The organism is Geothrix sp. 21YS21S-2 (genome assembly GCF_030846775.1).
Classification (GTDB): domain Bacteria; phylum Acidobacteriota; class Holophagae; order Holophagales; family Holophagaceae; genus Mesoterricola.
The window spans coordinates 2,023,695-2,139,037 of sequence record NZ_CP132910.1 but is presented as its reverse complement, the minus strand read 5'-3'; the positions used below and the strand labels follow the sequence as shown (position 1 = coordinate 2,139,037).

94 protein-coding genes and 2 tRNA genes (2 of these 96 cut by a window edge) are annotated in these 115,343 nt (G+C 68.0%); 53 read left to right on the top strand and 43 right to left on the bottom strand.

Annotated features, from left to right (window positions below; translation table 11 throughout):
• The 3 genes from purM to RAH40_RS09525 all read left to right on the top strand — a co-directional run.
• Window positions 1-654: the 3' portion of a phosphoribosylformylglycinamidine cyclo-ligase gene (gene purM, locus RAH40_RS09535; RefSeq protein ID WP_306601872.1), read on the top strand. 384 nt of this gene lie to the left of the window's left edge; 654 of the gene's 1,038 nt are visible here — the last part of the coding sequence; its start codon lies off the left edge, out of view; it ends in the stop codon at window positions 652-654.
• 19 nt (window positions 655-673) lie between these two features.
• Window positions 674-1,714, top strand: coding sequence for an acyltransferase (locus tag RAH40_RS09530; RefSeq protein ID WP_306601871.1), 1,041 nt, complete (start codon window positions 674-676; stop codon window positions 1,712-1,714).
• A 65-nt stretch (window positions 1,715-1,779) separates the two neighbouring features.
• Window positions 1,780-3,387, top strand: a complete 1,608-nt coding sequence (locus tag RAH40_RS09525) for an ABC-F family ATP-binding cassette domain-containing protein (RefSeq protein WP_306601870.1) — start codon at window positions 1,780-1,782, stop codon at window positions 3,385-3,387.
• Window positions 3,388-3,513: 126 nt separating this feature from the next.
• On the opposite strand, the gene RAH40_RS09520 is transcribed toward RAH40_RS09525, so the two are convergent.
• The 3 genes from RAH40_RS09520 to RAH40_RS09510 are packed head-to-tail and all read right to left on the bottom strand — an operon-like array spanning window position 3,514 to window position 5,622.
• The gene (locus RAH40_RS09520; protein ID WP_306601869.1) at window positions 3,514-4,386 is read right to left on the bottom strand and encodes a DUF4037 domain-containing protein; all 873 of its coding nucleotides are present in this window, start codon (window positions 4,384-4,386) and stop codon (window positions 3,514-3,516) included.
• Window positions 4,374-4,946 (bottom strand): DUF4125 family protein, encoded by a 573-nt coding sequence (locus RAH40_RS09515; protein ID WP_306601868.1) that lies wholly within the window; start codon window positions 4,944-4,946, stop codon window positions 4,374-4,376. The genes RAH40_RS09520 and RAH40_RS09515 overlap by 13 nt, the downstream gene beginning before the upstream one ends.
• Window positions 4,933-5,622: a tetratricopeptide repeat protein gene (locus tag RAH40_RS09510; protein ID WP_306601867.1), complete on the bottom strand. Its 690-nt coding sequence runs from the start codon at window positions 5,620-5,622 to the stop codon at window positions 4,933-4,935. The genes RAH40_RS09515 and RAH40_RS09510 overlap by 14 nt, the downstream gene beginning before the upstream one ends.
• 422 nt (window positions 5,623-6,044) lie before the next feature.
• Between RAH40_RS09510 and hpdB the strand changes: the two genes are divergently transcribed.
• The 7 genes from hpdB (at window position 6,045) to RAH40_RS09475 (ending at window position 16,580) form a co-directional block, all read left to right on the top strand.
• Window positions 6,045-8,759 carry a 4-hydroxyphenylacetate decarboxylase large subunit gene (gene hpdB, locus RAH40_RS09505; protein ID WP_306601866.1) on the top strand — a complete coding sequence of 905 codons (2,715 nt, stop codon included), beginning with the start codon at window positions 6,045-6,047 and terminating at the stop codon, window positions 8,757-8,759.
• A gap of 2 nt (window positions 8,760-8,761) precedes the next feature.
• On the top strand, window positions 8,762-9,034 hold the full coding sequence (hpdC, locus tag RAH40_RS09500) for a 4-hydroxyphenylacetate decarboxylase small subunit (protein ID WP_306601865.1): 273 nt from the start codon (window positions 8,762-8,764) through the stop codon (window positions 9,032-9,034).
• Between the two features lie 115 nt (window positions 9,035-9,149).
• Window positions 9,150-10,610 (top strand): nitrate/nitrite transporter, encoded by a 1,461-nt coding sequence (locus RAH40_RS09495; protein WP_306601864.1) that lies wholly within the window; start codon window positions 9,150-9,152, stop codon window positions 10,608-10,610.
• Between the two features lie 22 nt (window positions 10,611-10,632).
• Entirely contained in the window at window positions 10,633-11,583 is a 951-nt protein-coding gene (locus RAH40_RS09490; RefSeq protein WP_306601863.1) for a glycyl-radical enzyme activating protein, read from the top strand.
• A 32-nt stretch (window positions 11,584-11,615) separates the two neighbouring features.
• On the top strand, window positions 11,616-12,947 hold the full coding sequence (locus tag RAH40_RS09485; RefSeq protein ID WP_306601862.1) for an alginate export family protein: 1,332 nt from the start codon (window positions 11,616-11,618) through the stop codon (window positions 12,945-12,947).
• 107 nt (window positions 12,948-13,054) lie between these two features.
• Entirely contained in the window at window positions 13,055-14,971 is a 1,917-nt protein-coding gene (locus RAH40_RS09480) for a sigma-54-dependent Fis family transcriptional regulator (RefSeq protein ID WP_306601861.1), read from the top strand.
• A 22-nt stretch (window positions 14,972-14,993) separates the two neighbouring features.
• The gene (locus RAH40_RS09475) at window positions 14,994-16,580 is read left to right on the top strand and encodes a methyl-accepting chemotaxis protein (protein WP_306601860.1); all 1,587 of its coding nucleotides are present in this window, start codon (window positions 14,994-14,996) and stop codon (window positions 16,578-16,580) included.
• Between the two features lie 10 nt (window positions 16,581-16,590).
• Here RAH40_RS09475 and RAH40_RS09470 read toward each other — a convergent pair whose 3' ends face one another.
• Window positions 16,591-17,919: a hypothetical protein gene (locus tag RAH40_RS09470; RefSeq protein ID WP_306601859.1), complete on the bottom strand. Its 1,329-nt coding sequence runs from the start codon at window positions 17,917-17,919 to the stop codon at window positions 16,591-16,593.
• Between the two features lie 154 nt (window positions 17,920-18,073).
• On the opposite strand from RAH40_RS09470, the gene RAH40_RS09465 reads away from it, so the two are divergent.
• Together RAH40_RS09465 and RAH40_RS09460 are read left to right on the top strand one after the other, a co-directional pair.
• The gene (locus RAH40_RS09465) at window positions 18,074-18,646 is read left to right on the top strand and encodes a sigma-70 family RNA polymerase sigma factor (RefSeq protein WP_306601858.1); all 573 of its coding nucleotides are present in this window, start codon (window positions 18,074-18,076) and stop codon (window positions 18,644-18,646) included.
• Window positions 18,647-18,699: 53 nt separating this feature from the next.
• Entirely contained in the window at window positions 18,700-21,468 is a 2,769-nt protein-coding gene (locus RAH40_RS09460; RefSeq protein ID WP_306601857.1) for a serine/threonine-protein kinase, read from the top strand.
• Here the strand turns inward: RAH40_RS09460 and RAH40_RS09455 are convergent, their stop codons facing one another.
• Genes RAH40_RS09455 through hrcA form a run of 5 tightly spaced genes read right to left on the bottom strand, consistent with a single transcriptional unit; the run spans window position 21,469 to window position 27,165 of the window.
• On the bottom strand, window positions 21,469-22,260 hold the full coding sequence (locus tag RAH40_RS09455; RefSeq protein ID WP_306601856.1) for a S9 family peptidase: 792 nt from the start codon (window positions 22,258-22,260) through the stop codon (window positions 21,469-21,471).
• 22 nt (window positions 22,261-22,282) lie between these two features.
• Window positions 22,283-23,452, bottom strand: a complete 1,170-nt coding sequence (gene dnaJ / locus RAH40_RS09450) for a molecular chaperone DnaJ (RefSeq protein WP_306601855.1) — start codon at window positions 23,450-23,452, stop codon at window positions 22,283-22,285.
• A 12-nt stretch (window positions 23,453-23,464) separates the two neighbouring features.
• Complete coding sequence (gene dnaK, locus RAH40_RS09445; RefSeq protein WP_306601854.1) at window positions 23,465-25,330, bottom strand: molecular chaperone DnaK; 1,866 nt, start codon at window positions 25,328-25,330, stop codon at window positions 23,465-23,467.
• 39 nt (window positions 25,331-25,369) lie between these two features.
• Window positions 25,370-26,071 (bottom strand): nucleotide exchange factor GrpE, encoded by a 702-nt coding sequence (locus RAH40_RS09440; protein WP_306601853.1) that lies wholly within the window; start codon window positions 26,069-26,071, stop codon window positions 25,370-25,372.
• 35 nt (window positions 26,072-26,106) lie between these two features.
• Entirely contained in the window at window positions 26,107-27,165 is a 1,059-nt protein-coding gene (hrcA, locus tag RAH40_RS09435) for a heat-inducible transcriptional repressor HrcA (RefSeq protein ID WP_306601852.1), read from the bottom strand.
• Window positions 27,166-27,249: 84 nt separating this feature from the next.
• Here hrcA and RAH40_RS09430 point away from each other — a divergent pair, with 84 nt between their 5' ends.
• From RAH40_RS09430 to ltrA, 4 genes are all read left to right on the top strand, one after another.
• Complete coding sequence (locus tag RAH40_RS09430) at window positions 27,250-28,104, top strand: hypothetical protein (protein WP_306601851.1); 855 nt, start codon at window positions 27,250-27,252, stop codon at window positions 28,102-28,104.
• A gap of 9 nt (window positions 28,105-28,113) precedes the next feature.
• Complete coding sequence (locus RAH40_RS09425; protein ID WP_306601850.1) at window positions 28,114-28,758, top strand: class II aldolase/adducin family protein; 645 nt, start codon at window positions 28,114-28,116, stop codon at window positions 28,756-28,758.
• Window positions 28,755-29,768: an S-methyl-5-thioribose-1-phosphate isomerase gene (mtnA, locus tag RAH40_RS09420; protein ID WP_306601849.1), complete on the top strand. Its 1,014-nt coding sequence runs from the start codon at window positions 28,755-28,757 to the stop codon at window positions 29,766-29,768. Before RAH40_RS09425 ends, mtnA begins: the two co-directional genes overlap by 4 nt.
• A gap of 727 nt (window positions 29,769-30,495) precedes the next feature.
• The gene (gene ltrA / locus RAH40_RS09415) at window positions 30,496-31,815 is read left to right on the top strand and encodes a group II intron reverse transcriptase/maturase (protein WP_306597942.1); all 1,320 of its coding nucleotides are present in this window, start codon (window positions 30,496-30,498) and stop codon (window positions 31,813-31,815) included.
• A gap of 108 nt (window positions 31,816-31,923) precedes the next feature.
• Here the strand turns inward: ltrA and RAH40_RS09410 are convergent, their stop codons facing one another.
• Genes RAH40_RS09410 through RAH40_RS09400 form a run of 3 tightly spaced genes read right to left on the bottom strand, consistent with a single transcriptional unit; the run spans window position 31,924 to window position 34,502 of the window.
• Complete coding sequence (locus RAH40_RS09410; RefSeq protein WP_306601848.1) at window positions 31,924-32,679, bottom strand: cupin domain-containing protein; 756 nt, start codon at window positions 32,677-32,679, stop codon at window positions 31,924-31,926.
• Window positions 32,676-33,281, bottom strand: a complete 606-nt coding sequence (locus RAH40_RS09405) for an RNA polymerase sigma factor (RefSeq protein WP_306601847.1) — start codon at window positions 33,279-33,281, stop codon at window positions 32,676-32,678. Before RAH40_RS09405 ends, RAH40_RS09410 begins: the two co-directional genes overlap by 4 nt.
• Window positions 33,282-33,290: 9 nt before the next feature.
• A complete protein-coding gene (locus RAH40_RS09400; RefSeq protein ID WP_306601846.1) occupies window positions 33,291-34,502 on the bottom strand; it encodes a cell wall metabolism sensor histidine kinase WalK in 1,212 nt (403 codons plus the stop codon).
• Between the two features lie 97 nt (window positions 34,503-34,599).
• On the opposite strand from RAH40_RS09400, the gene RAH40_RS09395 reads away from it, so the two are divergent.
• From RAH40_RS09395 to RAH40_RS09370, 6 genes are all read left to right on the top strand, one after another.
• Window positions 34,600-36,033 carry a HAMP domain-containing sensor histidine kinase gene (locus RAH40_RS09395; RefSeq protein ID WP_306601845.1) on the top strand — a complete coding sequence of 478 codons (1,434 nt, stop codon included), beginning with the start codon at window positions 34,600-34,602 and terminating at the stop codon, window positions 36,031-36,033.
• 71 nt (window positions 36,034-36,104) lie between these two features.
• Entirely contained in the window at window positions 36,105-38,123 is a 2,019-nt protein-coding gene (locus tag RAH40_RS09390) for a S46 family peptidase (protein ID WP_306601844.1), read from the top strand.
• Window positions 38,124-38,136: 13 nt separating this feature from the next.
• Window positions 38,137-40,203, top strand: a complete 2,067-nt coding sequence (locus tag RAH40_RS09385; RefSeq protein ID WP_306601843.1) for a S46 family peptidase — start codon at window positions 38,137-38,139, stop codon at window positions 40,201-40,203.
• Window positions 40,204-40,319: 116 nt separating this feature from the next.
• Window positions 40,320-40,396, top strand: a tRNA-Lys gene (locus RAH40_RS09380).
• A gap of 51 nt (window positions 40,397-40,447) precedes the next feature.
• Window positions 40,448-40,522 (top strand) — tRNA-Glu (locus RAH40_RS09375).
• Window positions 40,523-40,706: 184 nt separating this feature from the next.
• Window positions 40,707-41,177: a hypothetical protein gene (locus RAH40_RS09370; RefSeq protein ID WP_306601842.1), complete on the top strand. Its 471-nt coding sequence runs from the start codon at window positions 40,707-40,709 to the stop codon at window positions 41,175-41,177.
• 566 nt (window positions 41,178-41,743) lie between these two features.
• Here RAH40_RS09370 and RAH40_RS09365 read toward each other — a convergent pair.
• The 4 genes from RAH40_RS09365 to RAH40_RS09350 all read right to left on the bottom strand — a co-directional run bounded on the left by RAH40_RS09365 (window position 41,744) and on the right by RAH40_RS09350 (window position 45,530).
• A complete protein-coding gene (locus tag RAH40_RS09365; protein ID WP_306601841.1) occupies window positions 41,744-42,160 on the bottom strand; it encodes a DUF1398 domain-containing protein in 417 nt (138 codons plus the stop codon).
• Between the two features lie 243 nt (window positions 42,161-42,403).
• The gene (locus tag RAH40_RS09360) at window positions 42,404-42,907 is read right to left on the bottom strand and encodes a hypothetical protein (protein WP_306601840.1); all 504 of its coding nucleotides are present in this window, start codon (window positions 42,905-42,907) and stop codon (window positions 42,404-42,406) included.
• A 360-nt stretch (window positions 42,908-43,267) separates the two neighbouring features.
• A complete protein-coding gene (locus tag RAH40_RS09355; RefSeq protein ID WP_306601839.1) occupies window positions 43,268-44,308 on the bottom strand; it encodes a type IV toxin-antitoxin system AbiEi family antitoxin in 1,041 nt (346 codons plus the stop codon).
• 556 nt (window positions 44,309-44,864) lie between these two features.
• Complete coding sequence (locus RAH40_RS09350; RefSeq protein WP_306601837.1) at window positions 44,865-45,530, bottom strand: isochorismatase family cysteine hydrolase; 666 nt, start codon at window positions 45,528-45,530, stop codon at window positions 44,865-44,867.
• A 335-nt stretch (window positions 45,531-45,865) separates the two neighbouring features.
• On the opposite strand from RAH40_RS09350, the gene RAH40_RS09345 reads away from it, so the two are divergent.
• Complete coding sequence (locus tag RAH40_RS09345; RefSeq protein ID WP_306601836.1) at window positions 45,866-46,279, top strand: response regulator; 414 nt, start codon at window positions 45,866-45,868, stop codon at window positions 46,277-46,279.
• A gap of 277 nt (window positions 46,280-46,556) precedes the next feature.
• Window positions 46,557-47,003: a carboxymuconolactone decarboxylase family protein gene (locus RAH40_RS09340; protein ID WP_306601835.1), complete on the top strand. Its 447-nt coding sequence runs from the start codon at window positions 46,557-46,559 to the stop codon at window positions 47,001-47,003.
• A gap of 45 nt (window positions 47,004-47,048) precedes the next feature.
• Here RAH40_RS09340 and trxA read toward each other — a convergent pair whose 3' ends face one another.
• Genes trxA through RAH40_RS09315 form a run of 5 tightly spaced genes read right to left on the bottom strand, consistent with a single transcriptional unit; the run spans window position 47,049 to window position 53,101 of the window.
• Window positions 47,049-47,363, bottom strand: a complete 315-nt coding sequence (gene trxA, locus RAH40_RS09335; RefSeq protein WP_306601834.1) for a thioredoxin — start codon at window positions 47,361-47,363, stop codon at window positions 47,049-47,051.
• On the bottom strand, window positions 47,356-48,351 hold the full coding sequence (gene trxB / locus RAH40_RS09330) for a thioredoxin-disulfide reductase (protein WP_373432573.1): 996 nt from the start codon (window positions 48,349-48,351) through the stop codon (window positions 47,356-47,358). Before trxB ends, trxA begins: the two co-directional genes overlap by 8 nt.
• A 4-nt stretch (window positions 48,352-48,355) precedes the next feature.
• Complete coding sequence (locus RAH40_RS09325; protein WP_306601832.1) at window positions 48,356-50,098, bottom strand: cytochrome c biogenesis protein CcdA; 1,743 nt, start codon at window positions 50,096-50,098, stop codon at window positions 48,356-48,358.
• 13 nt (window positions 50,099-50,111) lie between these two features.
• Window positions 50,112-51,587: a pitrilysin family protein gene (locus RAH40_RS09320; RefSeq protein WP_306601831.1), complete on the bottom strand. Its 1,476-nt coding sequence runs from the start codon at window positions 51,585-51,587 to the stop codon at window positions 50,112-50,114.
• A complete protein-coding gene (locus tag RAH40_RS09315) occupies window positions 51,587-53,101 on the bottom strand; it encodes a pitrilysin family protein (RefSeq protein WP_306601830.1) in 1,515 nt (504 codons plus the stop codon). Before RAH40_RS09315 ends, RAH40_RS09320 begins: the two co-directional genes overlap by 1 nt.
• A gap of 382 nt (window positions 53,102-53,483) precedes the next feature.
• On the opposite strand from RAH40_RS09315, the gene RAH40_RS09310 reads away from it, so the two are divergent.
• The 4 genes from RAH40_RS09310 (at window position 53,484) to RAH40_RS09295 (ending at window position 60,230) form a co-directional block, all read left to right on the top strand.
• Complete coding sequence (locus RAH40_RS09310; protein WP_306601829.1) at window positions 53,484-54,194, top strand: response regulator transcription factor; 711 nt, start codon at window positions 53,484-53,486, stop codon at window positions 54,192-54,194.
• Between the two features lie 213 nt (window positions 54,195-54,407).
• A complete protein-coding gene (locus RAH40_RS09305; RefSeq protein ID WP_306601828.1) occupies window positions 54,408-57,392 on the top strand; it encodes a TonB-dependent receptor in 2,985 nt (994 codons plus the stop codon).
• Between the two features lie 65 nt (window positions 57,393-57,457).
• Entirely contained in the window at window positions 57,458-58,594 is a 1,137-nt protein-coding gene (locus RAH40_RS09300; protein ID WP_306601827.1) for a TlpA disulfide reductase family protein, read from the top strand.
• Window positions 58,595-58,604: 10 nt separating this feature from the next.
• Entirely contained in the window at window positions 58,605-60,230 is a 1,626-nt protein-coding gene (locus RAH40_RS09295; protein WP_306601826.1) for a sensor histidine kinase KdpD, read from the top strand.
• 61 nt (window positions 60,231-60,291) lie between these two features.
• Here RAH40_RS09295 and RAH40_RS09290 read toward each other — a convergent pair whose 3' ends face one another.
• A complete protein-coding gene (locus RAH40_RS09290) occupies window positions 60,292-61,188 on the bottom strand; it encodes a hypothetical protein (RefSeq protein WP_306601825.1) in 897 nt (298 codons plus the stop codon).
• A gap of 147 nt (window positions 61,189-61,335) precedes the next feature.
• Window positions 61,336-62,376: a redox-regulated ATPase YchF gene (locus RAH40_RS09285; RefSeq protein ID WP_306601824.1), complete on the bottom strand. Its 1,041-nt coding sequence runs from the start codon at window positions 62,374-62,376 to the stop codon at window positions 61,336-61,338.
• A 161-nt stretch (window positions 62,377-62,537) separates the two neighbouring features.
• Here RAH40_RS09285 and RAH40_RS09280 point away from each other — a divergent pair, with 161 nt between their 5' ends.
• Together RAH40_RS09280 and RAH40_RS09275 are read left to right on the top strand one after the other, a co-directional pair.
• Window positions 62,538-62,699, top strand: coding sequence for a hypothetical protein (locus tag RAH40_RS09280; protein WP_306601823.1), 162 nt, complete (start codon window positions 62,538-62,540; stop codon window positions 62,697-62,699).
• A gap of 240 nt (window positions 62,700-62,939) precedes the next feature.
• Entirely contained in the window at window positions 62,940-63,872 is a 933-nt protein-coding gene (locus tag RAH40_RS09275; RefSeq protein ID WP_306601822.1) for a cyclase family protein, read from the top strand.
• Window positions 63,873-63,929: 57 nt separating this feature from the next.
• Here the strand turns inward: RAH40_RS09275 and RAH40_RS09270 are convergent, their stop codons facing one another.
• On the bottom strand, window positions 63,930-64,829 hold the full coding sequence (locus RAH40_RS09270) for a LysR family transcriptional regulator (protein ID WP_306601821.1): 900 nt from the start codon (window positions 64,827-64,829) through the stop codon (window positions 63,930-63,932).
• 109 nt (window positions 64,830-64,938) lie between these two features.
• Here RAH40_RS09270 and RAH40_RS09265 point away from each other — a divergent pair, with 109 nt between their 5' ends.
• Together RAH40_RS09265 and RAH40_RS09260 are read left to right on the top strand one after the other, a co-directional pair.
• Entirely contained in the window at window positions 64,939-65,286 is a 348-nt protein-coding gene (locus RAH40_RS09265; RefSeq protein WP_306601820.1) for an HPF/RaiA family ribosome-associated protein, read from the top strand.
• Window positions 65,287-65,349: 63 nt separating this feature from the next.
• Window positions 65,350-65,529: a hypothetical protein gene (locus RAH40_RS09260; RefSeq protein ID WP_306601819.1), complete on the top strand. Its 180-nt coding sequence runs from the start codon at window positions 65,350-65,352 to the stop codon at window positions 65,527-65,529.
• 118 nt (window positions 65,530-65,647) lie between these two features.
• On the opposite strand, the gene RAH40_RS09255 is transcribed toward RAH40_RS09260, so the two are convergent.
• The 5 genes from RAH40_RS09255 to RAH40_RS09235 all read right to left on the bottom strand — a co-directional run bounded on the left by RAH40_RS09255 (window position 65,648) and on the right by RAH40_RS09235 (window position 71,942).
• Entirely contained in the window at window positions 65,648-66,496 is an 849-nt protein-coding gene (locus RAH40_RS09255) for a hypothetical protein (protein ID WP_306601818.1), read from the bottom strand.
• Between the two features lie 164 nt (window positions 66,497-66,660).
• Entirely contained in the window at window positions 66,661-68,208 is a 1,548-nt protein-coding gene (locus RAH40_RS09250) for a hypothetical protein (RefSeq protein WP_306601817.1), read from the bottom strand.
• A complete protein-coding gene (locus RAH40_RS09245) occupies window positions 68,205-69,797 on the bottom strand; it encodes a hypothetical protein (RefSeq protein ID WP_306601816.1) in 1,593 nt (530 codons plus the stop codon). The genes RAH40_RS09250 and RAH40_RS09245 overlap by 4 nt, the downstream gene beginning before the upstream one ends.
• Window positions 69,798-69,805: 8 nt before the next feature.
• Window positions 69,806-70,648 carry a glycoside hydrolase family 16 protein gene (locus RAH40_RS09240; RefSeq protein ID WP_306601815.1) on the bottom strand — a complete coding sequence of 281 codons (843 nt, stop codon included), beginning with the start codon at window positions 70,646-70,648 and terminating at the stop codon, window positions 69,806-69,808.
• Between the two features lie 115 nt (window positions 70,649-70,763).
• Window positions 70,764-71,942, bottom strand: a complete 1,179-nt coding sequence (locus tag RAH40_RS09235; RefSeq protein ID WP_306601814.1) for a DNA-binding transcriptional regulator — start codon at window positions 71,940-71,942, stop codon at window positions 70,764-70,766.
• A 273-nt stretch (window positions 71,943-72,215) separates the two neighbouring features.
• Here RAH40_RS09235 and RAH40_RS09230 point away from each other — a divergent pair, with 273 nt between their 5' ends.
• The 7 genes from RAH40_RS09230 to RAH40_RS09200 are packed head-to-tail and all read left to right on the top strand — an operon-like array spanning window position 72,216 to window position 86,371.
• Window positions 72,216-75,671 (top strand): Ig-like domain-containing protein, encoded by a 3,456-nt coding sequence (locus RAH40_RS09230; RefSeq protein ID WP_306601813.1) that lies wholly within the window; start codon window positions 72,216-72,218, stop codon window positions 75,669-75,671.
• Window positions 75,672-75,717: 46 nt separating this feature from the next.
• A complete protein-coding gene (locus RAH40_RS09225; protein ID WP_306601812.1) occupies window positions 75,718-76,485 on the top strand; it encodes a hypothetical protein in 768 nt (255 codons plus the stop codon).
• Between the two features lie 27 nt (window positions 76,486-76,512).
• Complete coding sequence (locus tag RAH40_RS09220; protein ID WP_306601811.1) at window positions 76,513-79,938, top strand: carboxypeptidase-like regulatory domain-containing protein; 3,426 nt, start codon at window positions 76,513-76,515, stop codon at window positions 79,936-79,938.
• Between the two features lie 12 nt (window positions 79,939-79,950).
• The gene (locus RAH40_RS09215; protein WP_306601810.1) at window positions 79,951-80,538 is read left to right on the top strand and encodes a hypothetical protein; all 588 of its coding nucleotides are present in this window, start codon (window positions 79,951-79,953) and stop codon (window positions 80,536-80,538) included.
• Window positions 80,539-80,551: 13 nt separating this feature from the next.
• Window positions 80,552-82,009, top strand: a complete 1,458-nt coding sequence (locus RAH40_RS09210) for an MFS transporter (RefSeq protein ID WP_306601809.1) — start codon at window positions 80,552-80,554, stop codon at window positions 82,007-82,009.
• A 7-nt stretch (window positions 82,010-82,016) separates the two neighbouring features.
• Window positions 82,017-82,982 (top strand): glycosyl hydrolase family 17 protein, encoded by a 966-nt coding sequence (locus RAH40_RS09205; protein WP_306601808.1) that lies wholly within the window; start codon window positions 82,017-82,019, stop codon window positions 82,980-82,982.
• Window positions 82,979-86,371, top strand: coding sequence for a hypothetical protein (locus RAH40_RS09200; protein WP_306601807.1), 3,393 nt, complete (start codon window positions 82,979-82,981; stop codon window positions 86,369-86,371). The genes RAH40_RS09205 and RAH40_RS09200 overlap by 4 nt, the downstream gene beginning before the upstream one ends.
• Window positions 86,372-86,404: 33 nt before the next feature.
• Here RAH40_RS09200 and RAH40_RS09195 read toward each other — a convergent pair whose 3' ends face one another.
• From RAH40_RS09195 to RAH40_RS09180, 4 genes are all read right to left on the bottom strand, one after another.
• The gene (locus tag RAH40_RS09195) at window positions 86,405-87,118 is read right to left on the bottom strand and encodes a LytTR family DNA-binding domain-containing protein (RefSeq protein ID WP_306601806.1); all 714 of its coding nucleotides are present in this window, start codon (window positions 87,116-87,118) and stop codon (window positions 86,405-86,407) included.
• The gene (locus RAH40_RS09190; protein ID WP_306601805.1) at window positions 87,111-88,208 is read right to left on the bottom strand and encodes a sensor histidine kinase; all 1,098 of its coding nucleotides are present in this window, start codon (window positions 88,206-88,208) and stop codon (window positions 87,111-87,113) included. The genes RAH40_RS09195 and RAH40_RS09190 overlap by 8 nt, the downstream gene beginning before the upstream one ends.
• Window positions 88,209-88,224: 16 nt before the next feature.
• Window positions 88,225-88,695, bottom strand: a complete 471-nt coding sequence (locus RAH40_RS09185; protein ID WP_306601804.1) for a Spy/CpxP family protein refolding chaperone — start codon at window positions 88,693-88,695, stop codon at window positions 88,225-88,227.
• 197 nt (window positions 88,696-88,892) lie between these two features.
• The gene (locus RAH40_RS09180; protein WP_306601803.1) at window positions 88,893-89,093 is read right to left on the bottom strand and encodes a hypothetical protein; all 201 of its coding nucleotides are present in this window, start codon (window positions 89,091-89,093) and stop codon (window positions 88,893-88,895) included.
• Window positions 89,094-89,140: 47 nt separating this feature from the next.
• Here RAH40_RS09180 and RAH40_RS09175 point away from each other — a divergent pair, with 47 nt between their 5' ends.
• The 6 genes from RAH40_RS09175 (at window position 89,141) to RAH40_RS09150 (ending at window position 93,534) form a co-directional block, all read left to right on the top strand.
• On the top strand, window positions 89,141-89,785 hold the full coding sequence (locus RAH40_RS09175) for a class I SAM-dependent methyltransferase (RefSeq protein ID WP_306601802.1): 645 nt from the start codon (window positions 89,141-89,143) through the stop codon (window positions 89,783-89,785).
• A gap of 22 nt (window positions 89,786-89,807) precedes the next feature.
• Entirely contained in the window at window positions 89,808-90,707 is a 900-nt protein-coding gene (locus tag RAH40_RS09170; RefSeq protein WP_306601801.1) for a sensor histidine kinase, read from the top strand.
• Entirely contained in the window at window positions 90,704-91,456 is a 753-nt protein-coding gene (locus RAH40_RS09165) for a LytTR family DNA-binding domain-containing protein (RefSeq protein ID WP_306601800.1), read from the top strand. The genes RAH40_RS09170 and RAH40_RS09165 overlap by 4 nt, the downstream gene beginning before the upstream one ends.
• 29 nt (window positions 91,457-91,485) lie before the next feature.
• Window positions 91,486-91,887: a type II toxin-antitoxin system VapC family toxin gene (locus RAH40_RS09160; protein WP_306601799.1), complete on the top strand. Its 402-nt coding sequence runs from the start codon at window positions 91,486-91,488 to the stop codon at window positions 91,885-91,887.
• 124 nt (window positions 91,888-92,011) lie between these two features.
• On the top strand, window positions 92,012-93,319 hold the full coding sequence (gene yidC, locus RAH40_RS09155) for a membrane protein insertase YidC (RefSeq protein WP_306601798.1): 1,308 nt from the start codon (window positions 92,012-92,014) through the stop codon (window positions 93,317-93,319).
• Between the two features lie 29 nt (window positions 93,320-93,348).
• Complete coding sequence (locus tag RAH40_RS09150; RefSeq protein ID WP_306601797.1) at window positions 93,349-93,534, top strand: hypothetical protein; 186 nt, start codon at window positions 93,349-93,351, stop codon at window positions 93,532-93,534.
• Between the two features lie 267 nt (window positions 93,535-93,801).
• Here the strand turns inward: RAH40_RS09150 and RAH40_RS09145 are convergent, their stop codons facing one another.
• Window positions 93,802-94,290, bottom strand: a complete 489-nt coding sequence (locus RAH40_RS09145) for a cysteine hydrolase family protein (RefSeq protein ID WP_306601796.1) — start codon at window positions 94,288-94,290, stop codon at window positions 93,802-93,804.
• Window positions 94,291-94,392: 102 nt separating this feature from the next.
• On the opposite strand from RAH40_RS09145, the gene RAH40_RS09140 reads away from it, so the two are divergent.
• Together RAH40_RS09140 and RAH40_RS09135 are read left to right on the top strand one after the other, a co-directional pair.
• On the top strand, window positions 94,393-95,316 hold the full coding sequence (locus RAH40_RS09140) for a GlxA family transcriptional regulator (protein WP_306601795.1): 924 nt from the start codon (window positions 94,393-94,395) through the stop codon (window positions 95,314-95,316).
• Window positions 95,317-95,484: 168 nt separating this feature from the next.
• Window positions 95,485-97,242 (top strand): multicopper oxidase family protein, encoded by a 1,758-nt coding sequence (locus RAH40_RS09135; protein ID WP_306601794.1) that lies wholly within the window; start codon window positions 95,485-95,487, stop codon window positions 97,240-97,242.
• Between the two features lie 47 nt (window positions 97,243-97,289).
• Here the strand turns inward: RAH40_RS09135 and RAH40_RS09130 are convergent, their stop codons facing one another.
• Entirely contained in the window at window positions 97,290-100,061 is a 2,772-nt protein-coding gene (locus RAH40_RS09130) for an MASE3 domain-containing protein (protein ID WP_306601793.1), read from the bottom strand.
• A gap of 156 nt (window positions 100,062-100,217) precedes the next feature.
• The gene (locus RAH40_RS09125) at window positions 100,218-100,661 is read right to left on the bottom strand and encodes a hypothetical protein (RefSeq protein WP_306601792.1); all 444 of its coding nucleotides are present in this window, start codon (window positions 100,659-100,661) and stop codon (window positions 100,218-100,220) included.
• A 302-nt stretch (window positions 100,662-100,963) separates the two neighbouring features.
• On the opposite strand from RAH40_RS09125, the gene RAH40_RS09120 reads away from it, so the two are divergent.
• Genes RAH40_RS09120 through RAH40_RS09100 form a run of 5 tightly spaced genes read left to right on the top strand, consistent with a single transcriptional unit; the run spans window position 100,964 to window position 104,979 of the window.
• Complete coding sequence (locus RAH40_RS09120; RefSeq protein ID WP_306601791.1) at window positions 100,964-101,800, top strand: ArsA-related P-loop ATPase; 837 nt, start codon at window positions 100,964-100,966, stop codon at window positions 101,798-101,800.
• Window positions 101,797-102,852: an ArsA-related P-loop ATPase gene (locus tag RAH40_RS09115; RefSeq protein WP_306601789.1), complete on the top strand. Its 1,056-nt coding sequence runs from the start codon at window positions 101,797-101,799 to the stop codon at window positions 102,850-102,852. The genes RAH40_RS09120 and RAH40_RS09115 overlap by 4 nt, the downstream gene beginning before the upstream one ends.
• A complete protein-coding gene (locus tag RAH40_RS09110) occupies window positions 102,852-103,301 on the top strand; it encodes a polyhydroxyalkanoate synthesis regulator DNA-binding domain-containing protein (protein ID WP_306601788.1) in 450 nt (149 codons plus the stop codon). Before RAH40_RS09115 ends, RAH40_RS09110 begins: the two co-directional genes overlap by 1 nt.
• Before the next feature lie 42 nt (window positions 103,302-103,343).
• Window positions 103,344-103,775, top strand: a complete 432-nt coding sequence (locus tag RAH40_RS09105; protein ID WP_306601787.1) for a phasin family protein — start codon at window positions 103,344-103,346, stop codon at window positions 103,773-103,775.
• 7 nt (window positions 103,776-103,782) lie between these two features.
• The gene (locus RAH40_RS09100; protein ID WP_306601786.1) at window positions 103,783-104,979 is read left to right on the top strand and encodes a patatin-like phospholipase family protein; all 1,197 of its coding nucleotides are present in this window, start codon (window positions 103,783-103,785) and stop codon (window positions 104,977-104,979) included.
• Here RAH40_RS09100 and RAH40_RS09095 read toward each other — a convergent pair.
• The 3 genes from RAH40_RS09095 to RAH40_RS09085 all read right to left on the bottom strand — a co-directional run bounded on the left by RAH40_RS09095 (window position 104,966) and on the right by RAH40_RS09085 (window position 108,437).
• Entirely contained in the window at window positions 104,966-106,228 is a 1,263-nt protein-coding gene (locus RAH40_RS09095; RefSeq protein WP_306601785.1) for a WS/DGAT domain-containing protein, read from the bottom strand. The genes RAH40_RS09100 and RAH40_RS09095 overlap by 14 nt on opposite strands.
• Window positions 106,229-106,230: 2 nt before the next feature.
• A complete protein-coding gene (locus RAH40_RS09090; RefSeq protein ID WP_306601784.1) occupies window positions 106,231-107,928 on the bottom strand; it encodes an AarF/ABC1/UbiB kinase family protein in 1,698 nt (565 codons plus the stop codon).
• Between the two features lie 164 nt (window positions 107,929-108,092).
• On the bottom strand, window positions 108,093-108,437 hold the full coding sequence (locus RAH40_RS09085) for a hypothetical protein (RefSeq protein WP_306601783.1): 345 nt from the start codon (window positions 108,435-108,437) through the stop codon (window positions 108,093-108,095).
• Between the two features lie 337 nt (window positions 108,438-108,774).
• On the opposite strand from RAH40_RS09085, the gene RAH40_RS09080 reads away from it, so the two are divergent.
• A complete protein-coding gene (locus RAH40_RS09080; protein WP_306601782.1) occupies window positions 108,775-111,921 on the top strand; it encodes a TonB-dependent receptor domain-containing protein in 3,147 nt (1,048 codons plus the stop codon).
• A gap of 239 nt (window positions 111,922-112,160) precedes the next feature.
• Here RAH40_RS09080 and RAH40_RS09075 read toward each other — a convergent pair whose 3' ends face one another.
• From RAH40_RS09075 to RAH40_RS09060, 4 genes are all read right to left on the bottom strand, one after another.
• Complete coding sequence (locus RAH40_RS09075; RefSeq protein ID WP_306601781.1) at window positions 112,161-112,394, bottom strand: hypothetical protein; 234 nt, start codon at window positions 112,392-112,394, stop codon at window positions 112,161-112,163.
• A gap of 99 nt (window positions 112,395-112,493) precedes the next feature.
• Window positions 112,494-113,858, bottom strand: coding sequence for an aminotransferase class I/II-fold pyridoxal phosphate-dependent enzyme (locus tag RAH40_RS09070; protein ID WP_306601780.1), 1,365 nt, complete (start codon window positions 113,856-113,858; stop codon window positions 112,494-112,496).
• 10 nt (window positions 113,859-113,868) lie between these two features.
• A complete protein-coding gene (alr, locus tag RAH40_RS09065; RefSeq protein ID WP_306601779.1) occupies window positions 113,869-115,005 on the bottom strand; it encodes an alanine racemase in 1,137 nt (378 codons plus the stop codon).
• Window positions 115,006-115,023: 18 nt separating this feature from the next.
• Window positions 115,024-115,343: the 3' portion of an alanine/ornithine racemase family PLP-dependent enzyme gene (locus RAH40_RS09060; protein WP_306601778.1), read on the bottom strand. 760 nt of this gene lie beyond the right edge of the window; 320 of the gene's 1,080 nt are visible here — the last part of the coding sequence; the start codon falls outside the window, past its right edge; it ends in the stop codon at window positions 115,024-115,026.

Genomic DNA, 115,343 nt, shown 5'->3' with positions numbered 1-115,343 from the left:
TGCTCCGAGGGGGGCCTGGCCCTCATCGGCGGCGAGATGGCGGAGATGCCCGGGGTCTACGCGGAGGGCGAGGTGGACGTGGCCGGGACCATCGTCGGCGTGGTGGACGAGCCCCTGCTCCTGCCGCGCCTTTCCGCCATGGCCCCCGGGGACGTCCTCATCGGCCTGCGCTCCTCGGGCCTGCACACCAACGGGTACTCCCTGGCCCGGAAGGTCTGCTTCGAACTGGCCGGGCTCAAGGTGGACGACCTTCTCCCCGGCACGGACCAGACCGTGGCCCAGGCCCTCCTGGCCGTGCACCGCAGCTACCTGCGGCCCGTGCTCCCCCTGGTGCGCGCGAAACGGCTCGTCGGCATGGCCCACATCACCGGCGGGGGCCTCACGGACAACCTCCCCCGCGTCCTCCCGTCCCACCTGGACGCCGCCATCGACACGTCCAGCTGGGAGGTCCCGGCCCTCTTCCGGTTCCTCATGGAACGCGCGGGCCTGCCCCTGGACGACGCCCGGCGCTCGTTCAACCTGGGCGTGGGCATGGTGCTCATCGCCCCCGCGGCCGGCGCCGGGGAGGTGCTGAAGGACCTGCGCGAGGCCGGCGAGGCCCCGTGGGTCCTGGGCGAACTGGCGCAGGGGACCGGGAAGGTGACCTATCGCTGAGCCCACGTCCAAGGCCCGGGTGGACTCCCTGGACATCTTCCGGGGGCTGATGGCCTTCGCGGTGGCCATCTACCACTTCGCCAACTGGTATCCGGTGTTCCCCGCGGGCCAGTTCGCCGCCTACACCACCAAGAAGGTGGGCGCCTACGGCGTGGAGGGCTTCTTCATCATCAGCGGCTTCTGCTTCTTCTACCTGTACGGGGCGGAGGTCCTCACCGGGCGCGGGCTGCGGGACTTCCACCTGAAGCGGTTCTTCCGCATCGCGCCGCTCTACTACCTGGCCGTGGCCGCCAACCTCGTCTTCGGCCTCGAGGCGGGGCCCGGCCACACCCTGCGCATGGTCGCGGAGAACGGCACCTTCACCTTCGGGCTCATCCACCCCAACCACTCCCTGGTGACCGGGGGCTGGTCCATCGGCATGGAGTACGTCTTCTACCTGGCCTTCCCCCTCCTGGCCTGGGCCGCGGCGCGGTGGAAGCCCTTCCTCGCGGTGGGCACCCTGGCCCTCCTGGCCCTGTCGGCGCCCTGGTCCTTCACCTACGTCCCCCAGGCCTCCTTCGACGGCGACATGAAGTTCCACGCCTACGTCCAGGTCGCCAACCACGCCTTCCTCTTCCTCATGGGCGGGCTCGTCGCCCAGGCCCGGCTGGCCTGGAAGGGCCGCCTCACCACGCTCCAGTTCCTGGGCCTCTGCCTCGCCCTGGTGCTGGCCTTCACCCTGCGGCACCGGAACTTCTACGACGACTTCGAGATCATGGTGGGCTGGCCCCGCTACTACTTCTGCCTCGTCTGCTTCGCCGCGGTGGCCGTGTTCGCGTTCTACGACTTCCCCGACTCCCTGGTGAAGACCGCCGGCAAGTTCCTGGGCGAGGTGAGCTACTCGGTGTACCTGCTCCACCCCCTGGTGCAGGAGGGACTCCTGCACGCCGTGCCCGGGGGCCTGGGGCCCTGGACGGGGTTCTTCCTGGGGCTGGCGCTGACCATCGGGCTCTCCGCGCTGACCTTCCGCTTCATCGAGAAGCCGATGATGGGACTTGGCCGGAGGCTGTCCCGTACCTAGGCCGCAGGAATAACCCTCGATTTTTTACATGTTTCCGCTATAATCATAGGTTTGCGGGGACCTGGATGCTTGCAGTACAGAATGTGACGATGCGCTTCGGCGCCAGGATCCTGTTCGAGAACGTCACCACCACCTTCCAGAAGGGGCGGCGCTACGGCCTCACCGGTCCCAACGGCAGCGGCAAGTCCACCCTGATGAAGGTCTTCACGGGCGAGATCGAGGCGTCGGCCGGCACCATCCAGCGGCCCGGGAACATGGGCGTGCTGGCCCAGGACCAGTTCGCCTTCGACCGGTACCGGGTGGTGGATACCGTCATCATGGGCAACAAGGTCCTGTGGGACGCGCTCCACGAGCGGGACCTGATCTATTCCAAGGCCGGGATCACCGACGCCGACGGCATGCGCCTTGGCGTCCTGGAAGGCATCGTCGCCGACGAGGACGGCTACACCGCCGAGGGCGACGCGGCCATCCTGCTGGAGGGGCTGGGCGTGCCGGAGCAGCTCCACGAGCGCGCCATGGGCGAGGTCCAGGGCGGCCAGAAGGTCCGGGTCCTGCTGGCCCAGGCGCTGTTCGGCAATCCCGGGGCCCTGCTCCTGGACGAACCCACCAACCACCTGGACCTGGAGTCCATCCACTGGCTGGAGGGGTTCCTGGCCCGGTTCAAGGGCACGGTCATCGTCATCTCCCACGACCGCCATTTCCTGAACGCCGTCTGCAACCGCATCGCCGACATCGACTACCAGACCATCACCCAGTACACAGGCGGCTACGACGACATGGTCACCCAGAAGCTGGAAGTGCGCACCCGGAAGGAATCCGAGAACGAGCAGCGGGAGAAGAAGATCGGCCAGCTGGAGGGTTTCATCCAGCGCTTCGGGGCCGGCACCCGCTCCAGCCAGGTGAACTCCCGGCGCAAGGAAGTGGAGCGCCTGGCCCTGGACGACCTGGCCTCCACCAACATCCAGCGGCCCCACCTCCGGTTCGGCGCGGAGGTGCCCGGCGGCAGGCATCCCCTGGCCCTGGAGGGCGTCTGCAAGGGCTACGACGGCGAGGACGGCCGCATCGAGGTGGTGCGCTCGTTCACCGCCGCCGTCGCCCGGGGCGAGAAGATCGCCCTGGCGGGCCGGAACGGCTCGGGCAAGTCGACCCTGCTCAAGGCCCTGCTGGAAGGCGCCCCCGGCGTCACGGAGGCGGATCGTGGCCTCGATTCCGGGGATGTGAAGTGGGGCCACGGCGTGGACGTCGGCTACTTCGCCCAGGACTTCCGCGAATCCATCCCCGCCGGCCACACGCTGGTGGACTGGCTGCGGCAGTTCGATCCCGAGGCCTCGCTGGAGACCATCCGGAAGGTGCTGGGGCAGATGCTGTTCACGGGGGACGAGGGCCTGAAGGACACCGGGGTCCTCTCCGGCGGCGAGGCCTGCCGGCTGATGTTCTGCAAGCTCATGCTCCAGAAGCCCAATTTCCTGGTGCTGGACGAACCCACCAACCACCTGGACCTGGAGGCCGTCATCGCCCTCAACTCGGCGCTGAAGGACTACCCCGGCACCCTGCTGCTGGTCACCCACGACGAAGGGCTGCTCCACGATGTGGCGACGCGGGTGTGGTCGGTCACGGAAGCGGGGATCGAGGACTTCCAGGGGTCCTATGCCGAGTTCCTGGCGAGCCGGTAGCCCCGGGGTTTCCCGGACTCGGGAAGAAGGGGGTTGTTAAGGGCAGGAAGATCCCCGTCCATCCCATGAATCCGATTGAGGGGAAAGGGCAGGATAAGGCCTGGCCGGGCCTTTCTCTTGGTTTGCCTAGCCATCCACATTCGGGTTCATCGACATCAGCTCGCCAGGCAGGCCCTGGCGGAGTTCCCGGGCGTGGGCCAGGAGGAACGTATCCCGGCTCCCGGTGAGGCCGCCCAGAGCCTGGACGAGGATCGCCGACGCCGCTTCCGCGCGGTCGACGCGCTCCCCTGGCGTCCCCGCCCGCGCCAGCCCCTCCAGTTCCGCGGCCAGGGCGGGATCCGGGAGGGCCCGGAACATCCACTTGGAGAAGGGCCGGTAGCGGCGCGCCAGGAGGTAGGCCGCGCCCATGGCGTGGCGCAGGAAGGCGGCCTGGGCCAGGGCGGCGGCCACCACGTCGCCGCGGCGCAGGGCCCGGGGCAGGTTGTACTGCCCGGCCTGGGCCGCCGCCTCCAGGCACGCGGCCAGCTTGTGGAGGCGCACCGGTTCCGGGTAGTGGTCCAGGAGGCGCTGCCGGTGGGCCGTGAAGGCCCCGCAGCGGTCCGCGAAGACCTCGCCGTTGGTGCAGGCCGCCAGGGCGTGCTCGGGGATGGCCAGCCACTCCGCGGCGGTCTCCGGGGGGCGTTCCAGGCCCGTGAAGCGGCGGTAGAAGGCGCCCGCCTCCAGGACGCCGGTGCGCCCCGGGGTGGCGCGCACCGGGTACCCCTCGAAGACCGGCGGCAGGTCCGCGAGGACCGCCTCCAGGGGGGCCGCGGGATCGCCGCGGCGGAACCAGAGGCACACCGCGGGGCCCCAGTCGTGGTCCCGGGACACCTCGTCGTCGAAGCCGAAGCAGTCCGAACCCTCCCCCACCAGGCCCGCGGCCGCGGGGAGGCCCCCCAGCCGGGGCGCCACCTCGCGTTCGAAGAGGCGCCGGGAGAGCCCGAGGCCTACTGGCAGCACTTGAACTTCTGCATGCGGGTCTGCGCCTCGCTGGCCTCGATGTCCCTCCAGCCCATGCGCTGGAAGAGGTTCGTGTACCGCTCCTCCACGAGGTTGCGCCCCTCGGCCTGGGCCGAACGCATGAAGGCGTGGTACTGGAGCAGGGTCGCGTCCGAATAGGTCTCCAGGTCCGCGGCCATGTAGGTGCTGAACTGGTCGCCGCGCCCCGTGAAGGTCAGGGGGTAGCGCCGGTTCACGGCCAGCATCCAGTCCGCCTCCACGGCCACGATCTCGCCGATGAGGGGCGTGTCCCTGAGGGGCGGGATCTGGCCGGCCATGCGGGCGTACTTCTCGGTCATCAGGTTCCGGCCCTGGGCGGTGGCCTCCACCAGCTGGGCTTCCATGGGGTCCAGGACCTCGGGGGGGAGCACGGAGTGGCTCATCCAGCGCATGAGGCGGAAGGTGCCCTCCTCCTCCTGGCAGGCGGCGGGTTCGCTCGCCTTCACGCTGTGGAACATGGGCCACTCCAGGTCGATGATGCGCTGGATCTGGGGTTCGGTGACGAGGTCAGACGGCTTCATGGGGCGTCCTTTCGGGGGTCATGATCTGGGCCAGGCGGTCGGCGTAGCTGGGGGCCAGCGTCCGGAGCAGAGTCTCCTGCCGGCGGGTTTCCCCGGGGTCGCCGGCTGCCCAGGCCAGGACTCCGAGGTGGAAGTGGGGGGGAGGGAAGGCGGGGTCCAGCGCGATGGCCCGGCGCAGCACAGCCATGCCTTCGGCGTGGCGGTCCCGCATGCCCAGGGCCAGGCCCAGGCCCCACAGGGCCGGCACATGGTCGGGGTTCCTCGCCAGGGCGGCGTCGTAGGCCTCCAGGGCCTCCTCCAGCCGGTCCAGGGAGCGCAGGGTGGTGCCCAGGAAGGCGCGAACCTCGGCGGACCCGGGAAGCCGGCGCGCGGCTTCCTCCAGGGTCGCCAGGCAGGCCTGCATGTTCCCGGTCTGGCCCTGGGCCATGGCCAGCTTGATGAGGGCGTCCTCCCCGGGGAAGAGGTCCGCGGACCGCCGCAGGGGCGCCTGGGCCTCGGCGAACCGCGCCAGCCTGAACAGGATGAGCCCGTGGAGGTAGTGGGCCTGGGCGTCGCCGGGAAGGGAAAGGGCGAGGTCCGCGAAGAAGGCGAGGGCCCCCTCCCGGTCGCCATGCTTGTAGCGGAGCAGGCCTTCGGCGTAACGCGGGGGCGGGGCGGAATTTTCGGTCTGGGACATGGGTCTGCCTTGCCGGAACAGATACTATATTGGTCATGGAATGCAGGCATTGCACTAAAATCGAGTGTAATAATTGCTGACATGTGCGTCAGCTTTTGAAACGTTCATCTCATGGCGGATCTCAAAATTTAGGATAAGCCTTTTGTTACATGCATTTTGACGAGAAAATTCCGATTTTGGCCGAAGGCTGATTTTGTCCCAAATAAAATCCTTGGGCTCAAAATTCGTTACACATTCCCAAACCGCCACCGCGGATTCCGTCCGGAGACCGTTTCCTGAATACCTAACTATCATATATTTCATCAAATAGAAAACATCGGGTTCGGGTTGGCACCAGGTTTGCATACCTGGGTTGTCCGACTCCCATGCTTTTCCGGCCGAATCGCCGGCCAATCACACATCCACCACTATGGAGGCATCTGATGCCCAAAAAACTCAAAGAGGTGCTGGTCGAAGCCGGCATTCCCATGGATTTCGAGTCGGGCGGCCATTCCCCGGCGAACCTCACGGACCGGGAAGTCGTCAAGGAGCCCCACGCCCGCGTGAAGGCCCTCAAGGACATCTTCATGCAGACCCTGTCCTCGGCCAACAACGAGTTCCCCTACTGGTATTCCCGGGAGTACTTCTCCCTGGATTCGGAGATCCCGGTCATCCGCCGCGCCCAGGCCCTGAAGACCGCCTTCAGCCACCTGACCCCGGTCATCTACCCCGGCGAGCTGCTGGTCATGCACAAGGCCCCCTTCTTCCGCGGGTCCTTCCCTATGCCCTGGCTGTCCGAGGGCTACTACATGGCCAAGGAGGACGAGCTCTACCAGGACGCCCTCAAGCGCGGTTCGGCCTCGGCCGACGAGCACTCCAAGTTCGGCACGGGCGGCGGCAACGTCACCAAGAGCTTCGGCAAGGTCGTGTCCCTGGCCGGCAAGTTCGGCATGCGCCAGGAAGAGGTCCCCGGCCTCCTGAACCTGGCCAAGAAGTGGGTCGGCAAGTCCGTCGACGACCTGGGCCACAAGTACGAGCAGATGGTCCCCGACTACGAAGTGAAGGAAGCCCTCATGCGGAACATCTTCTGCATGTTCGATTCCGGCTACACCCTGCCCCAGGGCCGGGAAGTCATCAACTACTACTACCCCCTCGAGTACGGCATCGACGGCCTCCTCGCCATCGCCCGTGAACTCAAGGACAAGGTGGCCGGCCGCGCCGACGGCGACGGCATCAAGGGCACCAACCGCCTCTTCAACTACGAAGCCATCATCCTCGTCCTGGAAGGCATCAGCACCTGGATCAGCAACTACGCCAAGGAAGCCCGCCGCCTGGAAGGGCTGGAGAAGAACGCCGTCCAGAAGCGCGAGTACAACCAGATCGCCGAGCGCCTCGAGTACCTGGCCCACGGCAAGCCCCGCGACTTCCGCGACGCCATCCAGATGATCCTCACCTTCCACCTGGCCGTGCTGAACGAAGACGCCATCTCCGGCATGTCCCCCGGACGCATCGGGCAGGTGCTCTATCCCTACTTCGAGCAGGACATCGCCGTCGGCCGCATCTCCGAGGACGAGGTCATGGAGCTCCTGGAGCTCTACCGCCTGAGCATCTCCTCCATCGACTGCTTCGCCTCCGCGGGCGTCGTGGGTGGCGTGCTCTCCGGCAACACCTTCAACACCGTCAGCATCGGCGGCCTCACCAAGGAAGGCAAGCACGCCTGCAACCGCCTGGAATACCTGCTGCTGGAAGCCGGCCTCACCAACGCCATGCCTCAGCCCACCCTGGCGCTGCTCTACGACGAGAAGCTCCCCGAGGACTTCCTCCTGCTGGCCATGGAGACCATCAAGACGGGCGTCGGCTATCCCGCGTTCATGAACAACCAGAGCGCCATGACCTTCATGATGAACCAGTACGGCGCCGAGGGCATGACCCCCGAAGAAGCCCGCGCCTGGGCCATCGGCGGCTGCCTCGAGTCCTCCGCCTGCTGCTGGAAGCCCCTGCACCTGAACGGGAAGGAATACTTCATTCCCGGCGGCGCCGGCCAGCCCACCTCCGTCGGCGTGCACTTCCTGGCCATGCCCAAGATCCTGGAAGCCGTCCTCTGGAACGGCGTGGATCAGCGCACCGGCCAGAAGGTCTTCGAGCCGCACAACCGCACGTTCACCACGTACGACGAGCTCTGGGACCAGTTCAAGCTCTACTGGCAGAAGGCCGTGGACGTCCTGGCCCTGACCAACAACGTCCAGCACGACATCTGGCGCAAGAACAACATGGCGGTCATCAACTCGCTCATGAAGCCCGATTGCATTGACACCGGCCACCTCATCGACGAGAAGGGCTACCGCTACAACGCCACCTACAACGTCGAGAGCGCCGGCACCATCACCGCCGTCAACTCCCTGGCCGCCATCAAGAAGCTGGTCTACGTCGACAAGTCCGTCACCCTCGAGGACCTGAAGAAGGCCGTCAAGGACAACTTCGGCTTCAAGACCGCCAAGGAAGTGAACTCCTTCTCCCTGTCCGACCAGGAGAAGCGCGAGGACGGACCCAGCGCCTGGGACAAGCTGCACTTCATGTGCCTGCAGGCTCCCAAGTACGGCAACGACGAAGCCTTCGCCGACGAGATCCTGCTCGAATGGGAGAACTTCTTCTGCCCCGACTGCTCCAACTACGAGTCGCTGTTCGCCCACAAGATGTATCCTTGCCAGATCTCCGTGTCCACGCACGGGGCCATGGGGTCGGCCACCATCGCCTCCATGGACGGGCGCCTCGCCGGCACGACCTTCGCCGACGCCTCCCTCTCCGCCTTCCCCGGCACCGACCGCAACGGCGTCTATGCCCTGCTGAACTCCGCGGCGATCTGGGACCACACCATGAGCCAGAACTCCCAGCTCAACATCAAGATCCACCCCAGCGCGATCCAGGGCCCCAGCGGCTCCCGCAAGCTCCTGGACCTCTGCCAGGCCTACATGCGCAAGGGCGGTTTCCACATCCAGTTCAACGTCGTGGACACCAAGGTGCTCAAGGACGCCCAGGCCAACCCCCAGAACTACCGCGACCTGATGGTGCGCGTCGCCGGATTCACCCAGTACTGGGTCGAGATCGGCAAGCCCGTCCAGGATGAACTCATCGCCCGCACCGAATACGAAGGGATCTGAACATGACGACCAAACTCAACCACCGCGACTGCCAGAACTTCGCCGCCATCGACGTGTCGAAGGGCATCTGCCACCTGACGAAGAACATCGTCCTGGCCGACACCGAACAGTGCGAGAACTGCGCCCCGCTGAGGAAGTGCTCCGGCTGCAAGCAGTTCTCCGCCACCAAGGACGTCATCGAGATGGGCGTGTGCGGGGCCTCCAAGATGGACCCGAAGTTCTTCGCCTATCCCGACATGGTCGCCACGACCTGTGAGATGTACCAGTCCCACTGAACCCAGGCGCCCCTCCAGAACCTTCCTGGCCTCCGCGGAACCTCGCGGGCGCCGGGAAGGTTTGCGGAAGGGGGAAGATCAGACACCAAATGCGTCACAAATGGGAGCAATCCTCATGGAAGAGAGAAACGCAAAATTCTACGGCTGGTCCGTGGTGTTCGCCTCCTGGCTGGCCGTGTTCTGCCTGTTCGGGTACCGGGCCACCTTCGCCATCCTCAAGGGCCCCATGGCCGTCACCCTGGGGTGGACCAGCGCCGAAGTGACGCTGGGCTATTCGCTCATGATGGTCGTCTACGCCGTGGCCGCCTACTTCAGCGGCATGATCCTGGACAAGTGGGGCACCAAGCCCGTCTATGCCGTGGCCGCCGTCTTCGGCGCCCTGGGCTTCGTCCTGACGGCCCGCATCGATTCCCACCTGGCCTACCTCTTCACCTTCGGCCTCCTGGGCGGCATCGCCACCGGCATGCTGTGGGTCACCTCCACCGTCTCCGTTCGTAAGTGGTACATCGGCAAGTCCTATGCCACCATGTGGGGCTTCGCCTTCGCCGGCGGCCCCATGGCCCAGTTCGTCCTGGCCCAGGTGGTCAAGCCGACCCTCTCCGCCAGCCAGGCCAAGCTCGACGGCGCCATCCGGCCCCTGATCGAGGGCGGCGCGGCCATGGCCCCCAAGCAGCTGGCCCTGGCCATCGCGACCAAGCTCAAGGACCCCGCGGTCCTGGCCATGGCCGACGTGAAGAGCGCCCTGCAGGGCCTCGAGCACGCCTGGCGCTACCAGATGACCATCCTGGGCGTCATCGTCCTCATCGCCCTGGTGGTGGCCGTCCTCGTGGCCAAGCAGTCCCCCGAGCGCTACGGCCTCAAGCCCTTCGGCGCCATCCCCGCCGCGCCCGGCACCGCCGCCGTGGCCGAGATCGACTGGACCATCGGCGAAGCCTTCTCCAAGTACGCCATCTGGGGCGGCATCCTCACCTTCCTCACCAGCATGATGGGCGAGTTCCTCATCTGGACCCAGGTCGTCAGCTACTGGACCCAGGACGTGGGCTACAACCTCAAGAAGGCCACCAACATCTACGCCCTCATCGGCCTTGTCGGCATCTTCTCCATGCCCATCATGGGCAAGGTGGCCGACCTGGTCGTCCAGAAGGTGGGCGTCGAGGCCAAGGGCCGCAAGATCATGCTCCTCGTCGGCCCCGCGACGGGCGTCATCGCCTGCCTCCTGCTGCTGGCGAGCCCCTCGGGCGACATCTTCGCCTACATCGCCTGCGTCATCTTCGCCATCTACTGGGCCATCGTGCCCGGCGGCGTGGTGGGCTACACCGGCGCCATCTACGGCCGCAAGACCCTGGGCAAGATCTGGGGCCTGGCCACGATGATCGTCATGGGCATCGGACCCTTCCTCGGCTCCTACATCGGCGGCTGGCTGAAGGACTTCTCCGGCAAGTACACGTACTCCATCTGGTTCGCCCTGTGCGCGTTCGGCGTCTCCATCCTGCTGGCGTCCACGCTGCCCCTCAAGGCCGAGTACAAGAAGACGGCGGCCTCCAAGCTGCCCATGGAACCCGAATTCAACAAGTAGCAGCGGAATGCCAGGAGACAAGGTGACCATCCCGACCGAACCGTCCACGCCCACCGGGCTCATTTTCGACATCCAGGCCCACTCGGTGCATGACGGCCCGGGAACGCGGACCACCGTGTTCATGAACGGATGCCCTTTCAACTGCGAATGGTGCTGCAATCCCGAAGGACTTTCCAGGAAGCCCGTGGTCATGCACCGCGACGGGCGGTGCCAGCACTGCGGGAAGTGCATCGAAGCCTGCCCCAAGGGAGCCATCTCCCTTGGGGCCGACGGCGTCGAGACCTTCGACCGGAGCCTGTGCACGGACTGCACCACGTACGAATGCGTGGAGTTCTGCTACCACGAGGGCAACGTCCTCAGCGGCAAGCGGTACACCATCGACCAGATCATCGCCATCTGCCAGCGGGACCGGGCCTACTGGGGCAGCGGCGGCGGCGTGACGTTCTCCGGGGGCGAACCGCTCCTCCAGCGGAACTTCATGCTCCCCCTCCTCAAGCGCTGCCGGGAGATCCGCATCAACACCTGCATCGAGACCACCGCGAGCCTGCCCTCGGACTACTTCATGGAAGCCGCGGCCCTGCTCAACTGGATCTTCGTGGACATCAAGAACATGGATCCGGTCGCCCACAAGGCGAAGACCGGCGCCGACAACGCGCTCACCCTGAAGAACCTCAGGCTGCTGGGAGCCTCGGACCTGGACTGTTTCGTCGTGATCCGCATCCCGGTGATCCCGGGCTGGAACGACTCCGAGGCCAACATCCGCGCCACTGCGCGGTTCGTCAAGGAGTGCGGCCTGGAGGTCATCAACCTCCTCCCCTTCCACCGGCTCAGCGAGTCCAAGTGGCGCCAGGTGGGCGAGGACTATGCCTTCAAGGACATCCCGGGAATGACCCTCGAGGACCTGAAGCCCCACGCGCAGTGGGTCAGGGAAGAGGGCATCACCTGCTACACCGGCTGGGAAACCCCCTTCTGAGCCGCCCCCCCCTCGAATCGAATGGAGTGACCATGCGAATGAATTGCAGGACCCTTGTGACCGCGCTGTCGGCCACGCTCGCGCTTTCCGCCCAGGCGCCGACCACCTTCGACGTGGGCTTCGAGGAGCGCGTGCGTTCCGAGGAGTGGAACAACATCACCGACCACAGTGACAAGATCAACGACGGCCACCTCCACTACCGCATGCGCACCCGTCTCTGGGGCCAGCTGAACATCGGCAAGGACCTGGAGCTGGCCGCGGGGCTGGCCCAGGAGAACCGCAAGGTGGTCCGCCCCGACGTGCCCTACAACGGCCGGCAGATATTCTTCGAGACGCTGTCGCTGAACTGGCGCTTCGCGCCGGGCTGGGCCGTGAAGGCCGGCCGGCAGGACATCATGCGGGGCGAGGGCTTCGTGTTCATGGACGGCAGCGCCCTGGACGGTTCCCGCTGCGCCTACATGAACGCCATCGACCTCACCCGGAACCTGGGCACCGCCTCGAGGCTCGAGTTCATCGCCATCTCCAATCCCCGGCAGGACAAGTACCTCCCACGCCTGAACGACCCCAGCGACCTCAACCTGGTGCAGCGGCTCACCGAGTGGGACGAGCAGGCCCTGGCCCTCTACTACACGGGCAAGGAGATCAAGGACACCACGATCGACGCCTATGCCGTCTACAAGACCGAGACCAACGACTACCGGGCGAGGAACAACGCCATGTACCAGCCCGACCGGAAATTCACCACCCTGGGCGGGCGCGTGGACCGCAGCTTCGGCGGCGGCTGGTCGGCCAACGCCGAGCTGGCCTTCCAGTTCGGGACCCAGGCCGCCAATGCCGCCCAGAACGTGGGCTCCAAGGACATCGGCGCCTACGGCGGCTACACCCATGTGAAGAAGTCCTTCGAGGCCTCCTGGAAGCCCCGGGTGTCCCTGGGCTACATCCTCCTCTCGGGAACCGACCCCCACTCCGACAAGATCGGCGGCTGGGATCCCGTCTTCAGCCGCTGGCCCAAGTGGAGCGAGCTCTACATCTACTCCCAGCCTGCGGAGAAGGGCGTGGGCTACTGGACCAACACCGGCATGTTCGAGGCGGAAGTGCGCGTGACCCCTGCGAAGAACTTCGACCTGCGGGCCACCTACTACAAGATGTCCGCCGTGGAGGCCCCCGCGGCCGTGGCCGGCCAGTTCGGCTCGGGCAAGGACAGGGGCGGCCTCGCGCAGGTGCGGGCCGACTACAAGGTCAACGACAGCTTCAAGGGCCACGTGCTCTACGAGCGCCTCACCCCGGGCAGCTACTACGGCGCCCAGGACCCGGGCTACTTCTTCCGCATGGAAGTGACCTACACGTTCAAGGCGCGGATCTGAACATGGTTCCCGCCACCGGCAGGTGTTCCTTGATGGGGGGGGTGAGGCCTGGGATAATGGCTCCCATGCCTATCAACTCCCCCCATGGAAAAGCGGCGTGCTTTCCCATGGTCTCAAGTGATTGCGCCGTCGACGAGGTTGTCGAACTCCTGCTGGTGAATGGCGGCTCCTCGGTGGAGGTGACCGGGGCCGGAGGGCAGCCCTGCGGCACCTTCGACCTGATGGGCCATCTCCTCCGGGTGCGCCAGGGCGGGTCCTGGGGGCCGGACGAGACCGTGGGCGCACACCTGGCGTCCCCCGGCGGGGAGGCGCCGCCCGCGCCGGAAGGCTTCTGGCGGGAGGTGCTCCACTCCATGCTGGCCGGGGCGGAAAAGCCCATGGTGGCCCTCACCGACGGCGCGGAGCGGGTCCTGTTCGCCAACGCGTCCCTGCGCGGGGCCTTCCCGGGCATCTTCCCGGCCGTCAACGTGCGCGTGGAGGATCTCCTGCCGGGCCATCCCGTGGGCCGGGAGGAGGACCGGGGTCCCGTCTCCTTCTGGTTCGTTCAGAACCAGCAGCGCGCGTTCATGGTCCTGCGCGTGCGCCCCGGGGCGGACGGCATCGGGGCCCTGGTGCTGTTCGAGCTCACCGCCCAGCTCAGCCAGGGCTACCGGGAGGCGCTGGACGAGGTGGACGTCCTCAAGCGCGTGCTGGACACCGTGGAGGGCCTCCAGGTGGTGGACACCCGGGGGATCATCACCCTGGTGAACGAGAGCTTCCTGAAGATCCACCACCTCACCCGCGAGCAGTCCGAGGGCCATCCCGTCACCGAGGTCATCGACAACACGCGCATGCACATCGTGGCCAGGACCGGCGTGGCCGAGGTGGACGAGATCCAGACGATCAACGGCCACGAGTACGTGGTGAGCCGGATTCCCATCTTCAAGGACGGGAAGTGCCTGGGGGTCGTGGGCAAGATCGTCTTCCAGGACTTCCAGGAGATCCAGCGCCTGGCCCTCAAGGCCAAGCGGCTCCAGATGGAGCTGGAGGCCCTGCGCAAGAGCAAGGGCAAGCCCCACTCGGACACCCGCTTCTCCTTCGAGGACATCATCGCCACCTGCGAGACCAGCCTCCAGGCCAAGGAGCGCGCCATGATGGGCGCGCCCACCGCCTCCACCATCCTCCTCCTGGGGGAGAGCGGGGTGGGCAAGGAGGTGTACGCCCACGCCATCCACAACCTCAGCCCGCGGTACAGCCGCCCCTTCGTGCGCGTCAACTGCTCGGCCATCACCGAGACGCTCATCGAGAGCGAACTCTTCGGGTACGAGGACGGCGCCTTCACCGGCGCCAGGAAGGGCGGCCGGGCCGGAAAGTTCGAGCTGGCCGACACCGGCACCATCTTCCTGGACGAGATCGGCGACATGCCCCTGGCGGCCCAGGCCAAGCTCCTGCGGGTGCTCCAGGAGCGCGAGATCGACCGGGTGGGGGGCGAAGGCACCATGCCCGTGGACATCCGGGTCATCGCCGCCACCAACCAGGACCTCTGGGCCATGGTGGAGCAGAAGAAGTTCCGCCGGGACCTCTTCTTCCGGCTCAACGTCATCCCCATCGTCATCCCGCCCCTGCGGGACCGCCCAGGGGACGTGAAGGCCCTGGCCAAGCTCTTCTGGGCCGACCTCCAGAAGACCCACGGCATCACCACCAAGTTCCTCACCGAGGGGGCCAAGCACCTGCTCCAGGACTATCCCTGGCCCGGCAACATCCGCGAGCTGCACAACGTCCTCGAGCGCACCTTCACCATCGTGCGGGACAACCTCATCAGCGAGGACCAGGTGCGCATGATCCTCCAGGGCGTGGGCTCCAGCGCGGGGCATGTGTGCGAGAACGAGGACTGCCCCCTGGACGAGGTGGTGGAGAAGGCCGAGCGCCGCGCCATCGGCTTCGCCCTGGCCCGCACCAACAACAACAAGGCCCAGGCCGCCAAGCTCCTCGGCATCTCCCGGCCCCTGCTCTACCGGAAGATGCACCAGTACGACATTTCCTAAGCCTTCGACACGGGAGAAATTCATGTCCGCATTCCTGGACGGCCTTCGGCTTCGTTCCAAATTCATCCTCATCCTGGCCACCCAGGCCATCCTCCTGGTCTCGGTGGCCGCCCTGGCCTGGCGCAGCCTCGCCCAGCTCCACGGAAGCCAGGTGGTGCTCTCGGACAGCCTCGAGAAGGCCTCCCGCATCACGTCCGCCATCGGGGACGCCAACCGGCTCCGCGTCCTTCACGTGGCCATGCTCGGGGCCGCGAGGTTCCCGGAGCACACCCAGAAGCTGGCGGGCATGGCGGAAAAGGTGGACGCGCGCTTCGTGAAGGAGCTGGATGAACTCCAGGCCCAGGCCTGGGATCCCTCCGACCGGGCCAAGGTGCGCAGCCTGGTGGCCCTCCTGGGGACCTACCGGAGCGGCTTCGCGGGGGCCTTCGCCGAGGCCCGCCGCGACCTTTCCCGCCTCCCGGCCCTCATGGACATCGGCTCCGCGGAGCTGGCGGAGGCCCGGTCCCAGCTGGAGGCCCTCCAGGAGGACCAGCGCCGCAGGGCCCAGGACATCGTGGCCCGCGACACCGCCTACGCCGCCACCCAGAAGGCCATCGTCGCCGGGGCCGTGGTCCTCGCCCTGGCGCTGGGGATCCTCATCACGCTGACCCTGAGCCGCAGGGTGGAACGGGCCGCCAAGGAGATCGGCGAGGCCATGGACGCCCTCCGGAGGGGTGATCTCACCCGGGCCCCGAAGGTCCTGGGCGGCGACGAGCTGGGCTTCATCGCCCGGAGCCTCGGCGAGGCCCTCCAGCAGCTGCGGGAGGACCTGAAGGCCATCGCGACCATCGCGGAGCGCTCCGCCTCGGGCGCCCTGGAGCTCTCCACCACCGCCACCCAGCTGGCCTCGGCCACGTCCGAGATCAGCCAGGGGGCGGAGCGCCAGCGGGAGGAGGTGGGCCAGTCCACCTCCGCCGTCCGGGCCCTGGCGGCCTCCCTCCAGGAGGTCCAGGCCGTGGCCCTGTCCGCCAGCACCCTGGCCGCCAGTTCCCTGCAGGCCAGCGCCCGCGGCCTCGGCGAGGTGGACGCCTCCGTGGAGGCCATGAAGGGGATCCTGGACAGCTCCCAGAAGGTGGGCCGCATCAACGGGGTCATCTCCGACATCGCCCGGCAGACGAACCTGCTCTCCCTCAACGCGGCCATCGAGGCCGCCAAGGCCGGCCAGCAGGGCAAGGGGTTCGCCGTGGTGGCCGAGGAGATCCGCAAGCTGGCCGAACGCAGCGGCAGTGCCGCCAAGGAGATCCAGGGCCTCATCGCGGAAAGCGGCGAGCGGGTGGACGTCGGTTCCCGGGCCGTGCGCATGGTCAGCGACAGCCTGGGGACCATCGAAGGCAACCTGAAGGAGCAGGCGGATTCCGCCATGGGGGCCGTGGGGGTGCTGGAGGCCCGGTCCGCCGAGAGCCAGGCCATCCTCGCCGGCATGGCCTCGACCCTCGGCATCACCGAGCGCACCGCCACCGCGACGGTGCAGCTGGTGTCCAGCCTGGAGGAGACCGGGCGCACCGTCGAGGACCTCTCGGCCGTGGCCCAGGACCTGCGCCAGCGGCTCACCCGGTTCCAGTACGCCTGACCGGAGGCCTTCAGTAGTCGATGCCCTTCCAGAAATTCGGCGTCTGGACGACCTGGTAGCGCTCGGGATTGGCGCGCACCAGGGCGTCGGCGGTGGCGTTCCACGCGGTGCCGTGGGCGTTCTGGCGGGTGTCCAGGATCACGGTCTGGTCGAGCAGGTAGTTGTGGAAGCCGGCGTTGGTGCGGTCCCGGCTGTCCTGGTTCGCGCGCCAGGCCTGGTGCTGGCGCTCGTTGGCGGCATTGGAGGCGTCCGAGGCGGCCTTGGCGGCGGCGCCGATGGCCTTGATGCGGGCGATGCCGGGGGCGGCGATGGCGGTGGCCTGCTGATTCACGACGGCCGGGTTCATCTCGAAGCTGGCGAAGAGGGACTCCAGGGTGGCCCGCTCCCGGTCGGCCAGGGCGACGGGACAGAGGGTGATGAAGATGATCACCAGGTAGGTTCCCGAGACGTAGTTGCCGGTGCTCAGGACCACGTTCATCTCCCGCATGCCCTTGCCGTCGGGGTTCACCTGCCCCGTGGCGTGGACGCAGGATTGGCCCCTGGGACTGGGCACCTGCTCCACCTTGTCGAAGCGGCAGTTGCCTGAGTTCAGGGTCAGGCCGTTGAGCTTGTAGAACTGATGGAACCGGTCGGGGAAGGCCTTGACCGGGTCCACGTTGAATGGGCAGACGATCGAGCCGGCCGTATGGGGGCGGATCCCGCTCTGGGCGAGCCGGCGGGTTCCGGGATCGGTGAGGTCATGGGCCATCCGGGTCTGGTTGAAGTAGACGATCTGCCCCTGGGGGCCGGTGACCTTCGCGCTGCCGCCGCCGCTCTGGGGATCGAGCTGCCAGCCATCCGGAACGGCGAGGGTGGCCGACCGGTCCCGCAGCGTGAGGGTGTGCATGGGGGCGATGCGGCCCCGGGCCGGGGCCGGTGCCGCTTCCCCGGCCGGGCTCCAGACCCCGAAGAGCTGAGTCAGCATGGGGTTGACCGTTTTCCCGAAGCGTTCAGCGTCATCCGTCACCAGGGCCGCCTCCAGGTGGCCCGGGGCGCCGTCGGCGGCGATCACCATGCCCGCCACGGCCTTGTTGCCCCGGGTGCGGCGGGTGACCGTGAAGAAGACCGCCACGGAGCGGGTGCCGCGCACCTGGAAGGGCTTGCCGACCTTGGGCCGCTCGCCGCACTGGGTGTGCACGGAGCGGAGCACCGAGCCCATGGCTGCCGCCTGGCTCCTGGCGCCCTCCACCTGCCCGTAGACGATGATCCCGCCCTGGGGGCTTTCGAGGGTCTTGAGGCCCGCCCGGGCCGGCGGCGCGGTCAGGACCAGGACGGGCACGATCAGGCACGGCTTGAACATGGTTCACTCCTCGAGCGGGAAGGGGGGCTTCTTCACTCCAGACAGCGCAAAGCCGGGCGGAAATGCCTCGCGACTTTTCCCCGGCGGCACCCGGGGAATGCTAGACTCTTGGAAATTATTCATACATTTTCTCGCGGACCCCGGAACGTTGCCAATGGAAACGCAACCTGGCGAGATCACCCTCCTCCTGGCGAAATGGCGGGACGGGGAGGCCGATGCCTTCGAGCAGCTCGTCCCCCTGGTCTACCCCCACCTGCGGGAGGTGGCTGCCGCCTATGTGCGGCGGGAGCGGGATCCGGGTCTCATGCAGGCGACCTCCCTGGTGCACGAGCTGTACCTGCGGCTGCACAACCAGCGCAAGGCCGCATGGGAGGACCGGGTCCACTTCTACACCTTCTGCGCCAAGGTCATGCGCATGATCCTCATCGACCATGCCCGGGGCACCCAGGCCCAGCGGCGCGGGGGGGCCGTCCAGCATGTTCCGCTCAGCGACGACCTGGCCTGGGTGGGCCTCGGGAGTCCGGAGCTCATCGAACTGGACGCCGCGCTGGACGCCCTGGGGCTCCTGGACCCCACGAAGGTCCAGCTCATCGAACTGCGCTATTTCCTGGGCTACACCGCCGAGGAGACCGCTTCCTTGATGAACCTCTCAAAGGCCACGGTGGACCGGCACCTGAGTTTCGCCAAGGCCTGGCTCTTCCGCCGCATGAACCCGCCCAAGGGCTGAGCCAGCCCGGCCCCGCTTCGCGCAGTCTTGATCAGAATCCCTGGAGTGCCGCCGTGTCCTCCGCCTCCTCCTCAGCTGGGAACGATCGCCCAGAACCCCTGCGGCGGGCGGAATCGCTCTTCCACGAGGTGCTCGAGGCGCCGGGGCCGCAGAGGGACCGGGCCCTGGAATCGGGCTGCGCGGGGGACGCGGCACTCCGGGCGGAAGTGATGTCCCTGCTGGAGGCCCACTACGCGGAGGAGGCCCTGGCGTCGCGGTGGTCCGGCGGAGGGCTGCGGGCCGCGGCGGCTCCCGACCTGCGGCGGGTCGGGCCCTACCGGTTGGGCCGGGTGCTGGGGCGGGGCGGCATGGGGGCGGTGTACCTGGCGGACCGGGTCGACGGCCAGTTCGACCAGCAGGTGGCCGTGAAGCTCATCGACCTGCCCCTGGCCACGGAACTGTTCCGGGAGCGGTTCCGGCAGGAACGGCAGATCCTGGCGGGGCTCGTCCACCCCTACATCGCCCGGCTCCTGGATGGCGGCGTGAGCGAGGAGGGCGAACCGTACCTCGTGATGGAGTATGTGGACGGCATCAGCCTGGAGCGCTTCTGCCGGGAGAACCGCCTCACGGTGCGGGACCGCCTCCTCCTCTTCCAGAAGGTGTGCTCCGCGGTGCACTTCGCGCACCAGAACCTCATCGTCCACCGCGACCTGAAGTCGGACAACATCCTGGTGCTGCCCGACGGCACGCCCAAGCTCCTGGATTTCGGCACCGCCAAGCTCCTGGCGCCCCAGCCCCTGCCCGGGGACTTCACCCGCCTCGGGCTCCAGGCCTTCACGCCCAGCTATGCCAGCCCCGAGCAGGTGCTGGGCGAGGCCATCACCACCGCCTCGGATACCTATTCCCTGGGGGTGCTCCTTTTCCTGCTCCTGGCGGAGAGGCCGCCCTACGAATTGAAAGAAGGCACCACGGCCGAACTGCTGCGGGTGGTCTGCACCGAGCAGCCGCCGAAGCCGTCCGCGGTTTGGCGCTCGGCCGAGCCCCCCGACGCCGACCTGGACGCCATCGTCCTGAAGGCCATGCGCAAGGAGCCCCAGGAGCGCTACCACTCGGTGGACGGGTTCGCCCGGGACATCCAGGCCTTCCTGGACGGGCGGCCGGTCCTGGCCCGGAGGGGCAGCCATGCCTACCGGGCCGCCAAGTTCATCCGCCGCAACTGGCTGGTCCTGGGGGCCGCCGCCCTGCTGTGCCTCAGCCTGGTGGCGGGCCTGGCGGGCGTACTTTGGCAGGTGCGGGTGGCCCGGCTGGAACGCAAGCGGGCGGAAGCCCGCTCGGAGGACATGAGGCAGCTCAGCAACAGCCTCCTTTCGGAAATCGACGAGGCGGTCAAACAGCTTCCCGGCTCGACGCCCGTGCGCCGCCTCCTGGTGGAGCGGGTCCTGGAGCACCTCGATCACATGGCCCGGGACGTGGCCGGGGACCGGCGCACCCGCCTGGATCTGGTGAACGCCTATACCCGCCTGGGCAACCTGCAGGGCAACCCCTACGACCAGAACATCGGCGACCGCGAGGGGGCGCTGGTGAGCCTGGGCAAGGCCCTCGTGCTGGCCAGGGCGCTTTGCGCCGGGGCGCCGGGGGATCCCGACCTCCTCGGGGTCCTCGCCCTGGCGGAGCAGTCCCGGAGCGAGGTCCTCTTCGGCATCGGACGGACCAGCGAATCCGTCGTCTCCATGCGGGCGGCCGTGGACGCCTTCGTGGCGAGAGCGGCGGGGCCGGGCGCCACGGCCACCCAGATCGCGGACGCCGGGTCGGCCTGGGGCGGCCTCGGCGACCAGTTGGGCCAGACGGGCGTGCCCAGCCTGGGGGATCCCGAGGGCGCCATCCAGGCCTACCGCATGGGCCTGGCCTGCGCCCAGCGGGCCCTGGCCGTGGACCCCGGCCACCTCCGGTCCAGGCGGGCCTTGGCCATCAGCCATTTCAAGATCGCCAACGTCCTCGCCGAAGGCGACCCCGTCAAGGCCGTGGAGGCGTACCACCTCTCCCTGGCCGCCTGGGAGGCCATCCCCGCCGCCGACCGGGCCGGCGCGGCCTTCCGCCGGGGCATCGCCCACACCTGCCGGAAGCTGGGGTTGGCCCTGAAGGAGATCCACGAGTACAAGGCCGCCCTTGCCGCGTTCCGGGAGGCCCGCGCGACCTACGAATACTTCGCCGGGGCCGATCCCCGGGACACCCGCGCCCAGTACGACCTCACGGTGGAACTCTCCAACGAGGCCGAGACCCTCTGGACGATGGCGGACCGGGACCTGAACCCCCACCCGGAGGACCCGGCCGGCGCCACCCGGTCCGCGGTGGAGCTGCTGGTCCGCAGCATGGCGGTGCTCCGGCGCCTGGTGGTCCTGGACCCCGGCAACCAGGGATGGGTCACGAACCTCGCCTACGACGAGGTGATGGCGGGCACCCTCGCCCAGGACCTGCCGTTGCGGGCCCAGGGCGCCCAGTGGTCCGCCTCGGGCATCGCCGTCCTGAAGGCCAGGGCCCAGGAGAAGGACGCCGCGATCCCGACGCTGGACCATGCCACGTCGGCCCTGCTGAGCGTGCGCCCCGAGCACCTGCGCAACCCCGGCCTGGCCGTCCAGTTCGCGCAACGCCTGGTGGCCATCAGCCGCCGCCGCAAGCCCGATTTCATGCTCAGCCTGGCCGAGGCCTATCACGCCCAGGGCAGGCTGGACCTGGCCCGCTCCACCGCAAAAGAGGGACTCGCCCTCCTGCCCCCGGTCCAGCCCGGGGCCGTGCGCTCCCGGTTGCGCAAGCTGCTGGAACGGGAGCTCCGGGCGAAAGGCTAGCTATTTCACATCTTCGGCCGGCACCTTGAGGGGCGCTGCCTTCGAAGGCATGGCCACGGGGTGCCTGCCCAGGATCTCGCCGAACCAGCCGCCCAGGGTGCCCGTGAGCTCCGGCAGGTAGGCGAACCCGTGCTCCTTGCCGGGCCGGATGCGGGTGTAGACGCCGAAGACGCCCTTCAGGGCCTGGGCGTTGGCGAGGGCGGCCGGGTCCTCCTCGGCGGCGGCCACGAACACGGAGGCCTTGGCCTGCTCCACGGCGCGGACCATGCGCAGCTCGGGCTTGTCGCCCCAGCCGCCGGCGGGGCTGAGGGCCAGGACGGCCACGGCGCGGACGCCGGGGGCGGCCACCAGGGCGGAGTACGCCCCGACGCTGGCTCCCGCGAGACCCAGGCGGCGGCCGTCGATGCGGGGCTGCCGGCGCACCCACTGGGCGGCCTGGACCAGGTCGCCGGGGATCAGGTCGAAGCGCACGGAGGCCGAGGACGCCGCGAAGTCGGTGGTGACGGCGACGTTCGCGTCGCCCTTTTTCGTGCTCTGGCCGTGGCCGCGCAGGTCCAGGGCGAGGGTGGCGATGCCCCGGGCGTTCAGGTCGTCCACGAGGAACTTCCACCCGGTGCGGTCGGACCCGAACTGGTGCGCCAGGATCACCACGGGGCGGGGGCCCGCCTGGGCGGGGATGGTGAGGGTGCCCTTGAGGGCGAACCCGTCCCTGCTCACGAGGCTCATGTCCAGGGCCGCGGGCTGGGCGGCGGAGAGCAGGGCGGGGAGGGACAGGAGGAGGCCGATTCGCATTGGAGCTCCTTTCTGCGAGGGTCTAGCGTTTCTTCTTGTTCTTCTTTCCCTTGTCGGAACCGAAGACCTTGGCGAGGAAGCCCTCTTCCTGGGCCCCTTCGCCGTCCACGGCGCCGGGTTCGAGGAGCTGGCGCACCAGCGCCTCCTCCTGGGAGGTGAGCTTGGTGGGCACGGCCACGCGGAGGTGCAGGAACAGGTCGCCGCGGCCCGAGGCCCGCAGGCGCGGGACGCCGGCGTTGGGGACCTTCATGATCTTGTCGGCGGGCGTGCCCTTGGCGATCCGGACGGTCTCGGTGCCGTAGGGGGTCTCCACCGGATGGTTGCCGCCGAGCACCATGAGGGGCCAGGGCACCTCCAGCTTGCGGTGGAGGTCGAAGCCGTCCCGTTCGTAGGTGGGATCGTTCTCGATCTCGAAGAGGATGAAGAGGTCGCCGTGGCCGCCGCCGGCGGTGCCGGCCTCCCCCTCGCCCTGGAGGCGCAGGCGCTGGCCCTGGTCCACGCCGGCGGGGATCTTGAAGTGGACCTTGGTGCGCCGGTTGACGCGGCCCGCGCCCCGGCAGGAGGGGCAGGGGCTGGGGATGATCTGGCCCCGGCCCTCGCAGCGGGGGCAGGTCACGGCCATCTGCAGGAAGCCCTGGCGCACCGCCACCTGCCCGTTGCCGCGGCAGTTGGGGCATACCTGGGCGCTGGTTCCCGCGGCGCAGCCGGACCCCTTGCAGGTGTCGCAGGCGTCCTGCCTCGGGATCTCGATCTCCTTGTTCTCGACCCCGAAGATGGAGTCCTTGAACGAGATGCGGAGGTTGTACTGGAGGTCGGAACCCCGTTCGCCGCCTCCGGAGGAGCGCCTGCGGCCCCCGCCCCCGAAGAGGTCGGCGAAGATCCCGCCGCCGCCCCCCCCGAAGAAGGACCCCAGGAGGTCCTCGAAGCCGGCGAACTGGTTGGGGTCGAACTGGAAGTTCTGCCCCTGGCCGCCGGAGGAGGCGAAGCCGTACTGGTCGAAATGCTGGCGTTTGGCGGGATCGGAGAGGACCGAGTAGGCCTCGGCGGCCTCCTTGAACTTTTCTTCCGCTTCCTTGTTCCCGGGATTCTGGTCCGGGTGGAACTGCATGGCCAGCCTGCGGTAGGCCTTCTTGATCTCGTCGAGGGTGGCTTCCTTGCCTACGCCCAGTACTTCATAGTAGTCGCGCTTCATCCCACCAGAATATCACCTGGGGCGGTTTTCCGCTCCATCCTCCCCGTCCAGGGAGTTCATCATGGACTCGCTGGCCACGAGGACGGCGTTGGTGAGCAGCTTCTGCACTTCGAGGAGCTGCTCCTCCGAGGACTTGACGGCGGCCATGTCCTTGTTGGCCACGGCCATGCGCACGGCGTTGAGCGTGTCGCGCACCAGGGTCTGCTCCTCCAGGGCCAGGAACTTCCCGCACTCGGTGAAGCTGCGGTCGCAGGAGAAGAGGAGGCCCTCGGCGGAGGCGATGTACTTGAGCTCGTCGCGGCGCCTCGCGTCGGCCTCCTGGTTGTTCTGGGCCTCCCGGAGCATCGCCTGGATCTCCAGCTCGGACAGGCCCGAGGAGGGCCGCATGCTCATGCTCTGCTCGAGGCCCGTGAGGAGGTCCTTGGCGGAGACCTTCACGATGCCGTTGGAGTCGATCTCGAAGGCCACCTCGATCTGGGGCACGCCCTTGGGCAGGGGCGGCAGGTTGATGAGGTCGAACCGGCCCAGGCTCTTGTTGTGCTCGGCCAGCTCGCGCTCGCCCTGGAGGACGTGCACCTCGACCCGGCTCTGGTTGTCGGTGACGGTGGTGAAGGTCCGGCTGTCCCGGGTGGGGACGGTGGTGTTGCGCTGGATGATCTTCACGTAGCCGCCGCCCTGGGTCTCGATGCCCAGGGAGAGGGGCGTCACGTCCAGCAGCACCAGGTCCGTCACCTCGCCGGTGAGGACGGCGCCCTGGATCGAGGCGCCCGCGGCCACCACCTCGTCGGGGTTGATGTCGCGGTTGGGCTCGCGGCCGAAGAAGTCCTTCACGACCTGCTGCACCAGGGGCATGCGGGTCTGGCCGCCCACGAGGATCACCTCGTCCACGTCCAGGGCCGTCTTGCGGGCCTGCTTCAGGGCGTCCTGCACGGGGCCCATGGTGCGGGCCACGAGGTCGGCCACCATGTTCTCCAGGTCCTCCCGGGTGAGGGTGGACTCCAGGTGCTGCGGGCCGGTGGGGCCCTGGGCGATGAAGGGCAGGCGCACCTCCACCCGGTCCAGGGTGGAGAGCTCGCACTTGGCCTTCTCGGAGGCCTCCTTGAGCCGCTGGAGGGCCATGCGGTCCTTGGTGAGGTCGATGCCGGTCGAGTTGCGGAAGTGCTCCACCAGCCACATGAGGATGGCCTGGTCGAAGTCCTCGCCCCCCAGGAACGTGTCGCCGCTGGTGGCCAGCACCTCGAACACGCCGTCGTTCATCTCCATGATCGTGAAATCGAAGGTGCCGCCGCCGAAGTCGTAGATGGCCAGGGTCTGCTTGAGGCCCTTCTTGTCCAGGCCGTAGGCCAGGGCCGCGGCGGTGGGCTCGTTGATGATGCGCTGGACGTTGAGGCCGGCGATGCGCCCGGCGTCCTTCGTGGCCTGGCGCTGGGCGTCGTCGAAGTAGGCCGGGACCGTGATGACGGCGTCGGAGACCTCCTCGTGGAGGAAGGCCTCGGCCGACGCCTTCAGGGCCTTGAGGATGATGGCCGAGATCTCGGGGGGGGCGTAGCCGCGGTCGCCCACGCCGAGCCAGGCGTCGCCGTTGGGGGCCTTGACCACCGGGAAGGGCAGCTTGCCCATGGCCTCCTGCACCTGGTCGGAGCCGAACTTCTGCCCGATGAGGCGCTTGACCGCGAACAGGGTGCGCTGGGGGTTGGTGACGGCCTGGCGCTTGGCGATGTGCCCCACCAGGACGTCGCCCTTGTCGGTGAATGCCACCACCGACGGCGTGGTGCGGCTCCCCTCCCGGTTGGGGATGACGCGGCGCTCGCCGCCTTCCATGACGCACGCGCAGCTGTTGGTGGTTCCCAGGTCGATTCCGATGAGCTTGCCGGCCATTGCGTTACTCCCGAGTGGGCGATGTGGGCGTTACGGTGTTCAGGAGGGATCCTGCGTGGGATCCCCTTCGGGATGGTTGTTGACGATGACCCGGGCGGGCCTGAGCAGCTGGTCGCGCAGGTAGTAGCCGCGCTCGTAGATGGCGGCCACGGACCCGTCGGGGAGACTGGCCTGGCTCGTGGTGGTGAGGGCCTCGGCATGCTGGGCGTCGAAGGGGTCGCCGACGTTCAGGGTCAGGGGCTCCACGCCGGCCTTGCGCAGGGCCTCCTGCATCTGGCGGTGGATGAGGACCACGCCGGCGTGGAAGTCCTCGAGGCTGGTGTAGGTGGCGTTGATGCAGCGCTCGAAGCTGTCCAGCACGGGCAGGAGCTCCAGGAGCACCTTGCGCTCGGCCAGCGTCACGGCCAGCTGCGTCTCGCGGCCCACGCGGTTCCGGTGGTTGGTGAAGTCGGCCATGAGGCGGTGGTGCTTGTCCTTGTGGTCGGACTCGGCCTTCTCCAGGGCCTCGAGGCGGGCCCGGGCCTTGGCCAGCTCGGCCTCCAGGTCCTCCCGGCTCATGCCCGCCGTCTCCGCGGGCGCTTCGGGCGCGGGCGGCTCGTAGTCGCCGATCTCGTCGGCGAGGGCCTGCAGATCCGCCCCTTCGCCAAACTCCTCCTGGGTCAGATCGACGGTGAGGTCATTTTCCGGGAGGAGGGGATCGGCGGGGAAGTCCGTGGTTTGGGGTTGGATTTTTTCGGTCATTGAGTACTCGATAATGAAATGTTAAGGGGACTGCGTCAAACAGATGTGGGCTTCCGTCTCTGGATTTCATCCGACCACCACGCCAGGCTCCCCGCCACCTTCCGGTAGTCCAGGCGCAGGGGGCCCACCAGGGCGAAGGTGACCTGGGCGCTCCTGTTGATGGTGACCGTGCGCAGGGCGGTGGCCAGGGGCATCTCCTGGAAGAAGGGGTTCTCCGAACCCAGGAGGAGCTGGACCTCGGACGTGGCCGCCACGGCGAAGGCGTTGAGGAGGTGGGCGAGGCGCTCGTGCTGCTCGAAGGCCTCCACCAGGTTCCGGAAGCGGGAGGGGTCCAGGAACTCCGGGCACCGGCCCATCTCGCCCAGGCCGGCGACCACCAGGGGGGAATCCATGGGCTGGGTCATGCGGGAGGCCAGTTCCGACAGCCGCCGGCTGAGTTCCCGGGCGTCGGAGGCCTGGCCCTCCAGGTCGGTGATGAGCCGGTCCCGCATCTCGGGAAGGGAGCACCCCCCGAAGTGGGCTGTTGCGAAGTTCCCCAGTTCCACCAGTTTGGTCGCGGGGAAGCCCCAGCGGTTCTCCATGATCTGGTGTTCGACCTCGCCGCCGGTGCCCACCCACACCGTGACGATGCGGGCCGGGGGCTTCCCGGGGCCCAGGGGGACGAATTCGAGCCGCACCAGGCGGCTCCGGGTGAGGTGCATGGGCAGGGCGACGCAGATGCCCTTCATGGCCTCGCTCAGCACCCGGCTGGCGTTGCGCAGCCACTGGGCGTCCCCGGCCTGCCCCTCCACGCCTCCGATGGCCTCGGTGAGCCGGGCCCCCAGGATGGGGTCGGGGCGGATGGGCTGGACGAAGTGGTCCACGTAGTAGCGGTAGGCCTTTTCCGTGGGCACGCGGCCCGCGGAGGTGTGGGGCTGGTCCAGGAGGGCCTCGTCCTCCAGGTCCGCCAGGACGTTGCGGATGGTGGCCGAGGAGAAGGAACCCGGGATGCGCTTGGACAAGAGGCGCGATCCCACCGGCTCCCCCTCGACCAGATAGGTCTCGATGAGCGCCTTCAGGACGGATTCGCTGCGAGGAGAAAGGTTGAGCGCCAAGGTGGGAATTTCCGGGTCGCAGACGGTGCCCGTCGTGCGTGTCCCAACTATACTTCATTTTTCGGTCTTTCCTGGAGGTCCCCCATGACGTTTAGATCATCCCTCTTGCTTACCGGGATCCTTGGTTCCTTCATCATCTGCGGGCAGCTTTCGTGCGACCGCAAGCCCACCGAGGCCGAGATCCAGGCCCAGGCCGCCGCCAAGGCCGCCGATGAACGGGTGGCCCAGCTCGAAAAGGAGATGGCCGACATCAAGGCGGGCAAGCACGCTTCGGCCGGCGACGCCGACACGGTCCAGCACATGTCCAAGGCCCAGATCAAGGCCCTGGACCGCCGCCTGGCCGATGCCAAGAAGAACGCCACGCTGGCCCACCAGGACGTCCAGACCCTGGCGGCCGCCCCCAAGGCCGAAGCCGTCAAGGCCGTCATCGTGGACGTGCCCGCCGGGACCCAGGTGGCCGTGGCCCTCGGCCGGGAGCTGAGCACCGAGAAGGACCAGGCGGGGGACGCCTGGGAAGGCACCCTGGTCGAGGACGTGACGGTGGGGGGCCGGGTGGCCTGGCCCAAGGGGACCCCCGTCAAGGGGGTCGTGGCGCAGAGCACACCGGCCGGCCGGCTGCAGAGCGGGCAGGGCGGGCTGGGCATCCAGCTCTCCACCGTGGGCCGCAATGACGTTGAGGCCGGCACCTACCTGGTGGTGGGCGACAAGCGCGGCGAGCGCAACGCCAAGTTCATCGGCGGCACCGCCGCCCTGGGCGCCCTGGTGGGCATCCTCTCCAGCGGCAAGCACCAGGGCGACCACGCCCTGGGCGGCGCGGCCATCGGAGCCGCCGCCGGCACCGCCGTGGCCGCGGGCACGGCCGACACGATCATCCGGATCCCCGCCTCGAAAGCGGTGACCTTCACCCTGAGCCAGCCGGAACGGGTCATCCTGAAATAGACTGGAGGCATGTACAAGCTTCTGGCCTCCATCTGCGACGTCTGCCGCCGCCTCCACGCGCGCAACCTCCTGGCCGCCGCCGACGGCAACGTCAGCGTGCTCCTGGACGACGGGCGGATCGCCATCACCCCCTCGGGCGTGGCCAAGGCCCGCATGGCGCCCGGGGACCTGGCCTACCTGGCCAGGGACGGCCGGATCGTCTCGGGCCGGCCCAGCACGGAGCGCCTCATGCACCTGGCGGTGTACAAGGCCTGCCCCGAGGCCCGGGCCGTGGTGCACGCCCATCCCCCCACCGCCATCGCCTTCAGCCTGGCGCATCCGGAGTGGTCCAGCCTGCCTTCGGACGCCCTGCCCGAGGTGATCCTGGCCGCCGGGACCATCCCCTTCGTGCCCTACGCCCGTCCGGGAACGGCCGCCATGGGGGAGGTCCTGGCCCCCTTCCTGCCGGACCACCGCCTCCTGGTGCTGGCCCGCCACGGCGCCCTGGCCTGGGGAGAGACGCTGGAAGAGGCGTACAACGGCATCGAGCGCCTGGAGCACGCCTGCCAGATCCTCAAGACCGCCATCGATCTGGGCGGCGCGCAACCCCTGCCGGAGGCCGAGGTGGAAGCCCTCCGCCAGGCCCGCCGGAAATCCGGAAGGAAACTCCTGTGAAGCAAGCCGACTCCCTCGCCCTCCGCCACGACGGCCGCAGGCTGTGGATCCTCGACCAGACCCTCCTCCCCCACCGGGAGGAATGGCTGGAGGTGGGCGATCCGGACGCCATGGTCCTGCACATCCGGCGCCTGGCGGTGCGCGGCGCGCCGCTCATCGGCGTGGCCGCGGCGCTCTCCCTGGCGACCTTCGCCCAGGACGGCGCCGGTCCCGACCGGCTGCGCCTGGCCGCGGCGCACCTGCGCCGGGCGCGCCCGACGGCCGTGAACCTCATGTGGGCCATGGACCGCCTGGGAGCCGTCCTGGAGGGGGGCCGCTGCAAGGACGACGTGGTGGTGGCCGAGCTGATCGCCGAGGCCGAGGCCATCTTCGTGGAGGACGTGGCGCTGTGCGAGGCCATGGCGCGCCAGGGCCTGCCGCTGTTCGGCGCGGGGGAGGCCGTGCTCACCCACTGCAACTCCGGGGGCCTTGCCACCGCCGGCATCGGCACCGCCCTGGGGGTGATCCGCCGGGCCTGGGAGGCCGGGAAGGTCAGCCACGTGTTCGTGGACGAGACCCGGCCCCTCCTTCAGGGGGCCCGCCTCACGGCCTGGGAACTGGCCCGCCTGGGCATCCCCCACACCCTCCTCACCGACAGCATGGCGGCCATCCTCCTGCGGGACGGCCGCGTGCAGCGGGTGCTCCTGGGCGCCGACCGCGTGGCGGCCAACGGCGACTTCGCGAACAAGGTGGGCACCTACGGCCTGGCCGTGCAGTGCCGCCACCACGGCGTCCCCTTCCACCCCGTGGCCCCCTGGTCCACCGTGGATCTGGCCTGCCCCGACGGCGCGGCCATCCCCATCGAGCAGCGCGACGCCGCCGAGGTGCGCGGCGCCTGGGCCGCGTCCACGACCCCGGCCTTCAATCCCTCCTTCGACGTGACCCCGGCCGACCTTGTAACCAGCCTGGTGACCGACCGGGCCGTACTCCCAGCCGCCGAACTCGCAGCTGGCCGGTTAGCAACCCTTTGATTCCTTAGCTTTTATCCCCGTCCCCGGCCATCCCCGGCGAAAGATCCTCCGGGGCTCGGCGCCAACCCTCCCAAGGACAGGCACCCGGTTTCATTAAGCCTTTAATAGCCGGGGATGGACGGGGAGTGCGCCAGGCCAAGCCTGGGCGAGGAGGATGGATGACCTAAGACAGACTGAAACCTCGCAATGGAGCCCAGCGGGGAGGCAGCAAGCCCCGCCCGGCAAAGCTGGCCAGCAGCCGGAACCGAGTCTTGCGTGGGGAAGGGCGACCGACCTCGTGAAGCGTAGACAGGGAGTGCATGGGCCGTGTGATGGAGCCCCGAAAGCATCCAACCGTGGGAGTCGACGCCGTTCTCCGATCGGAAGACAGCACCCGAAGGTCGCAAGGGCCTGACCGTAGGGTCCCACCGGGGTCATAGAGCAGGGCACGTGCACAGGGGTTCCCCAGGAACCTGGGAGATCCAGCCATCTCCGCCAACAACCCAGTGGTGAGGGAAGCCACGTAAAACGAACCCAGGCTCGCCGGGGGGTGCCGCCCCCGGCGGGAGCGAACAGCCGGCACAGGGCGGTACCGCAAACTGAAGGAAACGAAGGAGCGCGGGAGGGGTGGCCGGAAGTCGGAGCAGCTCATAGTAGCGATGATCGCGGGGAACCGGGCCGCCGGGACCCGCTGGAGCCAAGGAGCTGCCGGATCACGGAACCGTTGAAGGGAAAGATAATGGGTGCAATGACATCCAACAGCGTCTCCACGAAACAACAACGGATCGCAGAACTGGCCAGGATCCACCCGGAGGTGGCTTTCACCTCCTTGGCCTACCACATGGACCTGGACTGGATGAAGGAAGCCTTCGGGCGCACCCGCAAGGATGGGGCGACCGGGGTGGACGGCGTGACGGGCAAGGAATACGGGGAAAACCTGGAGTCCAACCTCCAGAGCCTCCTGAACCGGGCTAAGAACGGCGACACCTACAAGGCCCCTCCAGTCCGGAGAACCTACATCCCGAAAGGGGATGGCAGCCAACGCCCCCTGGGCATTCCCGCCTTCGAAGACAAGGTCCTGCAAAGGGCCGTGGTGATGGTGATGGAACCGCTCTATGAGCAGGACTTCCTGGACTGCTCCTACGGGTTCAGGCCCGGGCGCTCCGCGCACATGGCGCTGGAGGCGATTTGGCAGGGGTTGATGGACATGGGGGGAGGCTGGGTGCTTGACGTGGATATCCGTAAGTATTTCGATACTTTGGACCACGGGAAGCTGCGGGAAATCCTTGACCTGCGGATGAAGGACGGCGTTCTGAGGCGCCTGATCGGCAAATGGCTCAACGCGGGCGTGCTGGAGAAAGGATGCATCACGCACCCGGAAACCGGCTCGCCCCAGGGCGGGGTGGTCAGTCCGATGCTCGCCAACATCTACCTCCACGAGGTGCTGGACGTGTGGTTTGAAAGGGAGGTCAAGCCCCGACTCCGGGGTCGGGCCTTCCTGGTGCGCTACGCGGACGACTTCGTGATGGGCTTTGCCCAGGAGGAGGATGCCAAGCGGGTTATGGAAGTCCTGCCCAAGCGGTTCGAGCGGTATGGCCTGACGATCCACCCGGATAAGACCCGGCTGGTGGAGTTCTGGAAGCCGAGGGAGCCCAGGGACCCCAATGGGGGACCAGGCCACTTCGACTTCCTGGGATTCACCCACTACTGGGCCACGGCCAAGAACGGCCGGTGGGTGGTGAAGCGGAAGACCGCGAAGAGCCGGATGAGTCGGGCGCTCACGAAGATCGGGGAGTGGATGGCCAAACACCGCCACCTCCCGGTGCGCGAGCAATGGCGGACGATCAACCAGAAACTGGTCGGTCACTTCAGGTATTACGGGATCACGGGGAACTCCAGGGCCCTGGCGCACTTCCGCTATGAAGTTGGGCGAAGGTGGCGTGGATGGCTCAACCGGAGGTCCCAGCGGGCCCGCATGACCTGGGATCGCATGAACAAGCTTCTGGCTCGGTTCCCACTGGCCCCAGCCATCAGTTACGCATCGAAACTACGTCCTCAGCGACCGTGACGAGGAGCCGGATGCGGTAGTCCCGCACGTCCGGATCTGAGGGGGGCCGGGAGCGCAAGCTCCCCGGCCTACCCGACTAAAAGATGATAAAAAAGGATTTATCTCTGCCTATTTGACTGCCCGGTTCATCTTCAGCCAGTCCAGGGGACCCGTGGCCTCGATGCCGCCCTCTTCCCGGATCAGGCACCAGCAGTCCTCGTCCCGGATCTCGGGCGCGTGCACCGATCCCCGGGCGTGATGCACCCAGTCGCCCGCGGTGAGGGCCAGGCCCTTGTCGTTCATCCTGCCGGCGAGGACGAGGATGCTCTCCGAGCCCAGGTGGCGGTGGGCCTTGGCCCGGACGCCGGTGGGGGAGAAGGCCAGGATCAGCCGGAGCCCGCGCTGGGGGTCCTTCAGGAGCTCCACGCGCCGCCGGCCCTGGGCGCCGTCCACCCAGTGCCACTGGTCCTCGGGGGGCAGGCGGTCCAGGATGCCCTGGGGCAGGTGGTAGGGACCGGGCTGGGGCCCCCGGGCGCTGGCCACGGTCTGGTGGGCCTGGGCGAGGATGGCCAGCGGCAGGTCGGGCCCGGCCTCCAGCAGGTCCCGGGCCTCGGCCGGCACGGGCGTGGCGGGCCAGGCCCGGGGCCCGGTGCGGCCCAGGGCGGCCAGGGCGCCGTCGAGGGCGGCCTCGGCGGCCTCGGGCGCCGCGGGTTCCAGGTCGTCCATGAGGACGGGCAGGGCGCGCATGGTGGCCAGGATGGCCCGGCAGGAGGGACAGAAGAGAAGGTGGAGCCGGACCAGGAAGGCCTGCCACAGGGAGAGCGACCCGTCCTCGAAGTCCGAGAGCAGGGTGCTGGTAGCTTCGCACGTCAGGAACAAGCTCATCCCCGCCTCCCCGTCATGAACGCATCCAGGAATCCCCTCAGGCCCAGGCGGGCCCGGTGCAGGCGCTGTCGAACCAAGCCCCTGCTGATGCCGAGCTTGGCGGCCACTTCGTCCGTGTTCATACCTTCCAGATCCCTCAGAATGAAGACAGCGCGCTGGTCGTCGGAAAGCTGGTTGAGTCCTTCGCGGATCTTGGCCCGCAGCTGGTCCCGCTCCACGGACACCAGGGCGATCGCGTCCTGGCTCCAGTCCCGCATCCTGTCCGTATTCATGAGATGCCCGTCGGGCGAGAAACGTGGCAAAAAATCTTCGATGGCGTCTTCGCGGCGGCGGATCCGTGATCTGCGTAACATTAAGGCTTCATTTATGCAGATGCGGTAGGCCCAGGTGGAGAACTTGCTCTTCCCCTGGAACCGTCCCAGCTCCGTGTGGATGCTGATCAGGGCTTCCTGCAGCGCGTCCTGGGTGTCCAGGGTGTCCTGGAGGATCCGGTGGATGCCGGCGTAGAACAGGCCGAGGTAGGGGCGCACCAGGACGCTGAAGGCTTCCCCGTCGCCCTCCTGGGCATCGGTGATGAGCTGGCTTTCAAGCGGAGGATTCATCCAGATAACCTAGCGCGGGGAGAGGGGAATGCGAACGGTGAAGGTGGCGCCCAGGCCCGGACCGGGACTGGACGCCTTGATCTGGCCCTGGTGGAGGGTGACGATCTCCCAGCAGAGAAAGAGCCCCAGGCCGGTTCCGGGCACCTGGCGGGTCATCTCGTCGCCCACCCGGTAGAACCGCTGGAAGACCCGCGGGAGTTCCCGGGGGCTGATCCCGTTCCCGCTGTCTGTGACGGTGATGATGGCGTATTCGCCGTCGGAGTCCAGGGTGATGAGGGTGGACCGGGGCTCCGGGGCGTATTTGAAGGCATTGGACAGGAGGTTGTCGATGACCTGCCCCATGGCCTTGCGGTCCATGTCCGCATGGATTCCGATGCCCAGCTGGAGGTCCAGGCCGAGCGATCCCGCCCCCAGCCGGTGGTCCATGGACTCGGCCACCTCGCGCAGCCAGGGGGCCAGCTCGGTGGACTCGAACTTCAGGTCGAGGCTGCCCGCGTCCGCCCGGGCCACCTCCAGCAGGTTGCCGACCAGTTCCGTGAGGCGCACCAGGTCGCCGTCCATGAGCTTCTGGATCCGCGCCCGCCGCTCGGGTCCCAGCTCCCGTGTGTAGAGGGTCTCGATCCACACCCTCAGGCTGGCGATGGGCGTCTTGAGCTCGTGGGTGACCGAGGCGATGAAGTTGCGCTGGCGGAGCATGAGCTCCATCTCGGAATTGAGCTTGCGGTAGATGTAGCTGAGGCCCAGGAGCACGGCCAGGACCATGATGGCCGCCTCCCCGCCGGCCCTCCACAGGGCCAGGGTCCGCTCCCGCTCCATGGCCGTCAGGATCTCGACCCGCAGGGTGAGGTAGGCGGACTGGTCCAGGAGCATGGGATCGTCCGGCTCCACCGGGCCCGGGACCACCGCCACGTAGGGGAAGCGGCCCTCGATGGCGGCTTTGCGAACGGGCAGGGGAGGGAACTGGGGGAGCTTGGCCTCCACCGACCCCGGCTTGGCCGTGCCCGGGTCCCCCTGGAACACGATGCGCAGGATCTCGGCGCTGTCCATCTGCCAGGCCTCGGCCCGGCCCGCCCTCATGGTGGCGATCCGGGCGTTCTGCAGGTTCCTGGATTCCCGGATCTGGAGGCTGATCCACCAGGCCATCTGACTGAGCAGAATGAAGGCCACGCTCCAGAAGATGAGGCGTTCGGTGGCGGGGGGTTTGAGGTGGGCCGCTTTCATCCAAGGCTTATCATGTTGAAAAAACAGTCTGAGGCTACCTCCGGGAAATCCACAAGAGATCTTGCAAAGCGCCCCTGGACGGGCATGCTTAAAACGAATGACGTCCATCCCTCCCAACCCGTTCAAGCCGGGATCCTCCCCCAACCGCCCGGCCCCCGCCGGGCCGGTCCCCGCCGGCCTGAACCCGGGCCAGAACAACGAACTGCTGGTGGAGCTGCTCCACGGCCAGCGTCTCGTGTCCTCCCTCACCCAGGAGGTCGCCGAGCTCAAGACCCGGCTCGCGCGCAGGTCGCACCAGATGGGCGTGCTCCAGCACGTGGCCGAGATCCTCGCCGCCACGCCCAAGGCCGCCCAGGTGGCCAGCGTCGTGCAGGACGTCTTCGTCCAGGAGTTCGGGGCCCGCACCTGCATCGTGTGGATCATGGAGGACACCGGGGCCTGCTACGAGCCCCGCAGCGCCTACGGCCTGCCCCGCGCCGTGGGGGCGCGCCTGCGGCTTCCCGCCCCCAATCCCTTCCCCGGCGCGCCCATGGTGCTGTTCCAGGACCAGTGGCTGGACCCGTCCGTGCACAAGGGCTACCTCGACCCCCTCAAGCCCTCCGAGGACACGGCCCTCTACTACGTCCCCTTCGAGAACCAGCTTCTCCTCATGGGCTTCGCCATCATCGGGCTGGACGCGGGCCGGATCCTGGAGGAGGACCAGAACTCCCTCACCATCCTCCAGCGGCAGGTGGCCGCCAGCATCTACAACGCGTGGCTCTTCCGGGACCTGGGGGACCAGCGCGACACCCTGAGGCGCCAGGCCGGTGAGCTGGAGAAGGCCAACGCCGCCCTGCGGGAGGCGGACCGCTTCCGCAGCGAGTTCCTGGCCCTCACGAGCCACGAGCTGCGCACGCCGCTGACGGGCATCATGGGCTTCACCCGCCTGGTCATGGACGGCCTCTACGACGACGAGGAGGAGATGAACCGGATGCTGGCCGACAGCTACAACTCCGGCAAGCACCTCCTGGACCTCCTGAACGACATCCTGGACCTGGCCAAGATCGAGAGCGGCCGGATGCAGATCCGCATCGAGTCCTGCGCCCTCGCGGGGCTGCTGGACGAGGTCAGGACCATCGTCCAGGCCTACCCGCGCAAGCCGGAGGTGGACCTGGTCTGGCCCGAGGACGTGGACCGGATGCCCGAGATCATGGCGGACTCGGGGCGCCTGAAGCAGGTGCTCATCAACCTCCTTTCCAACGCCCTGAAGTTCACCAAGGAGGGCGCCGTGACCGTGTCGGTGGAGCGGGGCTTCGGCGAAATCGCCGTGCTCGTGACCGACACCGGCATCGGGGTGTCCAAGGAGGCCCAGACCCGCCTGTTCCAGAAATTCGTCCAGGCCGACGGCGGCCACTCCAGGGAGTACGGCGGCACGGGCCTGGGGCTGGTCATCTGCAAGCACCTCATGGAAATGATGAACGGCACCATCGCCCTGGCGAGCGAGGGAGAGGGCAAGGGGACGGCCATGACGCTCACCCTGCCCATCGCCTGAACCGGCCTCTGGAATCCCTCCTTGTATGGAGATTCGAGGCCTCGTAAACTGATGCATCTTCGGAGCCCGGCATGAACCGCAGCGCCCTTGGCATCGCCCTTACCCTAGCCGCCCTCACCGGCCTCCGCGCGGACGAGGGGATGTGGACCTTTGACAACCTGCCCCTGGCCCAGATGAAGGCGAAGTACGGTTTCACCCCGGACGCGGCCTGGCTCGACCACGTGCGCCTGGCCACGGTGCGCTTCCCCGGCGGCACCGGCAGCTTCATCAGCCGGGACGGCCTGGTGCTCACCAACCACCACGTGGGCCACGGCTGGATCGAGCGCGTCTCCGACGCCGCCCACGACTACGTCAAGAACGGCTTCGTGGCCGCGGACCGCAAGGACGAGATCAAGGTCCCCGGCCTGGAGCTGGCCACGCTCATGGCCATGGAGAACGTCTCCGCCGCCGTCGCCCAGGCCGCCGGAAGCCCCCGGGAGGCCCTGGCCCGCCTCGCGAAGGAGGCCGAGGCCCGCACCGGCCTGCGCTGCGAGCCCGTGTCCCTCTACCAGGGCGGCGAGTCCTGGATCTATTCCTACAAGGTGCACAAGGACGTGCGCCTGGTCATGGCCCCCGAGTACGGCATCGCCGCCTTCGGCATGGACTGGGACAACTTCTCCTTCCCCCGCCACGACCTGGACTTCAGCCTCTTCCGCGTCTACGAGGACGGAAAGCCCTACGTGCCGCCCCACCACCTGGCCTTCGCGGCCTCGGGACCGAAGTACGGCGACCTGACCCTGGTGGTGGGCCACCCCGGCCGCACCTCCCGCCTGGAGACCCTGGCCCAGATGGAGGCCTACCGGGACGCCCTGAACCCCGCCCGCATCCGCGCCCTGGACCGCACCCGCAAGGCGCTCCACGCCTTCGCGGCCAAGGGCCCCGAGAACGCGCGCATCGTCTCTGGCACCCTCATGGGCCTGGAGAACTCCTACAAGGTCTTCGTCAACGAGACCGTGGGCCTGAAGGACAAGGACGCCATGGCCGCCGTGGCCAGGGCCGAGAAGGAGCTTCGGGAGGCCGTGGCGAAGGATCCGGCCCTGCAGGCCTCCACGGGCCCGGCCTGGGACCTGGTGGCCCAGGCCATGGCCCGGCGCAGCGCCATGGCCCGGGAGGAGGTCGTGGCCGGCGGCAGGTTGCCGGGCTACGTCCACAGCCTGCTCCGCCTGGAGGAGGAGGCGGCCCTGCCCGCATCCCGGAGGGGCGCGGGGTACCGCACCGACAAGGAGCTCGCGGACCGCAGGGCCTCCCTGCGCAGGCACAGGATCGAGAACCCGGACCTGGAGCGGGAGTACTTCCTCGTGGGCGCCAAGGGCGCCCTGGAGGAGCTGGGTCCCGACCATCCCTTCGTGAAGGCGCTCCTGGACGGCCGCACTCCCGAGGCCGCGGCCCAGGCCCTTTCCGCCTCCGCCCTGCTGCGTGACCCCGCCGCCCGCGCCAAGGCCGCCGAGGCCGGCGTGAAGGACTCCACCGACCCCCTGGTGGTCCTGGGACGCCGGCTCCATCCCTTCCTCCAGTCCCTCCGCCAGATGCAGGAGGAGACGGGGGCCGTCATCGCCGAACAGGGCGCCCGGATCGCCCGGGCCCGCTTCCAGGTGCGCGGCCGGTCCGTCTATCCCGACGCCACCTTCACCCTGCGCCTCTCCTATGGCGCGGTGGAGACCTATCCCGCCAACGGCACCCTCGTTCAGCCCTTCACCACCTTCGGCGGCCTCTACGACCGCGCCGACGCCTGGGGTCCCGAGGCCGAGAACCATTCCTGGGAGCTGCCGGCGCGCTGGAAGGAGGCCCGGGGCCGGCTGGACATGTCCACCCACTTCGATTTCATCAGCACCAACGACATCATCGGCGGCAACTCCGGCTCTCCCGTGGTGGACCGCCTGGGCGAGGTGATCGGCCTGGCCTTCGACGGCAACATCGAATCCAACGCCGGCCGGTATTTCTTCGACCCGAAGGTGAACCGCTGCATCTCCGTGGATGCCTCGGCGATCCTCGCTGCCCTCGACAAGGTCTACGGCGCGCGCCATCTGGTCACCGAAATCAAGTCCAAGTAACCCTGGAGTCCCCATGAAGACGCGCTTCCTCCTCCTGCCCCTGGCGGCCATCCTGGCCTCCGCCCCCAGCCTCCGCGCCGACGAGGGGATGTGGACCTTCGACAACCTGCCGGTGCAGAAACTCAAGGCCGACTACAACTTCACCCCCGACCAGGCCTGGCTGGACCACGTGCGCCTGTCCTCCCTGCGCTTCCCCGGCGGCAGCGGCTCCTTCATCAGCCCCGACGGCCTCGTCCTCACCAACCACCACGTGGGCCGCGGCTCCGTGCAGCAGCTCTCCAGCAAGGAGCACGACTACATCCGCGACGGCTTCATCGCCGCCACCCGCGCCGACGAGCTGAAGGTCCCCGGCCTGGAGCTCTACACCCTCATGGCCATGGAAAACGTCACCGACCGCGTCAACAAGGCCGTGAAGCCCGGCACCGGCGACAAGGAGGCCCTCAAGGCCCGCAAGGACGAGCTCGGCAGGATCACCAAGGAGATCCAGGACCGCACCGGCCTCACCGCCGAGGCCGTGACCCTCTACGCCGGCGGCGAGTACTGGATGTACCAGTACAAGAAGCACACCGACATCCGCCTGGTGATGGCCCCCGAGCAGCAGATCGCCTTCTTCGGCGGCGACTCCGACAACTTCACCTACCCCCGCCACAACCTGGACTTCACCCTCTTCCGCGTCTACGAGGACGGCAAGCCCTACCACCCCGCCCACCACCTGAACTGGACGAAGACCGGCGTGAAGAACGGCGACCTCACCTTCGTCATCGGCCACCCCGGCAGCACCGAGCGCCTGGGCACCTCCGCCCAGATGGCCTTCGCCGGCGAGTTCTCCCTGCCCAACCGCATCAAGACCTACGAACGGCAGCGCCAGGCCCTCCTGGACTACGCCAGGCTTTCCCCCGAGAACCGGCGCCAGGTGTCCTCCACCATCTTCGGCATCGAGAACGGCCTCAAGGCCATGACCGGCTACCTCTCCGGCCTGAAGAACCAGGAGGCCATGGCCCGCATCGCCAAGGCCGAGGAGGTCCTCAAGGCCAAGGTGGCCGCCGACCCCGCCTCCGACGCCGCCGGGAGCTGGGCCGCCATCGAGAAGGCCCTGCAGGTCCAGAAGGCCCTGTTCCAGGAGAGCCAGGCCCTCAATTCCCGCTCCGGCGCCGCCTACGAGAGCAGCCTCCTGGGCCACGCCCTCACCCTGGTGCGCCTGGCCGACGAGTCCGCCAAGCCTTCCGACCAGCGCCTCGAGGAATACCGCGACACCCGCCTGGAGGGCGTCAGGAAGCGCCTGCAGGTGAACCGCCCCTACTACCCCGCCCTCGAGACCGCCATGTTCACCTTCGGCCTCACGGAATCCGCCGGCACCCCGCTGGTGGCGTCCATCCTCGCCGGGCGCACCCCCGCCGAGTTCGCCAAGGCCGCCGTCGAAGGCTCGAAGCTGGGCGACCCCGCCGTGCGCAAGACCCTCATGGAAGGCGGGAAGAAGGCCATCGACGCCAGCCAGGACCCCATGATCGTCCTGGCCCGGAAGATCGACGGCCCCAACCGCGAGTTCCGCAAGAAGATGGAGGACCAGGTCACCTCCGTCCTGGCCGAGCACGGCGGCCGCATCGCCAAGGCCCGCTTCAAGGCCTACGGCAAGAGCGTCTACCCCGACGCCACGTTCACCCTGCGCATGACCTACGGCCCCGTGGCCTCCTACCCCGCCAACGGCACCCACATCCAGCCCTTCACCACCCTGGGCGGCCTCTACGACCGCGCCGCGGCCTGGGGCCCCGAAGCCGAGAACGGCGCCTGGTCCCTGCCCAGGCGCTGGATCGAGAACCGCTCCAAGGTGAACCCCGACACCCCCTTCGTCTTCTCCCACGCCGTGGACATCATCGGCGGCAACTCCGGCAGCCCCGTCATCGACCGCAAGGGCGACCTCATCGGCCTGATCTTCGACGGCAACATCGAGAGCCTCCCCGGCCACTTCTTCTACGACGGCAAGGTCAACCGCGGCATCGCCGTGGACGCCCGCGCCATCATCGAGGCCCTGGACAAGGTCTACGCCGACAAGCCCATCGTCAGCGAGATCCTCGGCAAGTAGCAGCCCGGTCCGGCGCGGGCCCCCGGAACAAGGTTCCCGGGGTCCTCGCCCCCGGGAACCATCCCTTGACCTTCCGCCGTTTCAAAGGCAAACTAGTCTTTCGCCGGCAGCGGCATGGGCCCATAGCTCAGCTGGTTAGAGCACCTCCCTTTTAAGGAGATTGTCGCCGGTTCGAGTCCGGCTGGGCTCACCACTCTCCTGGAAGTTCTTGAAAACCAGTAGATACACAGCAAGTCCAACCCAGGGGGCCATCGTCTAGGGGTTAGGACGTCGCCCTTTCACGGCGATAACACGGGTTCGAATCCCGTTGGCCCTACCAGCAAACACCCTTGAGAAATCAAGGGTGTTCTTGTATTAAAAAGGCATTCACTTCTTTCTATGGCGTGCCCAAGGTAAAACGGCGGTAAAAACATGCTCCGAGATGACAGCGGATCTCCGGGGACGGGCCGGGATTTTTGGCTTGGTCCTAGGTATGCTTTGCCAATCCATTAAGAGGTGAAGCGATGGGATTGCCGGATTTCCTAGAAAAGCTTGTTATCGAACATGGATCGGCAGCTGTATCCAAGGAAAGGATCGAGCTGCTCAAAGAACGAATGACCGCCCAGGACAAGAGGGTGGAGGACCTCCAGGTTGAACTTGAGCGGTTCCGGTTGATCGCCCGAGATTTCGAACTTGAAAACTATCGGTTGAAAGATCAGATCGAAGAACTCGAAGGCAAACTCCAAAGGAGTAAGCCTGAGCGGCTTGAAAGTGAACTAGAGGACCTTCTACTGTTGGTGGCCGAAGGCACTATCACCTGGGAGGATGGGTACCTTGGGCAGGTGCCTGGGAACCACCAAGTGGCTAGATATCGCTTGGACGAATTGACCGACCTTCACCTCGTATCGAGAACCTGTTTCACGGATGGTCGGGTCGATTGGGATTTGAATCATGAAGGACGTAAATATCTTATTGTGAATAAGTTGATCTGTTGATTTATTCTGGTCACACCTAATCATTACTGAAAGGGCCCGCCTAGGGTTCCGGAGATTTCGAACCCTGGGATTGGAGGCGAAGGGGAGCGGCCCAAATGAAGACTTTCGTCCGGTGGTGCCTAAGGAGTAGGCGCGCGAAACGATGAAGGGGTCGAAATGAACTCGAGTCTTGCATGGCTTCAAGCAGGCGGGGAGCGGCGAATCGGGGGCGGAGGTGGGATGCGTTCATGTCGGCAGATTGTAATGCCATTGTTCGGCAGATTGTAACTAAACCGGTCGGCCAATCGATGATTTTGCCCTCGGCCAATTGTAAATTTGAACATAGAACCCCGCCTTCACCCACGCTTTCACGGCGATTACACAGGTTCGAATCCCGTTGGCCCTGCCAGTAAGCACCCTTGAGAAATCAAGGGTGTTCTTGCCTTTAAGCGGCGCTACTCGTTCTCTGGATGAGACTTGCTCCACAAAATGCTCCAAAATGGGTAAGGCTTCGCTCCGACAGGATCTGGTGTGGGAGGAATATTGCGAGGCCCCATCGACTGATCTCGCATTGAGCCGTCAGGCGCTCACTCCACATCTACAGCAGGGTAGGCTTCGAGGTATTCCTCACCATTGCAGCCGTAGTAGGCGACCGTACGCGCTGCAAAGTCAACATCGTAGCGGACAACCCCCGCCCGCCAGGAGGCCTCCAGGAATTCGGGGAAGGTGCTCAGCCCCTCCTGATCGGTGCGCAACGTGGTGATGAGGGCCTCCTGGTCGAAGGGGAGGATGTCTGCGGGACCTTGCAGCAGGGGTGTTCCCTGAATCACCACCGGACCATCCTTGGTGAGGAAGGTGCTTTGGCAGGCGGGCAGAAACCACAGATTCCGGACAACGCCGGCCCGGCGAAGGGTCTCAGCCAAGTAGGGGAAGCCTCCGACCCTGGGCCTGCCGGCGGCCGCCCGCTGCAGGGCCGCCTGCAGGTTTTCGATTGCCTTGCTCATGGCATTCCTCCGTTCAAAGGTCTTGTGGGGGCAGGGCGGTTGTTCCACGGGCACGCCGCGAAGCTGATGGAAATCCGTCAGCTTTTTCAGAAGGCTGCTTAGGGTGGCCCTTTCGTCCGGATCCAGACACCCTCTCAGTGTGATCCGATGCCGTGTTTGCGACGAGGTGCGGGGAAACTCCCTCCAGTTGTTTCCCAATCCCTATCGTCGGGATGAACCCCTGGCGATTTTTCCGGTCGATTTTCATTCCTGACCCAACCTTCTCAAAGGGGGGGGGGTGGGTCCTTGAAGGCCGTTCAGAAATGATTCCAAGATGTTCGTGATGGATTCATTCCGCTCCGTGGTAGGCATTCCCCCGCTCCCTTCAAGTAGCTGCGTTACGAGGTTTTCAGCCATGCCTTTGACCAAAATGGATGCAACTTCCTGGGCCATGACGGCTCCCACCGCCATTCTTGCTTCGGCACCCAGGACCTGCGCGGCCGCGAGTTGAAGGTCCCCGCCTTTGGCTTCCACAATCCCCAGGTGGTCGTCGTAAAGAACTTCCAGTCCGAAAATATCCTCAGCGCGGAGGAGCAGCTCAACCAAATCGAGCGCATCCCGGCCCCGGGTGGCCATTCCTCTGTCCTTCCAGGCCAAGGTCTTCATGACCGTCATGCACGCAGGGTTCGGCAGGAGAATTTCCAGGCCCGGTTTGATTTCAATCTGGATGCCATGGATGAGAGCCACTCCGAAGCCCCGCACGTCCATGACGAATTCTCCGTCAGGGGGCCAAGAGAGGGACCCCTTTGGGGCCTCGACGCCCCGAATGGGACCAGGTCCACGGGCATCCGAATGCCCATTCGTTCGGCGACGGAGTAGATCCGGTGCGGGATTTTCAGGTCGGGCTGAAAATCATTCGCCGCAAACAAGGTTGTCTTCAGGGTTTCGAACGTCGCCCAGTTCGCCACCTGCATGCCGAAATCCACATCGCGAGTCGCCCGTCCCGGAGCGAGCCCATAGGCATGGACCAGGAGAATCTCCCGGGCCATGGCTCCTGTCAGGAGATAGGGAATTCCGACGATTCGGCATGCCTGATCCAAACCTTCCAGGATTCGGGTCAGGGGCTGGTCAAGAGCCCGTTCCTGGGGGATTGAGATATGTTTCATGGATGATCCTGGCAATGTCGAGGTTCCGCGGCTCTCCGCTGGCAATGAGATCGGTATAGACCAGCAGTGGAGGGGCCACCCCTGGCGGGATAGCTTTGGGATTCGGGAAATCCCAGAAGCGTTCCAGGAGTTCGATCGTTCCCCTTGGGTCCGGGCGCAGGCGAAGGGCAGCGGCGATCTTTCCGAACGGTTGCCGGGTGTAGATCCGGGCTCCCATCGGCTGGAGATTGGCGGTCAGAAGATCCCCTCCCGCTTCACCGCTCACGAAAGCGTCGATGCTTGCGAAGTCCACCGATCTCCAATCCTGGGGGATGGCCATCCGGAATTTCATGGGCCCAAGGCGAGGCCGGAGTTTCTGGGGATAATTCGCCACCCAGGCCTCCAGCAAGCGCTGGAAGTGGATGATCACCCTCCCCCCTGGCAAATCGGCCAGCAATCCGGCTTCCAGCAGATCATTCAGGACCATGCCGACCGTGCCCCGGGCCACACCCGACGCTTTGGCCAGATCCCGGTAAGTCGCGTTGGTCAACGCGGGGGCACTCAGCAAGGTGAACAGCACCTGGAGGCCTTTGCTGTTGTAGGGCCGGAAGGAACGCGGAACGCATGCCGTCAGAAGGTCCGGTTTCGGGTGCTCGCCGACCTGCAGGATGCGCAGCCCAGGCGCGGTCAGGTATGCGTTCCCAGCTCCATCCAGGAATGGGATGCCCAGTTCAACGCATTTCCTCGCAAGGTTCTCGGTAAGGTAGGGCGTGAGCAGGAGGAAGTCTTCGGCGGGGGGGCGGCTGGCTTTGATCCGCCCTAAATCCTCCGCACGATGAATGCGCCGGACCACCAGTTGGTAGATTTTTTCCCGATCCTCCCACCTGATGGCCAACCGATCCCCGGATTCGCCAAGACCGACCGTTCCGGGGACGACCTCCCAGCCCAGCCCCAGCCCTTTGGGGAGCGCTGATTCGGCTGCCTGGAGGAGCGGTTCAGGAGGAATCGATATGAGATTGGGCATGGGAGGCCTGCAAGGGTGACGGGTTTGTCCATGATTCATGGACACGATTGATTTTTGGACAAGCCCGGTTCGCGAAACAGGATATGTCCAAAAATTGGGTTTGTCCATGATTCATGGACAAGCCTTGGGAAGATACAGTCTCGAATTGAACATTCAATTACTAAATGTCATTATCATTTAACTTGTGCGATGCCGTTGGTAGACAAGCCCTTTCACGGCGATAACACGGGTTCGAATCCCGTTGGCCATGCCCGTAAATACCTTTGATAAATCAAGTGTACTTTTGTATATAAACGCCGTGGCATATAGCCGGCAGGACCTGTTCCGGCATAGATCCGGCATGGATTCTGGACCCGCAACCCGTTCTAAAGCCCCTCGAGGATTCTCGGGCCGAAGAACCTTGGCGATGTGGATGGGTGCTTGTGGAACTCACTCAAGGAGGAGGAGCTCCAGTTCAAGGCGATCGAGCGACCTTGAAACCTCACACCCCTGCCAGGTTGTCAACCCAAGCGGTCCTGCCCGCTTGCCGGAAAGACACTCTTCAACAAGGCTCTTTCTAAAATGACCCCGGAGCCCATTTGATGACGGCCCCCGCCTCCCGCCAGCCTCGGGCAAGCGCCTCCATGGGAACTCGGCCATGGATTGCAATACCCCCGGTGAACATTGTCACGGCATAGCCCCGCCCCAAGGCCCCTCTGGCCGTGGCGTCCACGCACATCGCGCCGTCCAGGCCGGTGATGAGGACCTGATTCACCTGGTTGGCCCGGAGGAAGGCGTCGAATTCAGGATTGGAAAATGCATCCGAATTCCGTTTCGTGAAGGTTTTGGCTCCCGGGACTTGGAGGAGGCGCCGGTCCATCTCCGTTCCCGGCTCGCCAGGCGCATTGATGCCCCCCACGAGGAGCTTGAGAATGGGATTGGCGATTTCATTTTTGATGTGGACGACCAGGATCCCCTTGGCTTGGGCCGATGCCAGGAGCCCATTGGCGAAGGATACGATCCTGTCCGCGTCACGGTAGGGTTGCTTGGCCTGGGGTCCGGTGTAGTCCTCCTGAAGGTCCACCACCAACAAGGCCGTCCGCGGGGTTGCGTATTCAGGGATTTTCGGACCTTTGGAAGGACCGGTCGCCGGGGCCACACTCAAGATGAGAGCCACCCCTGCGGCAAGGGCTCCGAAGATGCTGCCGGTGGTCCATAAGACAGCCTTTTTCCAGCGTTGCATTGGGTGCTCCTTGTGGGGACAGGGCATGGCATTGGTTCGTATGCTTGAGCCAGAAATGGGTTGGGATAACTGCAAGGTGTGCCGGCCCGTAGGGTTGGTTTCATCCTTTTGCTTTCCATCCCCAAAATCTCCCCCATTGCTGATGCTGAACCGGGGGGGCACACCCGTGCGGGGGCGCCCTATTCGTTGCTGCCAAGGGCCGGAGGACAGGCCTCCTATCCTTAATTCATACTTGAAAAGTCGACATTGAAAAATATGCAGGGAAGCCTATCCTGTGTAGGTTGGGACTGTGAAACCGCCCATTGCCTATCACCCTCTCGATAAGGGGGGGGGCTATGGATAATTACCCGACGTCTGCCAATTCCCAAGGCCGTAAGGTCCTCGTCCTGGTCGTCGATGATGAGGAAATGATGCGGAGAATGGCGCTGATGGCCCTTACAGCCGTTGGGTTCGAGGTTGTGTTGGCGGAAGACGGCATTGATGCTTTGGAGGCGTTTTCTGCCCGCCATGCCGATATTGCCGTGGTGCTGATGGACGTCACCATGCCTCGCCTGGGTGGCATAGAAGCCGCAGAGAAAATGCGCGAGGTTGATCCTTCGGTCAAGATCATCCTTAGCAGCGGGTACACGGACAAGTGCCCGGAGGCCGCAAAACCCAATGCCTTTCTGCCAAAGCCCTACACGGTCGATTCGCTTTTTGAAACGATCCGGAATGTGATCGGGAGTGGGTCCGAAATGGTTACCCCTTAGGGGCGGTGGGTGGCAGGCGGACGAACCAAACCGGGCCTCCGGGGATGGGGGCTTTGCCTCGATCTTCTGCCTGCTGGAGGCGCTCAGCATCCTGGGGGCTCCCCTTGACCCTGTCTTGATCGGCAGGTGCGCGGAACCGCGTCGGGCGATTGACCTGGAGCAGGGCCCTTGGACCATCCGGCCCTCGGCCTTTGCCGACGGAGGTGTTGACAGGGCGGAATGGAGACATAAACTAAGACATGTGAAGTAGCAGTTAATGAATTTCTCTGGAGTCAGCATGCATCAGCGTTTCGATATCACCCAGGCCGCCCCGGCGGGGTATGCCGCCATGCTCGGCGTGCACAGCTACGTGCAGAAGAGCGGCCTGGACCTGGGCCTCCTGGAACTGGTCAAGGTCCGGGCCTCCCAGATCAACGGCTGCGCGTTCTGCCTGGGAATGCACGTTCCCCTGGCCCGCAAGCACGGCGTCAGCGACGACCAGTTGAACCTGCTGGTGGCCTGGCGCGAAGCCCCGGTCTTCAGTGCCCGGGAGCGGGCCGCCCTGGCCTGGACTGAAAGCCTCACGCTCCTGACGGGCGGCGACGTGCCCGACGCGGTCTACGCGGAGGCCTGCGCCCATTTCTCGACCCGGGAGATCGCGGACCTCGCGTTCGCCGTTGCCGAGATCAACGCCTGGAACCGGCTGATGATCTGTTCCCGGACGCCGCCCCAGCTGGGCGCCTGAGGTCCCGGCAATTCGCGGCGCCTTCGGCGGTCCGCCGGAGCGGGCTCAGAGCGCCGATTCGATCAGCGCCCTGATCTGGGCCGCGGACTGGGATCCGCGCTGGTCGATGCGCTTGCCGTCCTTGAAGAGCACCAGCGCCGGGATGCTCATGATGCCCAGGGAGGCGGCGGTATCGGGGTTGGCGTCGATGTCCATCTTCACGATCCTCGCCCGGCCTTCCAGGTCGGCGGCGACCTTCTCCAGCACGGGGGAGAGGGCCTTGCAGGGGCCGCACCAGGGGGCCCAGAAGTCCACCAGGGTGACGCCCTGGGCGATGGCGGCCTGGAAGCCGGCGTCCGTGAGGGAGGCGAGGTCAGACATGGGTGGTCTCCTTGGGGATTGAGGTGGAGGTCTCCGCGAGCCAGCGCTCCGCGTCGATGGCCGCCATGCAGCCCGAGCCCGCGGCGGTGATCGCCTGCCGGTAGACGCTGTCCTGCACGTCCCCGCAGGCGAACACGCCCGGAATGACGGTGCGGCTCGAGCCCTTTTCCACCAGGAGGTAGCCGTTGGCGTCCACGGGGAGCTGGCCCTGGAGGAAGGCGGTGTTGGGGCGGTGGCCGATGGCCACGAAAAGGCCGTCCACGGCCAGGGAGGACTCGCGCCCGTCGCGGATGTCACGGAGCAGGAGGCTCCCGAGCTTCTCCACCTCGTTGCCGGGGGAGGCTTCAAACCGGCGCGTGCGCAGGTCGGCGACCACCTGGTTCCAGTGGACGGTGATCTTCGGGTGGGCCAGGGCGCGGTCCTGCATGGCCTTGGAGGCCCTGAAGCCTTCCCGGCGGTGGACCAGGTGCACACGGCTGGCGAAGTTGGTGAGGTAGAGCGCCTCCTCCAGGGCGGTGTCGCCCCCGCCCACCACGGCCACGTCCTTGCCGCGGTAGAAGAAGCCGTCGCAGGTGGCGCAGGCGGAAACCCCTCCGCCCTTGCGGCCCAGGTCCTCGTCCTTGCCGATGCCCAGCCACTTGGCGGAGGCGCCCGTGGCGATGACCAGGGCGTCGCAGGTGTAGGCGCCGGATTCCGTCACCAGCCTGAAAGGGCGCTGGCCGAGCTCGACGGACAGGACGGTCTCCGAGGCGATCTCGGTGCCCAGGCGCTGGGCCTGGGCCCGCAGCTCCTCCATGAGCTCGGGGCCCTGGATGCCGTTGCGGAAGCCGGGGAAGTTCTCCACTTCGGTGGTGATGGTGAGCTGGCCTCCGGGCTGGACGCCCTCCAGCACCAGGGGCTGCAGGTTGGCGCGGGAGGCGTAGATGGCAGCGGTGTAGCCCGCGGGCCCGGTGCCGATGATGATGATCCTGCGGTGGGTCATGGGAATCCCTCTACTGTTTGAGCCAGGCGAGCATTTCGGCGGGTTTCTGGTAGCCCAGGCTGCGGCGGACTTCGCGGCCTTCGCCGTTCAGCAGGACGACGGTGGGGAAGCTCCGGATCTCGAGAGTTCTTGCCAGATCGGGGCGGTCCTTGTCGGCATCGATCTTCACGGGCACGGCATGGTCCTTGATCCAGGCGGCGATCTGCGGATCGGGCCAGGTCTTCTCGTCCAGTTCCTTGCACTGGGCGCACCACACGGCGTAGGTGTCCAGGAGCACCAGCTTCTTTTCGGCCTTGGCCCGGGCCACGGCCTTCTCATAGTCGGAGCCCCACGGGTCCGGGGCCTTCTCCGTGGAAACCGCGCCGCCGGCGGGCAGGAGCTTGACCTCCAGGCCCGTCTCCACGGCGCGCAGCCCGAGGAGGACGGCCAGCGCCACCATCGCCACGGCGAAGCCCTTGCGAAGCTGGCCCGTGAGGCCCTCGGCGGCCTCGAAGGCGCCGAAGACGGCCGCGCCGGCCAGGGCGGTGACGAACCACATGCCGTAGTTGGCCCACTCGGGCACCACCAGCCTCACGTTCCAGGCCGCGAAGCCCAGCACCACGAGGCCCATGACGTACTTGAAGCGCGTGAGCCAGTCGCCGCTGCGGGGCAGCCCGGCCGAGAACGTGCCCACCACCAGGAACAGCACGCCCATGCCCAGGGCGAAGGTGAACAGCTGGATGCCGCCGCGCACGGCGTCGCCCTGCTGGGCGATGCCCACCAGCACGGTGCCGATGATGGGCCCCACGCACGGGGCCGCCAGGGGTCCCAGCACCAGACCCATGAGGAAGGCGCCCAGGTAGCCCTTGCGGGGCCCGTTGCCCTGGAGCCGGCTCTGCAGGCCCTGGGGCAGCGCGATCTCGAAGGCCCCGAAAAGGGACAGGGAGAAGACGGCGAAGAGCACCGACACGGGGATCAGGAAGGCCGGCTTCTGGGCGAAGGCCCCGAAGGTGGCGCCGCTGCGGGCGGCCACGACGCCCAGCACCGTGTAGGTCACGGCCATGCCCAGCACGAGGACCAGGGAGAGGGAGAAGCCCTTGAGCTTGCCGCCGCCCTTGGCGCCGATGATGGCCATGGTGATGGGGATCATGGGGTAGACGCAGGGGGTGAGGCTGGCGCCCATGCCCGCCAGGAAGACCACCACCAGGGCCAGCAGGAAGCCCCGCCGGGGGGCGGGTGCCTGGGGCGCCGGCGCGGCCTCGGGAAGAGGAGCCGCGGCGGCGGCGGGCGGATCCTGGGGAGCCGCGGGGGCCGTGGCGGTGGCCGCGGCCTTCTCGGGGCCGGCGGTCTTGGCGGGCTCCGCCGCCTTTCCCGCCGGGATCTCCGAGGCCTGGACCTTGATCGTCCGGGTCGTGGGCGGGAAGCAGTTGCCGCCCGCGCCTTCCGTGCAGGCCTGGTACTGCACGTCCAGGGCCACCTCGCCCTTGAGGCCGTTGCCGGTGACGGGGATGAGGATGGTGCCGTGGTAGACGTCCTCGTTGAGTTCGTCCCGGGCGTCGGCCTTGGGCAGGGGGCCCGCCTTGATGGCGCCGGGCTTCGAGGCCAGCATGACCTCGGTGAAGGACTTCTTGATGTGGGCGCCCTTGGGGGTGGTGATGACCACCGCTCCCTTCTGGAAGGACACCTGGACTTCCGGGTCGCTGTCAAAAGCGGATGCCGAAAGGGCCAGTGCCGCGGCCAGGGCAAGGAACTTCAGGATGCGGGGAAAGGGCATGGGGGCCTCTGAGTCAGGAAAGGGGCTTGAGCGTGAGGGGGTCGCGCAGGGGCAGGCGCGTCAGGGGCAAGGGCGCGACGTCCTTCAGGGCGCCGGGGTGGTCCTTCCCGTCGCCGGCTTCGGCCTCGCCGGCCTTGCCCACCACGAGGATCACCAGCTGGGCGGGGTCCAGGTACTTCCTCGCGGCGCGCTGCACGTCCTCGGCGGTGACGGCCTGGATCTTCTCCCGGTAGCCGGCCCACCCGTTTTCGGGCCAGCCCGTGAGCTGCTCCTGCGCGAACAGGTTCACGACGTTGGCCTTCTTGCCCCACTGGGAGGGGAAGGCCTGCACGATGCTGTCCTTGATGACGGCCAGTTCCTCGGGCGGGACGGGCTGGGCCTTGATCCGCTCCAGCTCCGCCAGGGCCAGGCGCAGGACGTAGGCTACCGACCGGTTCTTGGTCTGCACCGAGCCGGACCAGTTCCCCTTCCAGTGGGCGCCGTCGCTGAAGCCCGTGCCGATGCCGTAGGTGAGGCCCTCGTCGCTGCGGATCTTCTTCATGAGCCGGGAGGTGAAGCCGCTTCCGCCCAGGATCTGGTTCATCACCTGGGCCGCGTGCCAGTCGGGATCCGTGCGGCGGAGCCCCGGCAGGGCGAAGCGCACTAGGCTCTGGGGCACGTCCTTGTCCACCACGTAGATGCCCGGCCTTCGCCGGAAGGACGGGGCGGGAACCCTTGGGCTGACCTGTGCGGCGGCGCCGGGCTTCAGGGCGCCCAGGGTGCGGTTCAGGAGGTCCAGCATGGCCTCCTTCTTGAACCTGCCCGACACCGAGACCACCAGGTTCTCCGGGTGCAGGAGCCGCGCGTGGAAGGCCGCCAGGTCCTCGCGGGTGATCGCCTTGAGGCTGGCCCCGGTCATCTGGGCGGAACTGAAGTGGTCCTCGCCGTTGAGCAGGCGCGGCAGTTCGACCTTGGCGATCCCGTCGGTCTTGTCGTTGCGGGCCTGGAGGCCCTGCAGGAGGTTCTCCTTGGCCTGGTCCAGGCGGTCCTGGGCGAAGGCGGGGCGGGTCAGCACCTGCATGAACAGGTCCAGGCCCTCCTTCAGGTCCTTCTCCATGAACTCCATGGCCACGGCGCCGGAGGTATCCCCGATGTTGGAATCGATGTCCCCGGCCAGGAACTCCAGCCGCTCGTCCAGGGCCGCCGCGGGGGTCATCGCGGTGCCGCCGGCGCGCATCTGCATGCCGGTGAGGGAGGCGAGGCCCTCCTTGCCCCTGGGTTCCAGGAAGGAGCCGCCCCGGATGAACACCCGAAGCCGCACGAAGGGCACGCCGGCGGGGTCCGCGGCCACATAGACGGGGATCCCGTTCTTGAGCTTCGCCTTGAAATCCGCCGCGCGGGGAACCTCGAAGGCCAGGGGCTTGAACGTGAGCTGCTCCGGCCTCGGGGGCGGGGCCTGGGCCAGAAGGGCACCTGACACCAGCAGGGCCAGGATCGTTGCGCGGGCCATCACTTTGCCTCCTTGCGGCGGATCACCATCGTGTTGCGGGACTCGGGGCCGAAGTAGGCCTTTGCCACGCGCTGGACGTCCTCGCGGGTCACCGCGTTCAGGCGCGCGGGCTCTTCCAGGAAGTCCCTGTAGCTGCCGGCCCCTTCGGCCTCGGCCAGCTGGTCCCGGAGGTCCGCGTTGTTCTCCATGCGGGCGTAGGTGGAAGCCTGCACCTGGTTCTTCACCTTCTGCAGCTCCTGGCCGGTGACGCCCTCCTTCTGGATGCGCTCCACCTCCTGAAGGAGGAGGCCTTCCACCTCCTCGGGCGTGTGCCCGGGGGCGGGAACGCCCCCGAGATAGAAGATGCCGCCGAACTTCATGCCGCGGTTGCCGGCGCCGGCGTTGACGGCCACCCGCTTGCGGACCACGAGCTCCAGGTTGAGGCGCCCCGACTGGCCGTTGAGGATGGAGCTGAGCACATCCAGGGCCGCCGCGTCCTTGTGGACGGAAGGGACGGTCTTGTGGGTGACCTGGACCATGGGCATGGCGTTGGCCGTGGCCACCAGGCGCTGCTCGGCGCCCTGGGGCGGCTCGAGGGTCGTGACCCTGGGGGCCAGGGTGGTCCGGGAGGGGATGCCGCCGAAGTACGTCTGGAGGGTGGCGAAGGCCTCCTCGGTCTTGAAGTCGCCCACGATGATCGCGGTGATGTTGTTGGGAGCGTAGTAGGTGGAGAAGAAGTTGTCCGCCTGGTCCCGGGTGACGGTGGTGATGTCGCTGGGCCAGCCGATGACGGGCCAGCTGTAGGGGTGGGCCTGCCAGATCAGGGCGTTGAAGGTCTCCTGCACCTTCCCCGTGGGCGTGGCCTCCACCCGGAGGCGCCGCTCCTCGAGCACCACGTCCCGCTCGCTGTAGAACTCGCGGAAGACCGCGTTCTTCAGGCGGTCCGCCTCCAGCCAGGCCCAGAGCTCCAGCTTGTTGGCGGGCACGTCGATGTGGTAGAAGGTGCGGTCCGAGGTCGTGTTGGCGTTGAGCCCGGTGGCCCCGGCCTGCTTGTAGACCTTGTCCAGCTCGTCCTTGACGATGAGGCCGCGCTGCTCCTGCACCAGCTTGTCAAGCTCGGCCAGGAGCTGCTGATGGCGGGGGCTGCGCGCCCCGGGATCGTTGATGTCGGCGATCTCCCCACGTCGCGCCTTCTCCCGGAGGGTGTCGAGCTCCTTGCGGATCTCGCCCACGGTCCGGTCCTGCAGGGCGTTCAGCTCGGCGTCGCGCTTCGCGTCCCGGGTGCCGATGACCTTGGTGCCCTTGAACATCATGTGCTCGAAAAGGTGCGCGATGCCCGTGATGCCGGGGCGCTCGTCGGCGCTGCCCACCCGGGCCACCCAGCCGCAGGAGATGGTGGGCTCGTCGTGGCGCTCGACCATGAGGACCCGCATTCCGTTGGGGAGGGTGCGCTCGGTTACGGGGATGTCCTGGGCCGAAAGGGGCGCCAGGGTGCATAAAGCGGCCGCGGCAACCCGGCCTGGGGTGCGGAACATGAATCCTCCTGGGAATGGCTACGGGAGCGGTGACGTGGTGGGAGACCTCAGCGGATCGAGGAAAGGAGGGAGCGTAATTTTGGGGATTTCCCCATGCTTCATCTTTTTCGGTGCCTCGCAAGATGACAATGTATCGTTCAGTGAAAAATTCGACGCGATTTAAGACTGGAGGTAGGGAGCCATTAGTTCCTTTAGCTAGAGACTTTGCGCGACGCTTCGCATCAGGTTCCTGACAGGGAAGCGGTACCGGTTTTCCAGTATCGGGGATCAGCCCGGCCTGGTGACGGTCCAGTTTCGAAATTTGCAGGTAGTCCGGACGGTCCTGCGGGGAATTTCGGTCCTTGACATCGCGCGGGGCCAATCTTGTGGTTGAATCGGTTCCATGCGCCCCAATCCCCAGCGACCGCGCCGCGTCCTCATCATCGAGGACGAGGAGGCCCTTGGGACGCTGCTGAAGACCAACCTGGAGTCCGAGGGCTTCAATACGGCGCTGGAGGCCGACGGCGAGGGCGGTCTCGCCGCCCACATCCGGGAGGCGGCGGACCTCATCGTCCTGGACCTGTCCCTGCCGGGCATGGACGGCTTCGAGGTGCTGCGCACCCTGCGCCGGCGCCAGGACAAGGTGCCCGTGCTCATCCTCACCGCCCGCTCCGGAAGCGAGGACCGGATCCAGGGGCTTTCCTACGGCGCCGACGACTACCTGGCCAAGCCCTTCGCCATGCTGGAACTCACGGCCCGCATCCGGGCCATCCTGCGCCGGGCCGCGCCGGAGGACGAGGGGCGGCGCATCGCCCGCAGCGGGCCCTACAAGATCGACTACCTGCACCTGTGCGTGCACCGGGGCCGCACGGACACGCTGCTGAGCCTGCGGGAATTCCGGCTGCTGGAGGTGCTGCTGGCCCACCCCGGGCGGGTCCACGGGCGCCAGGACCTGGTGAACCTGGCCTGGGAGGCCGACGCCCATCCCACGTTGCGCACGGTGGACAAGCACATCAACGCCCTGCGGAAGAAGCTGGGGGACTCGGACGAGAACCCGGCAATCCAGACGCTGGAACGGGAGGGCTACCGCTGGACACTGCCGGTGAAATGGTGAAGTCCGTTCGTCACGAGGAAACGACTTCTTTGTGACGAGAGGCCTGGTTTAATAGCGCAAGGCTAATAATTAGATATCTTAGCGCGCATTTGGATAACCTTGTTATGGAGCATTCTTTTCTCTTGATTTCTTCTTGCTGGAGGTATATCGAGCCCTGACCATGGTAACCAACCAAGGGAAAACCAACCCAACTCGATCCCCAGGAGGAATCCCATGATCAGACCCGGACATTCGTCGGGGCCAGGAAGGCTCTGCGCCCTCATCGTCGCCTCGTCCACCCTGCTGTTCAGCCAGAGCGCCGCCGTGGGCAACCTCACGGGCCAGGTCACCGGTCCGGGCGGAAAACCCATGGCGGGCGCCCTGGTGCAGGTGGACACCGGGCGCGGCGTGCGGGAGTTCCGCACCGCCGCCGACGGCCGCTTCATGGCGCCCCAGCTGATGCCCGGAACGGTGAAGATCCATGTCACCGCCAAGGGCATGACCTCTTTCCGCACCCAGGTCAACATCGTCTCCAACCAGAACGTGACCGTCAACGTGCCCCTGGCGCTGGTGGCGGAGGCCTTCGTGGAGGTGGTCGCCATCCAGGCGCCGGAGGTCGGGGTGGACCCCAACGTGGCCGTGACCGGCCGGAACTTCGATTCGGCAGCCATCGCCAACCTGCCCAACATCGGCTCCAACCCATACAACGCTGCACTCAAGACCCTCCCCGGAACGCCATCCGGGGGATACAATTTCCACGGAGCCGAGGACGGCGGCAACAACTACACCATCAACGGCGTCGAGTCGCGGTCCGCCAGCGGCGGCATCCAGCTGCTTCCCCTGAACCCCGATCTCATCGAGCAGTTCAACGTCCTCTCCGCAGGCGTATCCGCGAAGTACGGCCGCTTCGTGGGCGGGGTGGTGAATACCGTCACCAAGAGTGGCAGCAACACCTTTGAAGGGTCCGTGCGCCACGATTTCACGAGCGATTCCTGGAATGCGCTGCCACGCCAGTCGGCCTACACCACCAGCAAGAGAGTGCCCAGGCATGTCACGGATGTGCAGTCCTACACCTTCCTGGGTCCCATCATCAAGGACACCCTGTTCTTCGCGGTGGGCTACAAGACCACCACGCCGAGCGTCACCACCGTGCAGACCGGTTCCGTGGGCAGCGGCCTGTTCGCGCCCTACACCTTCACCACCACCAGTGGCGACGAACTCAAGGACATCCGCCTGGACTGGCAGGTGAACGCCGATAACCGGGTGTCGGGATCCTGGAGCCGCTACCTCTCCACCCGTTCAGGCTCCTCCAGCGGCCGGGGCATCTCCACCATTGCGGCCGGCAACGGCCCCCTGCGCTCGGAGAAATCCTACAAATCGCTGAGCTGGACCAGCACCCTGGCCAGCAACCTCCTGCTGGACGTCATCGTCAGCGAGACGCTCAAGAAGGACGGTGGCCCCGGAACCGGCTCCCAGGGCGGCGCCGGCGTCGTGACCTGGATGGACACCAAGGGCGCGGGCAACAACGACCTCTACGACAACGGCGTCAACGCCGGAAACCTGAACCAGGAGAAGATCCGCACCCTGGGCGTCAACCTTGCCTGGAGCAATGCCGGCCACTCCGTGGAAGGCGGCCTGCAGTACTACCACAGCCGCATCGATTCCATGGGGAGCTATGCCGGCTCCGATGGTGGCTACGCCGCCATGTCCCCTTCCCACGCCATCATCCGGTTCTACGGCTGGGAGGTGGCCGCGCCGCCCTCCATGGACCGGGTCTACCGCAACCTCGAGGTCAACGACTCCAACCGAACCAAACTGGTGATGTTCGATCCCCTCCAGGGTGGGGCCGACACGCGGATCATCGGCCTGTTCGCCAACGACGTGTGGACCCTGGACAACCACTGGACCATCAATGTCGGTGTGCGCTACGACCGGAACCAGGTTGACCTCGATCCCGAAGGGGACCGTTTCACCGCCACGTCCGTGACGCCCCGGCTTTCGGCCTCCTATGACCTCCAGGGCAATACGCGCCACGTCTTCACCCTGAGCCTGGCGGAATACGCGGGCCAGTACAACGTCAGCACCTTCTCGGCCACCAGCGTCTCCAATACGGTCCCCGTCCGCCAGTACAAGTACTACGGCGCCGGCAACGGCGGCGACGCCCTGAACGCCAACGGCTCCGTGAACTGGTCCGTATGGGGCAAGTCCGCCACGGAGCTCGGGGAAGGCAACCCCTACCAGGCCACCGCCAACCCCCTCGCCAGCCGCAAGGTGACAGCCGACCCCAACATCAAGCCGCCCCGGTCCCGGGAGGCGACCCTGTCCTACCGCTACACCGATCCCCGCCAGTCCCTGTCGGCCACCTTCATTCATAAGATCCAGGACAACTACGTGGGCCTGAAGTACCTGGGCGCACCCGGCACCGCCGCCGCCGCGGCTCCGCAACAGTACTTCACGGACTCGGGCATGGAAGCCCGCTACGAGGGCCTGGAAGTCCAGTACAAGCGCCAGATCACGCCTGAGTTCAATGTCGGCGGCAACTTCAGCTGGTCCTACACCCGGGCCAACGCGGGCCAGGGTGTGGGGAACAGTTCCCGCAACCAGTTCGGCAACTTCATCCCCAACGATCTGGTGGACCCCTTCGGTCCCCAGCCCGGCCAGTGGTCCTCCTCCTCCACCCCGCTCACGATGCACCTGGACGCCACCTACACCCACTCCTTCGGCAAGGCCGGCAAGCTGGAAGTGTCCATGCTGGGCAACTACTGGGGAAGGAGTTTCCGGGGCTACCGGACCTTTAACGGCCCCACCTCCGCCGCCGTACAGAGCTACGGATACCCCTCCAGCGTCACCCGGTACTACGCGGACTCCCCCACCTGGTGGCCGGAACAGTTCGGGTTTGACCTGCACGTGGGCTACGAAATCGAGCTCTACAAGAAGATCACCTTCTTCACCGCCCTGGACGTGCTGAACGTCTTCAACCACATGCAGCCCATGTTCGTGAACTACAGCACGGCGCTCACGGACGGCACCCAGGTCTTCAAGCCCTACGATCCGACCATTGCCACCGTCTACCCGGATTGGTACACCAATCCGAACCTCAGACCCGTGCCCTACAACGCGCCGAACCCCACCAACAACCCCTCCATCCTTGCGGATGGCCAAACCGGCGACTACACCGCCCCCCGCAAGATCCAGGTGCGCGTCGGGTTCCGCTTCTAGCCATCCATTCGTCCCACGGCCTGCCCGGAAATCCCGGGCGGGCCAACCTGAAAGTGAGTTCCTTCATGCTCCTCCGTCTCTCCGCAGCAGCCCTCCTGCCCGCCATGCTCATCGCCCAGGCCCCCGGCGAAGACACCCGGGCCCTGGTCGCCAAGTACGCCGCCATCGTCAAGAACTACCCCAGCCAGCTCAAGGAAGCCAAGGCCGGCAAGATCCACCTGTCCCTGGAGGGAACGCCCGAGGGCATCTCCGTGATGATCGCCCACGAGACCCGCCCCGGCGTCCGCCAGCTCCTGCTCCAGGCCCGCTACTTCATGCTCCGGTCCCTGGCGGCCGAGGCCGGAAAGCTGCCCGAGGCCCTGGCCAACTTCAGTTCCACCGTGAGCCAGAGTTCCATGCTGGAACTGGCCGGGCAGATCACGCCCGATTCCCCCGCCCTGGACCTGGTGGCGGAGGTGGATCCCCAGTTCCTGGGCTGGATCGCCTGGCACGCCAGCGGCGGGGGCTTCGCCAAGCAGACCGAGGCCGCCGCCGCGGCCAAGGCCTTCGCCTTCTATGACCAGGTCTTCGAGAAGCACCCCACCCGCGCGGTCAGGCTCATGGCCCTGGAGGGCGCCATCGAACTGCACTCCCGGCCCCGGATGATCCCGGAGGTGCGCAGCGGCCTGGCCCGCCTCCAGGCCTTCGAGCCCGGCTCGCCCGCCATCGCCAAATGGAACGCGTGGATCGCCAAGGCGGAGGTGGAGGACAAGGTCGCGCCCAAGGCCGGCAATCCCATGCCCGCCTTCAAGGTCGCCGAGCTGGGCAAGCCCGGGACCGTGCTGACTCCCGCCAGCTTCAAGGGCAAGTACTGGATCCTGGATTTCTGGGCCACCTGGTGCGGCCCCTGCAAGGGCGAACTGCCCTTCGTGCACAAGGCCTACGCCAAGTACCATCCCGCCGGCCTCGAGATCCTCAGCGTCTCCAGCGACAAGAAGGCCGGTGACATCGCGGCGTTCCGCAAGAACGCCGCGACCCCCATGCCCTGGCACCACGCCTTCCCCGAAGGCAAGGAGCGGGAGGCCCTCATGAACCTCTTCCAGGTGCGGGGCATCCCCCACGTGATCCTGGTGGGCCCCGACGGGAAGATCATCACCGTCAACGAGGGCCTGCGGGGCGAAGAGCTGGACAAGACCCTAGGCAAGCTTCTCAAGACGAAGTAGGGTTCCTTCCATGCCCCTCGTCCCGATCGCCAGGCCACGACCTGGCACCCGGCGCCTTCGCGCGGCCCTGCGGATCCTCCCGGGGCCGCGCGCGGCCGTGTGGCCCCTGGTGGTGGCCTGGGCCGCCATCTGCGCCATGCTGGCCTTCCTCCCGGGATGGTGGCTCACCGACTGGAAGGACCTGACCCTCAACCAGTGGTTCGCCGCCACGCACACCCAGGCCGCCAGGCTCACCCAGGAATGGGAGCACTGGACCCTGCGGTTTCCCGATTTCACCACCGGGACCGAACCCGCGCTCAGGACCTGGCTGGCCCGGGAGGCCCTGGTCACGGCCGTGGTGGATTCGGATTCAGGACGGGTCTGGCTCCGGGACGGCGACCGCCTGCGCGCGCCGGTGAACCCCGAGGAATCCCGGGAGCCGGCGGACTGGGCCCGCAGGGCCCTGGAACTGGCCCCCATCGAGCCCTACTCCAGCCCCGCCGCCAGCCGCAGGGCCCGCTCCGTCGACCTCGGCGCGTGGTGGCTGGTGGGGACCCTGGACCCCCAGAGCAGGAAACGCTGCTCCATCGTCGCCTTCTATGGCAAATGGTGCCTCATCAAGATCTGGGTTCCCGGCAGCCCCGAGGTGGAGCGGTGGCTCCAGGGCACCCTCAAGCCCGGCGCGCCCTACCGGTTCGGGGTGGTGTCGGGGTTCCAGAACGCCGCCGACCTGGAGAGGCCCCGCAGCATTTCCAGCTTCCGGCGGCACTGCCCGGGCGATTCCCCGGAACGGCTGCAGTATGCGTGCCCGGACACGGCCCCCTTCCGGGTGGACAAGGAACTGAGCCATTCCTTCGGAGGGATGTGGCACGTGGTGCTCCAGATGTCCCCGGAGGCCTACCGAACCTTCTGGAAGGCCTACACCCTTCGCCGGCTCATGGCCTGGACCTCGTACGCCCTCGTCGTCGCCGCCAGCGGCCTCGCGGTGGCCCTCGTGCTCTTCGCCCGCAGCCGGGAGCGCCTCCTCGCCGACCGCCTCGCGTCCCTGACCCACAGCCTCAAGACCCCCCTGGCCGTGCTCAAGCTCCGCTGCGACACCGCCCTCAACCTCGACCTGCCCCGGGAGACCCAGGAGGCCCGCCTCCTGGAGATCCGCGGCGAGGTGGACCACCTGGTGCGCACCATCGAGGGCGGGCTGGAGGAGATGCGCTCCCGCTACTCGGGGCGGGTCCAGGACCGGGTGGACGCGGCCTTCTTCGAACAGCTGGACGAGGACCTGACCCCCGCCTTCGAAGAGCGGAGCCGCCCGCTGGAGGTCTACGGAGGCGAGGTCACCCTGCGGTGCAGCGCCAGCGTCCTTCGGGCCGCGCTGGACACCCTGGTGGAGAACGCCCTGGTGCATGGCCGCGGCCGCGTGGTGGTGAAGGCCTCCCGGCTGGAGGGCAGGGTCCGGGTGGAGGTTTCGGACGAAGGCGACGGGATGGATCCGGCCATCCTGGAGGGCCTGCGCAGACGGGCTCCGGCCGGTCCGGCTCCCCGGACGGGAGAGGGCATGGGCCTGCTGGTCCTGGCCCAGGTGGCGAGGCAGGAGGGGTGGGGACTGGCCTTCGGCAGGGAGGAAGCGGGTTTCACGGCCCGGCTGGAGCTTCCCGACTGACGCCCGGGCCCGGGCGTATGGATGGAAAGCCGTTCGCCTGGGGAGATCCGCGTGGCCCGCGTCACCGCAGGATCGGTTGCAGGGGCGCCGGCGCGGGCGCAGAGGCCAGATGCGCCCAGACGACCTCGCTCATCCACAGGTCGGCGCGAAAGCGCTCCAACAGGGCCATCTTGGCCCTCCGGCGCAACATCAGCAGGTCCGGGTGTTCCAGGTTCGGGGCCCTGCGCTCGAGTTCCACCAGTTGCATGGCGCGGGCGTTCTGGTGGTCCACGAGGGGTTGCCAGGCAACCTGAAGGTCTGGCGCGGCCGCGTTCGCGGCGCGAAGGGTCTCCTGGCTGGCTCGGGTTGCCCTGACCTGGGCGGCGAAAACCCTGGCCTGATCTGGGGTAAGCGCCTGTTCGCTCAGGCTCGGGCCCGGATCGAACGCCTCGTCCGTCCTGGCGGCGCTCAGTTTCGTGGCAGTCGTGAAGTAGCGCCGGTTCTGGCCCACGACCTCCTTCACCTTCCGGACGGTTTCGGGGTCAGGCTGGGTCGCGGCGGTACCTGGCGCTGTCCGTTCGGGTTCGGCCAGGCCACTGGCCACCAGCCCCTCGCGCATGCCGTTCCAGATTCCCAGGCAGGTCCGCCGCAGGGACGCATAGGAGCCGTCGGCGATGATGCCCAGCAGGGTCCGGGCATCCTCTCCCCGCCCGAGCGGAACCGACAGGGTCGAAGGAAGGGGAGTCCTGGGCCCGTTGGCCCGGTACAGATCCAGCAGATCCCGCTCCAACTCCTTGATTGCATTCACGTTCTGTCTGCTGATCGCGCGCTGGCGAGACCGGGCGTCCGCGACCGTTGCCGGCATGCCCTGGAGGACGATCATCCGGCCCTCCATCGAGACCTCTGTCGCCAGGCCGGGGTGGGGGGGCGCAGGCGTCTGGCCCAGCAGCGCCAGAACCAGAAGCGAAGACGGCACCATGGTCACTCCTCACGCATCAGTTCAGGCCGTACCTGGAGGACCTCCGCCGCGGGTGGGGGTAGTTGCAGGAGCATGCCGGAACTCCGATGGCCCATGGTGGCACCCGGTCAACGCATCGTTGACCAAGCCTTTGACCTGGCCAATCGCTCAGACGTTGAAGCGGAAATTGATCACGTCGCCGTCGTGCACCACGTACTCCTTGCCCTCGCTGCGGAGCTTGCCGGCCTCGCGGCACTTGGCTTCGCTCTTCAGGCGGACCAGGTCGTCCCAGCGGGTCACTTCCGCGCGGATGAAGCCGCGCTCGATGTCGGAGTGGATCTTGCCGGCGGCCTTGGGGGCCGTGAGGCCGCGGTGGATGGGCCAGGCGCGGCACTCGTCCTCGCCGGCGGTGAGGAAGCTGATGAGGTCCAGGAGGGCGTAGGCCCCGCGGATGAACCGCGCGATGGCCGGTTCGGCCAGGCCCAGGGACGCCACGAACTCCTTCTGGTCCTCGGGCGACATCTGGGCGATGTCCATCTCGATCAGGCCGGCCAGGACCACCAGGCCCAGGCCCGCCTCGCGGGTGTGGCGCTCCAGGTCCCCGGGGGCGGGAGCGGCGGCCTCCTCCTCGGAGACGTTCAGGACGAGGAGCAGGGGCTTCTGGGTCAGGAAGCGGTACCCCGCCAGCGTCGCCCAGGCTTCGGCGGTGATGCCTTCCACCTTGCGCAGGGGAACGCCGGCCTCCAGGGCGGCCTTGAGGGTGCCCAGGAGATCGCCCTCGCCGGTCTTCGCCTTCTCCTTGGCGAGCCGCTCCAGGCGCTTCTCGATGAGGATGAGGTCGGCCAGGTTCATCTCGTCCTCGAGGCCCTTGGCCTCCGCGAGGGGATCGGGAGCCTCGCCCGCGGCGCCCGTGAAGCCGCGGACCACCTGGCACAGGGCGTCCACCTCGCGCATGGCCCGCAGCGTCGCCTCGTCCAGGCTCTGGCCGTGGCCGCCCGCGGAGGCCGCGGCCACATCGCAGAAGGTGATCTCGGCCAGGGTGGTCTTCTTGGGGTGGTAGAGGCCCGCCAGGGCCGCGACCCGGTCGTCGGGGACCTTCACGGTCCCCAGGTTGGTCTTGCCGCGGGCCGCGCTGAAGCCGGTCTCGGCGGAGAGTCCCGTGAGGGCGTTGAACACGGTGGTCTTGCCGCTGCCTGGGAATCCGACCAATCCAACCTTCATGGCATGCCTCGAAAAGGACTGAACGAGCGCTGCGGCGATGACGGACTTCCTGCCATCCCGATTCCTGGAACCTGATCCGATCAGCCGATTGTAACCCCTGATCGCCGGGATGGGGCCCCCGCCGTGCGCCCGAATGGAATGCCAAGCCGGTGGGCGGCTCCGCGGGCAGCTTCAGCTTCGCCCCCTGCGGCCTGACCGTGAGGATCGGCGCCCGGACGTTCGAAGATGTCCGCGGCACGGAAGCAGGGGAATCCGTGCGCGTCTTCCACCTGGTCCAGGTGCTGGCGGAGGCCCGGTGTGGAACACCTTGACATATGACCTTTGCAACTGTGCAGTTTGGCCTCGGGGCCGCGGGTGTGGCGCCCGGCAGCTTAATTTGTAATTATTGAAATAATTAAAGATTACATTAAATCGCAATGTGGCACGAATGATGAATAAGACAGTCCGAACTAGCTCTCCGGCCTCACCCCGGACAGGTCCATTGCCAGGTCCAAGCGGCCCAGGGCCTGGATTCCAATTTCCATTCCAACCCATCCAAGCGGAGGTCCCCCATGGGGAAGAACGTCATTGTCGACCTGAGCCACCCGTTCTACGGCGATATGCCCTTGTGGCCCTACTTCTCCAAGCCCGAGATCGCCCCGATGCACAGCCTGGCCAAGGGCGGCGTGCTCACCCAGACCCTGAAGATCACCATGCACACGGGCACCCACTGCGATGCCCCCCGCCACGTCATGGAGCGCATGTTCGACGGGCGCCGCGCGCTGTACACCCACGAGCTGCCGGTGGACGCCTACATGGGTGATGCGGTTTGCCTCGACGTGCGCACGGACTACTGGCAGCTGATCACCGCCAAGGACCTGGACGAGGCCGTGGCCCGGGCCGGCATGAAGCCGGACGAGCTCAAGGGCATGGTCGTCTGTCTGCGCACCGGGATGCACCTGAAATGGGACGACAGCAAGGAGTACTACCACTACGCCCTGGGCTGCGGCATCGAGGCGGGCGAGTGGTTCGTGCAGCACCAGGTCAAGTGCGTGGCCATGGACCAGCAGGCGCTGGACCACCCCCTGCACACGTCCATGGGCAACAACGGCACCCGCATGAAGCTGGAAGGCTACACCGGCAAGCCGATCACGGAGGAGTTCATCGAGCGCTACGGCATCGAGGCCTACGCCGAGTTCGACAAGGACGTCTACATCCACGTCCACGGCATCGAGAAGTACAACAGGAAGTTCGGCAAGCTGGAAGCCGTCGGCTGCTACGGCACCTGGGAGCCCTGCCACAAGCTGATGCTCGGCAACGGCATCGTCGGCGTGGAGAACCTCGGCGGCGACCTGGAGAAGGTCGTGGGCAAGCGCTTCCGCTTCATCGCCCTGCCCATCCGCTGGCACATGGGCGACGGGTCGATGGTCCGCGCCGTCGCGGAGATCGACGAGGACGACATCATCCCCCAGCCCCAGCGCATGTATCCCTACGGGGCCATGTAGCCTTCCACCCGCAACGGGATCACGGCCCCGCCGGAAACGTCCGGGGCCGCGCCCGCTTCACGGGAAGATCTCCTCCTTGGCGGCCCTGAGGATGGCGAGCACGGCCGGATGGACCAGCTTGCGCTCCGCCGAGACGGCGTAGGTGCGTTCCCTGACCCCGTCCAGACTGCCCAGGGACCGAACGCCGTAGGTCCGCGCCACCTCCCCGCTGATGGCCGCGGGCGCGGCGAAGAAACCCAGGCCTTCGGCGCCGAAGGTCTCCAGCAGGGCGGTGTCGTCGAACTCGCCCACGATCACCGGCACGACGCCGTTCCGCTCGAACCAGGCGTCCAGGGACCGGCGCAGCGCGTTGCCCGGCGAGGGGAGGAGGAGGGGCGCACCGTTCAGACCGCCCGGGAACGGGCCCGGGTGGCGTTCCGCCAGGGCCGGGGTGCCGAAGAGCTCCACGCCGGATTCGCCCAGGAGGTGGTTGTAGGCCTTCGCTCCGCTGCGGGGCGTGCAGGGCGCGTCGGAGAGGACGATGTCGATCTCGTGGGTCTGGAGGGCGTCCAGGAGCCTGGGCAGGGGCGCCTCGCGGCAGGCGAGCCGCAGGGGCTCCCCGAGCTCCAGGGCGGGGCGCAGGAGGCGGTGCACCATCAGCTTGGGGAGCACGTCCGAGATGCCGGCCACCAGCTGGAGGGCCCGGCCCGTGGGGTGCCCCTTGAGCTGGTGCTGGAATTCCCGTCCCAGGGAAAAGATCTCCTCCGCGTACCGGAATGCCGTCTGCCCGGCGGACGTGAGCCTCAGGCCCCGGCCGGATTTCTCGAAGAGCTTTTCCCCCAGGCTCGCTTCCAGCTGGCGGATCTGGGTGCTGAGCGCCGGCTGGGAGAGGTTCAGGGTCCTGGATGCGGAAGTGATGGACCCTTCCTTGGCGGCTGTCCAGAAATAGAGCAGATGATGGTAGTTGAGCCATTCCATGCCAGAAGGATACATCCATTAAATGGATGGGATGGATAATAACAATATATAAAACATATCTTCATTTGCTCCCATCCTGTAGGTGCACGCGTCGTGCGGGGAGTGATCCATGAAGATCCTGATGAAGGCCCTCGGTTTCAACGCTGGCGATGCCTTGCACCAGCACGCGGTCACGCGCCTGGGCACGGCCCTCGAGCACTGGGAGGACCGCCTTGAAGGCGCGGTGGTGCGCATCGCGGATGCCAACGGACCCCGGGGCGGGGTGGACAAGGTCTGTTCCATCCAGATCGCCCTTCCGCACCGGGCCTTTGTCGTGGTGACCGCCGCCGCCTCGGACTACTACGCCGCGGTGGACCTGGCGATCCACCGCGCCTGCCGGGCCACGGCCCGCGCCTTCGGGCGCCTGTCCCAGGCCAAGGGGAGGGGCGTTTCCTGGCCCCTGGCCGCCTACGAATGATGCCGGGGCGCAATGGCGCCGCCTCGCTAGAATGGCATATCCACCCCATTGCCAGGAGGCGCCATGCCCACCGAAACCCCGACCCTCTTCACCGCCGGCGCCATGGCCAAGGAACTGGGCGTCTCCGACGCCAAGGTCAAGAAGGCCATTCTTGAACTGGGCCTGGTTCCGGCGGCCAAGAAGGGCTGCTGCTCCTACTTCACCGCAGAAGACCGGAAGAAGCTCACGGCCGTCTTGAAATAGCTGCATCCGGCAATCAACTTGACCGGGATCTCCATCTGGCCGGAGTTGGTGCATGCGTCCATGAGCAGTCCCTGGCATGCCTCTCCAAACCGGGCAGATGCCCTGCTCTACCCGTCAATCAAGTGCTTGATAGACGCCTGGCCAGATCGGCGATCAGGCGGTCCTTCATGACGAGGGCCTGATCCTTCTCCAACAGGGCCTGACGCAGGTCTGAAGACTCCCTCGCCTGCTCCTGAAAGGCTGTGAGCATGTCATCCTCCACGTCCATCCTGTCACGGACGTCCTGTTCGGCGCCGGCCCGCATGAGCCGGCGCAACACTTCCCGGTGGTGCTCCGGGAAATTCTCTTCCAGGATGTCCAGCACGTGGGGATCCGAACGGGAGGCCAGGCCCTGGTCGAACACCTCCAGCAGCCGCTCCAGTTCCGTGCGCCGGCGGTTCTTGAGGCGATTGATCTGAACGACGATCGCATCGTGGGTGAGTGCCTCCACGAACGGGTCCGTGATGCGCACTTCGTCGCCCGTGGCCACGTCCAGATAGTGCCTGTTGATCTTGAGCACCGGCACGTCCACGCATTCCAGGCCCTCACCCAGGAAGTAGATTGTAACGATCGGCAGCGCCTGCTTCTTCCCGCCCGGGTCGATGTAGACGTTCTCCGGACTGGCATAGTTGGAGCCAAGGTAGCGCCGGAAGCGCTGCACGTCCCAGGCGCTGCGGGCCTTCTGGATCTCGATCAGGACCAGCTTGCGGCCGCCGTCCTCCAGGCGCACGGCGGCCGCGAAATCCAGGCGCAGGACCAGGAGCTGGGTGCCATCCGGCTTGGCCGCCTCATGGTGCACTTCGGTTGGGCGGAACTGCAACTCAAGCACCTCTTTGCCCAAGAGGGCAGAAAGCACGAGCCGGGCGACCTTCTCGTCATCGAGCAGGTAATTGAATACCACATCATAGATGGGGTTGGCGATGCGCACCGGCCGAAGACCTCCTGGGCGAAGTGTAGCGACCTCGCGCACCGAGGTGCCACAGAACGGCTCATGGCATGTCGAACGACAGGAGGGCCCAGTTGCCTGAAATGGGATCCAGGATTGAACACGCCTTCTTCTGCCGTTCCCGGCGCCTTCCTTCCTACCTTCAATTAGATTGGGATCCGAATGGACTGGAGGCTGTTGGCCGGGATGGCGACCGCCGCGCGGGATCCGCCCACCTGGAGGGTGTAGGTGATCGGACGATCGGACGGATTGAAGGCGATGACGGCCAGGTGCCGGCCGTCGCGGCTCCGGGCGGCGGTGGCCAGGAGGGCGCCGGGGTTCCGGGCCGTCACCCGCACGATGCGGTCCCCGGGGCGCAGGTAGCGGCTGAAGTGGGCCAGCACGGCGTGCAGGGGGGTGAGGTAGGCGTCGCCGGTGGCGGTGTCCACCATCACGGGGGCGGCGCAGAAGTTGCCCACGTGGTTGGGGCCGCCCTGGCGGTCCAGGACGATGTTCCAGTCGATCCACCCTGCCAGGCCGTGGTTGAGGCCCTCCAGCAGCTCCCGGGCGTAGCGGTGGACGGGGGCGTAGAGCGGGTGGTCGCCGCGCTCGGCTTCGGGGGCCCAGCGCCAGCCCCAGTCGGCGGCGCCGGGGCGCCACCACCAGGCGTCGTTGCGCCAGCCCAGGAAGGTTCCGCCGGGGGCGTTCTCCTTCAGGCTGATGGCGTCCACACAGCCTTCGGTGTGCAGGAGGGGCAGGGCGGGCCAGCGCGAACGCAGGGTCTCCAGGACCGCGCTGCCGCCGGGGCCGGTGCGCTCGTACCAGTGGACCCCGGTGCCCCACACGAAGGGCGCAGCGGCGGGGTCGGCCATGATCGCTTCGGAAAAGGCCAGGGCGTTGGCGTCGCGGTTGTGGTCGAACTGGATGATCTTCACGGCGCCCAGGCCGGCCTCCCGGAGCCGCGGGCCCAGGTGGCCGCCCACATATTGCGCCATGGCCGCGGGCGTGAATTCCATGCTCTCCCACTGGCCCCCGTTGCCCATGGGCTCGTTCTCGGGGGTCACGGCCCAGATGGACACGCCCGCGTCCCGGTAGGCCTGGAGGTAGCGCACCATGTAGCGCGCGAAGGTGTCGTGGTGGCGGGGCAGGAGGGTGCCGCCGCGGCCGGCGCCGTACCAGTCCTGGTTGTCCTTCATCCAGGCAGGTGCGGTCCAGGGGCTGGCGACGAGCTTCAGGGCGGGCTCCCGGGCCAGGGCGTCCTTCACCAGGGGCAGCAGGGCGTAGGCGGGGTCGAGGGCGCCCTTGAAACCCCGGGTGTCGGGGGCGATGGAGAAGTGGGCGAGGGCGACGTCTCCGGCCACGTCGTCGTAGGAGAACCGCCCCTCCACGGAGAAGTCGCAGGCGCCCACGGGGATCCGGGCCAGCGTGAAGGCCGCGCCGCCCGGGCCGAAGAAGAGGTCGAGGACCTCGTCCCGCCTGGCCTTCGGGAGCCGGGCCAGGACGCAGGCGGAGCTCTCGGTGAGGGCGCCACCGATGCCTTCGAGGGTCTGCCGCGCATCGCCGGGATGCACGGTCAGAAGGGGGCCCCGCGCGGGCGCGCCCTTGCGGAACCTGGGCGCCGGCAGCTCCCGGAGGCGGTCCCCGGCGGCGCTGGACTGGACGAAGGGGGCGGGCGGGGCCGCCAGGGCCAGCAGGAGGAGGGCCTCCGGGATCATTCCCGGACCCGCAGGGGATCGGCCCAGGTCCCGGGGTACAGGAACCGGCGGGCAGTGACGGTCTTCACGAACTTGCCGAAGCGCAGGTCCACGCCGCCGTAGACCGCCAGCACGGGGCAGCCCGCGAACGGCCGGAACGCGTCGTCCACGGGCGTTCCGGGAAGGATGCGGCGGGTGCGGGTCTCGGCGGGCTCCCAGCCCTTGTGGGCGGAGAAGGCGTAGCGCAGGTCGCCGTCCACCTTGAAGGGACCCGTGGCCCCCAGGCGGAACGTCACGGGCACGGCCGCTTCGCCCTCCAGTCCCGCCGCGCCGGCAGTGAGTTCCAGCCGCGGCCACTCGATGGGGTCCTTGCCGGTGAGCACCACGAAGGTCTCCCACTTCACCACGCAGCCCGCGGCGTCCAGGGCCTCCACCACCAGCTCGCGGTCGGTGAGGCCCTCGCCGGGGAAGTCCAGCTCCCCGGTGGCGAGGCCCCGGGCGTCGGGCACCGCCTCCAGGAGAACCCGGTCCCGGAAGACCACCCGCAGGCGCCTCACGCCGGGCTGACAGTGGGCCTCCAGGGGCACGCGGTTCCGGTAGAAGGCGTGGTTCTTCGGGGAGGCCACCAGGGCCTGGTTGTACTGGGCCAGGGCGTGCCAGGCGGGGCGGGGGTGGCCCGTGGTGTCCTTGAGGGAGGCGAAGCCGAGAAAGCCGAACCACTCCTCGGCCTCGTCGTCGTGCACCGCGGGGTTGCCGGCCTTCCACCAGCCGTCGGCGTAGTAGAAGGGGCACAGGCCCGTGCCGCCGGCGTCGAGGAAGTCGCGGTAGTACTGGGTCATGGCGTCGGCCTGCTGGCGAAGGGTATTGCCGCCGTAGAGGCCCTCGCCCTTGCGGGACACGGACCGGCCGAATTCCGTGAGCAGCGCGGGCTTGCCGTCGGTGCCCGAAAGCATGCGCTGGGCCTCGGCGAAGCCGTGCGTGTAGTTGGCGCTGTCCTTGTAGTCGTAGGCGTTGCGGCCGCGCACGTCGAACAGCGCCATGTCCACCCACTCCGTGATGGCCGAATTGCCCGAAATGGTCACGGGGATGCCGGGGTGGAGCTCGTGGATGAGGCCCACGGCGCGGGTCCACAGGTCCCGCGTGGCCTTCGCGCCCACCTTGCGGATGTGCTCGGGCATGGGCTCGTTCATTATCAGGTACGTGATCACGCAGTCGTAGTTCCGCGTGTAGGCCAGGGTCGCGCGGATGAGCTCCAGGTCCCGGGCGACCACGGCGGGGTCGGCGAAATCCTCGTCGGGCTTGAGCCAGATGCCGTAGACGAGCTTGAGGCCCGAGGCCTGCACCACCTTGAGCTCGGCCTCGCTCATCTGGGACCAGGTGCGGATGCCGTTGAAGCCCGCGGCCTTGATGACCGCCAGGTCCCGGCGCACCTGCTCCAGGTCCCGGCCGCGGGCTTCGTAGGGGGCCTCGCCGGGGCGGGCCCCGGTCTCGTAGCCGATGGCGTTCACCAGGAACCGGTGGCCGTCCAGGTGGTACCAGCCGTCCTTGAGTTCCAGGCCGCCGGCGGCGCAGGGATAGGCCAGGGCAAGGCCGAGCAGCAGCCGTCGCATGGTGCCTCCTAGGAGCGGCGGTAGACCCGCACGTAGTCCACGTACATCTTCTGGGGCCAGGGGGTGGAGCCGGTGGGGCTCCCGGGCCAGTTGCCGCCCACGGCGACGTTCAGGATGATGAAGAACGGGTGGTCGAAGACCCACAGGCCGCCGGTGGGGAGGTTGGCGGCGGAGCGGGTGGAGAAGAGCACGCCGTCCAGGTAGAAGCGGATCTCGGTGCCTTCCCATTCCAGGGCATAGATGTGGTAGTCGTCCGACAGTTTGCCGGAAGCTAGGGACTTGCTGGCGGAAAGGCCGTTGGCGCCGGAATAGCCGGGGCCGTGCAGGGTGCTCCAGGCCGTCGAAGGCTGGCTGCCCACGGCCTCCATGATGTCGATCTCGCCGCAGTTGGGCCAGCCGCTGGAGGACACGTCGGTGCCCAGCATCCAGAAGGCGGGCCAGATGCCCTGGCCCGTGGGGGCCTTGATGCGCGCCTCGAAGCGGCCGCCGGTCTGGGAGAACAGGCCCTGGGTCTTGAGCCGGGCGGAGGTGTAGTTCCGGGTGATGCCGTCGGTGCCGGTGTAGCTCTCGGGCTGGGCGGTGATCACCAGGTCGCCGCCCTGGATCTGCGCGTTCACGGCGCGGCTGGTGTAGGTCTCCAGCTCGTTGTTGCCCCAGCCGCCGCCGCCCAGGTCGAAGCCCCACTTGGCGGCGTCGGGGGCGCTTCCGTCGGCCCCGCCGAACTCGTCGCTCCAGCTGAGCACCCAGGAGCCGGAGGGGTTGGGGTTTGGGTGGTCGTTGGAGGACGAGCCTCCGCCGCAGCCCAGCAGGAGGGTCGCGAGGGCGAAGGGCAGGGCGGCGGGGATCTTCATGGGGGGAGCTCCATGCGAGGGACAGGACTGGCGGGGAATCGGAACCAGAGTGCCAAGCGAAAGAGGGTTATCCTATAGTCTTATTTCGTAACGGGTGTTCATTTTCCGTGGCGGGTCAGCGCGGGGCGTGGGCGGCCCGGTACTGGGTGGGGGTGGTCCCGCTCTCCCGCTTGAAGAACCGGCAGAAGTAGGTGGCCGACTGGAAGCCGCAGGCCTCGGCGATCTCCTCCAGGGTGGAGGGGGTGTTCTCCAGGAGGCGCATGGCATTGCCCAGGCGCACCCGCACCATTTCGCCCGCGATGGAGCGGCCCAGGTTCCTCCGGAACAGGCTGTCGAGGGTGGACCGGGAGCACCCGGCCAGTTCGCACACCTGCTCCACCGAGATGCCCCGGCAGGCGCGGTCCCGGATCACGCGGGAGGCGGCGAGCACCAGGGGGTTCTCGGCGGTGGTCACATCCGTGGAGCCGCGTTCCACGACCCGGAGGGGCGGCTGCTTGTACAGCCGGGCCTCCACCTTGTCGCCGTCCAGGATGCTGGAGAGGAGCCGGCCCGCCAGCTGGCCGATGCCCTCCGTGTCCGGGGCGATGCTGGTGAGGGTGGGCCGGCAGAGGCGGCAGAGGATCTCGTCGTTGTCCACGCCCATGACGGATACGTCCCCGGGCATGGAGATGCCCAGGTCCCTGCAGGCGGTGATGAGCTGCTGGCCCCGGGTGTCGTTGCAGGCCAGGATGGCCACGGGCTTGGGCAGGCGAACCAGCCAGGCCGCCAGGTTCGGCTCGTATTCGAGGCCGCGCATCTCGCGGAACTGCTGGCGGATGGCATTGGAGACCTTGGGTGGCGGCTCGTACACGTGGGGGTTCAGCCCCCGGTCCCGCACCAGGGCCGTGAAGGCCTCGGAGCGGCGGTCGGAGAAGAACACGCCGGGGTAGCCGCAGTAGGCGAAGTTGTTGAAGCCGGCCTTGGCGAAGAAGTCGTCGGCCAGGCTGGCCACGACGCCGGGATCCGTGTCGATCCAGGGGTAGTCGGGGCAGTTGCCCTCCCCCTGCACGTCCACGATGGGCACCCCGAGGGATTTCATCTGCCGGCCCAGGTCGGGGGTGGAGATGAAGCCGATGATGCCGTCGATGTGGCCCTTCTTGAGCCAGTGGGGGAGTTTCATGAACTCCGCCCGCTCGTACGGGAAGATCAGCCAGTCCTCCTGCTCCAGGGCGTAGGTGGCCACGCCCCGGCAGATGCCCCGGCTGTAGCCGCCGGAGGCGGGAACGAGGAGGGCAATGTGGCGGATCCTGGCCATCGGATGTCCTTTCTTGCCTCGGCGGGTGTGGGGAAAGGGCCGGCAAAGCCCAGAATCCAACGGCAAACGGGGGCTGTGCAGGTTTCCGAAAGCTTATCTCGAAAAATAAAAAAAGACCATTTACTTATGATTTTTTATAACGCAACCTTCTCGAGTCCTCTTTGAGTTGGTCTGCACTTCCGGTTCCCGTGCTCGGGTCCTGCACCCGCCACGGGGGGACCTCCCTCCATGTCTGTCTTGACGCACTTAATTCTTCTAAAAAAAGGAGATATCATGTTCACCCCACGACTCCGGGCTAGCTTCGCGCTGCTGGCGTTGATGCCCCTGATCTGGCTGCTGGCCTGCTCCAGCTCCAACAAGGGGGGCCGTGACCTCACCTACCTCTCCGTGGCCCCGACGCACGTGGCCCTGTTCCCCGGGGAGACCGCCCAGCTTGGGGTGACCGCCCACTACAGCGACGGCTCCACGGCGACGGTGACCTCAGGGGCCGCCTTCGTGGCCGCCGCCCCCACCGTGGCCTCCATAAGCGCCTCCGGCCGGATCACGGCGGTGGGCGCGGGCACCAGCGTCGTCTCGGCGGTCATCGGCGACAAGAGCGCCGACGCCGTGATCGACGTGGCGCCGGCCTTCTACCCGGTGTTCACGGACGCCTACCCCAAGAACGTGACCTTCGTTCCCTTCGGCGGGTCCGCCAATTCCCTGGCGGCCGATGCCGCCGAGAAGCACGCCGGCGCGGCCTCCCTGCGCATCGACGTGCCCGCCTCGGGCTACACGGGCGGCGCCCTCAAGGCCGGCGCGGCCCAGAACCTCTCCCTGTACAACGCCGTCACCTTCTGGGTCAAGGCCAGCAAGGCCGCGACCCTGAACGTCGCGGGCCTGGGCAACGACGGCGGCAACTCCGACTGGGCCGCCGAAGTGGCCAACATCCCCCTCACCACGGACTGGGTCAAGCAGATCATTCCGCTGCCCAACAAGGCCAAGCTCACCGCCACCACCGGGCTCTTCCACTTCGCCGAAGGGGCCGACGAGGGCGCCTACAGCATCTGGATCGACGACATCCGCTACGAGAACCTGCCCGCGGCCGAGCTGGCCGCCCCCACCGGCGCCACCATCGCCTGGGCCCCCACCAGCGTCGAGATCTCCAAGTCCAGGTCCCTGGGCCTGACCGGCGCCATCACCTACGCCACCCCCGCCGTGACCGTGAGCAACGCGAGCCTGCGCTGGTTCGACCTGGCCTCGGCCACCACCGCCGTGGCCACCGTGGACGGCACCGGCCTGGTCTCGGGCCTGACCCTGGGCACGTCGGAGATCACCGCCACCCTGGGCGGCCTGGCCGTGCCCGGTTCCGGCACCGTCACCGTCATCACCCCGATCGTGCCCACCGTGGCCCCGCCCCGTCCCACCGTGGACCCCTCCAAGGTCATCTCCCTGCTGTCCAAGGCCTACACCAACATCGCCGTGGACACCTGGGGCACCAGCTGGTCCAACGGCAACGCCGGACCGAACCTCACCAGCCTCACCGTCGGCGGTGACGACGTGAAGAAGTACACCAGCCTCGCCTACGTGGGGGTGGAGTTCTACGCCGCCGGCAACACCGTCGACGCCACCGGCATGACCTACCTCCACGTGGACGTGTGGACCCCCGACATCACCGACTTCCACGTCAAGCTGGTGGACTTCGGCGCCAACACCATCTATGCCGGCGGCGACGACTCGGAGTCCGAAGTGGCCGTGAACGCCACCACCACCCCGGCCCTCAGCGCCACCAAGCAGTGGGTGGGCCTGGACATCCCCCTCGCCAACTTCGGCAACCTGGCCAGCCGCAAGCACCTGGCCCAGCTCCTGTTCATCGGCGCCACCCCCTCGGGCACGGGCACCGTCTACGTGGACAACGTCTACTTCCACAACTCCCCCTTCATCGACACCGTGGCGCCGACCCTCGCCATCACCGACGACGCCGCGGCGCCCGTGGCCTACGGCCCCGTCACCTTCACCTTCACCTTCAGCGAGGATGTGGGCACCAGCTTCCTGGCGTCGTCCATCACCACCACCGGAGGCACCGCCGGCACCCTCACCAAGGTCAACGGCACCACCTACACCCTCACCGTGACCCCGCCCGCCACCACCGCCGGCACCATCACGGTGAACGTCCCGGCCGGAACCTATGCCGACGCCGCGGGCAACGCGGGCGCCGTGGCCGCCACCCGGAGCCAGGATTTCGACACCCGGATCATCATGCGCCAGATGGACCTGCCCCTGGTCACCTTCGACGCTGGCAACGTGGCCTACGGCTTCACGGACTTCGGAGGCGTGACCTCGGCCATGGCGGCCGATCCCGTCACCGCGGCCAACAAGGTCGCCAAGGTCGTCAAGCCCACCTCCGCCCAGTTCTGGGGCGGGACCACCCTTTCGGCCAACGGCACCCTGGGCTTCCTGCACGGGATCCCCTTCGACGCCGCCCACACCCGCATCACGGTCCGGGTCTATTCCCCCGACGCCGGCACCCCGGTTCGCCTCAAGGTCGAGGATCACGCCAACGGCACCATCAGCTGCGAGGCCGAGGTGAACACAACGGTCGCCAACGCCTGGGAGACCCTCACCTTCGACTTCGCCACCCCCGCCAGCGGCACCGCCGCCCTGGACTTCACCAAGACCTACGACAAGGCGTCGATCTTCTTCAACTTCATGTATGGCGCCGGCGGCACCGCCCTGACCGCCGAGAAGACCTACTACTTCGATGACGTGGCCTTCGACCACTTCACCACGATCACCTTCGACGACCCCGCCATCGCATACACCCTGGCCGGCTTCGGCGGCTCCGAGGACGCCTCGGTGGCCACCGACCCCGCCGTCAGCTCCAACAAGGCCGTCAAGGTCGTCAAGGCCGCCGGCGCGCAGACCTGGGCAGGGGCCACCTTCGCCCTGGGCGCCTCCAACCTGGCCGTCTCCCGCATCCCCCTGGGCCACGGGTCCACCCGCCTCCTGGTGCGCACCTACTCCCCCGACGCGGGCGTCAAGGTCAAGCTGAAGGTCGAGAACGCAAGTGACGGCACCCTCTCCTGCGAGACCGACGCCACCACCACCGTGGCCAACGCCTGGGAGACCCTGGTGTTCGACTACGCCAATCCGTCCAGCGGCACCGCCGCGCTGAACGCCGGCACCGTCTACAACAAGATCTCGATCTTCTTCGATTTCGGCAACGCCGGCACCGGCAAGACCTACTACTTCGACGACGTCACCTTCGACGCCTTCGAGGGGCCGGTCAGCTTCGACAACTTCCTGGTCACCTACGTCCTCGCCGGCTTCGGCGGCGACGAAGGCGCCTCCGTCGCCCCGGATCCCGCGGGCGGCGCCAACCAGGCCGTGAAGGTCACCAAGATCGCCGGCGCCCAGACCTGGGCCGGCGTGACCGTCTCCACCGGAGCCAACTTCTCCATCGGCCGGATCCCCTTCTCCGCCGCCGGACTCAACACGTTCACCCTGCGGGTGTACTCCCCGGCCGCGGGCACCCCGGTGCTCCTCAAGGTCGAGGACCAGGGCAACGGCACGATCTCCTGCGAGAAGCAGGCGACCACCACCCTGGCCAACGCCTGGGAGACCCTCACCTTCAATTTCACGGGGCTCTTCGACGTGACGAAGACCTACGACAAGGTCTCGATCTTCCCCGGCTTCGGTTCCGCCGGCACCGGCGCCGTCACCTACCTCGACGACCTGGCCTTCCTGCCCTGACCCTTTGCCAAGACATTCAAGGACATTTCCCCATTCGGAGGACGTCATGACTGGAGCAAATAACCTGGTTCGCGGGGGTTTGGCCCTGTGCCTCTGCGGCGCGCTGGCCCCCTTGCGCGCCGAGGATACCGGCTTCTCCAAGAGCTTCAAGTTCCGGCTCGCCGTGGCCGGCAGCCAGAAGGATCACCTGCGCGCGCCCTACAGCGGCCTGGGCTTCAACGTGGGCTACGGCGTGGGCCGCGGCATCGTCGGCCTGGAGCTCGGCTACATCTACAAGACCGGCGACGACTACTTCACCACGCCGGACGACTCACGGCTGGACCCGGCCCTGCTGCCCATGAACCCCGCCAAGGCGGTGGAGTCCAAGCGCAACGAGTTCGCGGGGCTCACCGTCCGGGCCTCGTACAGCCAGCCGCTGAACGCCGCCTGGCGCTGGCAGGCGGGGCTGCAGTTCGGCGGCAGCTTCAAGCACCAGTACGTGGGCGACGCCCAGAGCGCCCCCTGGGACGTGGCCTCGGGCGCCAAGGCCTGGCGGGACTTCTACCTGGCCTCGGAACGGAAGGCCAAGTACGTGCCCTCCCCCTACGCCGGCGTGACCTGGAGGGCCGACAAGGACTCCAGCGTGGAGTTCAATGTCGTGCTCCTGAGCTACACGGCCATGGAATACCACCACTACGTGGGCACGGCTTCGGCCTACGACACGGGCGCGCCGGGGCGCCGCTCGGCCTCCGGCGCCTCCTGGCCCATGGACGCGCTGGCCACCCGCAACCGGATTGTGCCCCACGCCGAAGTCGCCTATGTGTTCCATTTCTAGGCCCCCCAGAGAATCGCGGAGACTCAGATGACCATGCGCAATTTGCTGTTTCGCTCCAGCGTCGCGGTGATGCTCACCGGGGGCGCGGGCCTGATGGCCCAGACCACCACCGGCGCCCTGAGCGGCATCCTCACCGATGCCGCGGGCAAGCCCCTCCGGGGCGCCCGGGTCGCCCTGGAAAGCCCGGCCCTGTTCCAGACCAAGGTGTTCACGACGGACGCCAAGGGCGAGTACCACGCCCTCCTCCTGCCCGTTGGCAACTACACCGTCAAGGTGAGCGCCACCGGCATGATCGGCCGCACCGCCACCAACGTCCGGGTGGGCCTGGGCTCCAACCAGACCCTCAACTTCTCCCTGAAGGCGGTCCAGGCGGCCTCGGCCGTCGTGGAGGTGGTGGCCACCTCCTCGGCCGCGGAGGCCAAGACCAGCGACAAGATCGCGGTCAACTATTCCGCCGACCAGCTGCTCAAGATGCCCGTCTCCATGCAGGGCTTCGACTCCATCACCAACATCGCCCCGGGCGTGACCGGCTACGGCAAGGATGCCCGGGTGCGCGGCTCGGACATGAACCAGATCCTCTACAGCATCGACGGCATCAACGTGAAGGACGACACGGGCACCTACTCGTCCCTCTACGCGCCCCTGCCCGACAGCATCGAGGACGTGCAGGTGGTGACCTCGGGCCTGAACGCAAGGAACGGCCTCGTCAGCGGCGGCCAGGTGAACATCGTCACGAAGACCGGCTCCAACACCTTCGAGGGCACGCTGCGGGCCAACATGAGCCGGGCCTCCATGGCCGCGGACTTCCCGCTCACCAACGCCAACAACAACTCCAACCTCCTGCGCGAGGACCTGACCCACACCACCGACTTCACCTTCAGCGGGCCCCTCATCAAGGACCGCCTCTGGTTCACCCTCGGCACCCGGGTCACCCCCAGCCAGGCCACCTCGGGCCTGCTGGGCTACACCGTGGTGGGCGTCAAGGCCGGCCAGCCCAACATCCCCTGGAGCCAGGTGCAGAGCCTGCTGCGCCCCATGTCCACCTTCGGCCTCAATGCGAACGTGGACAACGTCGTCAACACCGGTCCCGGCGGCAACTACGGCAACACCGCCGAGGACGCCGGAACCAAGCTGAGCTCCTCGATCAGGTTCCAGAAGTTCGAAGGCAAGCTGACGGGCCTCCTCACCACCAACCACTCCCTCAGCGCCACCTTCCTCACGGAGAAGACCACGCAGGGCGGCGTCCAGGGCCAGCGGAACACCGATCCATGGGAAGGCAACATCATGCGCGGCATCGGCGACATGGTCACCGAGACCAAGGCCTGGACCCTCGGCTGGAACGGCATGCTGGCCCCCAACTGGTCCATCGAGGCCCGCACCACCTACGCGGCCAACACCTTCAACGACGTCAAGAACCCCAACCCCGGCGTGTCGGTCTCCGGGTACTTCGCCAGCCCTGATCCCGCCATGGTCCTGCGGGGCGAGAGCGGCCCGCACTCCTGGCTGGGAAGCCCCGACAGCTACGACTACGGCCCGCTGCTCACCAACATGTCCACCTACGACATCAGCCCCCTCAAGAAGGGCAACAGCACGTGGTCGATCAACGTCAAGACGCTTCAGGCCTACCTGGGCAGCCACGACATCGACATGGGCGCCGAGAGCGTGGCCACGCTCTACAATTTCGGCCGGTCCAAGTACGGCAACCGGGGCGTGTTCACGGGCGGCTGGTACCGCGATTCCGCCACGGGCAAGTACCTCTATCCCACCTTCCATCGCGGCGAAGCGGGCTCGGACCCCACCGAGATCCTCCAGGTCGGCCCCGGCGAGAACCCGGTGGCCAACGGCTGGAACGCCTGGGCGAACATGCCCAACGGCCTCGGGACCCAGGCCCCCTTCCTCCACTGGGAGGCCATCCGCGGCCCCAGCGCCCACATGGAGAAGTTCTACGACAACCCGGGCGACTCCAAGAACCGGACCACCTCGGTCTACGTGAACGACAACTGGACCGTCAACAGCTTCCTGAACGTCATGGCCGGCGCGCGGTACAACAAGCTCACAATGCAGGACCAGGGCGGCAACCGCCTGGACGACATGAGCGTGTTCGAGCCGCGCCTGCTCCTGAAGTTCAACCCCGACGGCAACAACCGGGAGATCTGGTCGCTGTCGGCCGCCAAGCTGGCCTCGGCCTATTCGGACGCGGTGGCCAACAACTTCCGCGGCAACGCCTGGGAAGTGCGAACCGTCCACCTGTGGAACGGCGCGAACCTGGACGGGGGCCAGCCCGGCTTCGACACCAACGGCGCCCTGGGCGACGCCCCCACCGGCACGCACAACGGCTACACGTACACCGGCCAGAACATGAACGGCGTGCGCTTCGTGGACTACGACACGCTCATCGACCCCAGGAACTACGGCCCCGCCTACGACATGCTGGACGCGCGGCAGACCTACCTCGCCAAGGGGCTGCGCGCCCCCTACGCCTACGAGTTCAGCGTGGGCTACCAGCGCAACTACGAGTCCGGCTACTTCAAGGCCAACGTCATCCGGCGCGTGTACAAGGACAACATCGTCAGTTCCATCCATGACTACGGCATGGATTCCATGGTCCACATGACCAGCCCGGACCCCAACGATCCCCTGCGCATGTGGAAGCAGAAGACCTCCTGGCTCAACTCCAGGTTCGACCGGGTCTACACCGGCCTGGAGATCGCCTTCCAGAAGCAGCTCAGCTCCCGCTGGAGCCTGATCGGGTCCTACACCTACGACCAGTCCACGGGCACCAACGACCTGGACTACTACAACTACAAGAACCTGCGGGAGAAGCTGCTGACCCCCGAGCAGCAGGAGCGCGCCGTGGGCAAGGGCCTGCTCAGCCGCAACCAGATCGCCCACGTGTTCCTGACCTACGCCCACCCCGTGGGCAAGGGCAACGTGTCCTTCTCCGTGAAGGCCGACGCCTGGACCGGCGGGGTCATCCAGGCCCAGGGCTGGACCGACTACCGGACCCTGTCGGGCTTCTCCGCCCTGCAGCTGCCCGGGTCCATCAACGGCGAGCGCGTGATCGACGTGGACCAGCGCACCGCGAACTGGCAGACCTTCTTCCCGACCTACTACGGGGACATGGGCGCCTTCAAGACCGGCGTGGACTACTACCAGGTCGGCGCGAAGGTCCAGTGGGACATCCCCCTGGGCCTGGGCAAGGTCCGCCTGATAGGCTTCGTGTCGATCGACAACATCTTCAACCACTTCGTCATGACCAACGTCTACGGCTACTTCACGGGGGATTCCCCCAGCGCCACCAACAACGTGGCCGCGGGCAGCCCCATGGCCCTGTTCAACGGGAACCGCTTCTACGGCCAGACCCCCGGGGACCTGGGCGCCAAGTACGGCGACTACAACCAGGGCTACGGCGGGCGGAAGGTCGGCGATTTCAGCATCGGGCTCAAGTTCTAATTGGAGAATGCCATGAACCACCTCCGCACCATCCTGATGGGCCTCCTGGCGCTTCCCCTGGCCGCCGGCCACCCCGGCTTCTCCGCCGGCGGCGGCCTGATCCTGGGGCTCGACAGCTACAAGAAGGCCGTGAACAGCACCACCGGCTTCATGATCAACGCGGGCTGGGAGACCACCCTGGCCAGGACCGACATTCCGGCCCGGGTCTCCCTGAACCTGGGGACGATGCCCGGCAAGGCGAAGAACGGCCTCACGACGTCCCTGACCCTGGCCCAGCTCTCCGGGGACATCCTCTTCGACACCGGCACCCCGAAGCTGCGGGGGATCTTCGGGCTGTCGCTGAACAGCTACACCGCGAAGTTCAAGGGCGACGAGAGCCAGTCCATCTTCGACGCCGAGCACCATTTCCCGTTCCACGACTGCAAGGGGCTCAAGGGCGGCCTGCGCGTGGGGGCGGAATACGCCCTTACGCCCCGGGTCACCCTGGAGGCCCTCCTCCAGGCCACGGAACTCGCCGGACGCCAGCGCAACGACGTCCTGATCCGCCAGGGGGCCATCAACCCCGCCTGGCTGCAGCTCGGCGCCCGCTACCAGTTCTGATTCCGGAGTCCTCGTGACCACGACCCCCCAGACCGAAGAAGCCGGCCGCCTCGGATTCGCCGAGAAGGCCGGCTACGCCCTCGGCGACGCAGGCTCCAACTTCTACTGGAAGACCTTCGAGTTCTTCATCATCTTCTTCTACACCGACGTCTTCGGCATCCCGGCCGGGACGGTGGGCACCATGATGCTGGTGACCCGGGTGCTGGACGCCATCGCCGATCCCATCATGGGCACCATCGCGGACCGGACCCGCACCCGGTGGGGGCACTTCCGCCCCTACCTGGTCTGGTTCGGCCTGCCCCTGGCGGCCGCGGGGGTGCTGACGTTCACCACGCCCGCCATGGGGCACGGCGCCAAGGTGGTGTACGCCTACGTCACCTACTGCCTCCTGATGCTTCTCTACACGGCCGTGAACATCCCCTACAGCGCGCTCATGGGGGTGATGACGCCCAACAGCAAGGAGCGCACCTCCCTGGCCTCGTTCCGGTTCGTGGGCGCCTTCTCGGTGGCGGTGCTGGTGCAGTACTGCACCCCCAGCCTCGCCCAGTGGTTCGGAATGGCGCCCGCCCTTCGGGCCCAGCACAGCCTGCTGGCCCACCCCGGCGAATGGATCCGCTGGTTCCTCTCCAAGGAATTCCTGGCCCTGCCGGCCGATCTGGCCAAGGGATGGCAGCTGACCATGGCCCTCTACGGGGTCATCGCGGTGGCGCTGTTCGCGCTGTGCTTCCTGGCCACCCGCGAGCGGGTGGCGCCCCCGGCCGACCAGGCCGCGGACCTCAAGGGGGACTTCAAGGCCCTCATGGGCAGCCGCGCCTTCGTGGTGATGATCGTGGTGGCCGTGGCCATGATCAGCGCGTTCGTCCTCAAAGGCTCGGTCTCGGCCTACTACTTCAAGTACTACGTGCACCGCAACGATTTGCTGGGGCCCTTCCTGGTGAGCAACGCCCTGGCCTTCCTGGCCGCGGTGATGCTGGCCCCGCCCGTGGCCCGGAGGTTCGACAAGAAGGTCATCTTCATGGCGGCCATCGGCCTGGGCGGCGCGATCGTCCTGGGGTTCTGGTTCGCCGGGCCCGGGGACGTCGCCCTGATGTTCGCCCTCCAGATTCTTTCCAGCTTCGTGATCGGGTTCAACTCCCCCCTGCTGTGGGCCATGTTCGCCGACACCGCCGACGACGCGGAATGGCGCTCGGGCCGGCGCAACACCGGACTCGTCTTCGCCTCGGCCATCTTCGGCACGAAGATCGGCCTGGCCGTGGGCGCGTGGATCACGGGCATCCTCCTCACCTGGTTCGGATACGTGGCCAACGTGGACCAGACGGCCCGCTCCCTGGTGGGCATCCGGCTCTCCATGAGCCTCTTCCCCGGGGCGCTGCTGATCGTTTCCGCCCTGCTCATGAAGCTCTACCCCCTCGACGACCGGATGATGGTCCGGATCGAGAAGGACCTCAAGGACCGCAAGCCCCAAGCCTGAGATGCGAATGCGTTATTTCCTCTGTCTGTGCCTCGCCCTATCCGCGCGCCTGTGCGCCGCCGAACCCGACCTGGCCCGCCAGGCCTGGTGGGGGAACGCGGTGTGCTATTCCGGATACCGGGAAGGCCAGGATCCCGACAAGGGTCTCTATCCCTCCCCCGCCCAGGTCCTGGAGGACCTGCGCATCCTCGACCGCAGGTGGAAGGTCATCCGCCTCTACGGCTCCGACCGCCACGCCGCCGACGTGCTGGAGGCCATCCGGGCCCACAAGCTGGGCCTGCGGGTCATGCTGGGCATGTGGCTCAGCGGCAAGCCCGGCAAGGCCCCCGAGAACGAGCGCCAGGTCGCCGAGGGCATCCGGCTGGCCAACGCCTACAAGGACGTCGTCGTGGCCGTGAGCGTGGGCAACGAGGCCCTGGTGGACTGGTCGGACCACAAGCTCACCGAACCGGTGGTGATCGCCTTCGTGAAGCGCGTGAAGGCCGGGGTGGCCTGCCGGGTCACCGTGGCGGACGACTTCCTGTACTGGGCCAAGGCCGGCAACCGCCTGGCGGAGCACCTGGACTTCATCACCCTGCACAGCTACCCCCTGTGGGGGAACCAGGACATCGACGAGGCCTTCGCCACGACCCTGGAGAAGTTCGCGGAAGTGCGGCGCGTCCATCCCGGGAAGACCATCGTCTTCGGGGAGGTGGGCTGGGCCACCTTCACCCAGGGCCCGCAGCACGCGCCCAGGGCCGGCAGCGAGGCCAAGCAGAAGCGCTACTTCGAGGAGATGAGCGCCTGGGCGAAGTCCATGGGCGTGACCACCTTCATCTTCGAGGCCTTCGACGAGCCCTGGAAGGGCGCGGGGACGGAAGGCCACTGGGGCCTGTTCTCGGTGGACCGCAAGGCCAAGCCGGCGGTCCTGGGCTGGTTCCCCGAGCTGCGCCCCGCGGGGCCCACCTCGCCGAGCTACGGGGAGCGGCCATGACCGGCGCCTGCGTCCCCCTTCAGCCCGCGGCCCCGGAAGTGGGCGGCGGCATCGTGGACCTTGACGGCGGGCGCTGGTTCCGCGTCTCCGGCCTGGACGGGATGCCCCCGTTCTTCATGAGCGTGGTGAGCGATTCCGACCACTGGCTGTTCGTGTCCAGCAACGGCGCGCTCACCGCCGGCCGGCGCGATCCGGACCACGCCCTGTTCCCCTACCACGCCGACGACCGCATCCACGACAGCCTGGAGCACACCGGAAGCAAGACCGTCGTGCGGGTGGCGCGGGACGGGCGCACCTGCCTGTGGGAGCCGTTCTCCGACCGCCACCAGGGCCTCTACCGCATCCGCCGCGACCTGCTCAAGAGCGTCCACGGCGACCGCATCGTCTTCGAGGAGACCAACGAGGACCTGGGCCTGGCCTTCCGGGTGTGCTGGATGACCAGCCACCGCTTCGGCTTCGTGCGCCGGTCCGAACTGGTGAACCTCGGCTCCGCGCGGGTTGAGGCCGACATCCTGGACGGAATCCAGAACGTCCTGCCCGCGCAGATCGGCTGGCGCTTCCAGTTGGAGTTCAGCACTTTGGTGGACGGCTACAAGCGCACCGAGCTCCTGCCCGGAACGGGCCTGGCCCTCTTCCGCCTGAGCTCCATCCCCGCCGACCGCCCCGAACCCAGCGAGGCCCTGCGGGTGAACACCGCCTGGAGCCTGGGGCTGGAAGCCCCGGTGCGGCTCCTCTCCACCGTCCAGCTCGCCGCCTTCCGCAGGGGGGAAGCCCTCGTGGAGGAGACGGACGTGTGCGGGCGCCGCGGCGCCTACCTGGTGAACGCCGCCCTGGCCCTCGAGCCCGGGACCTGCCGCGAGTGGTTCGTGGTGGCCGACCTGGCCCTGGACGCACCGGCGGTGGTGGCCCTGGAGGCACTCCTGGCCGGGGGCGGGGACCTGCGCGCGCAGCTCCTGGAGGACGTGGAGCGCGGCACCGAGGGCCTCCTGCGCCGGGTGGCCGGCGCCGACGGGCTCCAGGCCGGCGAGGACGAGCGCAGCGCCAGCCGCCACTTCTCCAACACCCTGTTCAACATCATGCGGGGCGGGATGCCCGGGCTGGGCACCCGCATCCCCCGGGACGACTTCCGGCGCTTCCTGGCCGCGTCCAACCGCGAGGTGGCCGCGCGCAATCAGGACGTCCTGGCAGCCCTGGAGGAGGCTCCCGGGCGCCGGGACTTCCTCGCGGCCCTGGAGGCCTGCGGGGACCCCGACCTGGAACGCCTGGGCCGGGAGTACCTGCCGCTGACCTTCAGCCGCCGCCACGGGGACCCCAGCCGCCCCTGGAACATCTTCTCCATCCAGGTGCGCGAGCCCGGCGGCTCCCAGCTCTACAACTACCAGGGCAACTGGCGGGACATCTTCCAGAACTGGGAGGCGCTGGCCTTCAGCTACCCCACCTTCCTGGAGGCCATGATCGCCAAGTTCCTGGCCGGCTCCACCGCCGACGGGCACAATCCCTACCGCGTCCTGCGGGAGGGCTTCGAGTGGGAGACCCACGACCCCCACGATCCCTGGTCCTTCATCGGCTACTGGGGGGACCACCAGGTGGTCTACCTCCTGCGGCTCCTGGAGGCCTCCGAGCGCACCTTCCCCGGCGCCCTGTCCCCGCTGCTGCACAAGCGGGTCTTCGGGTACCTCGACGTGCCCTACCGCATCAAGCCCTACGAGGACCTGCTGGCCGACCCCCACCGGACCATCGACTTCGACGCGGCGGCCCACCGCCGCATCCTGGCCCGGGCCGGGGCCCTGGGCGCCGACGGGCAGCTCCTGGCGGGGCCGGACGGCCCGGTGCGGGCGGGCCTGGCCGAAAAGCTGCTGGTGGTGGCCCTGGCCAAGCTTTCCAACCTCATCCCCGGCGCCGGCATCTGGATGAACACCCAGCGGCCCGAGTGGAACGACGCCAACAACGCCCTGGTGGGCTACGGCGTCTCCATGGTCACCCTGTGCCACCTGCGCCGGTTCCTGGCCTTCTGCGGCGGACTCCTGGCCGGCGACGCCCCGGTGGCCCTGGAGGTGGCGGGGTGGTTCGACGGCGTCGCCACGGCCCTGGAAGGGACCACCCCGGAGGCGGCCGACACCGTCCCCGGCCGCAGGCGCATGCTGGACGCCCTGGGCCGCGCCGCCTCGGACTACCGGGAAGGCCTCTACGCCCGCGGACGCTCCGGCCTCCTCGCCCCGGTTTCAGCCGCGCGCCTGCGGTCCTTCTTCGCGGCGGCCCTGGGCCACCTCGACCACGCCATCCGCGCCAACCGCAGGGACGACGGCCTCTACCACGCCTACAACCTCATGCGGCTGGAGGTGGACGGCATCGCCATCCGGCGCCTGCAGCCGATGCTCGAAGGGCAGGTGGCCGCCCTGGGCGCCGGGGTGCTGTCGCCGGACGAGGCCGCCGGCCTCCTGGACGCCCTGCGCCGCAGTCCCCTGCGCCGGGAGGACGTGGACAGCTACCTGCTCTATCCCGACCGCGAGCTGCCGCGCTTCCTGGAGAAGAACATCCTCCCCCCGGACGCTCCCGCCCGGATCCCCCTGCTGGGGGCCCTGCTTGAGGCCGGCGACACCGCCATCGTGGCCCGGGACGTGAAGGGCAGGGTGCACTTCAACGCCGGCTTCCGCAGCCGGCGCGAACTGGAGGCGGCCCTGGGCGCCCTGGCCTGGGACGGTCCCGGCCGCGAGGAGGTGCTGGCCCTCTACGAGACGGTCTTCGACCACCAGTCCTTCACCGGCAGGTCCGGAACCTTCTACAAGTACGAGGGCCTGGGCTGCGTCTACTGGCACATGGTGGCCAAGCTCCTCCTGGCCGCCGACGAGGCCCGGCGCGCCACGTCCCCGGACGATCCCGCCTTCCCCCGCCTCCAGCGCCACTGCCGGGAGATCCGGGAAGGCCTGGGCGTGCACCGGAGCCCCGCCCAGGTGGGCGCGATCCCCATCGACCCCTACTCCCACACTCCGGCCCAGGGCGGGGCGCAGCAGCCCGGCATGACCGGCCAGGTGAAGGAGGACTTCCTGTCCCGCTTCGGCGACCTGGGGGTGCAGGTGGAGGCGGGGCGCATCGTCTTCCACCCCGCGTGGATGCCGGAGGGGGAATTCCTGACTCGCCCCGCGGTCTTCCGGTATTTCGATCTGGAGGGCCGGTCCCGCACCTTGGGTCTGCCCGCAGGCTGCCTGGCCTATACGCTCTGCCAGGTCCCCGTGGTGGCCCAACGCGCCGGAACGCCGTCCTTGCGGATCCTCCTGGCCGATGGTTCCTTCCGGAGCTTCCCCGGGCTGTCCCTCGACCTTTCCACGAGCCGGGCCCTCTTCGACCGGACCGGGGAAGTGGAACGCATCGAGGTCGTGCTGGGAGTGTGATTCTCATGGCCGTGCTCGACCCCGGTTCCGGGCCTAGGGCAGGCCCAGCCGTTTCTTCAGCGCCGGCGCCGCCCCCCGGCTGATCTCCACGTCCAGTCCCCCCGCGAGCTTGACCTGCATGCGCCCCGAATCCAGGTTCCTCGCCCCCAGGATCGCCTCGGGGCGCAGGAGGAGGTGGCGGTGCCCGCGGATCAGGCCGCGGCCCTCCAGGGCCTGTTCGGCCTCGGCCAGGGTCTTCCAGAGGGTGCGCCACTCGCCCCCGGCGTGGGCCCACACGGCCCCGTCCTTGAACTCGAAATGGGAGGTCCGGGCCAGCTCCAGGAGGACCAGGCCTTCGCCGGCCTTCACGGGGTAGCGGAAGGGGCCCGCGGAGGGGGGCTTCGGGGGGCGGGCGGTCCTCAGGCGCTCGAGGGTCAGGGCCAGCCGTTCCTCCGTGACGGGCTTCAGGAGGTAGTCCAGGGCGGCGTGCTCGAAGGCCTTCACGGCGTGCTCGGCGAAGGCGGTGACCAGCACCACGGGCAGGCCTGCCTGGATTTCGGCCATGACCTCCAGGCCGGTGAGGCCGGGCATCTGCACGTCCAGGAACAGGGCATCCGCCGTGCCGCCGGCTTCCAGCCATTCCATGACGGCGAGGCCGTCCTCCAGTTCCGCCACGACCTGGCAGCCCTGGTCCTTCAGCAGCCGGACCAGGCGCTTGAGGTTGTAGGGCTCGTCCTCGGCCACGACGATGCGGAGCGGTTCAGGCACGGTCCCCTCCCGGCAGCTGGATGACAGCCCGGGTCCACTCGCCTTCCCGCCAGAGCCGGAAGGAGGTGGCGGGATCGGCTCCCAGCAGGGCTAGACGCTCCCTGAGGTTGCGCAGGCCGATGCTGTCCGGCGCGCCTTCGCCCGGGGGCCGGCCGGTGTTGGCCACTTCCAGCTCCAGTCCGCGGCCCCAGGGGCGCAGGCTGATGTGGAGCTCGCCTCCGGCGCGCTCGGGGCCGATGCCGTGCCTGACGGCGTTCTCCACCAGGGGCTGGAGGAGGAGGGGCGGCACTTCGCGGGCGTCCAGACCCGGATCCCAGGACCACCGGACCTGGAGGCGCCTGCCCAGGCGGAGCTGCTCCAGGGCCAGGTACTGCTCCACCACCTTCCGTTCCTGGGCCAGGGCCAGGGAGGCGCGGTCGCCCAGGTCCAGAAGGTGGCGCAGCAGGCCGGCCAGGTCCACCAGCACCTTCTCGGCGCCGGCGGGGTCCTCCCGGACCATCTCGGCCACGCCGCTGATGGCGTTGAAGAGCACGTGGGGATTCATCTGGTTCTGCAGGGCCTTCAGGCGGGCCTGGGCGGCGGCCTTCACGGCCCGGTCCTCGCTGCGTTCGGCCCGTTCCATCTGGGCCAGGACGCCCCCGAGGAGGACGGCGAAGCAGAGGTAGGCCGCCGCCAGGATCAGGAGCCTGGGCGGCAGGGCCCCCCCCATGGACCCGTGCATGCCCATGCCGCCCCGGCCCATCATGCCCCGGCCCATTCCGCGCGGGCCCATGGGCGGGGCGCCGGCGCCGAGCAGCACCAGAAGGAGGAAGGCGCAGGCCGCGTTGAAGGGGATGGCCTGGAGGAGACCCCGGAACGGCCCGGCCACGGCGTCCGCGGTGCCGGTCCACTGCCAGGGCAGGGGGGAGAGCACCAGGAAGAAGAAGCCCCAGGCGAAGGGCGCCAGGGCCTCCCCGTCCAGCGGGAGGCTCCCGGGCCCCAGGGCCCACCGGGTGAGGTTCCAGAGAAGGCCGAACACAAGGATGGCGCCCCAGGTGAGGGGGCGCCGGATCCTGTGGACGGTGGTCCTGAAAAGGTGCTCAGCCTGCATGATGAATCAGTCTAGTTCAGCGCATGCCCTGGGGACAGGCACCATTGCCGCGGCCCATGCCCCTGCCGTGACCCATGCCCCTGCCCATGCCGGGGCCTTCGCTCCAGCGCTTTTCCCACTGGGCCTTCTGCTCGGGGGTGAGGAGCTTCTCCATTTCCATGCGGTTGGCCTGGCGCGCTTCCAGGAGGGCGAAGCGGGCCTGGCTCTCCTTGTCGAAGAGGGCCTTGAGGTCGGCGCCGGGCTTGGCCATGGCCTGCCGGAGGGCGTCGTGGGCCTCCCGGACGGCCTTCCTCTTGGCTTCCATGTCGGGCCGGTGCTTGGCCTCCAGGGCGGCGAAGGCCGTCTTCTGGGCTTCCGTGACGCCCGGGAGGTTCGCGCAGACGCCGCCGCGCCGGCAGGACCCCGGTCCGCCCTGGGCCAGGGCGGGCAGGGCCATCAGGGCGAAGGCGCCGGCGCAGAGGATGAGGGTTCGGATGGATGTCTTCATGGTTGCCTCCAGGGTCCGGGGAACCTTGCCCCGTCCACAGCATTGGAGGCGCCTTTGGCCGGGAGGGCTGTCCGGGACGGTCGGGATGCACCGGGGAGGGATCGAACGACACGAAGCGGGGGTCGAATGACATGCGGATTGTTTTCCGGAATTCCTTCGGCACGGGACGGAGGTGGTCCTGCCCTGCAGGCCTTGACTCAGTTGTAGGCGCGCTTGATCTCGACGGCTTCCGCCATGAGTGGCGCCGCCAGCTGGAAGCCCCCCCGTTCCTTCCAGAAGGGCAGCTGCTCATGGCGACCCACGTATTTCTGGGGGATCGGGCGCGAGCCGATCTCCACCGGCAGGCCATAGGCAGTCTCGACCAAACACCAGGTGAGGCTCGGACGGTTGGTTTTCATAGCCGGGCTCCGGACCGGGACCACGAAGTGCGGATAGGGTGGAGGGGATGTTCACCCGCTTTTTGGCCCACCAGCTTGCCCACCCTTCCGGCCTGTTCGGCCGCCTCGTCATGGCCCGCTGGCTCCGGAGCCACACCCGGTCCGTGAACGCCTGGGCCCTGGACCTGCTCGGGATGGGCCCGGGCGACCGGTTGCTGGAGATCGGCTTCGGGAGCGGGGACCTGCTGTTCGAGGTGCTGGACCGGGACCGCCAGGCCCGGGTTGCGGGCCTCGACCTGTCGGAGGCGATGGTCCGCGTGGCCTCGAAGCGGCTTCGCTCCTTTCTCCGGGAGGGGCGCTGCGAGCTCGCCCAGGGGTCCGTCGAGGCCATCCCCTTCGGCGATTCGGGCTTCTCCCGGCTGGTGAGCGTGAACGCCCTCTACTTCTGGCCCTCGCCCGCCTTGGCCCTGGCCGAATGCCGGCGGGTCCTGGCGGAGGGCGGGGTCCTCCTCCTGTGCTTCGACGCCAAGGCCAACCTGGAGCAGTGGGCGGGGCACCGCTTCGGGTTCCGGCTCTACGAGCCGCCCGAGGTCGAGGCCCTCCTGCGGGACGCGGGGTTCCAGGTCCTGGACCTGCAAAGCCGCTCCTTTCCGGGCTACGGGGAGGCGCACTGCGTCCGGGCCCGGGCCGGATTCCGGGGGGGACAAACCTGACCGGTTGCCTGACAATGCTGGAATGCCCGAGACTCCAAGCGAACGCGCGCTGCCGACGTACCAGGACCTCCCCGTCTTCAACTGGTCCTGGCTCCTGGCGCGGTCCATGCTTTACAGCTCCTTCGGGCTGGGCATCAGCCTGGTGGTGGGGGTCAGCTTCCTGCTGGGGTCGGGGCGGTGGGCGCTGGGCGGGCTGCTGCTGCTGAACTACCTCCTCATCGGCGGGGGGTTCGCCCTGCGGTCGAGCATCAACCGGCGGCGCCACCTGGCGCGGGGCCGGCAGCGGCGGGAGATGGACGAGGCCCGCCGGGCCCGGCAGCGGGCCGAGCTGCGCCTCACGGTGCTGCAGGCCCAGGTGGAGCCGCATTTCCTCTTCAACACCCTGGCTTCGGTGCGGTCCCTGGTGCGCCAGGATCCGAAGCGGGCGGAGGCCACCATCGACGCCCTGGTGGGCTACCTGCGGGCGGCCATCCCGAGGCTCCGCCCGGACGACGGGGGCGCGGTGAGCACCCTCGAGGGGCAGTTCGCCATCTGCGAGAGCTACCTGAAGGTCATGAAGGTGCGGATGGGCGACCGCCTGTCCTACGGGGTGGACCTGCCGCCGGAGCTGGCCCAGACCACGTTCCCCGCCCTCATGCTCATCTCCCTGGTGGAGAACGCCATCAAGCACGGCCTGGAGTCCCGGCCGGGGCCGGGGCGGGTGGAACTGCGGGCGGACCGGCCGGAACCGGGCCGGGTGCGGGTGGTGGTGGCGGACGACGGCCTGGGCCTGGCGCCGGGGCTGGGCTCTGGCGTGGGGCTGGCCAACATCCGGGAACACCTGGCGACGCTCTACGGCGCCGAGGCCTCCCTGGAGCTCCAGGGCGGGGCCTCGGGGGGCGTGACGGCCACCATCCGGCTCCCGGAAAGGCGGGCGGCATGATCCGGGGCCTCATCGCGGAGGACGAGGAACCCCAGCGCCTGGAACTGGCGGGGCTGCTGCGGGAGGCGTGGCCGGAACTGGAGCTGGTCGCCGTGTGCGGGGACGGCCTCGCGGCCCTGGAGGCGCTGGAGGAGCACCGGCCCCAGGTGCTCTTCCTGGACATCCGCATGCCCGGGCTGAACGGCCTGGCCGTGGCCCGGGAGGTGGGGGCGCGGGCCCACGTGGTCTTCCTCACGGCCTACGACGAATATGCCGTCGCGGCCTTCGACGCCGGGGCCGTGGACTATGTCCTGAAGCCCGTCCTGCGCGAGCGCCTGGCCCAGGCGGTGGAGCGGGTCCGCGGGCGCCTGGAGCGGGACGCGCCGCCTCCGTCCATGGACGAGCTGCTGGAGCGGCTCATCACCCGCCAGCGGGAGGGCGGAAGGCGCCTGCAGTGGATCACCGCGGGCGCCGGCGACACGGTCAAGCTCTTCCCCATCGGGGACGTCATCTACTTCCAGGCCGACGAGAAGTACACCCGGGTGGCAACCCGGGAGGAGACAGCCCTCATCAGGGTCCCTCTGAAGGACCTGCTGGAGGGCCTGGATCCCGACCAGTTCTGGCAGGTGCACCGCTCGGTCATCGTGCGGGCCCCGGCCATCGAATATGCCAGGCGGGACGAACTGGGCCGGCTGCGCCTGAAGCTCAGGGGCCGGGACGAGCTGCTGCCGGTGAGCGCTGCCTTCCAGCACCGTTTCCGGGCCATGTGAGCCCGGGCGGGGACGAACCTTCCGCAGGGATGGACATTCCAGCCGGGAGGCCTGAACGCCATCCTCTTGCGGATTTCGCAGCGATATTGATTATGCAATTACAGAAATCCGACCACCCAACGAAGGACATGGAAAAGGCTGAAGCGTTTCTGAGGCCCATCACCATCATCCCGTTGGGACGGGAGGAAGCGATGGACTGGGGTTTGATCGAAGCACGACTCCGAAAAGAGGGAACCCCGATCGAAGCCGAAGACGGCATGATTGGCGCCACCGCGCATAAGCATGGCCTGACCCTTGTCACCGGAAATAGTAAACATTTTGGTAGGATCAAGGGTTACGCATCGTTGATTGGGAACAACACCCACCCGAAGTCTGAACCCCTCTTGCGCTCCGGGACCGGATCCTCGCTTCGTGGCGGTGGCGGGCCGTGACGGGGGCAGGTCCGTCGCGCCAGGGAGGGGTTCCATCCCGTGGGGAGGGGTGTTCGTCGCAATCCCCCGCGGGGCGGGCGGGGCATGACTAGGCTTGGGCCATCACCTTTCCCCGGGACGCCCCTTGAGAATCCTCCTCTCCCTCCTCCTCGCCCTGCCGCTCCTGGCGGGGGACACCCTGACCCTCGAGAACGCGGAACTCCGGATCACCTGGCGGAACCGCGACGCGGCCATCGAACAGGTGGAATGGAGGGCGGACCACGCCCGGTTCTTCCAGGGGCCGGGCCCGGGCGCCGCCGCCGGGACCTTCGCGGGCGAGCCCGCGGTCGCGGACACGCCCCGGGGCCGGGAGGTCACGTTCACCGGGGCCGGCGGCGCGCGGGTGGTCTACCTCCTGCCCGCCCAGGGCCACGTGCTGGAACTGGTGGCTTCCACCGTCCCGCTGGACCTCCTGCCCGCCCAGGCCGCGGGCCGGGTCTTCACCCTGGAGGACCGGCGCATCCACGCCGTGGCCTGGGCCGACATTGTTAAGGAGCCGTTCTTCGGGTTCCTGGGGGCCCGGCGCAAGGAACTGCCGCCGGCCGCGCCGCGCCTGGGCATGGACGCCGGGCCCTTCGCGGCCATCTGGCACCTGGCCTCGCCGCCCCAGCGCGGGCCCGGCGGGTACCTCCTGCCCCCGGGGGGCGCCGGGCGCCTCTACCTGGGGCCCAGGCAGGAATCCGCCCTGGGGGCGTTCGGGAAGCCCTTCACCCAGGTGCTGGACTACGGCTTCTTCGGGCCCCTGGGGAGGGCGCTGTACCTGGGCCTGACCCTGATCCACGCCGCGCTCCCGAACTGGGGGTGGACCCTCGTGGCGTTCTCGGCGCTGCTGCGCCTGCTGCTCTGGCCCCTGAACACGAAGTCCGTCGTGCAGGCGCTGCGGACCCGGGACCTGGAGCCCCACGTGAAGGCCCTCCAGGCCCGCCGGAAGGACGCCGGCGGCTCCAGGGCGGAGCAGCAGCAGGAGGTCATGGCCTTCTACAAGCAGAACGGCCACAACCCCATGGGCGGCTGCCTCGCCGCCCTAATCCAGATGCCCGTCTTCCTGGCGCTCTACAGCATGCTGGGCAACGTCTTCGAGCTGCGGAACGCGCCGTGGATGTTCTGGATCCGGGACCTGTCGGCGAAGGATCCCACCTATGTCCTGCCCATCCTGCTCTGCGTGGGCATGTTCGCCCAGCAGGCCGCGGCCCCGCCCGCCGGCGACCCGGCCCAGCGCCGCATGATGCTGGTGGTCCTGCCCGTGATGATGCTCTTCATGTTCGCGAGCCTGCCCGCGGGGCTGAACCTCTACTACCTGGTCTTCAATGGGGTGGGCCTGATCCAGACCTGGTGGGTGACCCGAACCTACCGGTCCGGGCCGGTTGTTGCGATTGACATGCAATCACGTTGACCGATACTTCCGTATCCTGCAGGGAGGACATGGTCATGGTGGATTTCCGCGACAAGACGCCCCCGACGCGCTGCGCATGGTGCGGCTTCATCCGCATGGGCCAGGTCTGGCGCTCCGACCGGAGGGGGCTGAAGCTGGGCGGCTACCGCCACGCCATCTGCGAGAAGTGCCTGGGCGCCCATTTCCCCGGGGTCCAGCCCGCCCCCCGGGACTAGCCGAAGGTTTCCCGGGTACCTGGGAGAAGCAGCCTGGAAAGCGTATCTTTCTTTTTATCTGCTTTTATACCCGTCCATCCCCGGCTGGATACCGCCGGGGTGGGTCGGGAATGCCTGGGCTTGGTTCCGGTCTTCGCCTCGGGATCATCCAGACACGGGTTTTGCCGAGGATGGAAAGGGATAAAAGCTGAAATACCAAAACCTAACTTACCTGGCGCAGCCGGTGGTTGGGGCGTTGGGAGCAAGGCTGGTTCTGGATTTGCGCGACTAGGAAACCTTGACCCGGATCGAAAGCGCCTTCAGGGCCACGAGGTGCAGCAGCTGGCTCGCCGTCGCGCAGCAGTCCCCCAGGACGGTCACCTGGTAGGGCTCCGCGGCCCGGGAGATGGCGGTGTGGGTGACGCAGTTCTGGGTCATCATGCCCGCCACCACCAGCTCGGTGACGCCGAGGTCCCGCAGCGTGCGCTCCAGCGTGGTCTGGTGGAACGCGTCGGCGTGGTGCTTCACCACCACCGGCGCCTGCGGCGCGGCGGCGAGGATCCTGGGATGGATCCGGACCCCGGGCGTGCCTTCGTTGAAGAAGGGGGCCGGGCCCTCGGCGATGTGCTGGATGAGGATGACGGGGATGCCTTCCGACGTGGCCTTGGCGATGGCTTCCACCACGTTGTCCAGGGCGGCCTCCGCGTTCCAGAGGGGATAGGCCCCTCCGGGGAAGTAGTCGTTCTGGACGTCGATGACCAGCAGGGCCTTGTTCATGGGTGTCTCCTTGGGCGGGCGCGCCGTAGGTCCAAGGTAGGACGCGGGGGTTGAACGATGGAGTGGCGGAAATGACAATCTTCGGGCTATAACTGACAGATCATGGCGACCCGCATCGGCATTCTGGACTATCCCGGCGCCCAGGCCTCGGCGGTGCTGGGCCTGAGGGATCTGCTGGAGGAGGCCTCCCGGCTCCACAAGCTGCGGGGCGGCGCGGGGCTGGACGTGGCCGTCCTGGCGGGTCTGCCGGCGCTGGACGCGCCCCTTACGGCCCTGGTCCTGCCCCCGGCCCTGGGGGGCGAGCCGGCTTCCGATCCCAAACGTCCGGCATGGCTGACGGCCCGCCACCGGGAGGGGACCCTCCTGTGCTCGGTGTGCATGGGCGCCATGCTGCTGGCCGAGACGGGGCTCCTGGCCGGCCGCCCCGCCACGACCCACTGGGGCCTGAGGGCCCGTTTCGCCGAGCGGTTCCCGGCCGTCCTCCTGGACACCGACCGCCTCGTCATCGACGACGGCGACCTCATGACGGCCGGAGGCCTGATGGCCTGGGTGGACCTGGGCCTGCGGCTGGTGACCCGCTTCCTGGGCCCCGAGGCCATGCTCGCCACCGCGCGCCAGCTCCTGGTGGACCCCGGGGGCCGGGAGCAGCGCTTCTACAGCACCTTCGCCCCGGTCCTCACCCACGGGGACCCGGCCATTCTGAGGGCCCAGGCCTGGCTGCAGGCGCACGGCGGCGGCAAGGTGGACGTGCCGGCCATGGCGGGGGCGGCCCGCCTGGGGGAGCGCACCTTCCAGCGCCGCTTCAAGCGGGCCACCGGGTTGAGACCGACGGAATACCTGCAGCACCTCCGGGTGGGCAGGGCCCGCGAGCTGCTGGAGCGGCCGGGCCTCGGCGTGGACGAGATCGCCTGGCGGGTGGGCTACGAGGACCCGGGCGCGTTCCGGAAGATCTTCCTGCGGCTGATGGGGCTGTCCCCGGGCGAGTACCGGCGGCGGTTCGGGACCGGCGCCTCCCAGGACGCCTAGGTCGAGGAACTACATGGAATTCCTGGGGGATATGGGGGGTACCACCCATACCGGGACGGTGGCGCGGCCCCTATCCTGAGGGCGTCTTCAATGCCCAGCCCGCCTCCGGCCCCGGCTCCCGTCAAGGGCGTCCGCCAGGGGCCCACCCCTCTCCCCTGGAGGTTCCCGATGCGATCCGTCCTCGTCCGGAGGCTGGCGGGGCTCGCCGCCTTCGCCGTCTCCACCCTCGCGGCCCAATCCCCCGGCGTCAGCCCGGCGCTGACCAAATACGTGGACCTCCTCCCCGTCCCCCCGGTGGCCACCCCCGTGCACAAGGCCGGCCTCCCGGCCCTGGCCGACTACTACGAAATCGCCATGACCGAGCACAAGCACCAGTTCCATTCGGAGCTGGGGAAGGCCACGGTGTGGACCTACGGCCTCGGCGGCCAGCCCGGGGTCTACCTGGGGCCCACCATCGTGGCCCAGCGGGACCGTCCGGTGATCGTGAAGTGGATCAACAAGCTGCCCAACGACCCCGCCACCTTCCCCCTCCGGGATTCCATCGATCCCACGATCATGGGGGCGGACCTGCCCACGGGCCGGGCCATCCCCCACCTGCACGGCGGCAAGACCGCCGCGCGGTTCGACGGGACGCCCGAGCAGTGGTGGACGTCCACGGGCCAGAAGGGCGCGGCCTTCGTCTCGGATACGTTCATGTACACCAATGAGCAGCCCGCCACGCTCCTGTGGTACCACGACCACGCCATGGGTGCCACCCGGTTCAATCCCTACCTGGGCCTGGCCGCCGCCTACCTGATCTTCGACAAGGTCGACACCGGAACGGCCATCAACGGCCAGAAGGTGCCCTCGGGGGCCTACCACCTCCCCATCGTCCTCCAGGACAAGATCTTCAACCCCGACGGCACGCTGTACTACCCCACCCAGGGCAACAACGCCCTCCATCCCGTCTGGGTGCCCGAATTCTTCGGCGACACGCCGGTCATCAACGGCAAGGCATATCCCCGGCTCAACGTGGAGCCCCGGCGGTACCGGCTCCGGCTGCTGAACGGGTCCCAGGCGCGCTTCTTCAACCTGGGCTTCGACCACGACGGCTCCCCGCTGGCCTTCCACGTCATCGGATCCGAACAAGGTCTCCTGCCGGCCCCCGTCCGCAAGACCTCCCTGCTCATCGCGCCCGGCGAACGGTTCGACGTGATCATCGACTTCTCACGTCTCCGCCAGGGCGCCCGCATCACCGTCACGAACGATGCGCCCGCGCCCTATCCCGACGGCGGCATGATGGAGATCCCCGAACTGATGCGCATCGTCGTGGACAAGCCCCTGGCCGGCCCCGATGCCACCGTGCCCGCGGCCCACCTGAAGCTCCCCAAGGTGCCCAGGCTGGTGCCCACCCGCGGCCTCGGGGCGCGGGAAATGGTCGGCGAGGAGACCGAAGACCCCGCCACCGGCACGCCTGTGGACATGAAGTTCAACGGCTACGGCTCCATGGATCCGACCACCGATTTCATCAAGGTGGGCACCACGGAGACCTGGGAGTGGATCAACCTGACGGGGGACGCCCACCCCATGCACGTGCACCTCATCGCCTTCCAGGTGCTGAACCGCCAGCCCTTCGATGCGGACGCCTACAAGGCCGCCTGGGACAGCTACCTGGCCGGAGGAAGGCAGCCCTCCCAGAAGCCGGACATCCGCCATTTCCTCACGGGCCCCGCCCAGGCTCCGGAACCGGAGGAGCTGGGCTTCAAGGACACGGTGAAGGCCTATCCGGGGTTCGTCACGCGCATCCGCGGCACCTTCGACGTGCCCTACACCTCCGCCCTGGACCTGGACTTCCGGAAGCGCTCCCTGGGCTCCTACGTCTATCACTGCCATATCCTCGAGCATGAGGAGAACGACATGATGAGGCCCTTCGAGGTCGTCTTCTGACGAAGGAGGGAAGGGGGCCGGAGCGATCCGGCTCCCTTTCCGTGGGGTCAGCCGTTCCTCCGGGTACGGCAGTCCTGGATGGCGGCGAGGATGGTGTCGACGGGATCGCTCTTGGAGACGAACCCCCGGGCCCCGGCCTCCAGCATCTCCCGGGTGATGTCGGGATCCTGGTGCATGGAGAGCCCGATGACGCAGATGCCAGGCAGTTCGGCCTGGAGGAGCCGCGTGGTCTCGATGCCGTTGATGCCCGGCATGTTGATGTCCATCAGCACCACCTCCGGGTGGTGCTGCCGGGCGAGCCGGAGGCCCTCGAAGCCGTCGCTGGCCTCGCCGACGACGTGGATGTGGCGCCGGCCTCCGAGGAGGCTGGAAAGCCCCTGCCTGACCACCTGGTGGTCATCCACGATCAGGAGGCGGATGCGGGTGTCCACCGGGACCGCCGGTTGGGAGGGGCGCGGCGGCCGGGCCCCGGCGTCCCGGCGGGAGGCGGCTTCGGGTTCCTGCGCCCCGGCCAGGGGTTCCTCCAGGGGCACCATGAGGTGGAACTGGCTCCCCTGGCCGGGAGCGCTCTCGATCAGCATCCATCCGCCCAGGTGGGTCAGGCGCTCCTGGATGCTGAAGAGGCCCAGGCCGGTGCCGCTGCGCGCCGTCTTCGCCAGCTCCACGTCGAAGCCGGCGCCCGCGTCCTCGACGGTGGCCTCGAAGTGCGTGGCCGACTGCCGGACCCGGATCCGGGCCCGGGCCACCCGGGCGTGCTTGATCACGTTGAACAGCAGCTCGCGGATGGCGTCGAAGAAGAATTCCGTGAGGTGGGGCGGAAGGGGATGGAGGTCCTCGTCCATTTCGAGATCCACGTCCAGGGCATGGCGTTCCTTCATGCGCTTGCCTAGCCAGGCGAGGGCCTGGGCGAGCCCCTTCTCGTGGAGGACCGCCGGGCTCAATTCCGCCGCGAGGTCGCGGGACGACTGGATGGCTTCGTCCATCAGGTCCTCCAGCTGGCGGCAGGATTCAAGGAATCCCTCCCCCTTCGGACCGGCGGCCAGGGCCCCGGCGCGCCACTTGGCGGCCACCAGGATCTGCTGCAGGTGGTCGTGGAGGACCTTCGCAAGGCGGCGCCGCTCGCGGTTGTCGGACTGCACAAGCTCCGACGCCAGGGCCCGGAGCATCCGGGTCCGGTCCTCCAGTTCCTGGCGGGCGCGGTCCCGCTCCGCCCGGGAACGGATGGTGAGGATCCCGGAGGCCAGATCGTTCGCGAGCTTGCCGAGCATGTCGGTCTCGACGGCCTTGAACCGCCCTGCCGCCGGGGAGAAGATCTCCAGGACGGCGCCGGTCCGGTCGCCGAAGCGCAGGGGGAATCCGAGGGCGTACCGGGCAGACCCCTTCGCCTGCTCCCGCAGGAGGACGGGTTCGGAGTCCAGGCAGGCCTGCCCGCCCAGGCAGCGTTCGCCGGTGTGGAGGCACCGGCCCGGCAGGCCGGTGTCGATGTCGCCCGGCGCATCGACGTACCGCAGGCAGGCCTTGGTGTAGCCACCGATGGACACGGCGATGCGGCAGATCTCCAGCACCAGTTCCTTCTCGTCCGTGGCCCGCACCAGCGCCTCGTTGCACGCGGAGATCACCCGGAGCAGGCGGTTGGCCTGGTCCAGGGCCGCCGTCCGTTCCGCGACCTTGTATTCGAGGCGCTCCTCGAGGTGCCTGCGGGCCGTCACGTCCAGGATCATGGGGAGCATGTACCTCGGGCCCTCGGCGCCATCCTGGAGCATCTTCAGGTTCAGGTGGCCCCACGCTACGGAGCCGTCCTTGCGGAGGTAGCGTTTCTCCACCTCATAGCGCTCCAGTTCGCCCGAGGCCAGCCGGGCCACCTGGGCGAGGTCCACGGGGCGATCGCCGGGATGGGTGACGTCCAGGTAGCCCATGGCCAGAAGTTCCTGCTCGGAGTAGCCCAGGAAGCGGCACAGGGCGTCGTTGACCTTGAGGAACCGGCCGCCGGGATCCACGATGGCCGTGCCGATGGGCGACTCGTCGAAGGTGCGCTGGAAGCGGCCTTCCGTGGCCTGGTGGGCGCGAACCTCGGCCTTCAGCCGCCCGTTGGCGTCCGCCAGTTCCCGGAAGACCATCTCGTAGGGCTGCTCCACGCCGTGCTGCACGATGGCCAGGTAGGTCAGGTAGTAGGTGAACACCTTGAAGTAGTGGCCCACCCGGTTGGCGAGGCCGTAGTTGCTCACGTAGAGGGTGAACATCACCTCGGTGAGGATCGCCAGCACCGTCGCGGCCAGGAGGGTCAGGTAGATGCTGCGGTGGAACCGCTCCCGGTTGCGGACCAGGAGGGCGGCGTCCACGGCGAGGACCGAGATGATGGCGTATTCGCTGAGGATCTTGAACCGGGTCTGGCCCTGGCCCGCCACGAAGCAGGCGGGGAAGACGCGCCACAGGAAGATGGCGGCGATCACCAGGGCCGTCACGGCCATGAAGGCGCTGAGCGTGAGCGCCGGGTTGGGCCGGCGCCCCGTGGTCAGGTAGGCGAAGCCGAGCAGGAGGGAGAGGCTCTCGATGAGCCGGGCCGCGACCCAGAGCTGGTTCGCGGCGAAGGGGTGCCCGGGGAAGGTGGGCATCCCGGTATACCCGATGGTGTGGAGCAGGTCGAGGAGACCCAGGGAGAAGTAGGCGATGCCGACGAACAGGAGGAAGCCGTTCCGGATGTATTTCCGGGCATTCCACGCGATGCTGAAGATCGAGCAGGCCACCACCACGCTGAACATCTCGGCCAGGGTGTGGAAGAGCAGATAGCTGGACCGGCTCGTCAGGTAGAGGCCGGCCACGACCGCACCGCCAAGGCCGAGTTTCCATCGCTGGTCCAGGACGAAGGCCACCAGGGGGTTGCCCGGGCCCGGGGCCCATTCGGACGGTTGGATTGAAGCCTCGCCTGCCGGCTGTTGCATCGCCTGCCTTTCGGGACGTTTCCTGCTCCGGGCGGCCTAGTTGGCCCGCTTCAGGGCCATGCCGCAGCCGCAGGTGCCGGGTTCGGCCGACAGCGTGTTGCAGGCGCAGGAGCCGCCGCAGTTGCAGAAGTACAGGCCCGTGCCCTTGAGCTCGACGGACTTGAGGGCCTGGCCGCAACCGCATTTCGTGGCGTCCTTGGCGTCGATCCTGCATTTGCATTTCTCGCCGCACATGCAGACGAGGGCGGTCGATCCCTCCACCTTGACCACGTGGCCCCCCTTCAGGGGCTTGCCGCAGGTGCAGTTCCCGGGCTTGATGGAGGCCGACGTGCAGTGGCAGTCCGGGCCGCAGGCGCAGGTGTACAGGACATCCGCCCGCGCGGCTTCCTTGGCGGGCTGGCCCTTGGGCGCAGCATGGGCGAACGCGGCGGAAGCCAGCAGGACCGAACCGCAGAGGACGAGGGATCGTATTGCGTTCATGGTCACTCCTTGCAGAGGCGGGGAAGACCTGGAGGGTTTTCCCGGAGGGTGGCAGGGGTGGGATGATGGATTTTGCAAAAAGCTACCATAGTCGGCGGGTTTCCACCACGGGCAGAAACCTCCTGGATAGCGCCATTTGCCGCTTGCTTGCCAGGTGGTCGGCCATGCTCCGGAGGTCCCCCGGGCTCCCCGGATCCTGGGCCCGGAAGGTCGCCCCGGACCCGAAAATTTGCCTTCAACCCCTTGCCCCTCCGGTGGTAGGTTGACGCGTCGAATCGCCCCCCAGCCGGAGTCCCCTCCCCATGCCAGCCCTGGATCGGCTCGCCGAACGCCAGTTGATCGTCGTCACCGGCAAGGGCGGCACCGGCAAGACCACCCTTTCCGCTTTGCTGGGCCGGCTCCTGTCCCTGCGCGGGCTCCGCGTGCTCCTCCTGGAGGTGGATCCCCGGGAGAGCCTCCACCAGGCCCTGGGCACGGAGCCCTCCGGAGGCCGGGTGGTGGAGGCGGGCCGGGGCCTGCGCATCCAGAACCTGCAGCCGGAGGCCGTGATCGAGGCGCTGGTGCGGGAGAAGGTCCCCATCGGCTACCTGGCGAAGCTGGTCACGGAGAGCCCGGCCTTCCACACGTTCATCGAAGGGGCGCCGGGCCTGAAGGAGACGGCGCTGCTGGGCCACGCGTACCGGAGCCTGGAGGGGGCGGACATCGTGGTCGTGGACGCGCCGGCAACCGGTCACAGCGCCGCGCTGCTGGCGGCGCCCGGGCTGCTGGCCGGGGCCGTCCGGGGGGGGCAGCTGGGAGCGATGGCGGCCGAACTGGCGGGGTTCCTGGCCGATCCGAACCGCTGCGGCGTGACGCTGGCCACCCTGGCCGAGGAGATGCCGGTGCAGGAGACCCTGGAACTCATCGAGCGGCTCCCGATGCGTCCGGAACTGGTGGTGGCCAACATGCTCTTCCCGCGGCTGCCCCGGGGGGCGGCCCAGGGGCTCTGGAAGGCCCGCCGGCGCCTCCACGAGGCGGAACTGGCCCGGTTGGCCGCGGCCTGGGACGGGCCCCTGCTGGAACTGCCCATGCTGGCCCTGGACCGGGGGCCCGAGCTCGTGGAGCGCCTGGCCTCCGTCTTCCTGGAGGTGGACCGGTGAGCGGGGAGCTGACGGTGGTGGTGGGGGCGGGCGGCGTGGGGAAGACCACCCTGGCCGCGGCCCTGGCCCTGGGGTCGGCCCGGGAGGGGCTGCGCACCCTGGTCATGACCTTCGACCCGTCCCTGCGCCTCAAGGACGCCCTGGGGGTGGGCGACGCCGCCCGGGACGACCCGGTGCCGGTGGTGGCGGGCCTGGACGCGGCCCTGCTGGACGCCCGGCGGACCTTCGATCGGCTGGTCCGCGCCTACGCTCCGGACTCCATGGCCGCAAGGCGGATCCTCGCCAACCGCTTCTACCAGGACATGGCCGGCCACCTGGCGGGCATCCTGGAATACATGGCCATGGAGCGGCTCTTCGAGATGCGGGCCTCCCGCCGCTACGACCGGATCATCCTGGACACGCCCCCCACCCGCCAGGCCCTGGACTTCCTCCAGGCCCCCCAGCGGATGATGGACCTGGTGGACAGCAAGGCCATCCGTTTCGCCCTGGACCCCTGGTGGGACGACCCGGGCCACGGGAGCCTGCCCCTGCGCATCGCGGGACGGACGGCCCTGGGCCTTTCGGACCGGATCGTCGGGCGGCGCTTCCTGCTGGACGTGGTGGAGTTCATCCGGGCCTTCGCGCCGCTGTTCGAGGGTTTCCGGAGCCGCGCCCGGGAGGTGGGGGAGCTGCTCCGGGCTCCCGAGACCCGGTTCCTCCTGGTGACGGGGCCGGGCTCCGAGCGGGTGCCCGACGCCATGTTCTTCCTGCGCAGGCTGGAGGAGGCCGGACACCACCTCGGGCCCATCCTGGTGAACCCCGTGACCCCGGATCCGGGCCCCGGGGCGGGGGAGGGGGTGGTCCTGCTGCGCCACCTGGCGGACCGGGACCGGCGGGGCCTGGCCCTCCTGCAGCGGCTTTTCCCCGGCGAGCGCCGGATCCTCCCCGTGGCCCTGGAACCCTCGCCCCCGGCGGATCTGCCGTCCCTGGAACGGCTCTACGGAAAGCTGGCGGAGAACCGGGCTTTTTTGCCGCAATGCGGTATATTTGGGGCGTACGGTAAGGGGTCGTGATGATCCGCCTCATCAAACGGTACGGCGGCACCAGCCGGAAGCTCTACGACACCGAGGAGAGCCGCTACGTCTCCCTGGAGGAGCTTTCCGCCTGGATCCGGGCCGGCCAGGAGCTCCAGGTGGCCGACAGCGCCACCGGGGAGGACGTCACCGCCCAGACCCTCGCCCAGAGCATCTACGAGGACCAGCGGGGCGGGCACGCCCTCCTCTCCGGGGACCTCCTCCACCAGATCATCCGCCGGGGGAACCAGGCCCTGGCGGAGGGGTTCGGGCAGGTCCAGGCCAAGGTGGACCGCATGCTCCGAACCTCCGTGGACCGGATCCAGGCCGTGAGCGGGGCACGGGAGGACATCACCCGGCTCCGCCAGCGCCTGGCCGAACTGGAGGCCGCCCTGGCCGATCTGGAGGCCCGCGCCGGGCGCCGCACGAAACGGAGACGACCCAGCTGACCCAAACCGCCGGCCCTTGCGCCGGATGAAAGGAGAGTGGGTATGGTTACCAGGAAGAAGGCACAAGCTCCCACCGGCCTGAAGGGCACCGCCAACGACATCTGGCTGGCGGGCCTGGGCGCGTTCAATCTCGCCGGCGAGGAGGGCGGTAGGATCTTCAAGGCGCTCGTCAAGCGCGGCCGCGAGCAGAAGAAGACCAACGCGGAGTGGATGGCGGGCCTGCAGGAACGCACCGACGGCCTGAAGGAGGACGCCAAGGGCCTCCTGGAGCGGGTCGCCGCCCCCATCGAGGACGGCCTCGCCGCCGCCATGCAGCGGCTGGGCGTGCCCACCCGCAGCGAGATCATCAACCTCACCCACCGGGTGGAAGCCCTCACCCGGAACGTGAGCAAGGCCGCGCCCAAGGCCGCTCCGAAGCCCAAGCCCAAGGCCAAGGCACGGCCCAAGGCCAAGGCCCAGGCCCCCACCGCCTGATCCGGCCATGGCCCCGCCCCGCCGCACGAAAGCGCGGAAGGTGGGCCTTGCCCTGGCTTCCGGGGGACTGCTGGGGGGCGTCTACGAGGTGGGCGCCCTCCGCGCCCTGGAGACCTATGTCCAGGGCCTCGACCTCAACCGCATGGACGTCTACGTCGGCGTCAGCGCCGGCGCCTTCGTGGGCTCCCACCTCGCCAACGGGATCACGGTGGCCGAGATGGTCCAGGGGATCCGGGCCGAACCGGAGGAGGACGGGCTCTTCGACGCCTCCATCTTCTTCCGGCCCGCCCTGCGGGAGCTGCGCAGGCGGGGGCTGAAGCTGCCCTGGGTGGTGGCGGACGTGGTCAGGCAGATGCTCACCGGCGACGCCTCCTTCCTGGGGGGCCTGGAGGGCCTCGGGGCCTCGCTCCCGGTGTGCCTGTTCGACAACGAGCCCATCCAGGCCTACCTCCACCGGCTCTTTTCCGCGCGGGGGCGCACCGACGATTTCCGCAGGCTGCCCCGAAGGCTGTTCGTGGTGGCCACGGACCTGGAGACGGGCTCGGCCATGGTCTTCGGGTCCAAGGGGCTGGACCACGTCCCGATCTCCCGGGCGGTGCAGGCCAGCAGCGCCGTCCCCGGCCTCTACCAGCCCGTGGACGTGGAAGGCCGGGTCTGCGTGGACGGCGTGCTGCTCAAGACCGTCCATTCCACCGTCGCCCTGCGGGAGGGCGCGGACCTGCTGCTGTGCGTGAACCCGCTGGTGCCCATGGACACGGGCTCCCGGGACGCCCGGGAGGTCCTGGGGCGCCGGGCGGTGCAGAAGGGGGGCCTGCCGGCGGTGCTGGGCCAGAGCTTCCGGATCCTCATCCATTCGCGGGTGGGCCTGGGCATGGAGCGGGCCGCCCAGGCGTTCCCCGGCGCGGACCTGGTGATGTTCCAGCCCCGGGCCACGGAGCACCGGCTCTTCACCAACCTGTTCCGGCTGCACTCCCGCCACAAGGTGTGCGAGATCGGCTTCGACCAGACCCGCCTGGACCTGTGGACGCGGCGGGAGGCCCTGGGGCCGGTCTTCGCGCGCAACGGGCTGGAATTGCGGGAGGACCTGCTGGCCGAGGCCGGGCGCAGCGTGTGGGACGGCCTGGAGCCCCGCCGGGCACCCCGGGTGGCCCTGCGGCTGGATGAGGCCCTGCGCGCGCTGGAGGGGAGCCTCAAAGGCTGCTGAGCGACTCGAACTCCTCCTCGAAGGCCCGCACCAGGACCGAAGGGTCCGGCACCAGGGCCTCGTCGGCGATGATGCCCACCTGCACCCGGCCCGAGAAGCTGAGGATGGAGATCCCGATGCCGATGCGGGCGCGCTGGGGCACCCAGAAGATCATGGACCGGACCCGGCTCCCGGCCAGGGTCACCTCGCCCCGGGGCCCGGTGACGTTGGTGACCACGGCGGTGCATTTGTTGGCCAGGAAGTCGATGAGGCCCCTGCTCATGCGGTCCGGCAGGAGCGCGAGGGCGGCCCGCTGCAGCCCGTAGATGGCCCTGGGCACCGCGGAACCCTTCACGCGGTCCATGCTGGCCTTCACCTCCAGGATCCGCCGGGCGCGGACCCCGGGGCCGGCGGGCAGCTCCAGGGGCACGGGGGCGAAGTGGTTGTCGCACAGGAGGGGCGCGCCCGGGGCCCGCACGTTCATGGGCATGGATACCAGGAACCGGGACGGCGGGGGGTCGCCGTGGTCCTCCAGGTAGTGGGAGAAGGCCGCCGAGACGGAGGCCATCAGCACGTCGTTGACCGTTGCCCCGATGGCCTGCCGGGCCCGCTTGACCACCGCCAGGTCCATGGGCCGGGTCCAGGCCACGTGCTTGTGCCCCGAGAGCGCCGGGCCGTGCATGGGGCTGTGGTCCGGGTGCCAGGCCAGGCGGCGCAGGAGGATGCCCGGCGCCGCGAGCGGGACCGCCGCGGCCCGCAGGAAGCCGCCCCGGTCGGGCGGGACCTTGGCCGGAGGCTTGCCGTCGATGGGCTCGTCCACCAGGGCGAAGAGGAGGGACACGAGGGCCTCGCCGTCCCCGATGCTGTGGTGGACCCGCACCAGCAGCGCCGTGGTCCCGGGTTCGTAGCCGTCCATCACCCGGATCGACCACCGGGGATGGGCCCCGTCCAGTTCGCGCCCAGCCTCGTGGCCCACATAATCCTGGAAGGCCTCCTGGCTCTCCAGGGCCACGCGGTCCTCCACGATGTGGCGGTCCAGGTCGAAGTCCGGGTCCCGCTCCCAGTACTGCCGGTGGCCCCCGCCCGTGATCCGGCACCGCAGCCGCTCGAAGCGCGGGGCCTCCGGGCCCTCGAGGATGCGCCTCCGGAAGGTGGCCCGGAGGTCCGCGGCCTCCAGGCGGTCCGCGAGGAGCACGGCGTTGATCACCATCCGGTTGCAGGCCGAGTCCTGAAGCCAGATGGCATCGTTGGAGGCGACGGGTTCGCGCATGCTCACCTCCGGCGCAGGGCCAGGATGAAGGCGGAAAGGAGCAGGCCCGTCCACACGGGCCAGGGGGACCTGAACCACAGGGCCGCGGAGCCCGCGGCCAGGAACGCGATGGCGGAGAGGGCCGGCCCCAGGGAGGCCCAGGCGGGCTCCCGGGGCTGGCGGGTGAGCCGCTCCAGCACCCGGAGGCCGTCCGTGATGAGGAGCGGCATCTTGATCATGGCGTCCACCATCTCGGGCACCCCGCGCATGCCCTCGCTGAGCAGGCGCAGGGGGCTGAACTGCTCGAGGAAGAGCCCCCGGATGTGCTTGCGGCTCACCTCCGCCACGTTGAAGCCCGGCAGCAGCACGTTGCCCACGCCCTCGAAGGTGACCAGGGCCTTGACCATCAGCACCAGCTCCACCGGGAAGTACATGCGGTGCTCGGCGCCCCGGGCCAGGGACTGGAGGATGAGCTGGCCCAGGGAGAAGTCCTTGAAATTGGCCGCGAGCTTCCACCGGTTGGCGATGTCCGCGGCGTCCCTGCGGAAGGCCGCGGGATCGGCCCCGGGCCCAGGGATGGCGATGGCGGTGAGGTGGCGCGCGGCGTTCTCGCCGTCGCCCATGACCAGGGCGAAGTAGTAGTACATCAGGGACCGGCGCAGGTCCTCGTCGAGGCGGCCCACCATGCCCAGGTCGATGAACCCGACCTTGGGCCCGGGCAGGATGACGAGGTTGCCCGGGTGCAGGTCCGCGTGGAAGAACCCGTCCTGGTAGAGCATGCGGATGATGGCCATGGCGCCCAGGTCCGTGAGCCGGCGCCGGTCCTCCTCGGGGAGCTCCAGGGCCTCCTTCGAGTCCGGGCTCAGCCCGTCCAGGAATTCCATGCACAGGACGCTGCGCCCGCACCAGGCGCGGTGGATGCCGGGGAACACCACCTCGGGCGTGTCCGCGAAGTGCCCCGCGAAGATCTCCGCGTTGTCGGCCTCCAGGCGCAGGTCCACCTCGCGGAGGGTGTAGGTGCAGAATTCGTCGACGATCTGCCGGGGCTGGTAGCGGGGCAGAAGCACCTGGGCCACGGCCCCCAGCATCCGCAGGAGCCGCGCGTCCCGCTCCAGGGTCTGGCGGATCCCGGGCTTGACGACCTTCAGGAGCACCCGCCGGCCGTCCAGGGTCACCGCGGGGTGGATCTGGCCGATGGAGGCCGAGCCCATGGGCACCGGGTCGATGGACCGGAACAGCTCCCCCGCGGGCCGCCCCAGGTCCTTCTCGATGATCCTCCGGATCGCGTCCAGCGGCACCACGGGCAGGTTGTTGAGCAGGTGCTTGAGCTCGTCGGTGACGGGCCGGGGCAGCAGGTCCTCGCGCAGGCTCAGGATCTGCCCCAGCTTGATGTAGGTGGGCCCCAGGCGCTCCAGGCGCCGGCGCAGCTGCACGGGGAAGGGCAGGGCGCGCAGGTCCCGGTCCACGAACCAGCGCCCCGGGAGCGCCGCCGCCCAGAGCAGGGCCCGGCGCGGTCCCCCGCCCGAAGTGGCGGCCCACTGCCAGGCCAACCCGCCGAAGAGCAGGCCCGAGAAGTGCCGGACGGTGACGGCGAGGCGGCGCAGGTGCCCCTGGGGCCGCCATTCCGGCATGACCTCGAAGCCCAGGTCCCGGAGCCGGGCCTCCTGGTCCTGCGCGGCCCCCTCGAAACCGGGTTCGGCGGTCGCGGCCGTGTCACCCATGGGGGGAACCTCCTGCCGCGTCCTCGGGCAGCGGGCCGTACGGGTCGAGATCCTGGAGGACCAAGGGCGGAGTCATGCGGCCACCACACAGACGGGCCACAAATATACGGACGGAATTATCGCCCTGCAACTCCTTTATTGATGGTTCAGCACTTGGAGGGTCCTCAGCGCATGCCGGCCTTGAAGGTGGCGATGTCCTGGCGGAGCTGGCCGGCCTGCTTGCGGGCCTCGGGGGAGGTGAGCCTGGGCAGGAGGTCCGCCAGGTCCGCCTCCAGGCGCTCCAGTTTCACGAGCGGGGTCTCGGTGATGGTGCCGGTGTCCATTCCGAAGGTGCCGGCCCGGCCGGCCTGCTTCCATTGTTCCCGCACGACGTCGAAGGCCGCCCGCTGGGCGGCGACCAGGGTCTCGTCGGGCGACGGGGCGGCCCAGGGAAGCCTGCCGGTCCGGACGTAGTAGCCGCCCACGCCGGCTCCGGCGATGAGGACGAGGGCGATCAGCAGACGTTTCATGGCAGCCTCCGGGGATGGTTCAACTTTCAAGGGTTTGCCGAGAATAGCGAGGATTTTCAAAAACCGAATGTCCGTTATCGTATGTGCGACGTATGGGGCGACTTACGGGAAATGGCCGGCGGAGGGCGAGGCCGCATAATCAACGATCACGGGATCATTTTTTCCCTTGCAATTTCATCTGCCCAAGGGATTAATAGTGCACCACTCATTACCACCCCATTAGCACCGAAATTCCACCCCCTACGGATCCCGCCCATGGGCAGGGCTCCTTCGGTGCACCTCGAAAACCATCCTGCCGCCCCCAGGGGCGGCCGAATCGCAGAGGGAGGACTTCGTCATGAGCAACATCCGTTCCAGGGTTCTCTGCACCATCGTCGCGGGGCTGTGCTCCGGCGGGGTGCTGATGGCCCAGCAGACCTTCGGGGCCTTCAAGGGCCGGGTCACCGACAAGGCCACGGGCAACCCCAAGGGGGCCGTGACCATCACGATCCTGAACCAGGGCACGGGCTACACCCGCACGGCCGTGACCGCGGCGGACGGCACCTTCCGGTTCCAGGCGGTGCCCCTGGGGAACTACCGGATCCTCTTCAAGAGCGCGGATTCCACCTCCTCGGTGACCCGCACCAGCCAGCTGGGCGTGGAGACGGATGCCTCCATCGCCCTGGCCCCGGCCCTGGCGGCCACGGTCACCGTGGTGGCCACCGCCGACACCGTGGACCAGGCCAACACCAACTCCGCCGAAGTGGGCGTGAACGTCTCCGCGGACCGCCTGGAGTCCCTGCCGGTCCTGTCCCGGAACGTGGTGGCCGCGGCCGTGCTGGCGCCTGGCGTGCAGCTCATCGCCGGCTCCAACGTGGATCCCACGAAGAAGACCAGCACCTACATGTCCACGGGCGAGGGCCAGGGACGCGGCACGAACTTCAACATCGACGGCGGCGACAACAACTCCACGGACGTGGGCGGCTACGTCTCCCCCATCCCCATGGACGCCATCGGCGAGTTCCAGGTGGTGACCAACCAGTACAAGGCCGAGTTCGGGCGCTCCAACGCGGGGTTCCTCAACGTGGTGTCCAAGTCGGGCTCCAACGCCTTCACGGGCATCGTGAGCGGCCAGTACACCAACCAGAGCATGCGGGCCCGCAGCACGGACGAGGGCACCAAGAAGGACAACAACAGCCAGACGATCTCCGCCACGGTGGCCGGGCCGATCATCAAGGACAAGCTGTTCTACATGTTCTCGGTGGAGCGGAAGAAGGAGGAGGCGGTGCCGACCACCTTCGCCACCAACGCCGTGGCCGCCTACCCGTCCCTGGGCGGGCTCATGGCGGAAGTGAAGGAGACCAACGTCTACGCCCGCCTGGACTGGTCCGCCAGCCAGACCGTGAACGCCACCTTCACCTACGGCTACGACAAGAACGAGACGCCCAACCAGGCCTTCTCGCACACCACGGCCGTCTTCGGGCGCGTCGACCCCTCCATGCTGGGCAACGGCCTGAACAAGACCAACCGGTACGGCGTGAAGGTCACGACGAACCTTACACCCAACATGATCTGGGAAAGCAACCTGGTGTACTTCGACTACACCAACCTGATCCAGCCCGGCAGCCAGGGCGACGGCGTCGGCAACCTGCAGATCCGCACCCGCAACAGCACGCTGCTGCCCCTCCAGCCCACGGAACTCGGACGCGTCGGCCATGACCCCAACGCGATCCAGAACACCGGCATCAAGCGGACCCAGTGGCGCAACGACGTGGCCTACCAGACCGGGGACCACTTCCTGAAGGCCGGCATCGACTACCAGGCCTACACCTACGCGGACCAGACCCTCTTCTACCCCGAGACGGGCCCCTACGTCTTCTTCGAATCGGGCATCACCTTCGGCCCGCAGCTCTGGGGCAACGTTCCGGCCAACACCAACGTCGTGGGCCTGATCATGCGGCCCAAGGGCGTCCAGGAAGGCGACAAGATCAAGCAGTACGGGTTCTACGCCCAGGACGACTGGACCCTCACGCCCAACTTCTCCATCTACCTGGGCATCCGGGCGGACAAGGACACCTCCTTCGACTTCCTGAAGAACTGGGCGGGCCTCTACAGCCAGATCGGCTCAGCCAACCCCATGCTCCTCCACGGCACCACGCCCCCCGACAACAAGACCTACATCTCGCCCCGCCTCCAGGCCATCTACAAGCCCCGCGGGGATGACAGCCTCACCCTCAAGCTGGGCTACGGGCGCTTCGTCGCCAACGTCATCGACAACGTCACCGGGTTCAGCCGGGCCCTGAACGACCGGGCCAACGGACTTTCCCGTTCCACCTTCAACAACCAGGCGGCGCTGACCGCGAGCGGCGCCTCGGCGCCGGGCACCGTCAACGTGGCGAACTTCTCCCAGGGAACCACGCTGACCAACGTCAACGGCCACGCCCTGGTGCTGCCCGCGGATCTCACGCCCTACAACTACACCCACAACGTCAACGGGCTGCGGGACTACTTCCTCAACACCGTGGACGGCTGGCTCACCCAGGCCTCCTTCGGCACGGCCGGCAAGCAGCTCATGGCCTCGGACTTCGAGTATCCCACCACGGATACGTTCAACCTGGGCATGACCGTCCGGATCGGCGAGCACCAGAACGTGGACCTGCAGTACATCCACAGCAAGACCAAGCACGCCTCCTCCCAGTTCGCCTCGGACGGCAGCGCCCCCGAAGCCTGGTCCCCCGCCGCCCAGGGCGTCACCTGGGCCCCCGGGGTCGCCGACATGGGCGACACCGTCTTCCTGTCCAACCAGACCAGCAGCAGCCACCAGCTCCAGGTGAAGTGGTCATACACGTCGCCGGCCTTCACGGGCATCATGACCTTCGTGGCCAAGGACGTGCGCTCCTCCTACGGCGGCTCCTCCAGGTCCTTCGACAACAACGGCAGCGCGGACTTCTACGGGGCGGGCGCCGTCTATCCGTACAAGACGAATCCCGAGCGCCCGAGCGTGGGCACCGAGCACTTCTCGGGTTCCTTCGCCTTCACCTACAACTTCGACTTCGGCACCCACGTGGGCGTGCTGGGGACCTGGCACAGCGGCAAGTTCTACGACATCTACAACGGCTACAACAACGATGCGGATCCCGTCACCGGCTACCCCATCTACATGGGCGCCGCCTCCCTGGCCCATCCGAACTACGTGATCGGCACGGGCGTGGGCGACTGGAACCTGGACATGGGCCTGCGCATCTCCCACACCATCAAGTTCACGCCCCGGATGATCCTCGAGCCGTTCGTGACGATCTCCAACCTGCTCAACAACTACGACTACGGCTCCAACTACAACAACCAGCTGAACTCCACCGCGGCCATCACCGGCAACCCGCTCTTCCCGGGCACCACGGTGCGCATGCGCGCCGCCTACAAGAACAGCACCTTCGGCAACCGCGGGTTGAATTACCAGGCCAACGGGCCACGGACCGCCGCCTTCGGGTTCAAGTTCGTTTTCTAGATTTGGGATGGCGGGGATCCTTCAGGGGGTCCCCGCTTTTTGGTCATTCATCCTTTTTATCCTGTTGATCCGATTTATCCCTGTTCCAGCAGGGCCAGCCAGGGTGTGGGTCGGCGCGACGCATTCCTTCGCGTGCCGACCCATCCGTTCGCTGGCCCTGCTGAACGGGGATGAATGGATGCGGGGGATGAAAGGGATGAAAAGGAAGCGGGAACGGGGGGCGGTGAGGGCCCGTCCGTTCATGCCAGCAGGTTGATCGACGACTTGGCCGGTTTCCCGAACAGGTCCTGTTCAAGGGCGAGCTTCGTTTCGGCCCGCAGGTTGCCCTGGGCCGCCTCCAGGCGGAGATCCGCCAGCGATTCGGTCGCTTCCTTCAGTTGCTCGGCCGGTGTGGGCGCGCCAGGGAGCTTGAAGGACGGCTGGGTGGGGATTTGCGGAACAGTCGTACCGGTGATTCCGGGAATCGAGGCCATGGGTTGCCTCCCTGAAGCCGCCGGGGCGGGAAGGCCCCGGCTCTTAAATTATCGGCTTCCTGTCAAGGGAATGGAGGTGAAATCCAGGCGGCCGTCCGTTCAGACCCGGGCGCTGTAGGCCCGGTGGAAGGCGGCCAGCTTCTCCACCACCGCGCGGATCTTCTCGGTGGGGGGCAGGATGGTGGTGCGGAAGTGGGCGGTGCCCTCGGCCTGGCCGAAGCCGGAGCCGGGCACCACGCAGATGCCGGTCTCCTCCAGGAGCGCCATGCACCAGGCGTCGTCGGTGACGCCGGGGGGCAGGGCGACCCGGGGGAAGGCGTACATGGCGCCGGCGATGACGTTGCAGGTGATGCCTTCGATGCGGTTCAGGCCCTCGGCCAGGATGACGGCGCGCTGCTTCATGCTCTCGAGGATGCCGCCGCGCTCCTGCTGGTAGAGCGCGTAGGAGGGGGTTCCGGGGCGGGGGGGGCGCACCATGGCGTACGTGGCCACCTGGCCGGCCAGGTTGGCGCAGAGGCTCACCGACTGGAGCTTGAGGATCTGGGCGGCCACGTCCTCGGGGACGTTGCGGTACTCGAAGTAGCCGCCCCGCACGCCGCACTCGCCCTGGAAGCCCTTGGAGCAGGAGTGGAAGCTGAAGAGCGACACGTCCCGGATCCCCCGTTCCTGGAGGACCTTGGCGAAGGAGACGAACCTGTCGCCGGCCAGGTAGATGTTCTCCTGGTAGACCTCGTCGGCCAGGACGGAAAGGCCGTGCTTCCGGGCGAACTCCAGGACCATGGCGATGTTCGCCTCGTCCAGCACCGCGCCGGTGGGGTTGCCCGGGTTGATGACGCAGATGGCCTTGACCCGGGTGCCCTCGGCCTGGGCCTTGGCCAGGGCGGCCTCCAGGAGGGCGGGGTTGAGCCGCCAGTGGTCGGCCTCGTCCAGGCCGTACGGCACGATGCGGCCCTCGTAGAGGGTGATGGTGGCGCTGTAGAGGGGGTACTGGGGAATGGGGATCATGATCCCGTCGGCGGGCCCGGCGATGAGGAGCTTCAGGATGCTCTGGACGCCCTTGCTGGCGCCGTCGGTGAGAAACACCTGGTCGGGGTCGATCCCAGCCCCGTCGCGCTCCTGGATGAACTCGGCCACGGCCTCGCGGATGAAGCGCACGCCGCGGCTCTCGCTGTAGGCCCCCAGGCCGTGGCGGGAGCCCTTGAGGATGGCCTGGGCGGTCTCCAGGACGTCGGCGGGGAAGAGGCCGGCGGCGGCCGTGATCAGCTCGGGATACTCGCACAGGGCCAGGAGCTGGCGCACGTAGGTGATGGGGCGCTGGCCCAGGGACTGGGGGTTTCCGATGTTGCAGTAGATGACCTCCCGGCCATGCTTCTCCAGCTCCTGGGCACGGGCGACGATGGGGCCGCGCACCGCGTATTCCGTGTCCAACACGGCTTTTCCGAGATCCTTGAGTTGCATGGTCATGGCTGCTCCCTCAGGCTGTTTCCGGGTCGAAGACCCGCTCCACGCGGGCGTTGATCTGGCAGGTGACTTCGTAGGTGATGGTTCCGAGGACGTCCGCCCACTCCTGGGCGGGGATCTCCTCGCGGCCGCTGCGGCCCATGAGCACCACCTCGTCGCCCGGGGCGGCGGAGGTCTCGGGGCCCAGGTCGATCATGCACTGGTCCATGCACACGCGGCCGACGACGGGGTAGGAGCGCCCCTGGAGCAGGACCCGGCCGCGGTTGGAGAAGAGGCGGTTGAAGCCGTCGGCGTAGCCCGCGGGGATCGTGCCGATCCAGGTGTCCCGTTCGGCCACCCAGGTGCGGCCGTAGCCGATGGCGGTGCCGCCGGCGACCTGCTTGACGAAGGCGAGGCGGGTGACGACGGACATGCCGGGGTGGAGGGGGATGGTCCGCGGCGTGGTGGCGTCCGGGTAGTGGCCGTAGATCATGACGCCGGGCCGCACCATGGAGAGCCAGCCCTCCTCGTGGCCCAGGACCGCGCCGGAGTTGGAGCAGTGCACCAGGCCCGGCATGCGCCCGATGGCGGCGGCCAGGGCCGAGGCGGTCTCCCGGAAGAGGGCGATCTCGGCCCGGGTGTAGGGGATCCCGGCCTCCTCGTCGCTCACCGGCAGGTGGGTCATGAGCCCTTCCAGCACCAGGTCCGGGCAGTCGCGCTCGATGAAGAGCGCCAGGGCGGGCGCCTCTTCCGGCGTCACGCCGATGCGGCCCATGCCGGTGTCGATCTTGAGATGCACCCGCGCCTGCCGCCCCAGGCCGCGGGCGGCGGCCTGAAGGAGGCGGATGTTCTCCGGCTCGCAGACGGTCAGGGTGAGGTCCGCCGCCACCGCCGCGGCCATCTCTTCCGGGAACGTGGGGGAGAACTTGAGGATCGGCAGCCTGAGCCCGGCCTCCCGCAGTTCCAGGCCTTCGGGGACGGTGGCCACGCCCAGCCAGTCGGCGAGGCCCAGGCCCTCGGCCATGCGCGAGACCGCCACAGCCCCGTGTCCGTAGGCGTTCGCCTTGACGGCGATGAGGACCAAGCGGTCCGGGCCCACCTGGGCGCGGATGCCCTCGAGGTTCCTGCGGATGTTCCCGAGATGCACACGGGCGTGGGTCTGGTAGAGCATGGGTTCCCCTGCTTGATTCTAGCCCCTGATGACGGCCTTCTGCACGTAGGGAGAGGTTGATAAAGCCAGCAATGCACTGTAGTTGGGTGAAAATCCCAGCTCCATTCCCAGCTTCACGGGCGTTTCGGCCTCCTCCACGTCCAGCACCAGGTGGTCGCTGCTGCCGCCCAGGACGATGATCCCCTTGTCCTCGGGCACGATGCCGTCCACGGTGACGTCCTGGCGGCCCAGGTTGCAGATGGCCCGCAGGCGCACGCCCCGGTCCGTGAACTCCTCGAAGCCGCCGAAGGCGTCCTGGCCACGGTCGCCCACGGGCACCGAGGGCTTTCGCTCCAGCT

Bases quoted from the DNA above. Each gene is read 5' to 3' on its own strand.
- RAH40_RS09160 (WP_306601799.1), top strand. From the start codon at position 91,486: ATGGACATTCCAGCCGGGAGGCCTGAACGCCATCCTCTTGCGGATTTC.
- RAH40_RS09080 (WP_306601782.1), top strand. From the start codon at position 108,775: ATGAGCAACATCCGTTCCAGGGTTCTCTGCACCATCGTCGCGGGGCTG.
- RAH40_RS09220 (WP_306601811.1), top strand. From the start codon at position 76,513: ATGACCATGCGCAATTTGCTGTTTCGCTCCAGCGTCGCGGTGATGCTC.
- RAH40_RS09095 (WP_306601785.1), bottom strand. From the start codon at position 106,228: ATGCGCGAACCCGTCGCCTCCAACGATGCCATCTGGCTTCAGGACTCG.
- RAH40_RS09190 (WP_306601805.1), bottom strand. From the start codon at position 88,208: ATGCAGGCTGAGCACCTTTTCAGGACCACCGTCCACAGGATCCGGCGC.
- RAH40_RS09235 (WP_306601814.1), bottom strand. From the start codon at position 71,942: ATGGCCAGGATCCGCCACATTGCCCTCCTCGTTCCCGCCTCCGGCGGC.
- RAH40_RS09200 (WP_306601807.1), top strand. From the start codon at position 82,979: ATGACCGGCGCCTGCGTCCCCCTTCAGCCCGCGGCCCCGGAAGTGGGC.
- RAH40_RS09430 (WP_306601851.1), top strand. From the start codon at position 27,250: ATGACGTTTAGATCATCCCTCTTGCTTACCGGGATCCTTGGTTCCTTC.
- RAH40_RS09170 (WP_306601801.1), top strand. From the start codon at position 89,808: ATGCCCGAGACTCCAAGCGAACGCGCGCTGCCGACGTACCAGGACCTC.
- RAH40_RS09085 (WP_306601783.1), bottom strand. From the start codon at position 108,437: ATGAAACGTCTGCTGATCGCCCTCGTCCTCATCGCCGGAGCCGGCGTG.
- RAH40_RS09425 (WP_306601850.1), top strand. From the start codon at position 28,114: ATGTACAAGCTTCTGGCCTCCATCTGCGACGTCTGCCGCCGCCTCCAC.
- RAH40_RS09295 (WP_306601826.1), top strand. From the start codon at position 58,605: ATGCCCCTCGTCCCGATCGCCAGGCCACGACCTGGCACCCGGCGCCTT.
- RAH40_RS09475 (WP_306601860.1), top strand. From the start codon at position 14,994: ATGTCCGCATTCCTGGACGGCCTTCGGCTTCGTTCCAAATTCATCCTC.
- hpdB (WP_306601866.1), top strand. From the start codon at position 6,045: ATGCCCAAAAAACTCAAAGAGGTGCTGGTCGAAGCCGGCATTCCCATG.
- RAH40_RS09140 (WP_306601795.1), top strand. From the start codon at position 94,393: ATGGCGACCCGCATCGGCATTCTGGACTATCCCGGCGCCCAGGCCTCG.
- RAH40_RS09400 (WP_306601846.1), bottom strand. From the start codon at position 34,502: ATGAAAGCGGCCCACCTCAAACCCCCCGCCACCGAACGCCTCATCTTC.
- RAH40_RS09345 (WP_306601836.1), top strand. From the start codon at position 45,866: ATGGATAATTACCCGACGTCTGCCAATTCCCAAGGCCGTAAGGTCCTC.
- hpdC (WP_306601865.1), top strand. From the start codon at position 8,762: ATGACGACCAAACTCAACCACCGCGACTGCCAGAACTTCGCCGCCATC.
- RAH40_RS09165 (WP_306601800.1), top strand. From the start codon at position 90,704: ATGATCCGGGGCCTCATCGCGGAGGACGAGGAACCCCAGCGCCTGGAA.
- RAH40_RS09325 (WP_306601832.1), bottom strand. From the start codon at position 50,098: ATGCCCTTTCCCCGCATCCTGAAGTTCCTTGCCCTGGCCGCGGCACTG.
- RAH40_RS09225 (WP_306601812.1), top strand. From the start codon at position 75,718: ATGACTGGAGCAAATAACCTGGTTCGCGGGGGTTTGGCCCTGTGCCTC.
- RAH40_RS09070 (WP_306601780.1), bottom strand. From the start codon at position 113,858: ATGACCATGCAACTCAAGGATCTCGGAAAAGCCGTGTTGGACACGGAA.
- RAH40_RS09275 (WP_306601822.1), top strand. From the start codon at position 62,940: ATGGGGAAGAACGTCATTGTCGACCTGAGCCACCCGTTCTACGGCGAT.
- RAH40_RS09145 (WP_306601796.1), bottom strand. From the start codon at position 94,290: ATGAACAAGGCCCTGCTGGTCATCGACGTCCAGAACGACTACTTCCCC.
- RAH40_RS09180 (WP_306601803.1), bottom strand. From the start codon at position 89,093: ATGAAAACCAACCGTCCGAGCCTCACCTGGTGTTTGGTCGAGACTGCC.
- RAH40_RS09390 (WP_306601844.1), top strand. From the start codon at position 36,105: ATGAACCGCAGCGCCCTTGGCATCGCCCTTACCCTAGCCGCCCTCACC.
- RAH40_RS09395 (WP_306601845.1), top strand. From the start codon at position 34,600: ATGACGTCCATCCCTCCCAACCCGTTCAAGCCGGGATCCTCCCCCAAC.
- RAH40_RS09495 (WP_306601864.1), top strand. From the start codon at position 9,150: ATGGAAGAGAGAAACGCAAAATTCTACGGCTGGTCCGTGGTGTTCGCC.
- RAH40_RS09360 (WP_306601840.1), bottom strand. From the start codon at position 42,907: ATGGACGTGCGGGGCTTCGGAGTGGCTCTCATCCATGGCATCCAGATT.
- RAH40_RS09370 (WP_306601842.1), top strand. From the start codon at position 40,707: ATGGGATTGCCGGATTTCCTAGAAAAGCTTGTTATCGAACATGGATCG.
- RAH40_RS09355 (WP_306601839.1), bottom strand. From the start codon at position 44,308: ATGCCCAATCTCATATCGATTCCTCCTGAACCGCTCCTCCAGGCAGCC.
- RAH40_RS09215 (WP_306601810.1), top strand. From the start codon at position 79,951: ATGAACCACCTCCGCACCATCCTGATGGGCCTCCTGGCGCTTCCCCTG.
- RAH40_RS09405 (WP_306601847.1), bottom strand. From the start codon at position 33,281: ATGAATCCTCCGCTTGAAAGCCAGCTCATCACCGATGCCCAGGAGGGC.
- RAH40_RS09230 (WP_306601813.1), top strand. From the start codon at position 72,216: ATGTTCACCCCACGACTCCGGGCTAGCTTCGCGCTGCTGGCGTTGATG.
- RAH40_RS09305 (WP_306601828.1), top strand. From the start codon at position 54,408: ATGATCAGACCCGGACATTCGTCGGGGCCAGGAAGGCTCTGCGCCCTC.
- RAH40_RS09260 (WP_306601819.1), top strand. From the start codon at position 65,350: ATGCCCACCGAAACCCCGACCCTCTTCACCGCCGGCGCCATGGCCAAG.
- RAH40_RS09185 (WP_306601804.1), bottom strand. From the start codon at position 88,695: ATGAAGACATCCATCCGAACCCTCATCCTCTGCGCCGGCGCCTTCGCC.
- RAH40_RS09240 (WP_306601815.1), bottom strand. From the start codon at position 70,648: ATGAAGATCCCCGCCGCCCTGCCCTTCGCCCTCGCGACCCTCCTGCTG.
- RAH40_RS09100 (WP_306601786.1), top strand. From the start codon at position 103,783: ATGGCCCCGCCCCGCCGCACGAAAGCGCGGAAGGTGGGCCTTGCCCTG.
- RAH40_RS09205 (WP_306601808.1), top strand. From the start codon at position 82,017: ATGCGTTATTTCCTCTGTCTGTGCCTCGCCCTATCCGCGCGCCTGTGC.
- RAH40_RS09105 (WP_306601787.1), top strand. From the start codon at position 103,344: ATGGTTACCAGGAAGAAGGCACAAGCTCCCACCGGCCTGAAGGGCACC.
- RAH40_RS09465 (WP_306601858.1), top strand. From the start codon at position 18,074: ATGGAAACGCAACCTGGCGAGATCACCCTCCTCCTGGCGAAATGGCGG.
- RAH40_RS09075 (WP_306601781.1), bottom strand. From the start codon at position 112,394: ATGGCCTCGATTCCCGGAATCACCGGTACGACTGTTCCGCAAATCCCC.
- RAH40_RS09440 (WP_306601853.1), bottom strand. From the start codon at position 26,071: ATGACCGAAAAAATCCAACCCCAAACCACGGACTTCCCCGCCGATCCC.
- RAH40_RS09245 (WP_306601816.1), bottom strand. From the start codon at position 69,797: ATGCGACGGCTGCTGCTCGGCCTTGCCCTGGCCTATCCCTGCGCCGCC.
- RAH40_RS09470 (WP_306601859.1), bottom strand. From the start codon at position 17,919: ATGTTCAAGCCGTGCCTGATCGTGCCCGTCCTGGTCCTGACCGCGCCG.
- trxA (WP_306601834.1), bottom strand. From the start codon at position 47,363: ATGTCTGACCTCGCCTCCCTCACGGACGCCGGCTTCCAGGCCGCCATC.
- RAH40_RS09385 (WP_306601843.1), top strand. From the start codon at position 38,137: ATGAAGACGCGCTTCCTCCTCCTGCCCCTGGCGGCCATCCTGGCCTCC.
- RAH40_RS09455 (WP_306601856.1), bottom strand. From the start codon at position 22,260: ATGCGAATCGGCCTCCTCCTGTCCCTCCCCGCCCTGCTCTCCGCCGCC.
- RAH40_RS09350 (WP_306601837.1), bottom strand. From the start codon at position 45,530: ATGCAACGCTGGAAAAAGGCTGTCTTATGGACCACCGGCAGCATCTTC.
- RAH40_RS09300 (WP_306601827.1), top strand. From the start codon at position 57,458: ATGCTCCTCCGTCTCTCCGCAGCAGCCCTCCTGCCCGCCATGCTCATC.
- RAH40_RS09315 (WP_306601830.1), bottom strand. From the start codon at position 53,101: ATGTTCCGCACCCCAGGCCGGGTTGCCGCGGCCGCTTTATGCACCCTG.
- RAH40_RS09125 (WP_306601792.1), bottom strand. From the start codon at position 100,661: ATGAACGCAATACGATCCCTCGTCCTCTGCGGTTCGGTCCTGCTGGCT.
- RAH40_RS09525 (WP_306601870.1), top strand. From the start codon at position 1,780: ATGCTTGCAGTACAGAATGTGACGATGCGCTTCGGCGCCAGGATCCTG.
- RAH40_RS09290 (WP_306601825.1), bottom strand. From the start codon at position 61,188: ATGGTGCCGTCTTCGCTTCTGGTTCTGGCGCTGCTGGGCCAGACGCCT.
- RAH40_RS09150 (WP_306601797.1), top strand. From the start codon at position 93,349: ATGGTCATGGTGGATTTCCGCGACAAGACGCCCCCGACGCGCTGCGCA.
- RAH40_RS09320 (WP_306601831.1), bottom strand. From the start codon at position 51,587: ATGGCCCGCGCAACGATCCTGGCCCTGCTGGTGTCAGGTGCCCTTCTG.
- RAH40_RS09510 (WP_306601867.1), bottom strand. From the start codon at position 5,622: ATGTCCCAGACCGAAAATTCCGCCCCGCCCCCGCGTTACGCCGAAGGC.
- RAH40_RS09250 (WP_306601817.1), bottom strand. From the start codon at position 68,208: ATGATCCCGGAGGCCCTCCTCCTGCTGGCCCTGGCGGCCCCGCCCGCC.
- ltrA (WP_306597942.1), top strand. From the start codon at position 30,496: ATGACATCCAACAGCGTCTCCACGAAACAACAACGGATCGCAGAACTG.
- RAH40_RS09175 (WP_306601802.1), top strand. From the start codon at position 89,141: ATGTTCACCCGCTTTTTGGCCCACCAGCTTGCCCACCCTTCCGGCCTG.
- RAH40_RS09310 (WP_306601829.1), top strand. From the start codon at position 53,484: ATGCGCCCCAATCCCCAGCGACCGCGCCGCGTCCTCATCATCGAGGAC.
- RAH40_RS09110 (WP_306601788.1), top strand. From the start codon at position 102,852: ATGATCCGCCTCATCAAACGGTACGGCGGCACCAGCCGGAAGCTCTAC.
- RAH40_RS09485 (WP_306601862.1), top strand. From the start codon at position 11,616: ATGCGAATGAATTGCAGGACCCTTGTGACCGCGCTGTCGGCCACGCTC.
- RAH40_RS09365 (WP_306601841.1), bottom strand. From the start codon at position 42,160: ATGAGCAAGGCAATCGAAAACCTGCAGGCGGCCCTGCAGCGGGCGGCC.
- RAH40_RS09410 (WP_306601848.1), bottom strand. From the start codon at position 32,679: ATGAGCTTGTTCCTGACGTGCGAAGCTACCAGCACCCTGCTCTCGGAC.
- RAH40_RS09265 (WP_306601820.1), top strand. From the start codon at position 64,939: ATGAAGATCCTGATGAAGGCCCTCGGTTTCAACGCTGGCGATGCCTTG.
- dnaK (WP_306601854.1), bottom strand. From the start codon at position 25,330: ATGGCCGGCAAGCTCATCGGAATCGACCTGGGAACCACCAACAGCTGC.
- RAH40_RS09340 (WP_306601835.1), top strand. From the start codon at position 46,557: ATGCATCAGCGTTTCGATATCACCCAGGCCGCCCCGGCGGGGTATGCC.
- alr (WP_306601779.1), bottom strand. From the start codon at position 115,005: ATGCTCTACCAGACCCACGCCCGTGTGCATCTCGGGAACATCCGCAGG.
- RAH40_RS09135 (WP_306601794.1), top strand. From the start codon at position 95,485: ATGCGATCCGTCCTCGTCCGGAGGCTGGCGGGGCTCGCCGCCTTCGCC.
- RAH40_RS09090 (WP_306601784.1), bottom strand. From the start codon at position 107,928: ATGGGTGACACGGCCGCGACCGCCGAACCCGGTTTCGAGGGGGCCGCG.
- RAH40_RS09480 (WP_306601861.1), top strand. From the start codon at position 13,055: ATGGTCTCAAGTGATTGCGCCGTCGACGAGGTTGTCGAACTCCTGCTG.
- RAH40_RS09270 (WP_306601821.1), bottom strand. From the start codon at position 64,829: ATGGAATGGCTCAACTACCATCATCTGCTCTATTTCTGGACAGCCGCC.
- RAH40_RS09515 (WP_306601868.1), bottom strand. From the start codon at position 4,946: ATGAAGCCGTCTGACCTCGTCACCGAACCCCAGATCCAGCGCATCATC.
- dnaJ (WP_306601855.1), bottom strand. From the start codon at position 23,452: ATGAAGCGCGACTACTATGAAGTACTGGGCGTAGGCAAGGAAGCCACC.
- RAH40_RS09120 (WP_306601791.1), top strand. From the start codon at position 100,964: ATGCCAGCCCTGGATCGGCTCGCCGAACGCCAGTTGATCGTCGTCACC.